We start from the raw sequence: 115,070 nt of genomic DNA, 5'->3' as shown, positions 1-115,070 counted from the left end.
CTCGTCCAGGTGCTTCGGCAGCACGTACACCTTGTTCTCGTACTTCTTGCCCTGGGTGAACAGTTCGATCTGTGCGAGCGTCTGGTTCGTGAACGAGTTCGACATCACGAACGACGGGTGGCCCGTGGCGCAGCCCAGATTCACGAGGCGGCCTTCGGCCAGCAGGATCACGCGCTTGCCGTCCGGGAAGATGATGTGGTCGACTTGCGGCTTGATGTTGTCCCACTGGTACTGGCGGGTCGACGCAACGTCGATTTCCGAGTCGAAGTGGCCGATGTTGCAGACGATCGCGTTGTGGCGCATCGCCTTCAGGTGATCGTGGTTCAGCACGTGGTAGTTGCCGGTGGCCGTCACGAAGATGTCGGCCTTGTCGGCGGCGTATTCCATCGTCACGACACGGTAGCCTTCCATCGCCGCCTGCAGCGCGCAGATCGGATCGATTTCCGTGACCCACACCGTGGCGCCCAGGCCGCGCAGCGACTGAGCGCAGCCCTTGCCCACGTCGCCGTAACCGGCCACGACCGCGATCTTGCCCGCGATCATCACGTCGGTCGCGCGCTTGATGCCGTCCACGAGCGACTCGCGGCAGCCGTACAGGTTGTCGAACTTCGACTTCGTGACCGAGTCGTTGACGTTGATCGCCGGGAACGGCAGACGGCCTTCCTTCTCCATCTGGTACAGGCGGTGCACGCCCGTCGTGGTTTCTTCGGTCACGCCCTGGATGTGCGAAAGGCGCTTCGAGTACCACTGCGGATCGACGTCGAGGTGCGCGGCGATCGACTTGTAGAGCGCAACTTCCTCTTCGTTCGTGGGCTTGGCGATGACCGAGCGGTCCTTTTCAGCCTTCGAGCCGAGGATCAGCAGGAGCGTGGCGTCGCCGCCGTCGTCGAGGATCATGTTGGCGAATTCGCCGTTCGGCCATTCGAAGATGCGGTGCGAGAACTCCCAGTATTCGTCGAGCGATTCGCCCTTGAACGCGAACACCGGCACGCCGCCCTGCGCGATCGCGGCGGCGGCGTGGTCTTGCGTCGAGAAGATGTTGCACGAGGCCCAGCGGACGTCGGCGCCGAGCGCGGTCAGCGTCTCGATCAGCACGCCCGTCTGGATCGTCATGTGCAGCGAGCCCGCGATGCGCGCACCCTTGAGCGGCTGCTGCGCCTTGTACTCTTCGCGGGTTTGCACGAGGCCCGGCATTTCGGTTTCGGCGATATTGAGTTCCTTGCGGCCCCAGGCGGCAAGCGACATATCGGCGACGATGAAATCTTTGGCTTGATCTTGCGGAACTGCGGCGTTCATCACGCCCTCCTTTCTAAAAGTGACTAGAAATTAAAGACGTGAGCGCCGTTTCAGTGCGATTGATTCAGTGGACTCAACCGGATTGAAGCACTTTCGAGCCTGGCGGGTTACAGAAAACCCGTCGCAACGCTCCTCGAAAGCGAGCCGAGATTGTAGCAAATCGGGATGGCGTCCGCGCGCGTGCGCATTCGCAACGTGCGCGTTGGCGACATGCGCGTCTGCGATAAAGCGGGCGCGAACGCGCCCGCCGGACTTCAAACCGGCAGAAACCCGAGCGCCGGCGCGAGCAGCACCATCACCACGCCCGCGATCATCATCGTGAGGCTCGCCACCACGCCTTCTTCGCTGCCCAGTTCGCGCGCCTTCGCCGTGCCCACGCCGTGCGCCGCCGCGCCGAAGAGCGCGCCGCGTGCCAGCCGCGTGCGCAGCGGCACGAGGCCGAGCACGAGTTCGCCGAACAGCATGCCGCACACGCCCGTGGCGATCACGAACAGCGCGGTGAGGTCGCGCGGCGCGTGGATCTTGTCCGACACCGCGAGCGCGAACGGCGTGGAGATCGAGCGCGTCATCAGGCTGCGCTGCAGATCGGGCGACAGGTGCAGGAGCTTGGCCAGCGCGAGCGAGCCGCCCACCGCCACGACGATGCCGACCGTCACGCCCACGGTGAGCGAGATCCAGTGGCGCCTGAGCAGGTCGCGGTACTCGTAGATCGGCACCGCAAAGGCCACGGTGGCCGGGCCGAGCAGCCACATGAGCCAGCGCGTGTCCTGGAAGTACACGGGGTACGGAATATGGAGCGCCAGCACGAACACGCCGAGCACCGCGGGCACCGCGACGAGCGGCGTGAGCCACGGCGAGCGAAAGCGCGCATAGAGCGCCTTCGAGGCGAAATAGAGCGCAACGGTGAGGATAAAGCAGCCGGCGGCGATGAGCCGCGCCGCGTCGTCGGCGAACAGGGACGAATAAAACGTGTTCATGACGGAACCCCTCTTGCTCTAGTCAGGACGCTGCAGCCTCAAGCCCGCGCCAGATGGCGCGAGTGCCGCGAATCGCGCACGCGGCGCAGCGCGAGGCGCCGTTCGAGCTTCGCGGCCTGTTCGACCGCGAACGCCACGGCCACCATCACCATCAGCGTGCCGCCGACCACGACGAGCGCGAGACGCCAGCCGTCGGCGCGAAAGAGGCCGCCGTATTTCACGGCTGCCACGGCAGCGGGGATGAAGAACAGCAGCATGTCGGAGAGCAGCCAGTCGGCGCCCGCCTTCACCCAGCGCGGCGTGACGCCGCCGCAAAAGAGCAGCGCGAGCAGCAGCACCAAGCCGACCACGCCGCCCGGCACCGGCAGGTGCGTGAAGCGCGTGAGGGCGTCGGCGGCGTACCAGACGCCTGCGAGCAGCGCCGATTGCACGGTAATGCGGCCGATACGGCGCCCGAAGCTCGCCATGCCGCCCACGTTGCACTCAGCGCTTTCGGAGACTTTCGCGGTCGCGGTGGAGGTAGTCATGGCAAACCCTAAGTGACACTGGAATGGAAGTCAGTATAGGGTGCAGCGCAGCATAAACATAATGACTTAAGATCATCTGCTACATTCCATATTGGAATGCACCAACTCAGCACCCGGCTGAGCGTGTTTCCTGCACATTTGTGGAGTCCCGATCGTGGAACTGCGCGCGCTTCGCTATTTCATCGAGGTGGTGCGGCAACAGAGCTTCACCGCCGCGGCCGAAAAACTGCATGTCACCCAGCCGACCATCAGCAAGATGGTGAAGGCGCTCGAAGACGAGACCGGCACCCAGCTGTTGCTGCGCGACGCGCGCCAGATGGTGCTCACCGACGCCGGGCGCATCGTCTACCAGCGCGGCCAGGACGTGCTCGCCGCGCAGGCGCAGCTACAGGCCGAACTCGCCGATCTCGGCACGCTCGGGCGCGGCGAACTCACCATCGGCATTCCGCCGATGGGCGGCTCGCTCTTCACGCCCGCCATCGCCACGTTCCGCCAGCGCTATCCGAAGATCGAGCTGAAGCTCTTCGAGCAGGGCTCGCGCGCCATCGAAGCCGCGCTGATTTCGGGCGAGCTGGAGCTGGGCGGCGTGCTGCTGCCCGTCGATCCCGCGCTGATCGACGTCTTGCCGATCTCGCACGAGCTGCTGTGGCTCGTCGCGCGGCGCGGCTCGCGCTGGGACAACAAGCTCGCCGTGCCGCTCGCCGAGCTGGCGGGCGAGCCGTTCGTGTTCTACGGCGAAAGCCTCGCGCTCAACGACGTCGTGCTGAACGCGTGCCGCACGGCCGGCTTCGTGCCGCAGGTGGTGGGGCGCAGCGGCCACTGGGACCTGATGGCGGCGCTCGTGCTCGCGGGCTTGGGCATTGCGCTGCTGCCCGCGCCGTACGTGCGCCGGCTCGACGCCGAACGCTTCACCTGCTTGCCCGTGAGCGAGCCGCAAATCACCTGGGACATGGCGATCGGCTGGAAACGCAGCGGCTATCTCTCGCACGCGGCGCGCGCGTGGCTCGACGTCGCGCGCTCGGAGTACGGCAAACCCTTCACGTTTCTCGATGACTTCGTGCATCCGCCGGGGATGGAGAAACTGCCGGGCAAGGCTGGCTGAAGCGGCGCGCAACAAAAAAAGCCGTCCGGCCTGAGCCGGGCGGCTTTTTGCATCGCTGCCAGGATGCGTCACGGAGTGACGACTTCGGACTACTTTGCGACGAACTCGATGCGGCGGTTGTGGAAGCGGCCGCTTTCGGTGTCGTTGCTATCCACCGGATTCGCGTCGCCATAGCCTTGCGCCGCGAGCCTGCTCAGCGGCACGCCCTGCGACGCGAGGTAGGTGCGCACCGCGAGCGCTCGCTGCTTCGAAAGCGCGAGGTTCGCTGCCTTGTCGCCCACGTTGTCCGAATAGCCCGCCACCTCGAGCGAGACCGGCTGGCCGCGCTTCGCGCACGCGATGAGCGCGCGCGCCGACTGGCGCAGATCGTCGGCTGCGGAGGCCGGCACGACCGAGCTGCCCGTCCTGAAGTTCATGACCTGCAGATTGAGCACCTTCGCCACATCGGCGCCCGCGCACGAGCTGTCCGCGGCGAACAGGCCCTTCACAGCGTCGCGGAACGACTGCGTCGCGTCGGTCACGGCCTTCTGCACGTTGAACACGCCGATGTCGAAGCCCGAACCGAACAGCGCCTTGAGCTTGTCGAGCCAGCCAGCCTTCGTGTCGGCCGCCGCGCCGCTCAGCTCGACGTGCGTGCCGTCGATCTTCACTTGCGCGCCAGGGAGCGCCATGAGCGGCAGCAAGCCGTCGAGGTGCGCGAGCCACTCGGCGGGCTTCGTCGCTGCGTCGACGTTCACGTTGGCCGTGAACTTGCCCGCGCCGAACTGCTTCGTCAGGGCGTCGATGAGTTGCGTCTTCTCGGCTTCGGTGCCCACCGTCGCCGTGATCGTCGGCATGCCGGACTTGTCGACCGTGAACGACAGATGCGAGTCCTGGGTCGGCGCCGGAACCGCATCGCTTGCGGCAACCGCAGCGACAGCGACAGAAGCGGCCGTGGCAGACGCGGTGACGGGCGCCGAAGCGCTATCCGCTTGCGACGCCGCGTCCGATGCAGCGACCGCGCCCGGCGCGATCGAGTTGGCCGTTGCGGGCTGCGCGGCGTCCTGCGGGTCCACCTCATTGTGCTGGCACGAACGCAGCGCAAAGAAAGCGACGATCAGCGCGAGCGCGGCGAGCAGCCACCAGAGCCAGTGATGGCGGCGCTTCTCCCCGGCGATGGGCGGCGTTGACTCGGCCACGGTCTGCGGCGGCACCGAGGCCGGCACCGGACGCACCACGGGCTGCGGATGATCGAGACGCGCGGAGACATCCTTCAGGCGGCCCATGATCGAGCCCGCGAACGCGGCGGCGCTGCCAAGTCCGACGGCGCTCGCGAGGTGATCGGTCAGGCTCGCGTTGACCGCAGGAAGCTGATGGCCGAGCAGCGTCGGCAGTTGTCCGACGAAGCCCTGGGAAGCCGTGAAGTGCTGCTTGAGAATCCCCATGATGGCTGCGCCGACCACGCCGGCAAGCGAGAAGGCCATGGACTGCGGCGCACCCGTTTGCACGGCGACCGCGTCGGCGAGCGCGCCGACATTCGCGCCGGTCGCTTTCTGGAGCAGTTCGCGGCCCGTGGCTTCGAGCTGGCCCAGGTCCGCTGTGCTCGCGAGCAGCTCGGGCAGCTGCTTGCCGATCAGCGGATTCGTGTCGGACGACATGATGGTGGAAAAGAGGCTGCGCGCGCCTTCGGGCGTGGCGCCGCGATTCATGATCGCGGCCATGATGGCGGGCGCGGCGGCGCCGGCGACCTTGCGCGTGAATTCAGGCGTGAGCCCGTAGCGCGTTCCCATCGTTTTGAAGACGTTCTCGCTCAGAACGGTATCCAGCAGTTGAAAGACATTGATGCTCATCGAGGCGGATCCTCCAGTTCGCGGACGCGCCACCGGACACGCCCAAATGCGAGCGCGATTATAGGGAGTCCGAAATCTCGAAAAAGCGCGCAAAGGGCGAACCGCACATTGTTTGACGAAAAAACCCGAAAACTCGGATTAGTCGCGACGTTGCGCGATGTTGCGGTTGCAACGAGACGACGGCGCGCCTCGTCTGCAAGACTGCGATGAGCACATGCAACGGAGTAGGATGAAACGAAGTCGCGCGTCAGGCATCGACGCGCTGAGGCGCCGTATCGCGCGCGTATCGCGCTTGTGCGATGAAGTCGGCCGCACGCTCGCCGATCATCACGCTCGGCGCATTCGTGTTGCCGCCGATGAGTGTCGGCATGACCGAGGCGTCGGCGATGCGCAGTCCCGTCACGCCGCGCACGCGCAACTGCGGATCGACGACGGAGCGCGCGTCGCCGCCCATGCGGCAGGTCGCGACGGGGTGATAGATCGTGTCGGCATGGCGGGCGATCGTCTCGCGCAGTTGCGCGTCGCTCTGCTCGCCATGCGTGTAGAGTTCGCGGCCGCCCAGTTGCGCCAGCGCGGGCGCGTCGAGTATGCGACGCGCGAGGCGCGCGCCCTGCGCGAGCGCGTCGAGGTCGCGCGGATCGCAGAGAAAGCGCGGGTCGATCACGGGCGCCACGCGCGCGTCGGCGCTCGCGAGCGTGACCGTGCCGCGGCTCGCCGGGCGCAGCACGCACACGTGCAGCGAATAGCCATGGCCCCAATGCAAGCGACGGCTGTGGTCGTCGACGAGCGCCGTGCAGAAGTGCAGCTGCAGGTCGGGCCGGTCGAGTTCGGGGCGGCTCTTCAGAAAGCCGCCCGCCTCCGCCACGTTGGTCGTGAGCATGCCGCGCCGCCCCTGCAGATAGCGCACGAATCCCGCGGTCATGCGCGCCGCGCCGCGCAGCGAGTAGCCCACGGTGTCGCTCGAATGCACGCGTTTGTTGAAGGTGAAATCGATATGGTCGATCAGGTTGCGGCCGACTTCGGGCGCGTCGTGGCGCACCGCGATGCCGAGCGCGCGCAGTTCGTCGGCGGGACCGATGCCCGAGCACATCAGCAATTGCGGCGAGTTGAACGCGCCCGCCGCGAGGATCACCTCGGCGCGCGCCTGCAGGGTCTCGATCGCGCCGCCGCGCGCAAGCTCCACGCCGCTCGCACGCGCGCCGTCGAAGCTCACGCGCAGGACCGTCGCGTCGGCGATCAGATGCAGGTTCGGCCGCTCTCGCCCATACAGATACGCGCGCGCCACCGTGCAGCGTTCGCCGCCGCGCTGCGTCACCTGATAGAAGCCGACGCCCTCCTGTTCCTCGCCATTGAAGTCGTCGTTCAGGCGAAAGCCCGCCTCGCGCGCGGCCTCGACGAAGCGCGCGGCGACCGGGTTGCGCTCGCGCAGGTCGGCCACGCCTAGCGGGCCACCCGCGCCATGCCAGGCGCTCGCGCCGCGCTCGTTGTCCTCGGCGCGTAGAAAGTACGGCAGCACGTCGCGCCACGCCCAGCCATTGCAGCCGAGCTGCGCCCATTCGTCGTAGTCGAGCGGATGGCCGCGCGTGTAGATCATCGCGTTGATGGTGCTCGAGCCGCCGAAGCCGCGGCCGCGTGGCTGGTAACCGCGCCGTCCGGCGAGACCCGGCTGCGGCACGGTTTCATAGGCGTAGTTGTTTTTCGTGCGACGCGGGACGAGCGCGGCGACGCCGAGCGGCATATTGACGAACGGGTTGCGCGCCGTGTGCGGCCCCGCTTCGACGAGCGCGATGCTCGCCTGCGGGCAACGGTCGGCCAGCCGGCCCGCGAGCGACGCGCCGCCCGAGCCGCCGCCTACGATGATGTAGTCGTATTGCATCGTCTCCGTCCTGTCGGCCTGTCTCTTGCGAGGCACCGGCGCGCTATTTGCACGCTCGTTCGTTTTCGGCTTCAATGGCGCATTGTAGGAAGCGTCTGATTCCGAGGTCAGCTTTTATGTCAGAGCATCCCCTCTAAACCTGACGGCGCATCGACGCCTATGATGGAAGGCGGTTCAGCCGCCAGAGCTGAAACCCCAAAAAAGATTCCAGCAAGCGGCAAAGGGAGCGCTGGAGCGCACAAGAATCACTCACCTCACGGACGCTTCCCATGGAGCGGCCGCTGCGCACGCCTCCCCGTCACGACAGCGAACAGAACACGAACGGCCGCGCGTGAAGCACGCCGCGTACCGCAGCAGCCTTGCATCGGAGACAGGCAGATGAACCCGACGGAAGTCACGCATCGCCCCGGCACGACCCACGAAGTGACGAACCAGGCGCCGCCGCTCGCCGACTACAACCTCTTCACCACCGACGCGGCGCTCGGCGAAGCCCTCGCGCGCGCGGGCGCGAACTGGCACCGCGAAACGCTCGCTCGCCACGGCGAGACGCTCGGCAAGGCCGAAACGCTAGCGCTCGCGGACCTCGCCAACCGCCACGAGCCCGAACTGCACACGCACAGCCCGCGCGGCGAGCGTATCGACGCGATCGAATTCCACCCCGCCTGGCACGAACTGCTCGCGCTGCTGCGCAAAGAAGGGCTGCACGCGCTGCCGTATTCGGACCCGCAGCCCGGCGCGATGGCCGCGCGCTGCGCGGGCTACTTCCTGCACGCGCAGCTCGAATCGGGCTCGTTGTGCCCGCTGACCATGACGTTCGCGAGCATTGCCGTGCTGCAGCGCGAGACGGCGCTGTTCGAAACGCTGCGCGCGCCGCTCTACACGCGCGAGCACGACGCGCGCGACCTGCCGCTCGCCCAGAAGCGCTCGATGATGATCGGCATGGGCATGACGGAGAAGCAAGGCGGCTCGGACGTGCGCAGCAACCGCACCGAGGCGCGCCCAGCAGGCGTCGAAACCGGACGCGGTGCGGCGTATCTGCTCACCGGCCACAAGTGGTTTTTCTCGGCGCCGCAGTGCGACGCGCATCTCGTGCTCGCGCGCACCACGGAGCACGACGGAATCTCATGCTTTTTCGTGCCGCGCTACCGGCCGGACGGCACGAAAAACGCGGTCAATGTGCAGCGCCTGAAGAACAAGCTCGGCAACCGCTCGAACGCAAGCAGCGAAGTGGAGTTCTTCGACGCGTACGGCGTCATGATCGGCGACGAAGGCCGCGGCGTGCCGACCATCATCGAGATGGCGAACTACACGCGGCTCGACTGCGTGATCGGCAGCGCGGCGCTCATGCGCGCGGCGCTCGTGCAGGCGATCCACCACGCGCGCCACCGCAGCGCGTTCGGCCGCGTGCTCGCGCAGCACCCGCTCATGCAAAACGTGCTCGCCGATCTCGCGCTCGAATCGGAAGCGGCGACGGTTCTCTTCATGCGTCTTGCGCGTGCCTTCGAAGACAGCGCCGACGCGAAACCCGGCGATACGGACGACCAGTCGCTCGAAGCGCGCGCCTGGCGGCGCATCGTCACGCCGGCGGCGAAGTTCTGGGTCTGCAAGCGCGCGCTCGCGTTCACGGGCGAGGCCATGGAAGTCTGGGGCGGCAACGGTTACGTCGAGGAAGGGCCGATGGCGCGCTTCTACCGCGAAGCGCCCGTCAACTCGATCTGGGAAGGCTCGGGCAACGTGATGTGCCTCGACGTGCTGCGCGCGCTGGAGCGCGAGGCCGACGCCGCCCAGGCGCTCTTTCTCGCGTGGCGGCGCGACGCGCAGACTCACCCGGTTCTGAACGCCGCGCTCGACCGCCTCTCGGTGCTGCTCAACGGCGCGCCGGGCACGCGCGAGGCGAGCGCGCGGCGCATCGCGCAGCAGATCGTGCTGATCGCGCAGGCCATGCTGCTGCGCGACGGCCCGCCGGAGGTGGCCGAAGCGTTCATCGCCACGCGCCTCGACGAGCACGACGCCGACTGCGACCGCGTATTCGGCACGCTGCCTGCGCGCTTCGATCACGCCGCGATCATCGAGCGGGCGTTTCCGGCGCGCCCGGTGTGACCCTCAGCGCCACCCGATAATACGAGCCGATTTTTCCGTTCGCCCGCGCGCCACAGCGCGCGCGAACCCCACGAGGACCGATCATGAAGCAGGACCTGCCCGAAGACTTCGCCCGCAGCGCCCACGACACGCCCGACGACCCGCGCGCCGCGCTCGACACGCTGCTCGCCGCGCAGCGCGAGGCCTTCCTGCGCGACCCGTTCCCGTCCTGGGACGCACGCGCGCGTAATCTCAAGGCGCTGCGCGACGTGCTGTTCTCGCACCGCGACGCGCTCGCCGAGGCGATGAACGCCGACTTCGGCCAGCGCGCGAAGGCGGAGGTCGCGCTCGCGGAATTCGTCGTCCTCAAGCAGGAGATCGATGCGGCGCTCAAGCACGGCGCGCGCTGGATGAAGCCGCGCCGCAAACCGGTCGGCAAATGGCTGCTGCCTGGGCGCGCGAAGGTGGTGCCGCAACCGCTTGGCGTGGCGGGCATCGTCGTGCCGTGGAACTATCCGCTGCTGCTCGGCGCGAGCCCGCTCGTGTGCGCGCTCGCCGCGGGCAACCGCGCCATGATCAAGATGTCGGAGCTGACGCCGCGCACTTCCGCACTGTTCGAGGCGTTGATTGGCAAGACCTTCGCGCGCGACCATGTGGCGGTCGTCAACGGCGACGCGTCGGTGGGCGCCGCCTTCAGCGCGCTGCCGTTCGACCATTTGCTCTTCACCGGCTCGACGCGCGTGGGGCACGAGGTCATGCGCGCGGCTGCCGCGAACCTCACGCCGGTCACGCTCGAACTGGGCGGCAAGTCGCCCGTGATCATCGGCGCCGCGGCGCGCCTGAACAACGCTGTGGACAGCCTGCTGCTCGGCAAGACGCTGAACGCGGGGCAAACCTGCATCGCGCCCGACTACGTGCTGCTGCCGCGCGGCCAGGAGGCGGCGTTCATCGCCCGCGCGCGCACGCGCTTCGCGCAGCTCTATCCGGACTTCGCGAACAACCGCGACTACACCTCGATCATTTCGGCGCGCCACTTCGAGCGCCTGCAACGCCTCGCAGACGAAGCCCAGGCGAGCGGCGCGCAGCTGCACGCGCTCGGCACGCACGACGCCGCCACGCGGCGCTTCGCGCCCGTCATCGTGACGGACGCCGGTGCGCAGACGGCGCTCATGCAGGAGGAAATCTTCGGGCCGCTCTTGCCGCTCGTGCCCTACGACACGCTCGACGAAGCGTTGCGCTACGTGAACGAGCGCCCTCGCCCGCTCTCGCTCTACCTCTATGCCGACGACCCGCGCACGATTGAACGCGTGACGCACGAAACGGTGGCGGGCGGGATGTCGGTGAACGAGACGCTCATGCATATCGCCGCCGAGGGACTGCCGTTCGGCGGCGTCGGCCCGAGCGGCATGGGCGCGTATCACGGCTACGAGGGCTTCGTCACGTTCTCGAAGATGAAGCCCGTCTTCACCCAGGCGCGCCTGAACGCGCGCGGGCTCATCGCGCCGCCCTACGGCAAGCGCGTCGCCTGGTTGATCAAGTTGATGTTGAGGGGTTGAAGGGGAGCGCGGGGCGGGTGCCGCCGATCCTGCGAATGTCGCTGATGTCGCGTGGGGCGCCGCCGGCTGCCGCGCCGGCCGGCGTGGCGGTTTGCGCTTGCGCGGCCGCTTTGGCTTTCGCGTCGTTGTCCGCTTCGAGGCGGTGCAGCCAGGCAAGCAGTTCGGCCACTGCCTGATAAAGCTGTGGCGGGATCTTCGCGTCGAGGTCCACGCGCATGAGCAGCGAGACCATCTCCGGCGCTTCGTGCACGTAGAGGCCCGCTTCCTTCGCGCGTTGCACGATCATCTCCGCGACGAGGCCGTAGCCCTTCGCGACCACGCGCGGCGCGCCGTCGCCTTCGGGGGCGTCGTAGGCGAGCGCGGCGGCGCTCTTGCGGTGCGTGCGGCTCATCACAACTCCCAGTCGTGGTCGAGGCGGTGGTTCCGCTGATCGGTCGCGTCGGCGCCCGGTCGTGCGGCGGACGCATCCGCCGCGGCGCCAGCCTGCGCGGTCTGCGCGGTGGATGCGGCGGAAGTGGTTTGTGCAGCGTAGGCACTCGCGGCGCTAGCGGCTCTCGCAGCCTCGGCGGGATTTGCCGCAGCGCCGCTGCCGATCTCGCGGATCGAAAGCCCCGCGAGCGTGAGCCCGAGCGCTTCGAGCCGCCCGCGCAGCGACTCGCTTTCCGCGGTGAGGCGCGCGGCGCCGCCTGCGTTCGCCTGCACGCGCACGGCGAGCGTCGAGCCCGTCAGCGTCAGTTCCGCGTCGACCGTGCCGAGCTTCGGCAGCGCAAGCGTGAGCCGCGTGCGCCATGGGATGTCGTCGGCGTCCACACCGCCTGCGCCCGGGTGCGGGTCGCGCGCATCGTAGTCGTCTTGCTGGATGCTCCAGTCCACCCGCACGCCCGGCCAGGCCTCGCCATTCCAGCGAAACTCACCGGTCGCGAGCAGATCGAGCTGCTGGCGCACGAGCGGTATCACGGCCGGATGGACCGACGGCCCCGCGGCCTGCGCGGCCGCCTCGTGCATGGCGGGCAGCAGGGTGTCGGCAAGCGTCGCGCGCGCCTGGGCCTGGCTTGCGGCCGCTTCGCCGCGCAGATCCGCCAGCCCGGGGAAGGCGCGCGCCAGCGCGGCGTTGAGCGCGTTTGCCGCGTTCTGGGCATTGCCCGCTTCGCCGCGCGCGGCGCCCGGCGCGTCGGAGAACGTCTCGATCCATTGGACGTCGTCGATGTCGTCGTCGGCCGGGCTCCAGTCGAGCGGCAGTTGCGAGTGAGCGCCGAGCAGACGGTTCTGCGGCTCATCGGCAAGTTCGGCGGGCGAGAGCTGGCCGCGCAACCATTGCGCGAGGTGGGCTTCGTAGAAGAGTCCGCTCGAACTCACCGTCTGCGCGAGCGACGCAGCGAGCGCGGCGACCGGGCCGGCCTGTGCGGCGGCGGCGGTTTGTGCCGTTTGAGCGGCTTGGGCGGTTTGGGCGGTTTGTCCGGCCTGCGGGTTTTGCGAGGACGCCGTTTGCGCGCTAGCACCGGTCCCGGCGTCGGCCGCCCCGGCCAGCGCCTCGCCGGCCAGACCCTGGGCCGCGAGCGCCACGTCCGCGAGCAACGCGGCTTCCACCGCCTGCGCTTCGCCCGCGAGACCCGGCAGCGGCAACGTGGCTGCGCCGCCGGGCGCCGCGTCGGCATCGGGGCTGGCCCAGAGCGGCGCGCGGCCCACCACGGCGGGCGTCGCTTCGCCGCCCGAGCGGATAATGGCGTCGAGCGCCAGCGCAACCGCCGAAAGCACGGTCTCGGTCGAGTCCTGCGTAGTGCTGGTGTTGGCTGCGGTGTCGGCGAGCGCGGCGGTGCCTGTTGCGAGCGCGGAGACGCCCGTCTGCGCCGCGCCGGAGGCGCTCTGCGGCCCGACCGGCGTGAGCGCCGCGATGCGGCTCGCGAGGAGCGCGGCGGCTCCGGTGTCGATTCCGTTCATGGTGTTCCGGATCTGCGCACGGCGCTGACCTGCCGGTTCATGGGGCGTTGCGCGCCGTTGCCTCGGGAGGCGCCACGCGCCGCGCTAGCGGGCTCCGTAGATTTCCTGCAAGACCCGCGCAGGCTGCACGGTGCCGTAAAAGAGCGCCGAAAGCCGTGCCATGCAAGGGCTTGCGAGATCGCGAATGGCGGCGTCGTCGGCGAGGATCTGACGGATCAGCTCGTACTTGCGCGCCCGTTCGGAAACCGTGAGCCGCACCACGGCTTCGGCGTCCTTCAAGGCATCGACGAGGATCCGGTACTCCTCCTGCAAGCCGATCAGATCGTTCCAGTGCGCATCGCGCGCCGCATGGAGCATCTGCTCCGACACTGCCGCAATCGCTTCGTAGCGGGCGAAGTAGTCTGCTTTTGAACTCATCTCATCAATGAGCCGGGCGCTGACGCGGATGCCTGTTCGGCCATCCTCGCCACTTCCGGCGCTATCCCCAACCAGGCTTCTTCGAGCGTAGCCAGCAGTCTATCGACCTCGACCAGCATGGTCTCGCTCTGTTTAATATTGGCTTCCAGCAGGCGCTTCGTCATGTAGCTGTACAGCGCATTCAGGCGTTGGGCGATCTCGCCGCCCGCCTCGACGTTCAACGCAAGCTGAAGTCCGCTCTCGACAATCCGGATCGCCTTGGCGATCGCCTCGCAACGCGGGCCGACGTTGCCGGCCTGCAAATGCATACGTGCCTGCGCGATGGCCTGGCGCGCTCCCTGGTACAGGAGCACGATCAGCTTGTGCGGGCTCGCACCCATGACCCCCGTTTCGACGCCCACGCGTGCATAGGCGTTAGCTCCAGATTGGGCAGGGGAAAACATCGGCGCTTCTCCTTGATACGTTTGGCTTGAATGCGGTTGTCCGACGCGCTGTGCAAGCACGAGCGACGGACTCTTCTAGCCGGGTTATCGGATCGTAGGGGAAGAAGCTTTAGCGCGTTGAGCGGGCAAAGGCTTCGGGCACCGTCACACCTGGATCTGCATGATGTCGGTGTAGGCAGTCACGAGCTTGTTGCGTACCTGCAAGCCGAACTGGAAGCCGATGTTGGCTTTCTGCATGTCGACCATCACGTCGTTGAGCGACACGTTGTTCGCGCCCAGTTCGAACGCCTGCGACTCGCCAACCGCCTTCTGCTGGGCGTCGCTGATCTGGTCGAGCGACGACTTGAGCGCCGCCGCGAACCCGCCGGCCGTGGCCGCGCCCGATTTTTCGTCGGCTGCGGTGGGGCCACCGGCCGCCTGGGTCGCCATCGACTGCATTTGCGCCAAGGCGGACGTGAGCGGGGATACTGGCACGGTCATGTTTGCTCCACGAAAAGGGGACCTGCGGGGTATTCCGGGGCGAGCCCCAGGACCGGAGTTTCAGCGATTGCGCGGCAATCCTGCGGGCCCGGCCGAGACGGCGCACCGACAGGGCGCCGAATCTGGAGGAGAGCATAGCAGCGGGTCCGTTTCGGCAGCCCCGAAACTAGGGGGAAAACCCGGCTCTATTCGCGCAATCGGCTTGCCAGTGGCCCCGGATAATGCGTCACGTGAAAGTCTCCGCCATGCAAGGCGAGACCTGGAAGCCTCCGGAGATACCCGTCGCATGGATTCGACTGCCAATTCTTTGATCAACCCCGACGCCCGCATGGGCCTCGCCACCTCTGGCGCGGGCGCCGCGCCCGGCGCTGGCGCGGGCGCAGGCCTGGGCGGCGCGGATGACCTCGGCGGCGGTTTCGCGCAACGCTTCGGCTCGCTCTCGTCGTTGCGCAACGTGCGCGGCAACCCGCGCGCGCCGCTCATTTTTGCCGTGGCGGTGCTCGTGGCCGTGGTCGCGGGTCTCGTGCTGTGGTCGCGCGCGCCCGACTACAAGGTGCTGTACAGCAACCTGTCGGATCGCGACGGCGGCGCCATCATTACCGCGCTCCAGGCCGCAAACGTTCCCTACAAGTTCTCGGACGCCGGCGGCGCCATTCTCGTGCCCGCCGAGCAGGTCAACGAAATGCGCCTGCGTCTCGCCTCCCAGGGCCTGCCGAAGAACGGCTCGGTCGGCTTCGAGCTGATGGACAACCAGAAGTTCGGCATCAGCCAGTTCGCCGAGCAGGTGAACTACCAGCGCGCGCTCGAAGGCGAGCTCGAGCAAACGATCCAGTCGATCGCGAGCGTGAAGTCGGCGCGCGTGCATCTGGCCATTCCGAAGCCTTCGGTGTTCGTGCGCGAGCGCGAAGCGCCCTCCGCCTCGGTGCTCGTGAACCTGTATCCGGGCCGCATTCTCGACGACGGCCAGGTCGCCGCGATCACGCACATGGTGGCTTCGGCCGTGCCGGACTTGCCGGTGCGCAACGTGACGGTGGTCGACCAGGACGGCAACCTCCTCACCCAGAGCGCCACGGGCGTGGGCCTCGACGCCTCGCAGCTCAAGTACATGCGCCAGGTCGAGCACGACACCCAGGCGCGCATCGACGCGATCCTCGCACCGCTGTTCGGCGCCGGCAACGCACGCTCGCAGGTGAGCGCCGACCTCGACTTCTCGAAGCTCGAGCAGACCTCCGAAGCCTACGGTCCGAACGCCAACCCGCAGGCCGCCGCCATCCGCAGCCAGCAGCAGAACATTTCGACGGAAATGCAGCAAAGCGGCGCGGGCGGCGTGCCCGGCGCGCTCACGAACCAGCCGCCGCAGCCGGCCTCGGCGCCCGTTAGCGCGCCGGCGGGTGCGAACGGCGCGTCGGCGCCGGTGCCGGTCTCCGATCATCGCGACACCACCACGAACTACGAGCTCGACAAGACCGTGCGCCACTACAGCCAGGCGCCGGGCGACGTGAAGCGCCTGTCGGTCGCCGTGATCGTGAACTATCAGCCGAAGGTGGACGCCAAGGGCCACGCCACCATGCAGCCGCTCGACGCGCAGAAGCTCGCCCAGGTCGAACAGCTCGTGAAGGACGCCATGGGCTACGACGCCAAGCGCGGCGACTCGGTGAACGTGGTGAATGCCGCGTTCCAGACCGAAGTCGACCCGAACGCCAACCTGCCGTGGTGGCGTCAACCCGACATCCTCGCCCTTGCCAGGCAGATTGCGACGTGGCTCGGCATTGGCGCGGTGGCTCTCTTCCTCTATTTCGTGATGGTGAAGCCGGCGCTGCGCCGCGCGTTCCCGCCGCCCGAGCCGGTTGCGCCCTCGCTGCCCGGCATGGCCGACGGCGAGCCGCTGCTGCTCGACGGTCTCCCCGAAGCCGTGCGCCTGGGCGGCGCCGGCGCGGAAGGCGAAGACAACGCGGAAAGCGAAGCCGCCCTGCTCGCCTTCGAAAACGAGAAGAACAAGTTCGAACGCAACCTGGAATACGCGCGCAACATCGCGCGCCAGGATCCGAAGATCGTCGCAACCGTCGTGAAAAGCTGGGTGAACGATGAACGCTGAAGGCGCAACCAAGAGCGCGCTGCTGCTCATGTCGATCGGCGAGCAAGAGGCCTCCGAGGTCTTCAAGTTCCTCGGTCCGCGCGAAGTGCAGAAAATCGGCGCCGCCATGGCGGCGCTCAAGAACGTCAAGCGCGAAGAGATCGAGATCGTGCTGCAGGACTTCGTCAAGGAAGCCGAACAGCACACCGCCTTCTCGCTCGACTCGAACGACTACATCCGCAACGTGCTCAACAAGGCGCTGGGCGAGGACAAGGCCGGCGCGATCATCGACCGCATTCTGCAAGGCGGCGACACGAGCGGCATTGAAGGCCTCAAGTGGATGGATTCGGGGTCGGTGGCCGAACTCATCAAGAACGAGCACCCGCAGATCATCGCGACGATTCTCGTGCACCTCGACCGCGACCAGGCCTCGGAAATCGCTTCGTGCTTCACCGAGCGCCTGCGCAACGACGTGCTGCTGCGTATCGCGACGCTCGACGGCATCCAGCCGCAGGCGCTGCGCGAGCTCGACGACGTGCTCACGAACCTCCTCTCGGGCAGCGACAACCTCAAGCGCAGCCCGATGGGCGGCATCCGCACGGCGGCCGAAATCCTCAACTTCATGACGAGCCAGCACGAAGAAGGGGTGATCGAGAACGTCCGCCAGTACGACGCGGAACTCGCGCAAAAGATCATCGATCAGATGTTCGTGTTCGAGAACCTGCTCGACCTCGAAGATCGCGCGATCCAGCTGCTGCTCAAGGAAGTCGAGTCGGAGTCGCTCATCATTTCGCTCAAGGGTGCGCCGCCCGCGCTGCGTACCAAGTTCCTCTCGAACATGTCGCAGCGTGCGGCCGAACTGCTCGCCGAAGACCTCGACGCGCGCGGTCCGGTACGCGTGTCGGAAGTCGAGGCACAGCAGCGCCGCATCCTGCAGATCGTGCGCAACCTCGCCGAGAGCGGCCAGATCGTTCTAGGCGGCAAGGCAGAAGACGCTTATGTCTGACACCAGCTCCGCGAACAGCCATCGCTCGGCGTACCAGCGCTGGGAGATGGCCTCGTTCGACCCGGCGCCTCCCCCGCCGCCGCCGCCCACGCCCGACGAGACCGCCGCGTTCGAGGCCCAGCTGCACGCGCTGCGCGACGCGGCCCACCAGGAGGGGCTCCGGTCCGGCCACGTGGCGGGTCAGGCGCTCGGTTATCAGGCCGGGCACGAACAGGGCCGCCAGCAAGGCTTCGAGCAGGGCCAGACCGAGGCGCGCGCGCAAGCGGCGCAGCTCGCGGCGCTCGCCAGCCGCTTTAGCGACGCGCTCGAAACGGCGCAAGCCGGCGTGGCCGAGACGCTCGTGGAACTGGCGCTCGATATCGCGCAGCAGGTCGTGCGCCAGCACGTTCAGCACGACCCGACGGCGCTCGTCGCGGTCGCGCGCGAAGTGCTCGTGGCCGAGCCGCAGCTCGCCGGGTCCCCGCAGCTCGTGGTGAGCCCCGCCGATCTGCCGATCGTCGAGGCTTATCTGCTGGACGACCTTCAGGCGCGCGGCTGGAGCGTGCGCACCGACCCGACGATCGAGCGCGGCGGCTGCCGCGCGCAGGCCGCGACGGGCGAAACCGACGCCAGCATCCGCACGCGCTGGGAGCGCGTGACGGCCGCGCTCGGCAAGGCACGGCCATGGTGAACCACCCCCAGCCGCCGAGCCATCAGACCATCCACACGGGCGGTCTCACGCCGCTCGAGCAGGAACTCGCACTCGCCTCGTTCGGCCCGCTCGCGAGCGACCCCGCGCACCTTGGCGCGCTGCTCGTGGGCGACCTCGACCTCCCGGGCAAACCGACCGGGCGCGAGGCACGCGAGCTGGGCGCCGTCGACGCGATCGACGCCGCGCTTGCCGCGGACGCGGCCGATGCGCCGCCGGGCCTGACGGATCACGGCGCGCCGCTCGCGGCCGAAGTCCCGCCCGCGCCCTACGCGCCGCCGGCGAACTACGACCCGGCCAACCCGTTCCTGACCACGTGGAACGCGCAACTGCGCGGCGTGCGCGAGCGCAATGCGCTCGCCCTGCCGCTGCGCGGCTGCGGGCGTCTCACGCGCGCGGCGGGCCTCGTGCTCGAAGCCGTGGGGCTGCGCCTCGCCGTGGGCGCCGAGGTGATGATCGAACTGCCGCCGGGCAGCTCGCTGCCGATGGCCGAAGCGGAAGTGGTCGGCTTCGGCGGCGACAAACTCTTCCTGATGCCGACGACCGAAGTCGCGGGCCTGTTGCCCGGCGCGCGCGTCTGGCCGCTGGAAACCGCACCGATCGCCGACCCGAAGGCGGGCGCGAAGCGGCTGCCGGTGGGCTGGGGCATGCTCGGCCGCGTGGTCGATGCCTCGGGGCGCCCGCTCGACGGCCTGGGCCCCTTGAACACCGAAGCCGACGCGCCGCTCACCGCGCCCGTCATCAATCCGCTGAACCGCGAGCCGATCCACAAGGTGCTCGACGTGGGCGTGCGCGCGATCAACTCGCTGCTCACGGTCGGGCGCGGCCAGCGTATGGGCCTCTTCGCGGGCTCGGGCGTCGGTAAATCGGTGCTGCTCGGCACCATGGCGCGCGCGACCAGCGCGGAAGTCATCGTGATCGGCCTGATCGGCGAGCGGGGCCGCGAAGTCAAGGAATTCATCGAGCAGATCCTCGGCGTTGACGGCCTCGCGCGCTCGGTTGTCGTGGCCGCGCCCGCCGACGTTTCGCCGCTGCTGCGCTTGCAGGCCGCCGCGTACACGACGTCGCTGGCCGAATATTTTCGCGACCAGGGCAAGCACGTGCTGCTGCTCATGGACTCGCTCACGCGCTATGCGATGGCGCAGCGCGAGATCGCGCTCGCCATCGGCGAGCCGCCCGCGACCAAGGGCTATCCGCCTTCGGTGTTCGCCAAGCTGCCGGCGCTCGTCGAGCGCACCGGCAACGGCCCCGAGGGCGGCGGCTCGATCACCGCGTTCTACACCGTGCTCACCGAAGGCGACGATCAGCAGGACCCGATCGCCGACTCGGCGCGCGCGATTCTCGACGGCCATATCGTGCTCTCGCGCGCGCTCGCCGAAGCGGGGCACTATCCGGCCATCGACATCGAGGCCTCGATCAGCCGCGCGATGACCGCGCTGATCGACGACCAGCATCTGAACCAGACGCGCGCGCTCAAGCAGATGCTTTCGCGCTACCAGCGCAACCGCGACCTCATCAACGTGGGTGCGTACGTGAGCGGGCGCGACGCCGTGCTCGACCGCGCGATCGCGCTGTATCCGCGCATCGAGGCCTTTCTTCAGCAGGGTTTTCGCGAAACCGCGAACTATGATCAGAGCGTCGAGATGCTCGGCCAGCTGATTGGAGCCAGGACATGACGAAACAGACCGCGCTGCAAACCTTGATCGGCCTCGCGCAAGACGACGTCGACGCCGCCACGCAAAAGCTCGGCCGCGTGCAGCGCGAGCGCGTCGAGGTCGAAAAGCAGCTTGAGGCGCTCATTACCTACCGTGACGAGTACCACACGCGTTTCACCGAATCGGCGCGCAGCGGCATGGCCGCGGGCAACGTGCGCAACTTCCAGGCGTTCATCGACACGCTCGACGCGGCGATCGAACAGCAGCGGCGCCTGCTCGAGCAGGCCACCGCGCGCGTGGAGGCCGCCAAGCCCGAGTGGCAGCGCAGCAAGCAGAAGCTCGGCTCGTACGAAGTCCTGCAAACCCGCCACGACGATGTGCAGGCCAGCAAGGACGCCCGCCGCGAACAGCGCGACACCGACGAGCATGCCGCCCGCGTGACGCGCATGCGAACGTCGCAACATCCGTAACACGTTTTCGAGGCCGCCAGCATGTCGCTCCTCTCTACCGTTTCCTCGCTGCTCGGCGCCGCCGCCGACGCGGTGACGGGCAATTCCGCATCGAACGCCGTGTCGAACACGGCGTCGAACTCCATCAGCCAGGCAGATGCCGCCAGCCAGGGCTTCGCGCAGACGCTGCAGCAGCAGATGAACGCACAAAGCGCGCAGGCCAGCCAGAACGCCCAGGCGGCGCAAAGCGCGCAATCGAATGCGTCCGCGCAGTCGAACTCGAACGCGTCGAGCAGCAGCGCTTCGCAAAGCAGCAGCAACACCTCGCAGACCTCTAGCTCTAGCTCTAGCTCTAGCTCGAACTCGAGCCAGGCCTCGCAGGGCACGTCGGGCGCCGATCGCCGCGCCGCCGCCGCGCGCGCCCAGCAAAAGCAGGCCGCCGACGCAGGCGCACAAGCCGCCGCCGCGCAGGCCCAGCAGGCGCAGCAGGGCCAGCAGACCCAGCAGACCCAGGACGACACGAGCACCGACGCGAACGCCGACGGCAGCCAGACGAGCAGCGACAGCACGCTCGCCGGCGTCGCCTCCGCCGCGGCAGCAGCGGCCGCCACGGCAGCCACGGCCGCCGCCGGGGCGGCAGGCGACGGCACGGCCACGGGCAGCGCCGCGAGCAGCAACTCGAAGTCGGTGCACGACGCCCTGCAAGCCGCGCTCGCGCAACTGCGCGGCGGCGCGGGTACGCTCGCTACGCATGCGGTGAGCACGGCCGGTTCGGCGGCGAATGGCGCAACCACGTCCAGCACGGGCTCGGGTTCGAACATCGTCAGCAGCTTCGCCTCGCATTTGAGCGCGACCGCCCAAAGCAAGGCGTTCAGCACGGCCGCGAGCAGCGGCGCGAGCGCCGACGCGGCCAAGGGCGCCACGACCACCGCGACCGACGCCGCGAAGGCCGCCACCGACGCGCTCACGGCAGCGGCGCAGCAGCAGGCAGGCGCCGCCACGCAGACCGACGCCACGGCGAGCACCGCGACGACCGACGCGCTCGCCGCCACCCAGGCCGCAGCGGTCGCCGCCGCGACGGCCGCGCAGGCCCAGGCCGCCCAGGCGGTCAGCGCAACCGCGAATCCGGCGGCTGCGGCCGCCGCCTCCGCGTCGATCACGCCGCAGGTCGGCACGAACGCCTGGGAAGACGCGCTCAGCCAGAAGGTCGTGTTCCTCTCGAACGCGCACCAGCAGTCGGCGGAACTCACGCTCAATCCGAAGGATCTCGGCCCGCTCCAGGTCGTGCTGCAGGTCTCGGACACCCACGCCCACGCCCTCTTCGTCTCGCAGCACCAGCAGGTGCGCGAGGCCGTCGAGGCGGCCCTGCCGAAGCTGCGCGAGGCGATGGAGCAAAACGGCATCGGCCTTGGCAGCGCGAGCGTGAGCGACGGCTTCTCGCGGCAGATGAACCAGCAGGCGCAGCAGGACGGCCGCGGTTCGGGCCGCTCCGGCGGTTCCGGTTCGGGCTCGGGCAGCACGCTCGCCGCAACGGACGCCGTGGACGACACGAGCAGCGTCACGAGCGGCACGACGCGCTCCGTCGGTCTGATCGACACGTTCGCCTGACCCTTTCTCCTCACCCTGCCTGAACTGCCCGGCACGTTCGGCGCGTTCGGGCAGCGCAGCCGCGCCCAGCGGCTGCGTGCGCTGACATCGCGCCCCCGTGCACGCGGTTTGCCGCGACGCGCAACAAAACCACGAGATAGCCGGAATTCCCCCGTCTATTCCTCCCATCGCTGAAAGGCAAAAGCCGGAACAATGCAGCATGCCCGGACTGACCACCAGGTCGGTGCCCCGGACCCTTGCAAGCATCCAGGCTGACTTTTCGACATGGCGACCACCACCGCATCCCAGCAAGCCGCGCCCCAGGGCGCGAAACCCGGACCGATGAAGCGCATTCTCGTCATCGCGCTCATTGCGATCCTCGCCGCCGCCGCGGCGGGCGGCGCGACGTGGTTCTTCATGTCGCGCCACGCGGCGAGCGCGCCGGCCACGCCGGCCGCCGCGCCCCCGGCAATGCCCGTGTACTACGCGCTCGAACCGATGACCGTCAATCTGCAGTCCGACGACGGCGAATCGCACTACCTGCGCATCGGCCTCACGCTCAAGCTCGACAGCCAGGCCACCCAGGACGCGCTCGTCGCGCGCATGCCCGAGATCCGCAGCCGCCTGCTGCTCGCGCTCTCGAACAAGCATCCGTCCGACCTCGCGCCGCTCGACGGCAAGCGGGCGCTCGCCACGGAACTCGCCGTGCTGATCTCGCAGCCTGCGGGCGCGAACGAGAAGCCGATGCACGTCGACGACGTGCTGTTCACCGAATTCGTCGTCCAGTGAGCGTGGCTGACATGATTCCCGCGATGGAGGGCCAGTCATCATGACGATGGGTCACGACGAGTTCATGTCCCAGGAGGAGGTCGATGCCCTCCTCAAAGGCGTCACCGGCGAAGTCGATTCCGATTCGGGCGGCTCCGATAACAAGGGCGTTCGGCCCTACAACATCGCGACGCAGGAACGTATCGTTCGCGGCCGGATGCCCGGCCTCGAAATCATCAACGAGCGCTTTGCGCGCCTGTTGCGCGTCGGCATCTTCAATTTCATGCGCCGCACCGCCGAAATCTCGGTCGGTCCGGTGCGCGTGCAGAAGTACAGCGAGTTCACCCGCAACCTGCCGATCCCGACGAACCTGAACCTCGTGCACGTGAAGCCGCTGCGCGGCACGTCGCTGTTCGTGTTCGACCCGAACCTCGTGTTCTTCGTCGTGGACAACCTGTTCGGCGGCGACGGGCGCTTTCACACGCGAGTGGAAGGCCGCGACTTCACGCAGACCGAGCAGCGCATCATCGGCAAGCTGCTCAATCTCGTGTTCGAGCACTACATGTCCGCGTGGAAAAGCGTGCGGCCGCTGCAGTTCGAATACGTGCGTTCTGAAATGCATACGCAGTTCGCAAACGTTGCCACGCCCAACGAGATCGTGATCGTCACGCAGTTCTCGATCGAATTCGGGCCGACGGGCGGCACGCTGCACATCTGCATGCCCTACTCGATGATCGAGCCGATCCGCGACGTGCTCTCCTCGCCGCTGCAAGGCGAAGTGCTCGACGTGGACCGCCGCTGGGTGCGCGTGCTCTCGCAGCAGGTGCAGGCCGCCGAAGTCGAGCTCACGGCCGACCTCGCGCAGGTGCCCGTCACGTTCGAGCAGATCCTGAACATGAAGAAGGGCGACGTGCTACCCATGAACATCGCGGAGCACATCACCGCCAAGGTGGACGGCGTGCCCGTGATGGAGTGCGGCTACGGAATTTTCAATGGTCAATACGCGTTGCGGGTCCAGAAGATGATCAGCGCAGCCGACACGATGAAGGAAGGTGGATATGAGTGACATCAACGGCACGAGCGCAGACGAGCCGGTGCTCGACCCGGGTTTCGACGCCGCGGTGCAGGAAGCGGGCGGCGACTCGATGGACGACTGGGCGAGCGCGCTTGCCGAGCAGAACAGCAACGAAGCGCCCGCCGCGCAACCGGCGGCCGTGTTCCAGCCGCTCTCGAAGGTCGATTCGACCAGGACGGCCAACGACATCGACATGATTCTGGACATTCCCGTCCAGATGACCGTGGAGCTGGGCCGCACCAAGATCGCCATCCGCAACCTGCTGCAGCTCGCACAGGGCTCGGTCGTGGAACTCGACGGCATGGCCGGCGAGCCGATGGACGTGCTCGTGAACGGCTGCCTCATCGCCCAGGGCGAAGTGGTGGTCGTGAACGACAAGTTCGGCATCCGTCTCACCGACATCATCACGCCGTCCGAGCGGATCCGGAAGCTGAACCGATGAAACCCCAGGCTGTTCCCGGCGCCGCTTCTGGCACCGCCTCTGGCACCGCCTCTGGCACCGCCTCTGGCGCCGATTCTGGCACCAGCACGCAGCGCACGCGGAAGTCCCGCGGCGCGCGCGTGCTGCGATTCTCGTGGCGCCTCGCCGTACACCTCTCGCTCGCCGGCGCCGCCGTTTTCGCGGTCATGAGCGCGCGAGCCGCCGACCTTCAGGCGGTCAACGAAGCCACGCGCGCGGCATCGGGTGCTTCCGGCGCCTCCGCCGTGATCGCCGGCAGCGCGGTCCCCTCGCTCGGCTTCGGCGCGGTCGTGCAGACGGTGCTGGGTCTGGCGCTCGTGATCGCCGTGGTGTTCGGCTGCGCCTGGCTCGCGCGGCGTCTCGGCCTGCAAGGCGGTCCGAAGAACGCGCTCGTGAGGACCGTGGGCGGCGCATCGCTCGGCGGCAAGGAGCGCGTGGCCGTAGTCGAGATCGGCGACACCTGGCTCGTGCTGGGCGCCGCGCCCGGCAACGTGCGCCTGCTCCACACGCTGCCCGCGGGCGAACTTCCCGCAGGCGCCGCGGCGGCCGCTCCCAACGCCCCCGCCCTCTCGGGCACCTTCGCACAGCGCTTTCGTGACGCGCTGAAAAGCGAGGCGAACAAACGCATCAACGCGCGTTTCATGCGTCACGACGGCGGAGCGCAGTAAATGCACGGCAGTTCCCTTCATGCGCCGAACGCAGGCGGCGATGTCCGCGCGCGCGCGGCTACCCTCGCGAAGATCGCCAGAACGGCGCTCCCGTTCGCGCTGATGCTCGGCGCGGGCGCCTTCGCCCTCGCGCTGCCGCACCTCGCGCACGCCCAGGCGGCACAGCCGGCGGGCCTGCCCGCCTTCAACACGAGCCCGGGCCCCAACGGCGGCACGACCTACTCGCTGAGCGTGCAGACGATGCTGCTGCTCACGATGCTGTCGTTCCTGCCGGCGATGGTGCTGATGATGACGAGCTTCACGCGCATCATCATCGTGCTCTCGCTGTTGCGCCAGGCGATCGGCACGACGACCACGCCGCCCAACCAGGTGCTCGTGGGCCTCGCGCTCTTTCTCACGCTGTTCGTGATGTCGCCGGTGCTCGACAAGGCCTACAACGACGGCTACAAGCCGTTCGCGGCCGGCACGATTTCGATGGACGACGCCGTGACGCGCGGCGTCGCACCCTTCAAGACCTTCATGCTGCGCCAGACCCGCGAGTCCGACCTCGCGCTCTTCGCGCGCATCTCGCACGCGGCGCCCATGCAGGGCCCCGAGGACGTGCCGCTCACGCTGCTCGTGCCCTCGTTCGTCACGAGCGAGCTGAAGACGGGCTTCCAGATCGGCTTCACGGTCTTCATTCCGTTTCTCATCATCGACCTGGTGGTGGCGAGCGTGCTGATGTCGATGGGTATGATGATGGTCTCGCCCTCGACAATTTCGCTGCCGTTCAAACTCATGCTGTTCGTGCTGGTGGACGGCTGGCAACTGCTGATCGGCTCGCTCGCGCAGAGCTTTACCTGAGGACACTGACATGACGCCCGAAATGGTCATGACGCTCTCCCACGAGGCGATGTATGTGGCGCTCCTGCTTGCCGCGCCGCTCCTGCTCGTCGCGCTCGTGGTGGGTCTGGTGGTGAGCCTTTTCCAGGCGGCCACGCAGATCAACGAATCCACGCTCGCATTCATCCCGAAGCTGGCCGCCATCGCGGTCACGCTCGTGATCGCCGGCCCGTGGATGCTCACGACGATGCTCGACTACATGCACCGCATCTTCACGAGCATTCCGCAGCTCGCGGGCTAGGCGCAGCCCCGGCCGCCCCCTGCGCGTTCGGCGCAATTCTTCCGGCACACGATGTTTACGGTCACCTACGCGCAGCTCAACGCCTGGCTCACGGCCTTCCTCTGGCCGTTCACGCGCATTCTGGCGCTCGTGGCGATCGCGCCCGTGGTGGGCAACCGCTCCGTGCCGACGCGCGTGAAGATCGGCCTCGCGGGCTTCATCACGCTGATCGTCGCGCCCACGCTCGGCGCCATGCCGCAGGTCACGGTGTTTTCCGCCGAGGGCGTGTGGATCCTCGTCAACCAGTTCCTGATCGGCGTGGCGCTCGGCTTCACGATGCAGCTCGTGTTCGCGGTCGTCACCGCGGCGGGCGACATGATGAGCCTCGGCATGGGCCTGGGCTTCGCGAGCTTCTTCGACCCGCAGGCCAACACCAGCTCGCCCGCACTCTCCTCGTGGCTGAACATGATGGCGATGCTCGCCTTCCTCGCGTTCGACGGTCATCTGCAGATGATCGCGGCGCTCGTCGCCACGTTCCAGACGCTGCCGGTTACGGCGAGCGTGCTCGGCGCCTCGGGCTGGCAGCTGATCGCCAACTATGGCACGACGATCCTCACCTCTGGCCTGCTGCTCTCGCTGCCGGTGGTGGTCGCGCTTCTCATCACCAATCTGTCGCTCGGCATTCTGAACCGCGCGGCCCCGCAGATCGGTATCTTCCAGATCGGCTTCGCGCTCACGATGCTCGTGGGCCTGCTGCTCATCCAGCTCATGATGCCGAACCTGATTCCCTACTTCGCGCGCCTGTTCGACAGCGGCATCGACCAGATGGGCCGCGTGGCGGCCGCACTGCGGCCGCACGGTTAAAACCGGCTTCGCACCGCGCGTGCAGGGCAATAAAAAAGCGGACCGAAGTCCGCTTTTTTTTCGACCGCTCAATGCCTCGTGATCAAGGATTGATGTACTGGAACAGCGAGAGATTCTGCGTGGCGGCAAAACTCTTCTGCGAAGCCGTGAGCGCGTTCGACAGCTGCTCGAACTGGCTGATCGCGGCCACCGTGTCGGTGCTCGTGAGGTCGGAGAGGTTCGACGTGACCTGCAGCGAGTTGGTCGACGTGACCGTTTGCAGCGCCTTCACTTCCTGCTCGCGGCCGCCCACGGAAGCCTGCACCGTGATCACGTTCGAGAGCGAGTTGCCGATCTGCGTGAGGCCGGTGTTCAGCGCGTTATTGAGGTTGGCGACCGCGGCGGTGGAGCCGCTCGTGGGCGTGTTCAGCGCGGCGATGATGCTGTCGATGCTCGCGAACACGTCCGTGTTCTGCGACGCCGTGGCGGGCGTGACCGAGAACGAGTCGCCCGCGCTGGGCGTACCCGACATCGTCACGCTCATGCCCGAGCCGAGCGAGATCGCATTGCCTGCGGTGTAGTTGGCCGGCGTCGTCGTCGTCGCGGGGCTGGCGCTGTTGTCGGTCACCGTGTAGGTGAGCGCACCCGTGGTCGCGTCGGTGGCGAACGCGATCGAGTAGTTGTCGTTGTTGGTCGCCTGGGTCGGGTCCGTCACCGTCACGCCGCTGATCACGCCCGTGCCCGTGTTCGACGAATTGCCCGAGGCCACGTTGGCCGAACCCACGGCCTGCACACTCTGGAATACCGTCGTGCCCGTGTCGCCGACCGCGATGTTGCGCGTGCCGGCCACCTGCATCACGCGCTGGCCCGCGTCGCCGTTGTAGGTCACGCCGCCGCCCGACTTGTTCGAGAACACCTGCGAGGTGCTCTGGAAGCCGGAGAAGATGTAGTTGCCCGCGCCGTCCGTGGTGTTGGCGAGCGTGAGCAGCTGGTTGCGGTCGCCTTGCATCTGCTGGGCGATCGCCTGGCGCGCCTGGTCCGTGAGCGAGCCGTTCTGCGCTTCGATGATGAGCGAGTGGATGCTCTGCATCGTGCTCGTCACGCTCGAGAGCGTCGTGTCCTCGAGCTGCAGCGCGGTGAGCGCCGTGGTCTGGTTCGACGAGTACTGCGTGAGCGTCGCGCTCGTCGCAGAAAGCGTCACGGCCTGCGCGGCGCCGAGCGGATTGTCCGCCGGGTTCGAAATCGCCACGCCGGTCGAGATCTGCTGCTGGACCTGGAGGAGCTGGGACTGCTGGTTCTCCATCGTCGACAGACTGGAGGAAAAAATCTGGGAAGTCGCGATACGCATGGGTCAGCGCCTCACTGGAAAATGCCGAGCAGGGTCTGGAACAGCGACGCCGCTGTCTGGATCACCTTGCTGTTGGCCTGATAGAGCTGCTGATACTGCAGCAGGTTCGCCGCTTCTTCGTCGAGGTTCACACCCTGCACCGACTGCTGCTGCGACGTGAGCTGCGTCACGAGCGACTGCTGCGACGTGTTCGACGCCTTGAGCTGGCTTGCCGTGTCGCCGATCGAGTTCACGTAGTTCGCATACGCCGTGGTGAGCGTGGTCGATCCCGTGTACGCCGTGCTCGACGTGAGGTTCGCGATCGCGAGTGCGTTGCGGCCGTCCTGCGTGCCGCTCTTGTTGCCCGCCACCGTGAACGTGTCGTTGTTGGAGGGGGTGCCCGTCATCGTGAAGCTTGCGTTCGTGACGGTGCCCGTGGAATCCATGATGGCGATCGTCGCGCCCGTGGTGGCGTCGTAGCTCACCGGCGTCGTGTTGCTCGTGATCGTGTACGTTGTCGGCGTGCTCGAGCCGGCCACGGTGACCTGCACCTTCGAACCGACGGGGAAACCGCTCAGCGTGCCGGTCGTGGTGCTCGTCGAGGCGTATGAGAGCGTGACGGGCAGCGCGCTGGTCGAGTAACCTGCGCCGACCGTGCCCTGCGAAACCGTAGCCGTGCCTGCGTTCTTCGTGGACGCCGACACGACGACCGGCGTGGCCGCCGCGATGGCCGCGGGGTCGCTGGTCGCGACCGAGAAGCTCGCGAGCGCGCCGGCCGTCGGCTGGATCATGAACGAGTCGCCCGCGCTCACCGTCCCCGAAGGCGTAATCGAAAAGCCGCCGATCGTGATCGGCGCGGTGCCGTTCGGCTGGGTCGCGACCAGCGAGTTCGTCGTCGTGTCGGTGAGGTTCCAGTTCGTGCCGTCGTAGCTCAGCTTGTAGTTGTCGGTGAGCGGCTGCGTGCTGTTCGTGAGCGTCGCGCTGACCGTGGTCTGCGTGTCGGGATTCGTCGAGCTGGCCGTGACGAGCGGGTTGCCCACCGTGAACAGATTGCCGCCCGCGCCGCCCGAGAGCGTGAGACCGAGTGCGTTCTGCGAGTTCACCTGCGCGGCGAAGCTCGTCACGATCGCGCCCAGTTGCGACTCCGCCGGATCGAGCGTGGACGAGACGAACGAAACCAGGCCGCCCACGGTGCCGCCCTGCAGTGCGGCCGACGACAGCACCTGCGGCGCGCCTTGCGATGCGGCGCTCGCGCCATTCAGGCCCTGCCAGGTCACGGCCAGTTCCTGCGGGTTGGTGCTCGAAGGCTGCGTGCCGAGGTTGTAGCTCTGGCTGCTGACCACGAGCGGCTGGCCGTTGCCGAGGAACACGCTGTAGCCGGTGCTGCCCTGCACGACCTGTACGCCCACGAGCTGCGAGAGGTTCGCGACCGCTTGATCGCGCTGATCGAGCAGCTGGTTCGGCTGCTGGCCGCCCGAGCTCGCGGAGGTGATCTGCGCGTTGAGGCTCGCGATCTGCTGCGTGTAGGTGTTGATTTGCGAGACCGCGCTCGTGAGCTGCGTGTTCACGCTCTGGCGCATCGCGTCGTACTGCTGGCTCGCGGCGTTGATCTGGGTGGCGAGCGTCTGCGCGTCGGAGAGCACGGTTTGCCGCGCTGCGGTATCCGAAGGCGAATTCGAGACGTTCTGCAGGCCCGTGAAGAAGTTCGTGATCGCGGTGGCGATGCCCGAGGTCGGGCTGCCCACGAGGTTCGAGAGCTGCGTGGCGAGGTTGTACGAAGCCGTGTACGAACTGCTGGCCGTCTGCGCATTGTTGACGGCCGTCGTGAGGTACTGGCTGTAGGCGCGCTGCACGGTGGCGGTGGTGACGCCGCTGCCGAGATAGCCGTTCGACGTGTACTGGCCTGCCGATTCCTGGTACACCGGCTTCTCGACGGTGTAGCCCGCGGTCGTCGAGTTGCTGATGTTCTCGCCGGTGGTCGAGATACCAATCTGCGCCGCCTGCAGGCCGCTCAGACCGATCGAGAAAATGTTGGACATGCGTGATCCTCGAAAGCGGCCTGCCCCCCTGGCAAACCGCGTGGTGTACTCACGGTATAACGGCAACGCACTGCAAAAATTGAGCGCCCGATGGGGGCGAAAACGTTAGCGTGCGCGGGCGTGCGCGCCCGCCGCGCGGCGGGCAAACCGGCGCAACATGCGCTGCGCCGGCCAGGGTGTTGCGGATCGTGCGGGTGACGCGGTAACGCTCAGGCACGCGCGAGCGCGCGGCGCTTCATCTCGAGCTGCGTGATATAGCGCTGCAGCGTGTTCTCGGAGGCGCCGGGCAGCGCGTCGAAGCGAAAGCCCATGTGATAGCGGCGGTCGCCGTTGGGCAGATCGATGAAACGCAGCACGACGAGCGCGAGATCCACGCGCAGCTTGCCGTGCGCGCGCAGGTCGAGTTCGACGTCGGGCAGCACGAGGCCCATGGCGAGATCCGCCACGCGCTCCTCGGTCGTACGCAGCCCGAGGCCGCCGAGCGAGAGGTCATGCACCTCGTACGCGAAGCGCGGGCCGCCGCTCGGCAGCTCGCCGCGGCAAATGCACGGCTCGAGCACGGGCGTGTCGACGCGGAAGTACTCGCGCCGCTGCACGTAGAACAGCACTTCGGGGAAATCGGCTTCGAACGCTGGGTGCCCTTCGAACTCGGTGCGCCGCGGCGTAGCCGTCTTGAACTCCACGCGTACGCCGTCGGGCGAGGCGTGGAACAGGCACTCGGGCGCCGCGAGCACGCCGGTGTTCTGCTCGGGCATCGCGCCCCAGTCGAACACGAAAGTGCGCTCGCGTCCGTTGACGGCCAGAATGCGCGTGACGAGCTGTCCGCCGCGATACTGGAGGGTCAGGAAGTCGCCGCGATTGACGAGATTGCGTAGCTGGACGCCGATCTCGAGCGGATTGCGGCGCCCAAAATCGTGGGAGCCGTCGGCACCCTCGGCGCCCTCGCCTGCTTCCTGTGGATTCGACTGAACGGTATTCATCGGCCTGCCGGGAATTCGTGAACGTGCCGGCGCGAGAGCGGACCCTTTCCGCACGCGCCGTTCGGGCGGTCCGACCGCCCGGATTGCTTTTCCATCTCGCCTGCATTAGCGGCAGACATTACGAAAAATTTAGGGATTGGGCGTAAAAAAAATATGCCTTTTCCCTGCATGAAACACGCGTGCGCAGCTTCTTCCGGCAACTGCGCCGAGGCAACGTTTGCGCTTGCCTAACTGACGTCAACCGCGGCGCCGGCCGTCGAACCGATCGTCAGGCCATCCGCTGCATGATGGTCAGCAGCTTTTTCGCATAGTGCGGGTCGGTGGCGTAGCCCGCGCGCTGCATGCCGTGCGCGAAGCCTTCGGCGCTCTTCGAGCCGTTGATCACCGACGCGTAGCGCGGGTTGCTCTTGAGCAGCGTGGCGTAGTCGGTCATCGCGTCTTCGTACGAGTCGTAGGCGCGGAACTTCTCCACCATGCGATGCGGCTGGCCGTTCACGTACTCGGTCGTGACCGTCGAGACGGTCTTGCCGGTCCAGTCCTTGCTCGCCTTGATGCCGAACACGTTGTGGCTCGCCGAGCCGTCGGCGTTCTTGATCTCGCGCTTGCCCCAGCCCGATTCGAGCGCGGCCTGGCCGAGAATGAAGCGCGCCGGAATGCCCGTGGTCGAGCTGGCCTGCTGTGCGGCGTTGGCGAGCTTGTCGACGAAGGCGTCCACGGAGGCGTCGCCGTTGCCCTTGATCGGCGGCGTGAGCGCGCTGTTGCCGCTGTAGCCCGAGCCGTTGGCGAGCGCGCCGTTGGCGGCAGCGTTGCCGTAGGCGCGGCCGAGCGCGTTGAGCATCGCGAGGTTGCCCTCGTTTGCGTCCTTGCCCGAAAGCCCCGAGATCGCGCCCGCCACGCCGCCTGCACCGCCGGCGCCATCGGCACCGGCCGCGCCGCCCATGCTGCGCATGAGCTGCTTGAGCATCGCGTTCGCCACGCCGATGCCCTTGTTCGACATCTGCTGGGCGAGCTGCTGGTCCATCATCGAAGTGAACTGGGCGCCGTCGTGCGAGTCGAGCGGGCCGTCGTCGGGCGTCGCTTCGCGCATGCTCTTGAGCATCATCTGCGTGAAGACCGCGTCGAACTGCTTCGCGGCCATCTTCACGCCCTGCTGGGGCGAGGCGTTCGCCGCGGCGCGCATCGAGTCGAAGCCCTGCACGTCGAGCGCGAAGCGGTTGGTGAGGTCGAGGCTGCCGCCGCCGATGTTCTTCGTATTATCCAAGTTACACCCCTTAGATGATCTCGAGGTCGGCGCGCAGTGCACCCGCCGCCTTCATCGCCTGCAGGATCGACATCAGATCCGCCGGCGTAGCGCCCAGCGCGTTGAGCGCTTTCACGACCTCGGCGAGATTGGCGCCCGCCGTGACGAGCTTGAGCGATCCGTTGTCCTGCTTCAACTGGATCTGCGACTGGCGCGTCGCCACCGTCTGGCCATTGGAGAACGCGCCGGGCTGGCTTACCGCCGTCTGCGTGTTCACGACGACCGAGAGATTACCGTGCGCGACCGCGCAGCTCTCCAGCGTCACCATCTGGTTCATGACGATCGAGCCGGTGCGCGCGTTCAGGATCACCTTCGCGGCCGGCGTGGCCGGATTCACGTTGAGGTCCTGGATCTGCGCGATGAAGCCCACCTGCGACCCCGGATCGGCCGGCCCGTGCACCTGGATCGTGCGGCCGTCGAGCGGCGAAGCCGTGCCCGGGCCGAACATGTTGTTGACGGCCGAGACGATGCGCTGCGTCGTATCGTAGTCCATGTCGTTGACGGTCAGCGTGAGCAGACCGCCTTGCTGCGAAACCGGCGAGATCACCGAGCGCTCGACGATCGCACCGCCCGCGATGCGGCCCGCGGCGAGCTGGTTCACCTGCACCCTGCTGCCGTTGGCCGAGGCGCCCGCGCCGCCCACGGCCACGTTGCCCTGCGCGAGCGCGTAGACCTGGCCGTCGGCGCCCTTGAGCGGCGTGAGCAGCAGCGTGCCGCCGCGAATGCTCTTCGCGTTGGCGAGCGACGACACCGTGATGTCGATCTGCTCGCCCGGCCGCGCGAACGGCGGCAGCACCGCCGTCACCATGACCGCGGCGACGTTCTTCAGCTGCATGTTGTTGAGCGTCGACGAGGAACCCGACGAGCTCGACGTGTTGTTGATCGAGATGCCGAGGTTCGCGAGCATGTTCGCGAGCGTCTGCGTGGTGAACGGCGCCTGGGTCGTCTGGTCGCCGGTGCCGTCGAGGCCCACCACGAGGCCGTAGCCGATCAGCGGGTTGTCGCGCACGCCCTGGAAGGTCGCGAGGTCTTTCACGCGCTCGGCGCGCGCCGGCGTCGCGTAGGCGACAAGTGCGCCGCAGGCCAGCACGAAGCCGAACGCCACGCCGAGTGCGGCGAGCACGTCCTTCACGCGCGAGCGGCGCGAACGATGGAAGCGGATCTTTACCATGGGGCGAGGTTCAGGAAGAAGCGTTGCAGCCAGCCCATTGTCTCGGCTTCGTCGATCACGCCTTTCGCGGAGTATTCGATCTTCGCGTCGGCGACGTCGGTCGAGAGCACGGAGTTATCTCCGGCAACGGTGTTCGGATTGACGACGCCGGAAAAGCGCACGTATTCATTGCCCTGGTTGATGAGCATCTGCTTCTCGCCGGAGACGACGAGATTGCCGTTGGGCAGCACGTTCGTCACGGTCACGGTGATGACGCCCGTGAACGTGTTCGAAGCGTTCGCGCCGCCCGTGGCGTCGAACTGGTTCGCGCCCGTGGAACTCAGGTTCGCGCGGTTGAAGAAGCCCGGCAGGAAGTTCGCGGTGCCCGCAAAGCTCGTGGCGCTGCCGCGCTTGGTATTCGCGCCCGACGACTTGGTCGCGTTGATGTTTTCGGAGATGACGATCGTGAGGATGTCGCCGGTATTGCGCGGACGCTGATCCTCGAAGAGCGGCCGTCCCGCGTAGCCCGGGTTGTAGATGGCGCCCGGCGACAGATTCGCGGGCGGCATGGGCGGCACGGCCGTCATCGGCTGCTGCACGATTGGTTGCTTGTTGGGAAGGTAGGCGCAGCCCGCCAGCATCGCGAGCGCCACAGCCGCCACGAGCGCCCGGGGATTGCCCGGATGCCGCGCGCGGATGCGAGGATGGTTTCGAACGGACTGCGACATATTCTTCACCGACTTGATTAACCAGAGAGACCTCAGACCTGCATCTGGCTGAGGGTTTGCAGCATCTGGTCAGAAGTGGTGACCGCCTTGCTGTTGATTTCGTAGGCGCGCTGCGTCTCGATCATGTTCACGAGCTCCTGCACGACGTTCACGTTCGACGATTCCACGTAGCCCTGGTTGAGCGTGCCCGAAGCGTTCTGGCCCGGCGTGGAAACGGTGGGCGTGCCCGACGATGCCGTTTCCGACAACAGGTTCTGCCCGTTCGACTGCAGGCCGGTCGGGTTGATGAACATGGCGAGCTGCAGCGTGCCGATGGTCGTGTTGTTGCTCGAGCCCGGCGTCGTGACCGTCACCACGCCGTCGCTGCCGATGGTGAGCGAGGTGGCGTTGGCGGGCACCGTGATCGCCGGGATCACCTGGTAGCCGCTCGCCGTCACGAGCTGGCCTTGCGAGTTGGTCTGGAACGAGCCGTCGCGCGTGTAGGCCGTTGTGCCGTCGGGCATCTGCACCTGGAAGAAGCCCGCGCCGTTGATCGCCACGTCCTTCGAGTTGCCGGTCTGCTGCAGGTTGCCCTGCGTGTAGAGACGCTCGGTCGCCACCTGCTGCACGCCCGTGCCCACCTGGCTGCCCGAAGGCAGTTCGGTTTGCTGGGTCGAGTTCGCACCCGGCTGGCGCAGCGTCTGGTACATGAGGTCCTCGAACACGGCGCGCGAGCCCTTGAAGCCATTGGTGCTCACGTTCGCGAGGTTGTTCGAGATCACGTCCATCTGCGCCTGCTGGGCGTTCATGCCGGTGGCGGCGATGTAGAGCGATCGGTTCACGGTGTCTTTCTCCCGGTCCGGCCTCGCGCGTGGCGCGAGGCGGCCTTCATTTAACTTGAAATGGCTTAGCTGAAGTTGAGCAGCTGGTTCGCGCTCTGCTCGTTCTGGTCAGCGTTCTGGAGCAGCTTGGTCTGCATCTGGAACTGGCGCGCGTTGGTGATCATCGAGACCATCGCCGCCACCGGGTTCACGTTGCTGCCCTCGAGCGACTCGGTCGCGACCTGCACGGTCTGGTCCGCGTCGGCGGGGTTGCCGTCCGACGTGTGGAAAAGACCGTCGTCACCGCGCGTGAGCGCACCGGCCGGCGGGTTGACGAACTTGATCTGGTCGATCATGGCGATCGCGTTGGCGGGGCTGCCCGGCGCAATGGCCGAAACTGTGCCGTCCTTGCCGATCGTGATCGCCGAACCGGGCGGCACCGCGATCGGGCCGCCGCCGCCGATCACCTGCAGGTTGGCGGCCGTGACGAGCTGGCCGTTTTCATCGACGTGCAGGTTGCCCGCACGCGTATAGGCCTCGTTGCCGTCGGCCGTCTGCACGGCCATGAAACCCTGGCCCTGAATGGCGATGTCGAGCGGGTTTCCGGTATGCGAGATCGCACCGGGCGTCATGTCCGAGCCAGGCGTCGCCGAGAGCACGTAGGTGCGCGTGGTCTGGTCGTTCACCGTCGAGCCGTCGCCGAACGACATCGGCACGGCGCGAAAGTTGGCGAGCTGCGCGCGAAAGCCCGTGGTCGAGACGTTCGCGAGGTTGTTCGCGACGACGGCCTGCTGCTCGAGCGCCTGGCTCGCGCCCGTCATCGCGGTATAAATGAGTCGGTCCATGATGTGCCCGGTACGTGGTTAGACGCGTTACATCTGCAGCAGCGTCTGGTCGACGGTCTGCTGCGTCTTGATGGTCTGCGCGTTCGCCTGGTAGTTGCGCTGGGCCGTGATCAGGTCGACGAGCTGGTTCGTCAGGTCGACGTTCGACGCTTCGAGCGCGCCGCCCGTGAGCGTGCCGTGGTTCGTGCTGCCCGGCGTGGAGACCTGCGCGACGCCCGATGCCGCCGTTTGCTGGAACTGGTTGCCGCCCAGGTTCAGCAGGCCGTTCGGGTTGTTGAAGTTGGCGAGCACGATCTGGCCGAGCGCCATGGTCTGGCCGTTCGAGTAATTGCCCGTGATGGTGCCGTCCGCGCCGATCGAGAAGTTTGAGAGCGTGCCGCTCGCGTAGCCGTCCTGGGCGAGGTTGTTCACGCCGTTGGCCGAGCCGTACTGCGTCGTGCCCGCGAGGTCGAGCGTCAGCGACTGGGGCGTCGTGGAGCCGTCCGCCGGCGTAATGTTGAACGTGAGCGACGTGGTCCCGTTGGTCGTTGCCGTGCCCGAGGCCGTGATGCTCTGGAGCGCGCCGGACGAGCTGAACTGTGCCGTGCCGAGCTTCGTCACCGAGCCGGCCTGACCGGCATACACGTCCCACTGGCCGCTCGTCGCGTCTTTCGCGAAATACATGTTGACCGTCTGGGTGCCGCCGAGCGTGTCGTAGGCCGTGACCGACGTCGAATACGTGTAGCTCGACGAGTCGGTTGCGCTGAAGGGTGTCGTGGTCGGCGTCGTGGCCTGCGCGTTCAGGTTCAGCTGCGCCGTAATGTTCTTGGTCGCAACCGGCGCGATGTTGGTGGTCGGCACCTGCAGCGGCACGGTTTGCGCCGTATTGACCACGCCCGTCGAACTGGCGGCATAGCCCATCAGGTCATTGCCCGACGCGTCGGTGATAAAGCCGTTCTTGTCGAGCTGGAACACGCCGTTGCGCGAATACGTGATCGTGCCGTTGTTCGACATCTGGTAGAAGCCGTTGCCGTTGATGGCGACGTTCAGCGCCTGGCCCGTCGTGCTGATCGTGCCTTGCGCGAAGTCCTGCTGCACGGTCTGGAGCGAGGCGCCGAGGCCGATCTGGTTGCCCACCGACGTCGCGATGGTGTTCGCGTAGACGTCGGCGAACTGCGCCGTGCTCTGCTTGAAGCCAACGGTGTTCGCATTGGCGATGTTGTTGCCGATCACGTCGAGGTCGTTCGACGACGCGGCGAGGCCGCTCAATCCTTGCTGGTAGCCCATGTTTGTCTACTCCGCCTTTATCGTGTTCAGAGAATGGCGCCGACGCTCGAAAGCGCGACCGTTTTGCCGTTGGCGAGCGAGAGGCTCGCCGTGCCGTCCGACTGCTGGACCACGCCCTGCACCTGGCTCGCGACGAGCGCGGTTGCCGTGGCGGACTGACCGTTGGTCGTCGCGCTGGCGCTGATCGTGTAGGTGCCGTCGGCGACCGTGTTGCCCGAGCTGTCCTTGCCGTTCCAGGTGACCGGCACGGTGCCGGCCGACTGCGCGCCGAGGTCGAGCGTGTTGACGACCTGGCCTGCCGAATTGGTGATCGTGAGCTTCACGTCCGACACCGCCGCTGGCAGCGTGACGCCGAGTTGCGGCGACGTCCCGCTCGACACGGCGGCGCTGCTGCCCGGAGCGAGCACGGTCGAGCCGATGAGCAGCGCAGCCTGCGCGTTCTGGCCAGCCGAAAGCTGCGTGGAGAGCGATGACAGCGACGTATTGAGCTGCTGGATGCCCGAGACCGTGTTGATCTGGGCGAGCTGCGAGGTCATCTGCGAGCTGTCCATCGGATTAGTCGGGTCCTGGTTCTGCAATTGCGCGACGAGCATCCGCAAGAAGGTGGTCTGCAGGTCGCTCGCGCTCGTGCCGCTCGACGACGACGACGAACTCGAGCTCGTGCCGTTCATGGTGTCGAGCAGTTGCTGCGACACGGTGGCGGTGCTGCCGCCAATGGTTGTGTTGCTGGAACTCAACGCGTTCTCCCTCGATTGCGCTTCGTGCTTGGCGTGTGGTGGTGGCGGGCGCTCGTTCGTTTCGCGCCCGCTGGTCTCTTGTGCTTGCTGCAGTCTCTGTTGCTGCGGCGTGCCGTGCTTCAGGTTCCCGCTTTACGTTCCGATCGTGAGCGTCTTGAGCATCAGCGTCTTGGCCGTGTTCAGCGTTTCGACGTTGGCCTGGTACGAGCGCGACGCCGAGATCATGTTCACCATCTCCTGCACCGGATCGACGTTCGGCATCGTCACGTAGCCGTCCGCGTTGGCGGAGGGATTGTCGGGGTCGTAGGTCTCTTTCATCGGCGTGGGGTCGTCCACGACGCCGGTCACCCTGACACCGCCCACCTGCTGGCCCGAGGCCGTGCGCGCACCGCCGAGCGGATTCACCGCGAACACGACCTGCTTCGCCTTGTACGGCTGACCGTCGGGGCCGGTCGTGCTGTCGGCGTTGGCGAGATTGGACGCCGTCACGTTCAGACGCTGCGATTCCGCCGTCATGGCGGAGCCCGCAACGCTGAAAATGTTCATCAGGGATGGCATGGTTTCGTTGACCTCACATCAGGTGCGCGTCACGCGCGCGTTGGTCGTTCATGGCTTCGTTACTGCGTCTTTCCGGCTGCGCCGCGTGCGGCGATCAGCTCGAACCCGAGGTGATCGCGGAGAGCATCGTCTTGATCTGCTGCGAGACCACCGTCATGCCCGACTCGAAGTGCAGCGCGTTGTCGGCGAACTGCACGCGCTCGGTGTCGAGATCGACCGTGTTGCCGTCGAGCGCGGGCTGCACCGGCGTGCGGTACATGAGCTGGCTCTTGTAGGTGTCGGCCGGGCCGCCCGTCGGGATCAGCTTCGCGTCGCCGGCCATGTGGCCCGACTCCGTGGACGCCATCTGCATGCCGCTCGTCACGCCCGCGGGCTGCGCCATGGCAAGCGGCTGGGCGTTGCCGCCCGAGGTGGCCGTCATGCCCACCGTGCCGCCGGCGCCCGTCTGGCGCAGCGCGCCGGCCAGCGAGGCCGAGAAGTCCACGTCGCGCGCCTGGTAGCCCGGCGTGTCGGCGTTCGCGATGTTCGAAGAGATCAATGCCTGCCGCGTGGCGCGCACATCGAGCGCTTCGCGCCCAAAGGCGAATTCGGCATCGAGTTTGTCCAGCATCGGGCGTTCTCCGTGAAACGAAAAAGGATTCGGCGTGAGCGCGGCGGGCTCGCCAAAAGGCGGAGAAAGCGGCGCAAACGTTAGGCGCGTGGTCCGAAGGCCTTTGCGCATGGAGTGGAATATTAGGCGGGGGTGGCAAGAACCAATCGGACGAATAGCCGGTAAAGCGCCCCTCTATTCGACGCTAGCGCGCGGGGGCCGCCGCCTAGAATGCGAGGCGTGTCAATGCATTCGATGGAGAACGACAATGCCGCAGACTGCCTCTTTCCGTAGGCCGCACGCCGGCCTGGAGCGGCGTGCGCGCGCGCTGTCGTGGCGCGCGTCCTGGACGTGCGTGCTGGCCTGCGCCTTTGGTAGTGCGCTCGCTCAGGCACAAACCCCGCCGCAACCTGAAAGCGCCGGCGGCCAGATCTTCATTGCGGGCCCCGGCGACCGTTCGGGCGCCGACGCCGCGCAGATGAACGCGCTGCTCGCGAGCAACGCGAAGAAGCCCGCCGCGGCGGCGGCCAGCAGTGCGCCCGCCAACGAGGCCGCGCCGCTGCGCGCGGCCAGCTACGCCGATCTGAATTCGCGCGGCGTGCCCGCGGATGCGCGCGCGGGCGTCGAGTCGAACGGCATGATCACGATTCCGGGTCCCGGCGAGCGCGCGTCCCAAGGCGACGCGCCGCGCATCGTCACGGTTCCCGCGCCAGGCGCGAGCGCCCAGCCCATGCGCGTGCCGGCGGCCAATGCGAACAACGCCGGCGCGCTGCAGCGCGTGAACCTGTCGAGCGCCGCGAACCGCGTCGCCCCGGTGGTCGTGGACGCCGGCGCGGCGACGCTCGCGGGCGCGAAGCCGGTTGCCAGCACAAACTCCGGTGCGCCGCCGAATCCCAATACCAGCGCCAATACCAGCGCCGTCGCCACGAACGTGCAGGCCACGCCGCCGGGCCAGCAGGACGGCGAATCGATCCGCGCCGTCGCGCTCGCCTTCCTGCAGCAGCAGTCGGCGGGCTTGCCGGGTCACGTGAGCATCACGGTCGCGCCGGTGTTTCCGCGCGGCCTCGCCGCCTGCACCTCGCTCGAGCCGTTCATGCCGCCGGGCGCGCGCACCTATGGACACACGACCGTGGGCGTGCGCTGCGTCGGCGCGAAGCCGTGGACGCTCTATGTGAGCGCGCGCATTGCCGTGGACGTGACCTACTACGTGGCTTCGCGCCAGATCGGCGCGGGCGAAGCCCTTTCGGCCGCCGATTTCATGCCGCGCGCGGGGGACCTCGCGAACCTGCCGCAGACCATCATCACCGATCCCAACCAGGCGACGGGCGCCGTCGCGCTCGCGCGCATTTCCGCGGGCCTGCCGCTGCGCACCGACATGCTGCGCAGCGCCGCCTCGGTCGTCATCGGACAGTCGGTCAAGGTGATCGCCGTGGGCAGCAACTTCACGATCTCCGCCGAGGGCAGCGCGCTCAACAACGCCGAGCCCGGCCAGCAGGTGCGCGTGCGCACGAGCGGCGGCCAGATCATCTCGGGCGTGGTCAAGGACGCAGGTACCGTGCAGGTGCAGATCTAAAGCCGGTAAGCGCTGGTAAGGGCCGGATCGGGGCGCACCAAGCCCCGTCCGGCGGCCCGATCCAGCCGTTTCCGGCTTGGTGCGCCAGCACACGTAACAGCATGTAACGTTGGGATTTTCGGCTAAAGTTCGGCCCGACCTGTGCCGTTATCAAGGTCAAATCGATCAGGAACGCCCATCGTGAAAGTTGACTCCTCCACCCGCAATGATCCGCGCACGCTGCAGGATGGCCTCGCGCGCTCGCAAGCCGATTCGACCGGCGTAGGCGCCGACACCGCGGCCACCTCCGGCGCGGCAGGCAGCACGACCGCCGCCGCTCAGGGCGGCGCGAACGTGAGCCTCTCGTCGCTCTCGTCGACGATGCGCTCGCTCGCGGCGAGCGGTTCCGCCGACATCGACACGGCGCACGTGCAGTCGATCAAGGACGCGATCCGCAACGGCACGTTGCAGATCGACTCCGGCAAGATCGCCGACGGTGTGATCCAGACCGCGCGCGACCTCGTGAAGCCGACGTCGGGCAACTGACGCCGGATGCGCGAGCGCCGCGCAAACCTCGCTTTTTTGGTGCCTTGCAATGAAAGATGCCCTGTTGGCCACACTGATCGACGAACACGCCACGGTCGAGGCGTTCGCGTCGCTGCTCGCCTATGAAGAGAAGGCGCTCGTGTCGGCCGACGGCATGGAGGCACTGCCGCAGATCGTCGAGCAGAAGACGACGCTCACGCAGCGTCTCGCGGGCCTGGAAAAGGCACGCGACGCGCAACTGGCCGGCCTCGGCCTGCCAGGCGGCCGCAAGGGCATCGAAATGGCCTGCGACGGCGACGCCCGTCTTGCCAGCCAGTGGGCGCTGCTCAAGGGGTCGACGGAGCGCGCGCGCCGCAAGAATCTCACCATTGGCATGATGATCCGCACGCGCATGGAGCATAACCGCCGCGCGCTCTCGATCCTGCGCGGCGAAACGGGCAACGGCGCGATGCTGTACGGTCCCGATGGACGGCTGCCGGCGTTCGGGCTGTAAGCGCGCACGCAGACCGTTCGCCAAAGACAAAAGCCGAAGCGGCGATGCTTCGGCTTTTTTGTTTGCGCGAGTCCACTGCACCAACAAAAAAGCCGGAGCGCTCACGCACTCCGGCTCTTTCACCGCACCGGCCCGCGCCGGCAGCCGCGCAGACCGTCTACCGCCTCAATTCTCCTGGCCGGCCCACGACATCTCGCGCAGCCGCGTGCGCAAGCGCGCCACCGCCTGGCTGTGCAGCTGGCACACGCGCGACTCGCTCACCTCCATCACCGCGCCGATTTCGCGCAGGTTCATGCCGCGCTCGTAATAGAGCGACATGAGCAGCTTCTCGCGCTCGGGCAGCCGGTCGATCGCTTCGACGAGCGCGCCGCGCAGGCTGTCGTCGAGCAGCGCCGAGAGCGGGTCCGAATGATCGACGCAGTAGCGGTCGAGGAACGGTTCGTCCTCGGCGGAGCGGTCGAAGTCTTCGTAGTAGATGAGCTGGCTGCCGTGCAGTTCCTGCAGCATGCTCTGATACTCGTCGAGCGGCATGCTCAGATGCTCGGCGATCTCCGTCTCGCTCGCCGAGCGCCCGAGCCGCTGCTCCACCTTGTGCACCGCGCTTTCCACTTCACGCGAGGTGCGGCGCAGGCTGCGCGGCAGCCAGTCGTTGCTGCGCAGCTCGTCGAGCATCGCGCCGCGAATGCGCTGGCTCGCGTAGGTCTCGAACTGCGCGCCCTGATCTTCCTTGTAGCGGTTGGCCGCGTCGAGCAGGCCGATCATGCCTGCCTGGATCAGGTCGTCGAGGTCCACGCTCGCCGGCATCTTGGCGACGAGCTGCAAGCCGAGCCGCCTGACGAGCGGCGCGTACTTCGCGAGCACGTCGGCCTGCGAAATCTTTCCTTGAGCGTTATACATCGTGCTCTCCACTTCTCATCTCCCCTATTGGCGTCGTCGTGCGCACGTCAGACGTGCTGCGGCGACGTCCGCTGCGCGGGCGTATCGGTCCGCCAGCCCACATGGGACGGCGCGGACGCGGATGTTGCGTTGGGTGCGGGATGCACACCCGTCACGGCCGCAACGAACGTATCGGCGTTCGCGGCGAGCGTGCTGTGTGCGGCGTTTGTTGCATGCGTAGCGTGGGGCTGGACGCCGGCTTGCGGCGCGCCGTCCAGATCGTCGGCGGGTGCTTGGCCCGCCGCTTCATGTTCTTCGTCCGTCGCGCCGAATAACGCTGCGCTGGCGCGCGCCGTGGCCGGCGAGCACGCCGAGACCGCGGGTCGCATCGGCCAGTGCGGCAATTCGGCGGCCACGTGGCGGAAATCGCGCGCGGCGGCCGTCGACGGAAACGCATCGACGATGCAGCGCGCGAGCCTGAGCGCCTGCGCCATGTGCTGATCGGCGACGACGCTTCCGGCGCTGTCGAGCGACACGCTCAGGTAGCGGCTCGCCACCCCCGCGAGGTTCTCGATCGCGGCCTGCGCGTCGCTCGCGTTCGCCACATGATTCGCGAGCACGCGAAACTGCGCGATCGCATGCGCGAAGTGCAGCCGTTTCATGCACGCGTAGGCGTCCGTGATCGACTGCGCACCGATGCGCATCACGATCAGCACGTCGTGCGCGTGCATGGCGAGCGGCGAAAGCGCGCCTTCGGCGTCGAGCTGCGCGTCGATCAAGACGATGTCCGCTGGACCCGAAATGACCTTCTGCAGCTGCGCGGCCGTGTACTGCGCACGGTTGTCGCGCGAGGCGGCCAGCACGCCGAAGCCGAGCGCATGGCGGCCCACGGCTTCCTCGAGCGTGCGCTCGCCGCGCATGACGGCGGCGAAGTTGCCTGCGCCGCGCACACCGCCCACCAGCGCACAGACCGAGCGGGGTCCCAGACACTCGTCGATCACGAGTACGTCCTTGCCCTGCGCGGTGAGCGCCGCCGCAAGATTGACCACCGTGGTCGTGCGCCCGGGTGAGCCTGCACCGCCCGTCACCGCGACCACGCGCGAGCCTTCGCGCGCGAGAAGCCGCCGCAGCCCTTCGGCCTGATCGATTACGAACTTATCCAAACCTGACCTCGTGAGCCTGCGAATTCGAACGCGTCGAGAGTGCCGACAGCAGCGCCGGGATATCGTCTTCGTGCGGCACGAACGGCGAACTCTCTCGCGGAATGCAGAAAGCGCTGCGGATCAGGAAGCGGCGCGTCGCCACGTAAAGATTCTCGGGGACCTTCTGGCCCGTCGAGACGTAATGCACCGGCAGCTTGTAGCGCAGCACGGTGTCGAGCGCGCTGCCGAGGTTGGTCGCTTCGTCGAGCTTGGTGAGGATGCAGCCCGTGAGCGGCGCGTTGTCCGGACCGCTCTGGTAGGCCTGCACGACTTCGTTGAGCGTGTCGCCGTGGTTGGTCGCCGAGAGCAGCAACAGGCGCTGCACCGGGCGGCCCGCGCCGCACAGCATGGCGATCTGGTCGGCCACGGCGCGGTCGCGCTGGCTCATGCCGATCGTGTCGATCAGCACGATGTGCTTGTTCTTGAGTTCGGTGAGCGCGAGCTGGAGGTCCGCGCCGTCGCGCACCGCGTGCACCGAAACGCCGAGGATCTTGCCGAAGATGCGCAGTTGCTCGTGGCCGCCGATACGGTAGCTGTCGGTGGTGAGCAGCGCCACCTTGCTCGCGCCGAAGCGCATCACGCAGCGCGCGGCGAGCTTCGCCGTGGTCGTGGTCTTGCCCACGCCCGTCGGGCCCATCAGCGCGAACACGCCGCCGCGCTCCATGAGCGCTGCTTCGTCTTCGAGCACGGGCAGGTTCGATTCGAGCACCGACTGGAGCCACTCCATGCCGGCCTCTTCGGTCTGCACGTCGGGCAGGCGGTCGATCATCATCTTCACGAGCTGCGCCGAGAAGCCCGCGGCGAACAGCTGCTTGGTAAGCGCGCCCTGCACCGGGCTGCGGCGCTGGCGCTCGCCCCACAGGAGGCCCGCGAACTGCTCTTCCATCATGCCGCGCATGGAGGCGAGCTCGTTCATCACGGTTTCGTTGACGACCTGCTCGATGCGCGCGCGGATCGCTTCGCTGACGGTTTGCGCCGCGTTGGCGCTTTCGCCGCCCTGCGCGTTGCGGCTGCCGGGCGCGGGGCCGGCGGCTTCCGGACCGTGGCCGAGACGCTGCGCGGCGCGGCGCGCGGCGACATGCGCGGCCTCGAGCGCCCAGTCGGGCGTGCTGGCGTCGACGTCGGGCGGCAGCACCGGGTCGGCGACGCTGCCAAGGCCGCGCGCGGCGGCGGCGGCGGGCGTCATGCCCGGCACGCGCGGCGCGTTCTGCTGGTTCGCGATGCGGCGGGCGTGGTCGATCAGCCAGGGGTTCGTCTCGGCCATCGTGCGCGGCGAGTCGCTCGCCGGCGCGGCGGCGGCCTGGGCGCTGGCGTTCGCGGCCGGCGCCGTGGACGCAAACGATGGCGCAAAGGCCGGCGAGGCGAGCGACTCGGTCGCGGCCTGCAGCGCCATTTGCAGCGGCGAATGCGCATGCGGAACAGCTTGTTGCGACTGCGCGGCCTGCATCGCGGATTGCAGCGTCGGCGGCATCGCCGATTGCGCGGCCTGCTGGCCCGCCGCCGCACGTGAGGAAGGCGACGAAGCCGAAAGCGGCGCGAGGGCGGCCGACGCGGCCGCTGCTTCCTTGCCGAGCGAGACGGCGGTGTCGGCGGCGTGGTCGCCATCGGCATCGGCGTCCGCGCTCGCGCCGCCGTTTTCGACGCCCACTTCCGGGCTCGCGCCGAACACCGAGGAGAACACGTCCGGCATGCCGCTCGCGTAGGGGTTCGCACTGCCGATCGGGGCGGCGAGCGCCGCGGGCGCGGCGCCCGGCGCGCTGCGCGGCGCGCGCGACATTTGCGTCATGGCGGCGGAGGGCTGTGCGAACGGGGCGCCTTGACCACCCTGAGCCACGAGGCCACCCAGGCCTTGCGCCGCGGCAGCATCGGCCGGCGCGATCGCCGCGAGGTCGCGGTCCGCGAGCGCGACGATTTCGACGCTGCCGTCGTCGAGCGTGCGGTTCGACAGAACGACGGCGTCCGCACCCAACGCTTCGCGTACGAGCCGTAACGCGTCGCGGCTGGTGCCACCGATGAATTTGCGAATGTTCAAGCTAAGCCCCTGATGAGGTGAGCGGCCAATGCCGCCGCCGGTCGTCTGTTGCTGGAATGGCGCTGGATTGCTGCCGGCCTGCCGTCCTGTGCAAGGCCTTTTCCGATGTTGGAATTATTTCGAAGGTGAGCCCCCCATGATCGATGGATCAAGGCGGAGAAATGCGGGCAATTCGCGGAATCGGCGGCGGGGGGNGGNGGGCGGGGAAAAATTGCGCGCGGGAAGGCCCGCACGCGGCTCGGCTAACGAAAAAGCCCGCAAAAAGCGGGCTTCTTCTCATTCAGACGCGGCAGCGCGATCAATGCGCCCCAATCACGTTCACCACCTTCACGTTGCGCGTATCCGGCACCTCGGCATACGACAGCACCTTGAGCTGCGGCAGGCTGCGGCGCAGGAAGCGTGACAGCATGGGCCGCAGCGCATGCTGTACGAGCATCACCGGCGCGAGACCCAGCGCCTGCTGACGCCCCATCGCCTGCTCCGTCTGCGTGAGCAGCGTATGCGCGAGCCCCGGTTCGAGGCCGGGGTTCGGGCCCGAGGTGAGCGTCTGCGACAGCACGCGCTCGAGGTTCGCGTCGAGGCCCATCACCTGCATGTCGGCGTTGCCGGGGAACCATTGCTGCGTGATCGCGCGGCCGAGCGCGATGCGCACCGCCGCGGTCAGATCGTGTGCGTCGGTGATGCGCGGCGTGTGCTCCGCGAGCGATTCCATGATCGTGCGCATGTCGCGGATCGGCACGCCTTCTTCCAGCAGGTTCTGCAGCACCTTCTGCAGCGTCGTGACCGGCAGCACCTTCGGCACGAGGTCATCCACGAGCGAAGGCGTGTCCTTCTGCACGCGCTCGAGCAGCGCCTGCACTTCGCGGCGCCCGAGCAGCTCGGCCGCGTGCATGACGACGAGGTGATTCAGGTGCGTCGCCACCACGGTGCTCGAATCGACCACTGTGTAGCCGAACACCTGCGCCTGCTCGCGCACGTTCGAATCGATCCACACGGCGGGCAGGCCGAACGCCGGGTCCGTGGTCGGCGTGCCGGGCAGCACCGCGCTCACCTGGCCCGGGTTGATCGCGAGCCACTGTCCCGGGTAAGCCTCGCCCGTGCCCACTTCCACGCCCTTCAACGCAATGCGGTAGGCGTTCGGGCGCAGCTCCAGGTTGTCGCGAATATGGATGACGGGCGGCAAGAAGCCGATTTCCTGCGCGAACTTCTTGCGGATGCTCTTGATGCGCTTGAGCAGCTCGCCGTCGGTATTCTTGTCGACGAGCGGGATGATGCGGTACCCCACTTCGAGGCCGAGCGTGTCGATGAGCGCCACGTCGTCCCAGGTCGCCTCGGCGTTTTCGACGGGCGCAAGCGCGGCGGGCGCGGCGTCCGCGATCACGGCGCTCGCCTTCTTCGCCGCGGCGTTCTTCTTCAACGTACGGCCAAGCTGGATCGAGCCGCCGCCGAGCAGCAGAAACGCGAAGTGCGGCATGCCCGGAATCAGGCCCATCATGACGATGATCGTGCCCGTGATCATGAGCACGCGCGGGTTCGTGAAGAGCTGGCCGGTGAGCTGCGTGCCGATGTCTTCGTTGGTCGCCACGCGCGAGACGATCACACCGGCCGCCGTCGAGATGACGAGCGACGGAATCTGCGCGACGAGGCCGTCGCCGATGGTGAGCAGCGTGTAAGTCTCGCCCGCCGAGGCGAGCGGCATGCCGTGCTGCACGACGCCCACGATCAGGCCGCCCACGATGTTGATCACCATGATCAGCAGGCCGGCGATGGCGTCGCCGCGCACGAACTTGCTCGCACCGTCCATCGAGCCGTAGAACTCGGCTTCCTGGGCAATCTCGCTGCGGCGCTTGCGGGCCGCGTCTTCGTTGATGAGGCCCGCGTTCAGGTCGGCGTCGATCGCCATCTGCTTGCCGGGCATCGCGTCGAGCGTGAAGCGCGCGGAGACTTCGGCGATACGGCCCGCGCCCTTCGTGATCACCATGAAGTTGATGACCATGAGGATCACGAACACCACGATACCCACGGCGAAGTTGCCGCCCACGAGGAAGTGGCCGAACGACTCGATCACCTGGCCCGCGGCGCCCGGGCCGGTGTGGCCTTCGAGCAGCACGATACGCGTCGAGGCCACGTTCAGCGAGAGCCGCAGGAGCGTGGAGAACAGCAGCACGCTCGGAAACGCCGCGAAGTCGAGCGGCTTCATGGTGTACATGCTGACGAGCAGCACCATCACCGAAAGCGCGATGTTGAAGGTGAACAGCAGATCCAGCAGGAACGGCGGCAACGGCAGGATCATCATGCCGAGGATCATGCAGATCAGGATCGGTCCCGCCAGCGCGCGCAGATTCGTGCTTTGCAGCATCTCCGGGCGCCGCGCGAGGAAACCGGTGCGGGCGTTCATTCTGTTGCTCCTTCAGTGCCGTCGCGCGCCGGGTTTGTATCGGCGCGGCCGGCGGTGTTCGATGCGTTGTTTGCGTTCGCCGCGTTCGCTGCGTTCGTGGAATTTGCCGCGTTCGCGCGACTGGCGGCCTCGGCGGCCGTGCGCTCCTCGGGTGTGAGGGCTTCGTCGGCTTCGCTGGCTTCGTCTTCGTCGCTCATCGCGCCCTTGTCCATTTCGGCTGGCACGTCGAGGTCGGTCGGCTCCATCGGCACGTCGCCGCCATGCTCGCGGAAACGCTTGAGCTGATAGACCCACGCGAGCACCTGGGCGACCGCGCCGTAGAGCGGCCCGGGAATTTCGCGGTTGATGTCGACGTTGTAATAGAGCGCGCGGGCGAGCGGCGGCGCTTCGAGCAGCGGCACGTTGTTCTCGGCCGCGATCTCGCGAATGCGCGCGGCCACGAGGTTCACGCCCTTGGCGACGACCTTCGGCGCGCGCATCTCGCCATCGGCGTACTTGAGCGCGACGGCGAAGTGCGTCGGGTTGGTCACGACCACGTCGGCCTTGGGCACCTGGGTCATCATGCGGCGGCGCGCGGCGGCGCGCTGCTGCTGACGAATACGCCCCTTCACGTGCGGATCGCCTTCGTTTTCCTTGTGCTCGCGCTTGACCTCTTCCTTGGTCATGCGCAGCTTGCGGTAGTACGACCAGAGCTGGTACGGCACGTCGAGCGCGGCGACCACGAACATGCCGGCGACCGTCATGCCGCAGCACACGCCGATCAGATGCATCGCGTCGGCGAACGCGCGCGGCGCGGGCTGCATGGCGAGTCCGAGGATCTCGTCGCGCCGGCTCCAGAGCGCCCAGCCGCCGATCACGCCCACCACGAGCGTCTTGGCGAGCGACATGCCGAGCTGGATCGGCCCGTTCACGGAGAAGATCCGCCCCAGGCCCGACATCGGATTGAGGCGGCCGAAGTTCGGCTGCAGCGCCTTCGTCGAGATGAGCCAGCCACCGAGCGCCATCGGCGCGAGCAGCGCGGCGAGCCCCGTGAGCGCGAGCACCGGCATGAGCGCCATGAGCCCCTCGCGCGCGGCGACGCCGGCGCCGATGAGCATGCGGCTTGTTTCGAACGCCCCCGCGTGATTGAACGTGAACGCGCCGCGCATCATGGCCTGCAGATGCTCGCCGATCGTGCCGGAGAGCATCCACGTGCCATAGAAGCCCGCCGAGAGCAGCGCGAACGTCGCCAGCTCCCGGGAACGCGGAACCTGCCCCTCCTCCCGCGCCTTTTCGAGGCGCTTGGGAGTGGCGGATTCGGTTTTCTCGAGGTCGCTGTCCTCAGCCACGCATGCTCCGGTCGCGGGCACGCGCCGCTCGTCGCGGCTGCGCGGCTGGCGCGCGCCCTTTTTCAGTGACAGCGATTATTGCCGCCGGAGCCAAGCAGCGATTGACGGAGTAGAACGGGGAAATCAGGGTATTTCGGCCGATGGAACCGGGGCGGCATCACCGGCGAACGCCGGCGCGCGATGCGCGCACGCGCTCGCGGGCCGCAAACTTCACGGCAAACGCCCCCGGAGCGCCTGCAATTTCAGAACGCGACGTAGGGCGCCTTGCCCCCGGACGCGGTCATGTCCATGCCGTAGTAGACGTAGCGGCCATAGAAGAACGACAACCCGAGGTCGAGGTCCGCCGACGAGCCGAACTGCCCTGCGAGGTTGTTGGCCGCATAGTTAGCGCCGCTGCTGAGCAATGCGTTCCCGTTCGCGACATTGAAGGTCGCGGTGCCCGTCGTTGCGCCGTTATTGGAAACGAGCGCCGCGCTGAAGGACTGCGTCGACGTTGGGCAATAGAACGTGCCGAGATTGCCGCCGCACTGCGGCAGGGCGCTGTCGACGAAGAAGATCGCGTTCGAACCCGAGTCGAGGAAGGTCTGGAGCGTGCGCCCGTTGAACGTGGAGCTGAGCCTGCCCCACGAGTCCGTGTTGAAGCTTTGCGAGGCGGTCATCGCGTTGTTCGACTGCGTGCCGATGCCGAACACGAGCGTGCCCGTCGCGCTGGGCGCGCCGCTATCGGACACGGGCGCCATCTCGAGGATCACGCCGTTGCCGTCCGTGCCGATTTTGGGCACGGGGTTGGCCACCAGCTGGGTTTGCGTGACCGTAGCCGTGACGCAGTTCGCGTTGCCGGGGCAGGAGTAATACGTGCCGATGTTGTCATAAGGCGCAACGCCGATCCCGAGAATGCCGTTCGCGCCGAGGTCCTGCACCGTGTTCTGCGCGTTGCCAAAGCCCGCGCACGCCGACGGCACCGTATTCGAGGCGAGGTCGCCGATCACCTGGATCGGAATACTGGAGGCCGTCTCGCCGCCGATCTTGACGTCGGCAGGACGCACGGTGCCCCACGTGTAACCGTCGGCGAAGGCCGTGCATTCGGCGAGCGTGCCGCCGTTGGCCGTGGCGGGAGTCAGCGAGTTCAACAGGTTCGGCAGCGCCGACGCGAGCAGGCGCAGCCCGAACGAGGCCGTATCCACCTGAACGTTGTCGACGGTCTCGCAGGTGCTCGTGCCGGCCACGCAAATCGTCACGCTGACGGTGGGAATGTTGGGCAGCGTGCCGGTCAATCCGCGGTTCACGACGACGCCCACGGTGTTCGCGGCGGTAGCCGCAGTGGGTTGCTGTGTGGGACTGGAAACCGCTGAGCTGCCGCCGCCACTGCTGCCGCTCGAACTGCTGCTACTACTGCTACCGCTGCTGCCGCCCCCGCCTCCGCAGGCGGCGACGAGCGAAACCAGGGCAACGAGCGCGGCGCCCGAAAGAAACCGGAAAGGGCGCAGCCACAAGCTGCGCGAATGGCGTGAAGTCAGCCCTGAAGTCAGCACGTTCGGCCTCCGCTCGTCACTGGATATCGGAGGCGCTGACGCCCGCAGGCAGCGCCTGCGGCAGCCATGCCTGCCCGGAGAAGGCGCCCATGTGGCCGCCCGAATGCACGACGACGTTCGAGTTTTCGACCACGCCCGGCCCGCGCACGCGACCGGCGGCGTGGCTCGCCTTCACGCCGGCCGTGTATTGGGGAAAGTAGCTGCCCAGCAGCGTGGCGAGATTGGGCATCTGCGGGCCGTCCCAGGCCACGCCGAATACGGTGCCGGCCTGCGTGAGGTATTCGCGCACGACGGTGCCGTTGGCCAGCGTGGTCTGCTGAACGGTGTAGGCGGGAGTCGAGGAAGCGCCAGAAGCCGCGCCTTGTACCGCTGCGCGCGCAACGGCCGAGGCGTTGCCGGCCGCGGCTGCCGCCGAAGCGGCGCTCAGGGTGCTGACGCTCGCGCCCGCCGGCGTGGGCATGGGCGCGCCGCCGAGCGCGGCGTGAGCCGCAGGGGCCGCGAGCAGCGCGCAAAGCAGGGAACCGAGAAGCGCCGCGCCGGGCGCGCAGCGGGGTGCGGCGCGGCGCGCAAACGAGCGCGCCGCCTTGCCACAGAACGATGTGTATGGATACAAGGCGTCCCCTCCCTCTTGCGATGGCGCGTTGCACCATACGCTGTCGGGGCCGCGCAGGAACGTTGCGGCGGGACGCAGCAGGACGGGCAACGGCTGGCTATGCTTCGTGCCCCACCGCGACGCTCGCCGCGGTGGGGCACGAAGGCATGAGCACTAGTATGCCCGCCTTGGACTACATGCGGCAGCTAACCGAACGGTTAGCTGCATGTTAAGGGTCAGAACCCGAGACTTGCGAGCAGATCGTCGACCTGCGCCTGGTCCTGCACGACGTCGGTCTTGCCTTCCGGATTGATCTGCGGCCCGTTGAGCAGGCCTTCGGGACTGCCCGTGCTGCTCTGGGTCTCCGCGAGCGCCGCCGCCGTTGCCGCGAACTGCTCACGCCGCTCCGGCGCGATGTTCTCGACCAGCACGGTAAGCAACTGCTGCTCGATCAGATAGACCACGTCCATGATCTTCTTGATCACCTGGCCCGTCAGGTCCTGGAAGTCCTGAGCGAGCATGATCTCGAGCAGCTGCTGGTTGGTCGCCGCGGTGGCTTGCGGCACGCCATCCACAAAGGCGCGCGTGTCGTCCATCAGCTGGCGCACTTCCTCGCGGCCGATCGGCGCGTCGTACCAGGTCGCCCAGCGGCTCGTCAGTTCCTTCGCGTCGCGTTCGAGCGTTTCCTGCAGCGGCTTGGCGATGTCGATCGCGGTCAGCACGCGCTCGGCGGCCTGCTCGGTCATGTTCGCGACATAGCGCAGCCGGTCGCGCGCGTCGGGCACCGCCTCGGCGGCGCGCTCCACATGCTTGTCGAGGCCGAGTTCGCGCATCGAGTCGCGCAGGCTGCGCGTCAGATGTCCGATGCGGGCGAGGATGCGGTCCGTCGCCAGCTCGCCGGCCTCGCCCGCGGCGGGCGGCGCGAAGTCGAACTCGGGAGGCTGCGGGAGCGGCTCGACGCCCTCGCCTTCCGGCCACTCACCGCAATGAGCGCCGGACTGCTCACTGATGGGCTCGTTCACGTCAGCTCCCCGTCTTGGCCATCTTCTCGAGAATCTTGTTGAGCTTCTCGTCGAGCGTGGCAGCCGTGAACGGCTTCACCACATAGCCGCTCGCGCCAGCCTGCGCCGCCGCGATGATGTTCTCCTTCTTCGACTCGGCCGTCACCATCAGCACCGGCAGGTGCGTCAGGTTCGCGTCGGCGCGGATCTCCTTGAGCATGGCGAGACCGTCGAGGTTCGGCATGTTCCAGTCGGAGATCACGAACTCGTAGTTGCCGCCGCGCAGGCGGGCAAGGCCCGCTGCACCGTCTTCGGCTTCGTCGACGTTCGAGTAGCCCAGTTCCTTGAGCAGGTTGCGGACAATCCGGCGCATCGTCGGAAAATCGTCCACCACCAGAATCTTCATTCCCTTATCCATCACGTTCCATTCCTCCAGGCGAAAACCCGGGCAATTATCCAGAGAAGCGCACTGCCTATCCAGATAAATTAATCGCGAGCGATCGTGCAAGCGTTTGCGGCCCGCATGATCTCTCTATATCGGCAATTTATTAGACGCGCTGAACCCGGTCGCCCATCGAGGCGAGTCGGGTCATCACGCGCCGGCTCATGTCTGAGAGCGAGGCGATCTCGTCGGCGCCGCCCATGGCAATGGCTTCGCGCGGCATGCCGAACACGATGCAGCTCGCCTCGTCCTGCGCGAGCGTGTACGCACCGGCCTGGCGCATTTCGAGCAGCCCGGCTGCGCCGTCGCGGCCCATGCCCGTGAGAATCACGCCGATGGCGTTCTTGCCCGCGTGCAGCGCCGCCGAACGAAACAGCACATCGACCGACGGACGGTGCCGGTTGACCGGCGGGTCGTCGGACAGATGCGCGATGTAGTTGGCGCCACTGCGTGCGAGCAAGAGGTGTGCGTGGCCCGGCGCGATGTAGGCGTGGCCGGGCAGCACACGTTCGCCGTGCTCCGCTTCCTTGACGGTGATGCGGCACAGCCCGTTCAGGCGCTGTGCGAACGACTTCGTGAAACCGGGCGGCATGTGCTGCGCGATCAGCACCGCGGGCGCGTCGGGCGGCAGCGGCTGCAGCACTTCGCGGATCGCCTCGGTGCCGCCCGTCGACGCGCCGACGATCACGAGCTTCTCGGTCGAGACGAGCGGATTGTTGATCATCGGCGCCGGGCTCGCGGCGTGCGCAGCGGCGTGGCCGTGCGCGTGCGCTGCCGCGCCGGCGGGCGCAGCAGACGGAGCATGGTGCGCACGCACGCGGGCGCGCGCGGCGGCGCGCACCTTGTCGGCGAGCTTTTCCGAGTATTCGAGCATGCCGTCGCGAATGCCGACTTTCGGCTTCGTCACGAAGTCGACCGCGCCCAGTTCGAGCGCGCGCAGCGTGATTTCGTTGCCGCGCTCGGTGAGCGACGACACCATCACGACCGGCATGGGCCGCAGGCGCATCAACTTCTCGAGGAAGTCGAGGCCGTCCATGCGCGGCATTTCCACGTCGAGCGTGAGCACGTCGGGGTTGTGCTGCTTGATCAGCTCGCGCGCGACGAGCGGATCCGGCGCGGTGGCGACGACCGTCATATCGGGCTGACTGTTGATGATTTCCGTCATCAAACTGCGAATCAGCGCCGAATCGTCGACGCAGAGAACCTTGATTTTTTGCACAGCGTTCACGCCTCCTCTACTGTCCTGGCGTTGTCTTGACCGGATGCGCGCAGCGCGGACGACACGCTCGAGCCGAACAGCTCGATGCGAGGCCGCGCGCCCTGCGGCTGGGATTGGGAAATCTGGGGCGTATGAGCTGCCGCGTTGGCCGCCGCATTTGCCGCCGCGTTAGCCGCCGCATTTGCCACATGAGCCGGCGCCGTGGCGCCCGGGCCGGCGCGCCCGGCGCCGCCGACGCCGAACAGCTCGACGCGCGCCCGCGCTCGCGCGAGCCGTTCGGCGCGCGCTTCGGGGGTTTGCGCGGCGAGCTGCTGCTCGCGCTCGGCCACGCTCGTGTCCTGCGAGAGACGCAGCTTCTTGACCATCACCTGGCCCGTGCGCGGCAGGAACGCCACCTTGCGCGGATGCGAGCCTTGCAGGTCCTCGGCCACGATGCGGATGTTCTCGGTCGCCAGATAGCGACGCACGAACACGGCATTGCGGTCGCCGATGTTCATCGTCGTCATGCCCGCGAGCACCGCCGCGCCGCCGAACACCTTGGCCTCGAAGCGCTCGCGCCGGCCACCCGCCTTGATCAGCTCGTTGATGAGCACTTCCATCGCGTACGCGCCGTAGCGCATCGCGTCGGAGGCGCCAGTGAGCGCGTGGGCGGAGTCCGCGCCGTCGTCGGGGAGCATGAAGTGGTTCATGCCGCCGATGCCGGCGGTGCGGTCCTGAATGCAGGCCGCGACGCACGAGCCGAGCACGGTGACGAGCACCATGTCCTCGCCCGTCGTGTAGAACTCGTTGGGCAGCAGCTTCACGCCGGGGCGCTGGAAATGCGTGTCGAAATAGCGGTTCGTCGCGATCGGGAGGCTGGCGCTCATGCGGGCACTCCGATCGCGTCGTTCGCGCGGCGCGGCGCGGCACTGCCCGCGGCGCCGCGCGTGAGTTCGTAGACCGTTTGGCCGCGCAGACGGAACGCCTGCGTGACGTAGGTGAAATTTTCCGAGTGGCCCGCGAACAGCAGGCCGTCCGGCTTCATGAGCGGCTCGAAGCGCGTCAGGACCTGTGCCTGGGTCGGCTTGTCGAAATAGATCATCACGTTGCGGCAGAAGATCGCGTCGAACGTCGTGCGCAAGCCGTAGTCCGCGTCGGTGAGATTGAGCTGCTCGAACTTGATCATCGCGCGCAGCTCCGGGCGCACCTTCACGAGCCCCGAGTGCGAGCCGGTGCCCTTGAAGAAGAAGCGCTTCAGACGCTCCGGCGACAGGTGCTTGACCTGGTCGAACGAGTAGACGCCCGCGTCGGCCTTGGCGAGCACCTGGGTGTCGAGGTCGGTGGCGAGCACGCGCGCCTCGCGCGCCGCGCGGTCTCCAAGCGCTTCGACGAGCGTCATCGCGATCGAGTACGGCTCTTCGCCCGTGGAGGCCGCCGAACACCACACCGAAACCGGCTGCGCACCTGGGCCCCCCGCGCGGCGCTTCACGAAATCCGCGAGGATCGGGAAGTGATGCGCCTCGCGGAAAAACGCCGTGAGGTTCGTGGTGAGCGCGTTCGTGAACGCTTCCCACTCGGCCGTGTCGTTGCGCGCTTCGAGCTGGTCGAGGTACTCGCGAAAACTGTCGAGGCCGAGCGTGCGCAGGCGCCGCGCCAGCCGGCTGTACGCCATGTCGCGCTTGTGGTCCGAGAGCGAGATGCCGGCGCGGCGGTGAATGAGCGCGCGAATGCGCTCGAAGTCCGCCGAGGTGAAATCGAAATCGCGGTTGCTCTCGACGCCCGAACCGCCCGGCTCGCCGGCGTCCTGGCGCGTATTTCGCAGCGCTTTCATGCTGATGCTCCTTCGCATTGCGCGCCGCCCACTGCATGGGATACCGCGGCGCAGGACTGCTGCGCGCCGCGCCTGCCCGGTTGCAATGCGTGCGGCGCATGGGCGGCCTGCGCAGCGCGCGCGGGCCGCGGGGCCCGGCGCGGCAGGTCTTGCCGTTGTGTAGCGCTCATGTGCATTGCAGTTGCTCGTCGTGTTCAGTACTTCACTACGCTTCCATGCCGCGTTCGATCAGAACGTTTCCCAGTCCGAATCGCCCGAAGCGGATGCCGCCGTACTCGCGTACGTCTCGGCGCGCGCAGGCGCGGCCGGTTTCGCCGCCGGCTTTGCCGACACCTTGTTTGCCGACTGCGCTGCCGGTTGCGCCGCGGGCCTGGCCGTTGGCTTCGCGGTGTCCGCCGGTGCCGCCGCCGTTGCGACTGACGCCGTCGCGGCCTTCGTCCCCGCCGAAGCCGAAGACGGCGTCGTGCGTTTCGCGGCAACCGGCGCCGCCGGCGTCACACGCGCCGGACTTGCACTGACGCTGCGCGCCGGCGCGCCGCCCGTCGTCCACGTGCCGAGCACGTTCTGCAGCTGGCGGGTCTGCTCTTCGAGCGACGCCGCCGCCGCGGCCGCCTGCTCCACCAGCGCCGCGTTCTGCTGCGTGACGGTGTCCATCTGCGTGACGGCGCGGTTGACCTGCTCGATGCCGCCCGACTGCTCCTCGGACGCCGCGCTGATCTCACCCATGATGTCGGTCACGCGACGCACGGCCTGAAGGATTTCTTCCATCGTCGTGCCTGCGCGGCCCACGAGCTGCGAGCCGCTTTGCACTTTCTCGGCCGAGTCGTTGATGAGTTCCTTGATTTCCTTCGCCGCGCTGGCGCTGCGCTGCGCGAGGCTGCGCACTTCGCCGGCCACCACCGCGAAGCCGCGGCCCTGCTCGCCCGCGCGCGCCGCTTCCACGGCCGCGTTGAGCGCGAGAATGTTGGTCTGGAACGCGATGCCTTCGATCACGCTGATGATGTCCACGACCTTCGCCGAACTCACCGCGATGCCCTGCATCGTGTTGACGACTTCACCCACCACCTGGCCACCGCGCGTCGCGATGTCCGAGGCGTTGACGGCCAGCTGGCTCGCCTGGCGCGCGTTCTCGGCGTTCTGGCGCACGGTGCCGGTGAGCTGCTCCATGCTCGACGCCGTTTCCTGCAGCGAAGCGGCCTGCTGCTCGGTACGCTGCGAGAGATCGGTGTTGCCCATCGCGATCTCGCGCGCGCCCACGTCGATCGAGCTTGCCCCCGTATGCACCGCGCTCACCAGCGTGACGAGGCTTTCCTGCATGCGCTTGACGCCGCCGAAGAGGCGCCCGATCTCGTTGTCGCTGTAGACCGTGACCGGCTGCGAGAGATCGCCGTGGGCGATGCGCTCGAAGCACGACACCGCGTCTTCGAGCGGCTGCACGATGAGGCCGCGCATGGCGAAGCGGATCGCCACCACGAGCACGAGCGCCACGGCGATCACCACGCCGATCGCGATGCGCATCACGGCGATCTTGTCATGCGCGCCGACCTCGCGCGCCTGTGCGCTATCTTCCAGCGCCTGCGCGAGCGGCCCGGCGACGTTGTCGTAGTCGACGAACATCGGGCTGATCTTCGTGTCGGCGATGGCGTGGTAGGCCGGTTGATCGTTTGCGCGCAGGGCCGCGAATTCGGGCTGCACGCCGTCCTGCATGAGCGTGGCGCGTTTGGCCGCGAGCGCGTCGAGCGTGGCGGCGTCGAGACCGCTCTTCGGCGCGTTCTGGAAGGCCTGCCAGGCTTCGTTGGATTTGCCGAGCAATTCCTGGGCGCGATCGATCACCTTCTTCGCATCGTCGGCCTGGCCTGCGGCCGTGAGCGCGCTGGCGCGGTCGATCGCGACGCGCGTGCGCAGCAGATACGACGACGCGTCGTTCAGCGCATGCATCGCCACGAGATCGCCTCGCACGATCTCGGTGAACGCATCGCTCGCACGCCCGAGCGCGACGAGCCCGAGTGCGCCGACCAGCACGGTCAGCGCAACCAGAATGACCCCGACGCCCGTGAGCGTCGAGCGGATCGACCATCTTTGCAGCATCTCGTTTGCTCCTGTCCTGTGCGAATCGGGGCGGGCTATGCGGGCGGGCGCGGGCGGCCAGCAAGACGCGGCGACGCCCGGGACCCTGTACGAAGCGCGCGCGAAAACGAAGGCGGCTTGCCGCTTCTTGGCGGCGGCTTATCCGCTCTCTCTCACGCTGGCCTCGCGGCCCCCCGGTTTAACTCTCGGCGCGTTAGACCAGCGCCTCGATCAGAGCCATTTCGCGGCTCGTCATCAGTTTTTCGATATCCATGAGGATCAGCATGCGGCCTTCGACGGTGCCGAGGCCCGTGAGGTACTCGGTCGTGAGCGTCGCGCCGAATTCGGGCGCAGGCATGATCTGCTCCATCTGCAGCGTGAGCACGTCCGAGACGCCGTCCACCACCATGCCGACCACGCGATGCGCGACGTTCAGGATGATGACGACCGTCTGGTGGTCGTACTCGACGCGGCCCAGATGGAACTTGATGCGCATGTCGACGATCGGCACGATGATGCCGCGCAGGTTGATCACGCCCTTGATGAAGTCGGGCGCGTTCGCGATGCGCGTCACGCTGTCGTAGCCGCGAATTTCCTGCACCTTCAGGATGTCGATGCCGTACTCTTCCGCGCCGAGGGTGAAGACGAGGAATTCCTGGCCGCCCGCGTCGGCCTGCAGCGCGTCGCGGCGTTGCGCGCCGGCAATCGCGCCGTGCGCGCCGTTGCCTTGAATCGATTGGACTTCTGCCACGTTAGCCCCTGAACGGTTGGGAGATGATTGGTTGAGTGCGTCCGGACTTCATAACGATTACGCGAATTCGGCGAACGCACCCGAATTTGCGCTGGCGCTTACGCCATGTGTGGCGCGCGTCTCGCGATTGAGCGCGGCCACGTCGACGATCAGCGCGACGCTGCCGTCGCCGAGAATGGTCGCCGCCGAAATGCCGTGCACCTTGCGGTAGTTCGTTTCGAGGTTCTTCACCACGACCTGCTGCTGGCCGACCAGCTCGTCGATCAGCATGGCGAAGCGACGGCCTTCGGTTTCCATGATCGTGACGATGCCCTGCGTCGGGTCCGTGCGCGCGCCTTCGACGTTGAATGCCCGGTGCAGCGCCACGAGCGGGAGATACTCGCCGCGCACACGCACCACGCGGTCGCCGTTGGTGACCGTGTAGATGTCTTCGTGGCGCGGCTGCAGGGACTCCATCACGAAGTTCAGCGGCAGGATGAAGATCTCGCTACCCACCTTCACCGACATGCCGTCGAGAATCGCCAGCGTGAGCGGCAGCACGATGCGCGTGGTGCTGCCCTTGCCCGCGTGCGAGGTGATTTCCACGTGGCCGCCCATCGCCTGGATGTTGCGCTTGACCACGTCCATGCCCACGCCGCGGCCCGACACGTCGGTCACCTGCTCGGCGGTCGAGAAGCCCGGCAGGAAGATAAGGTTCCAGACCTCGTCGTCGGACATGCTGTCGCTCACCTGCATGCCCTGCTTGATCGCCTTGGCGAGAATCTTGTCGCGGCGCAGGCCCGCGCCGTCATCGCTCACTTCGATCACGATGTTGCCGCCGTGGTGCGCGGCGGAGAGCACGAGCTGGCCCGTGGCGTCCTTGCCCGCGGCGCGGCGCGCTTCCACGGTTTCGATGCCGTGGTCGAGCGAGTTGCGCACGAGGTGGGTGAGCGGGTCGATGATGCGCTCGATGAGGCTCTTGTCGAGTTCGGTCGCCTGACCGAAGGTGACAAGCTCGACTTCCTTCCCGAGCTTCGCCGCGAGGTCGCGCACGAGGCGCGGAAAGCGGCTGAAGACGTAGTCCATCGGCATCATGCGGATCGACATCACCGCTTCCTGCAGGTCGCGCGCGTTGCGCTCGAGCTGCGCCATGCCGTTGTAGAGGCGGTCGTGCAGCGCCGGGTCGAACGTGCTGGTGGTTTCCGCCAGCATGGCCTGCGTAATGACGAGTTCGCCCACGAGGTTGATCAACTGGTCGACCTTTTCCACGCCCACGCGAATCGAGCTGCCTTCCGCCGAATTCGCGGCGGCGGCCGGACGCGCCTTGCGCTCGCCTTCGGCTTGCGCGGGCGCCGGTGCGCTCGCGGGCGGGCGCGGCATTTCGTGTTCGGCTTGCGCAGCGGGCGGCGGGGCCGGGATCACGGCGCTCGCTGCAGGGGCCGCTGCCACCGGTGCGGCGGGCGGTGCGGCCGGTGCCGGTGCAGCCGCAGGCGCTGCGGCCGCAGCCGGTTGCGCGTCGCCCTGCGGCGCGGCGCCCCGGCCGATCGAAATCTGTTTCTCGTCGATCACGAAGCAGCACACCGCGATGATGTCGTCGGCGGTCACATCGGTTTCGAGCCACAGCGTGAGGTCGTCGCCGGTCTTCACCTGACCGAGAATGCGGCCGAGGTTGCCGAGCTCTTCGACGAGCAGCTCCTGGTCCTTCGCGTCGACGGCGCGCAGCGTGACGCGCAGGTGCGGACCTTCCGCTGCGGCCTCAGCGCCGGCAGCGGGCGCCGCGGCTGCCGCATCGATCGCCTCGCTCACGACGTGCTCGGGCGCACCCGAACCTGCCGCCGCCAGCGTACTGTGCATTTCGAACGCGGCTTCGAGATCTTCTTCCGAATCGCCGGCGCTCGCCTGCGGGGCCGGCGCGGGCGCAGGGGCCGGGGCCGGTGCGGGTTCAGGCGCGGACGCCGGTACGCCGCGGCTTTCCGCATAGAGGCGCTCGAGCTTCGTGCGCACGGCGTGCGCCGCTTGCGCGTCGGGCTCGGCGCTCGCGCGGTAGGCGCCGAGCTGGTCGGAAAGCACGTCCTTCGTTTCGAGGAACGTGTCGATCATGTCCTTGCGCAGCACCAGCTCGTTGTTGCGAGCACGGTCGAGCAGCGATTCGAGAATGTGGGTCGTCTCGGTCAAGGCCGTGAAGCCGAACGTCGCCGCGCCACCCTTGATCGAGTGCGCCGCGCGGAAGATCGCCGCCAGATCCTCGGGATCCGGGCGACCGACGTTCAGGTTCAGGAGAAGCTGCTCCATCTGCGCGAGCAGCTCGTCCGCCTCGTCGAAAAACGTCTGATAAAACTGAGTGATGTCGAGAGTCATTGCTCTTTCACCGCGTTAATTGCCTGGGGGGTGCCTGGTCGTTCGCCGCGCGGCACCTCAAGGGTGGGCCTCGCCGAGTGCGCTCGCCAGATCGACGAGCAGCTCGGGGTCCACCGGTTTTTCGATCCAGCCGGTCGCGCCTGCGTCGCGTACGGCTGCCTTGAAGCCTTCGTCCGATTCCGTGGTCAGCACGAGGATGGGCGTTTCGAAGTACGAAGGATTCGCCCTCAACTGCTTGATCAGGTCGAGCCCGCCCATGCGCGGCATGTAAAGGTCGGTGAGCACGAGATCGAAGCGCTGGGCGAGCGCATGCTCGAGCCCTTCTTCGCCGTCGCCCGCCACCGTCACTTCGTAGCCTGCCGAGCCGAGCGCCGCACGCAGGATCTCCCGCATGGACACCGAATCGTCGATCGCCAGAATGTTCCTGATCATCCGTTCCTCGTTGTCATTGCGCTGCCGCCGCGACGGCTGGGGCGACCACCGGCACCGCCGGCGCCACCGTGGTTGCCACCTTCGGCGCGATCGCGACCGGCGCCGGCGCCGCCCGGCCCATGCCGGCGTCCGGCGTGAGCGCGGGCAGGCTTTTGCCCGAGCCCGCTGCGTCGTCGGAGAGCGTGGTGGTGGTCGAGTCGTCGTGCATGAGCGCGTCTTCGGACTTCTTGTTCAATACGATGATGCTGATGCGGCGGTTCTCCGGGTCGAGCGGATCGGCCTTGTTCAGGTTCTGCGTGGAAGCGAGACCGAGCACGCGCAACACCTTCGATTCGTCCATACCGCCCGCGATCAGCTCGCGTCGAGAAGCATTCGCGCGGTCGGCGGAAAGCTCCCAGTTGCTATAGCCCTTCTCGCCGCCCGCGTAGGGCACGGCGTCGGTGTGGCCTTGCACGACGATGCGGTTGGGCACGTCGTTGAGCGTCTTGCCGATCGCCTGCAGGATGTCGCGCATGTACGGCTCGACCACGTCGCGGGCCGTGGCGAACATCGGGCGCTTCTGCGAGTCGACGATCTCGATGCGCAGGCCCTGCAGCGTGGAGTCGATGCGGATCTGCTGCTTGAACTGGCGCAGCACCGGGTTCGCCTCGATCGCCGCCATCAGCTTCACCTGCAGGTCGTGCAGGCGTACCTGCTCCTTGCGTTCGAGCGAACCTTCGAGCTGCTTCATCGCATCGTCGTCGTTGTGCTTCGACTGGTTGCGCTCCGAGCGCTCGGTCGCGCCGTCGCTGCGGCGCGTGATGCCCTGGTCCTGCGACGAGATGTCACGGCCGCCGCCCTTCAGGATGCTCGAGTCTTCGGCGCTGCGATCGCCGCCCCAGAGCGTGATCTTCATCGGCTGGTTGAAGTAGTCGGCGATGCCCTTCAACTGCACCGTCGAAGCCGACGAGAGCAGCCACATCAGCAGGAAGAACGCCATCATCGCGGTCATGAAGTCCGCGTAGGCGAGCTTCCACGCGCCGCCATGATGGCCGGCCTTCTTCGGCGCGGCGCGCTTGACAACGATTGCGCGGTCCTTGTTGTTGCTCATGAGCCGTCCCTTACTTCGCCTTCACGCGGCGCACGTGCTCTTCGAGTTCCGTGAACGACGGACGCTCGGTCGAGAACAGCACCTTGCGGCCGAACTCCACGGCAATGGCCGGCGCGTAGCCGTTCAGGCTCGCGAGGATCGTCACCTTGATGCACTGGAACATCTTGGTCGACTCGGTCACGCGCTGTTCCGCGAGGCTCGAGAGCGGGCCGATCAGGCCGTACGAAAGCAGAATGCCGAGGAAGGTGCCGACCAGCGCCTGGGCGATCATCTCGCCGAGGACCGCGGGCGGCTTGTCGGCGGACGCCATGGTGTGAACCACGCCCATCACCGCCGCGACGATACCGAACGCCGGCATCGCGTCGCCCACCTTCGCGAGCGCGTGAGCGGGCGCCTCGCCTTCGGCGTGGTGCGTTTCGATTTCCTCGTCCATGAGGCTTTCGATCTCGAAGGCGTTCATGTTGCCGCCCACCATGAGACGCAGGTAGTCGGTGAGGAATTCGACGATGTGATGGTCGGCCAGGATCTTCGGATACTGCGTGAAGATCGGGCTCTTCTGCGGATCGTCGATATCCGCTTCGAGCGTGAGCGTGCCTTCCTTTCGCGCCTTCGCGAGCAGGACATAGAGCAGCGCGAGCAGCTCCATGTACACGTCCTTGTTGTATTTGGCGCCCTTGAACAGCGTGGGAAGCACGCGCAAGGTGGCCTTGATGGTCTTGATGCCGTTGCCGAGGATGAACGCGCCGACGCCAGCACCACCGATCATGAGCAGTTCCATCGGCTGCATGAGCGCGCCGAGATGGCCGCCCTCGAGTGCGTAGCCGCCGAAGACGCAAAGGATCGTCAAGAGGGTTCCAACGATAATCAGCACTGCCGGGTCCTCACTAGAAATGCGCCGCGAACCGCCGTCGGCCCGCGCCCTTAGCTGGGTTTACGGCAACGGCGCGAAAAACTTTGGGTTTGAGTGGGCGCGGATCGTAAGCCGGCCGGGCATCTGCCGTCTGCTTGACATCGGCATGACGGATGAATCTGGGGCCGGTTCGCAAAGCCGCACGGGAAGGGGTTGCGGTGCGTGCCTGTGACCGCGTTTAGGATGCGGGCTTGCTGCGGCAGGCGCCGTCCGGTGGGGCCGCGCGGCCTTTGCGGCGGGGCGGGCCGGGTTTATCCGGAGTCCCGGCCTGCACCGACGGCACCACGCCGCATCTAACCGCGTCAAGCCGCGTCGATCTGCCTCAAGCGGCGATCTGCGACGCAAGCGCGTTGCGCCGTGTGCGCCCCGCCCGCGAGGGCGGCTGGCACAGCCCGCAGACGAAACCGCGTTGCGGGTCGTGCGCGTGAGCCACGTAGCGGCCGCCGCAACGACTGCACGTCGTCATCTGCAAGAGGCCCGATGTGAAATAGCGCACGAGCGTCCAGGCGCGCGTGAGGCTCAGCGTGGGCATTTCGTCGTGGAGCCGCAGGTGCTCGAGATAGAGCCGGTAGCTCTTCACGATCGCGTGGATCGGCTCGCAGCGCGCATGGCGGCTCATGAACATGAACGTGTTGTAGAACAGCGAGGAATGGACGTTGGGCTGCCAGGTCATGAACCAGTCGGTCGAAAACGGCAGCATGCCCTTGGGCGGCGACTCGCCCTTCACTTCCTTGTAAAGCCGGATGAGCCGGTCGCGCGAGAGCGAGGTCTCCGCTTCGAGCAGTTGCAGACGCGCGCCCAGTTCGATCAGCTCGATCGCGAGCGCGATCTCCTTTACCTCCTGCACCACACTCTTTGTCGCCATAGACACCCGTTGGAAGCCGCAAAGGAATACGCCTGGCCCCTGCCGCCGTCCGCGGGCAGCAAGGGTGCAATGCGTGGCCGCGCGCTGCGGCGCGGGGCGAAGCGGTTCAGCCGATCTGCTCGACGTCCTGGCCCGCCATGATGATCGCCGAGTGGGTCAGCGCGGTTTTGCCCTTGTCGGCAAGCGCGCTCAGGATGGCGTGGTCGTCGAACCGGAAGCGGCAAAGCAGCTGGTTCGATGCGGCAAGGCGTACGGTCTGCGCGAAAGAGAGATTCGCGAGCACCTCGGCAGACTGCTCGGAGATGCCCATGCGGAACATGCCCGTCGGCTTGTCCTCGCGTAAAAGACGTTGCGCGAGCAACAGGTACGACAGGTTCACTTCCTTGATCTCATTGAGCATGTCGCTGTGCGTCGTCGCGCTCATGGATTCCCCCGAATCAAATCGCGGCGGCTGGTCAGACCGCCTGCGGAAAACGTTTGCTCGCCCAGATGCAACCCGAATGCACCCGAACGGCCTGTTTATGGTCGTGGGTGCATTGTGGCTGGGGCGGGAACAAATGGAAATCGGACGGATGCCGCGACGCGTTGCGAGAAAAGCGATCGCTAACGTGTAGGAATTTTTCTGACAATGAGGCGGGAGCAGCGGCGGGAGGCGGGGCGCGTCATGTCATGCGCATAAGCCGCGAAATTCTGGACTGATTATAGGCTTTTTCATGGATGCGTCACGCGTGCGTGCTACCGGCCCTATTCGCGACCCACGCGCCAACGTCTTTTGACCCTTATACGGACGCCCGGGCACGCGGTTTGCGCAATGCGCGCCCAGGCCACGTCACGCTTTGCAATGGCCTCTTACACCTGCTGTATCCCGCTGTAACAACATTAAGCGTTTGCAAAACCGCGTGTATCGGGCCGCGAAATGGCCATAATCGGTCTCAGGGATAACCCGATACCGTTGTACCGCCGCAGTGCCGCATCACAGGTTCGTTGCACACGCGGCTTTTTGCCCAGGAGATCGAACAATGCGAATCGCACAAATTGCGCCACTTTATGAAGCCGTTCCGCCCAAGCTTTATGGCGGCACCGAGCGCGTCGTGTCCTACCTGACCGAAGCGCTGGTCGACCTCGGCCACGACGTGACGCTGTTCGCCAGCGGCGATTCGGTCACCTCGGCAAACCTCGAAGCCGCCTGGCCGCGCGCACTTCGTCTGGACCCGACGATCCGCGACGCGCTGGCCCCGCACATGGTGCTGCTCGAGCACGTGCGGCGCGTCGCGCACGAGTTCGACGTGCTGCACTTCCACCTCGACTATCTGCCGTTCCCGCTTTTCACGACCATGGACACGCCGTTCGTCACGACGCTCCACGGTCGCCTCGACCTGCCGGAGCTGCAACCGGTATTCGAGCAGTTCCCGAACGCTCCGGTGATCTCGATTTCGGACTCGCAGCGCCAGCCGTTGTCGCAGGCCGCGTGGCAGAACACGATCTATCACGGACTGCCAAAGAACCTGCTCACGCCGCAGGCCGACCGCAAGCCCGAGTACCTCGCGTTCCTCGGCCGGATCTGCCCGGAAAAGCGCGTGGACACGGCGATCAGGATCGCCGCGCTCTCCGGCCTGCCGCTGAAGATCGCCGCCAAGGTCGACAAGGTCGACCAGGACTACTTCAAGACCGAGATCGAGCCGCTGCTTTCGCAGGCGCACGTGGAGTTCGTCGGCGAGATCAACGAAGAGCAGAAGCCCGCGTTCCTTTCGGGCGCGAAGGCGCTGCTGTTCCCGATCGACTGGTCCGAGCCGTTCGGCCTCGTGATGATCGAGGCGATGGCGTGCGGCACGCCGGTGATCGCGTTCAACCGCGGTTCGGTGCCGGAAGTGATCGACCCGGGCGTGACGGGCTATGTCGTCGAGGACGTACAAGGCGCCGTGGCCGCGCTTCAGAATATCGATTCGCTTTCGCGCGTGGCAATTCGCAACCAGTTCGAACACCGATTCACGTCGCACATCATGGCCGGCAATTATGTCGACACTTATACGGCGCTCATCGAAGCCGCACAGCGTCCGGTACTGCGTCGTGTCGCCGCCGGCTGAGTGCGAAGCATTCCAGGTTTCGCGATAAATCCAGACGAATGTACGGTGTGAATCGTTTGCGAGTCGTCGAATAGCGCCATTACGCGTTCATTACAGATGACGCACAAAAAGAGCCGCATGAATCATGCGGCTCTTTTATTGCATTTGCGGTTGCGCCGGTATGGCGGCCGGGCTGTTCCCCGGCGGCATGCGTCAGGCGATCAGATAGCGTTCGCGATTCTTGCCCGCGATCCACTTGGGCGGCTTGCCGCGCCCGCTCCAGGTCGCGCCGGACTTGGGGTCCTGATAGCGCGCGGGCAGCGGCGCCTTTTTCGGCGGACGCCCGCGGCGCGCGGCCTCGGCAAAGCCCAGGTCCTGGGCGGAAAGGCCGTACTCGGCGATCTTTTCCCTGATCGTGGCGATGACGTCCGCGATCTCCGTGCGCCGCGCCTCTTCGGCCTGAGCCTGGAGTTTTGCGATCTGCGCCTTGATTTCCGTATATTGCGACATTTCTATTCCCCCTTCTTTGCTCTTGAAACCGGCTCGATCGGAGATTAGACGCAAATAACGGAATTCGCAATCGCTATTAATACTGCTTTTTCACGCTATTCTTCGATTTAACGACGAGTGGCTCGGGCGCAATTGCGTGCACATCGAACGCAATAATTCGATGAATTACGTCGGAATTGACAATCCTTGACAGCACCGAAAAGTGCGACTGCCTAGAATCTGGCATTTCCCGGTGCCGGTGCTTTACGCGGCCCCTTCTAGAATCGACTTTTCGAGGTGTCACGCAATGCACTTATTCAGGCGACTCATTGCCGAACTGATCGGCACTTTCTGGCTCGTTCTGGGCGGCTGCGGCAGCGCCGTGCTCGCGGCCAACTTCGCCGGCCCGGTTCACGGACTCGGTATCGGGTTCGTGGGCGTGTCGCTCGCCTTTGGCCTGACCGTGCTCACCATGGCCTACGCCATCGGCATATTTCGGGCTGCCATCTGAATCCCGCCGTGAGCGTGGGCCTGACCGTGGCGGGCCGCTTCCCGGCGCGCGACCTCGTGCCCTATATCGCCGCGCAGGTGGTGGGCGCGGTGATCGGCGCTTTCGTGCTTGCGCTCATCGCGACGGGCAAACCCGGTTTCGACCTCGTCGCGAGTGGCTTCGCGACCAACGGTTACGGCGAGCAGTCGCCAGGCCACTACGCCATGGGCACCGCGTTCGTGTGCGAAGCCGTCATGACCGCGTTCTTCCTGTTCGTCATTCTCGGCGCAACCGACAAGCGCGCACCCGCTGGCTTCGCGCCGATCGCCATCGGCCTGTGCCTCACGCTCATTCACCTGATCTCGATTCCCGTCACCAATACCTCGGTGAATCCGGCTCGCTCGACCGGCCCCGCGCTCTTCGTGGGCGGCGAGGCAATCTCGCAGCTGTGGCTGTTCTGGGTCGCGCCGATCGTCGGCGCCGTGATCGCGGGCATCGTGTACCCGGCGGTGGCGGGGCGGCGCGAAGCGGTGGCGGCGGTCGCCGTGCGCGAGACGGCCTGACGGCCTCTGGCACGCTCTGACACATCTGCGCGGCCCGGACCGCGCCGAATCGCGATACTTTCTTTGCGCAGCTGCAAACGGGTGCTTCGGCGCCCGTTTGTCTTGCTGGCCGCGTGGCGCTCCGGCTGCGCTGCTGGCCGGGCCCAGGGCGGCCGCGCTGCTAGAATCGGGCGACCTTCCCATTGTCTTGCGACCTGGAGCATCACGCCCAGCATGAAGCGCTCACGCCCCCGGCCATTCCGGATCGCCCCGACGCTCGCCGCAGCGTTGGGCGCACTGCTATGCGCCTGCGCGCCGCTGCCACACGTCAACGGACCCGCTAACGCCGGCGAGACAGCGCAGACCAATCCGGGCAGCGCGCCAACCGCACGCAACGTCGAAACGCTCATCTTCGTGAGGCATGGCGAAAAGCCGCCAGAGGGATTCGGCCAGCTCAACTGCAAGGGGCTGAACCGCGCGCTTGCGCTGCCGGCCGTGATCGCGGCCAAGTACGGCAAGCCCGACGCCATCTATGCGCCCGACCCCGGCGAGCAAAAGGAAGACAGCGGCCACGCCTACTACTACGTGCGCCCGCTCGCGACGATCGAGCCGACCGCGATCCAGTTCGGCATGCCGGTCCAGACGCCATATGGCTATTCGAAGATCGACGCGCTGCAAAGCGCGCTCGTCGATCCGCAGTGGCGCGGCCGCACCGTGCTCGTTGCGTGGGAACATCGGGAAATCGAGACGCTCGTGCGCCGCATCGTCGCCGCGCACGGCGGCAGCGCGAGCGATGTGCCGCGCTGGGAGAGCGCGGACTTCGACAGCATCTATGTGGTGCGCATCGACTGGAGCGGTGGCGGCGCGCACGCGCGTTTCTCGCACGAGCGCGAAGGGCTCGACGCACGCGCGGACGACTGCCCGTGCGCGCAACTGCCCGCCACGCAGTAACCGTTCGAATGGAATCGCGACAGCGGTGACGGCGCTAGCAGCTGCGCCCGCGTGAACTACGACGCGAGCTCGTCGTTGAGCGCGAACAGCTTGCGAAGATGATGCGCGACACCGGCTTCGAAGTTGTTGCCGATGCGCGGCACCCGAGGCAGCCGCTTGATGAGATCGGGATTGGCGTTGTTCATCATGAACGGATGACCCGCCGTTTCGAGCAAATCGATATCGTTCATGTTGTCGCCGAACGCGACGCAACCCGCGGCGTCCACGCCGAGCCGCTCGAGCACGACGCGCAGCGCTCGGCCTTTCGAAACGCCGGCCACCATGACTTCGAGACAATCCGGCAGGGAGTAGGTGACATAGAGCGCGTCGCCGAATTCGCGTGCGAGATTCTGCGCGACGAGTGCGAGATCTGCCGGATCGCCAATATAGAGCGCCTTGGCGATGCCTGCGCCTGCGTAATCGCGCAGATCCGCCACGCGGTACTCGAAGCCCGAGTCCTGGTGATACGCGAGCAGTTCAGGCGCATCGCGGTCGATGAGCCAGGCGTCATCGGTATAGATGCTCACGATCACGCGACCGTGCTCGCCCACCGTTTCGGCAGCGACGAGACGCTCGACCATGGGTGCACTCAGATTGCTCGCGTGGATCAGCGTGTCGTCGGGTGCGTGCACGCGCGCCCCGTTCGCGGTAATGAGATACGGGCGGATGCCTAGCACGTCGCGAATGCCGGCCACGTCGCAATAGTGGCGACCGGTCGCGATCACGAACGGCAGCCCCTGTGCATCGAGCGCGCCCAGCGTGGCAACCGTGAACGGATCGACCTGATGGTCGCTATTGAGCAGCGTTCCGTCGAGATCGGTTGCAATGACCTTGTACATGTTGATCAGACAGCTAGCGGGAAACGTTGCATCGTAGCATCTGCGGCACGGCTATGCCCTTGACCTACGTTCCCGCCCCTTGTCGCCCGCCATTCAGTTGTCCGCAGCAGCGCTTGCCAGCCGCTGGGCTTCCATTTGCGCGAGCCGAAGCGCACCGGTTGTGGAATCGGCGAGCGGCGCGCGCAGGCGATCACGCACCGCTTGCGGCACCCATTCGCGCAGCGGCTGCCCAAGGCCGCCCGAGAGCGCCGCCGGCAGCTTGCCCGAAGGATCGAGCGCGGTGATGAGTTTCGCGATTTCCACGCCGGCCTCGGCGAGCAGCCTTGCGACGAACGGATGTTCGCGATGCGCGAGGACGACCGGGGCGAGGCTGGCATAAGCGGTCTGGTTCGCCGCGCACTGCCACACGATCAGACTGTCGCGATCGGTGGCCCGCGCATGTGCGAGCAGGGCCCGCGCGAAGTCGTCCATGGGCACGCGGGCATCGAGCGCCTGCTGCGCCCAGACGATCGCGCGCAGGCCGAACCAGGCGCCACTCGCCTCGTCGCCCGAGGGAAAACCGAAACCGCCCGCAATGCGGCACTGGCCGTCCTCGTCGAGCACCGCCGCGATGCTGCCCGTGCCAAGGGCGACCACCACGCCTGGTGCGCCGCCGTGCGCGCCCAGCAGCGTCGTGTAGGCGTCGCTTTCCACCGCGAGTCCGGCCACCGGGGGTGCGGCTGCGAGAAACGGCGCCAGCCAGTCGGGGTTGTTCACGCCCGCGAGCCCGCAGCCGAGCACGCATTGCGACCAGTCGAACGCGAGCCCCGCCTGCGCAAACGCCGCGCGGCAGCCTTCCTCGATCGATTGCCAGGCGCGTTCGATACCGAGTCCGAGCCCCGACGGCCCCGCGCCCGCTCGCGCGAGTTCGACGCCGTTGGTGTCGCCGAGCGCGATTCGCGTGCCCGTGCCGCCGCCGTCCACGCCAATCAACCAGGTGTATTTCTGCATGATGTCCGCCGCGCCTCGCGCGCCTGTCAGTCCGGTTCGAATGCCAAAAATTTTTGTCGTGCCGCAGAGACTAGCGGCTTCCCAGGGTTCGCACAATCGGCCATCCGGCCAGGGTGGCGGCGCGGCACCGATCCGCTATGCTTGCGTGGCTCGAACGACGTCTCGCAAGGAGAACTTACCGTGACACACCGCTGCAACTGGGTATCGGCTGGCGCGTCGCCGCAGTATGTGCAATACCACGACGAGGAGTGGGGCGTGCCGTCGCGGGACGACCAGCATCTGTTCGAAATGATCGTGCTCGAAGGCGCGCAGGCAGGACTCTCGTGGTCCACGATACTGAACAAGCGCGAAGGATATCGCCGCGCCTTCGCCAACTTCGACATCGCGAAGGTTGCGCGCTTTACGCCCAGGCACGTCGAAACGCTCATGCAGGACGCCTCGATCGTGCGCAATCGCGCCAAGATCGAGGCCGCCATCGCCAACGCCCGCGCCGTGCAGCAAATTCAGGCGGAACACGGCTCGCTCGCGAAGTTCGTCTGGTCGTTCGTGGACGACACGCCCATCCAGAACGACCTGGCTTCGTATCGCGACGCGCCGGCCTCCACCGAGGTCTCGGACGCCCTTAGCAAGGCGCTCAAGAAATACGGCTGCAAATTCGTTGGCACGACGATCTGTTACGCGTTCATGCAGGCTGTCGGCATGGTCAACGACCATGAGCGCGACTGCATGTGCCGCGAGGCTTGCGCAGCGCTTGGCAAAAAGAAGCGCCGCGCCTGAGCGCAGCGAAACTCGCGCGACTCGGGAAAGTCCCGAGCGGGGCGGGACGCGCCTTGCAAACCTTTGTCCCGCATGGCTTTGTGACACGCCAGAGCGATTACGCCCGGCACCGGGCAACCCACTTTTTGATCGCTACGGTGCGCCGCCCCACGGTTTTCCACTGGCGTGCCGTTATAACGGGAAGTGAATGCAGGCGCGTCAGGGGAACGGGTAGTGATGCCGGCTGGAAGGCCGGCGGCGCCGCATTAGAAGGGAATTAACCTGTGCCCGGCACCCGGGCAACAGGGGGTTGAAATGAAAAACGTCCACTTCCTGAGTCATCAGGAGATCTTCGACCGCGCGGTGGCCCATCTCTTTGGCCAGGGGCGCGCGGCACTTCTTCCACGCGGCGGCGGCGCCTACCGGGGCGGTGGCTGTGGCGGCGGCTCCGGCAGTGCGCATAGCTACGGCGGTTGCCCGGTCGGCAGCTTCATCCGGCCACGCGACTATATGAGCGCCATGGAAGGCATTCCTGTGCGCTACATCGGCCGTGAGACGAACGACGTGCCGCTCTATATGGACGTGGGCGTTGCCGCGCTGAAAAAGGCGCTGCTGCGGGCCCATATCAACATATACGACCCCGCTACGATCAATCTGCTGAGTTGCCTGCAGAACGTGCACGACGTGTTTGGCGTATGGGAATGGCGCGAACGCCTTTGTTCGATTGCCGCCCAGTTCGGCTTGTCACCCGAACAGCTAAGGGACGCCGCCTGATATCGGCCGGCGCGCGCAACTCGCGCCGCGCTTCGGCGCGTAGTTGCTACGCACAAACACGCACAAACGCAAACGGCGGCGCAGCCTCTTGCGAAGCATGCGCCGCCGTTTGGCGGAACACCGAAAAGCGAAAAAGCTTAGTGGAGCTTCTTCGGCAGCATCTGGCTGCGCAGGCGCTTGTGCAGGCGCTTCACAGCAGCTGCCTTCTTGCGCTTGCGAACTGCCGTCGGCTTTTCGTAAGCTTGACGCTCACGCAGCTCGGCGATCAGGCCGTTCTTTTCGATTGCACGGCGGAAGCGGCGAATCGCCACTTCGAACGGCTCGTTTTCCTTCAGAAGAATCGTCGTCATGTATTTCCTAACTCAAATCGCTTAATACGGTTCAAAGGCGCGAGCGTCAAAGCCGCTCACGCGCCGGCCCTCCGGTCGTTCGCCACGCTGGGGCTAAACGAGAGGCAAGGCGGCCACGGAGGCCGGAAAAGAGAAGTAGGGGGTTCACAGCGGAACGCGATCAGGTCGACCTTGCTGCAACACACCTGACCGCCGGTTTGCGGCCGCCAACAGTAACGAACACGGCAACAAAACAGGCAAAGATCTCAATTCACTCCCAATGATATCAGGAAAAGAGCTACCCGACCAGGGTTTCTTGATTCTACTCAGGGACTTGCGCGGCTTGCCACGGCCGCCGCGCCCGCCCTCTCAATTAGGACACCTGGGTTAATGCCTTTCCCGTCAGGCGCTCGCGTCGTTGAGCGCCTGGATGTCGGCCGGATCGAGCTTCAGCCGCACCGCGGCCGCAAGACTCTCCAGCTGATCCAGCGAGGTCGCGCTCGCGATCGGCGCGGTAATGCTCGGGCGCGCGATCAGCCACGCCAGCGCAACGGCCGCGAGCGTGCTGCCATGACGCTCGGCCACAAAGTCGAGCGCCGCGAGGATCCGGATACCGCGGTGATCGAGATACTTCTCGACGCGCGAGCCGCGCGTGCTCTTCGCGAGATCCTCGCGCGATCGGTACTTGCCCGAGAGAAAGCCGCTCGCGAGGCTGTAATAGGGCACGACCGCAAGCTTCTGCGCCATGGCCACCGGCTCGAGATCGGCCTCGTAGTGGGCGCGGTCGTACAGGTTGTATTCGGGCTGGATGATCTGGTACGCGGGCAGGCCGGACTTCGTCGAAACCGCGAGCGCTTCCTCGACGCGCGCGCCCGTGTAGTTCGACGCGCCGATCACACGCACCTTGCCGGCCTCGATCAGCCGCTGATACGCGCCGAGCGTTTCCTCGAGCGGGACTTTCTGGTCGTCCTCGTGCGAGAAGTACACGTCGATGTAGTCGGTCTGCAGCCGACGCAGCGAATCCTCCACGGCAGCCGCGATGTTGGCGGCGGAGAGCCCCGGGCGGCGCGCATCTTTTGCGACCTTCGTTGCGATCACCACCTTGTCGCGCTTGCCGCTCTTCGCGATCCACCTGCCGATGATCGTCTCCGACTCGCCGCCCTGGTTGCCGGGCACCCAGGCTGAGTAGACGTCGGCGGTGTCAATGAAGTTGAGGCCGGCGTCGGTGAAGGCGTCGAGGATCGAGAACGAGGTGGCTTCATCTGCGGTCCAGCCGAAGACGTTGCCGCCGAACATGAGCGGGGCGACCTGCAACGAGGAAGTGCCGATCCTGCGTAGTTCCATGGGGCCTCCAAAAAAAGGGCGAACGGGGAACCGCTGAGGATACGCCGCCTCGCGGCGCGTTGCAGCGGGCACGGGCGCGCGGCCGACGTCACTGCACTAAACCACGCGCGATACCTGCCGTAAACACGCTTGCAAACTGCAAGACGCATGAATGCGTGAGGGAAGCGGGAAGCACAGAGCGCGGCGCAACAGGACTTTCTATGCACCGCGCAAATGAGGTCTCGATTGTCGGTGCTTCCCCTCAAGTTTTTTTTACCCACGCCGACAACCTTCACTGAGGCGGCCAGCAATGAAAGATTGCACCCGCCGCGGCCATAGTGGCTTGTAACGGGCTTTCAGCCCGCTTAGGAGAATTTCCATGCTCGGAATTAACAGCAACATCAACTCGCTCGTCGCGCAACAGAACCTGACGGGCTCGGGCAGCGCGCTGTCGCAAGCGATCACGCGCCTGTCGTCGGGTAAGCGCATCAACAGCGCAGCTGACGATGCAGCAGGCCTCGCGATCTCGAACATCATGCAGACCCAGATCAACGGTCTGAATCAGGGCGTGTCGAACTCGAACGATGGCGTTTCGCTGGTTCAAACGGCATCGAGCGGTCTGTCGTCGCTGACGAGCAGCCTGCAGCGTATCCGCCAGCTGGCCACGCAAGCGGCCAACGGCTCGATGACCTCGGACGACCGCGCAGCACTGCAGCAGGAAGTGAACCAGCAAGTTTCGGAAATCAACCGTATCGCGTCGCAAACGACGTACAACGGCATGAACGTGCTGAACGGCTCGCTCGGTACCGTGTCGTTCCAGGTCGGCGCGAACGTCGGCCAGACGATCAGCCTTAGCCTGTCGCAAAACATGTCGGCAGCATCGATCGGCAGCGGCGTGCCGCAAGCTGGCCAGACGCTCGGCACGTTCAGCGGCCTGAGCCTGAGCTCGGCTGGCGTTTCGGTCGCCGCTTCGGCAGCAACCGTTACGTCGATCAATGTCGTCTCCGACGGCAGCGGCGGCTTCACGTTCACGGACCAGAACAACCAGGCACTGAGCAACACGGCAGTCGGCGCGCTGTTCACGGCCACGGGCGCCTCGGGCACCAGCGGCAACGCCATCCAGGGCTCGGGCGGTGCGGTCTCGCTCAGCATCGCCGCCGCCTTCAATACGGCTGTCGGCTCGGCCGGCTCCGCTGCTGTCGCTTCTGTGGACGCTCAGGTCAACTCCTACAACGTGCCGACGGATGTTGCAAACGTCGACATCAGCACGGCAAGCGGCGCAAGCATGGCCATGGAGTCGATCGACAACGCACTGAACACGCTGAACAACCTGCAGGCAACGCTCGGCGCAGCGCAAAACCGCTTCACGGCAATCGGCACGACGCAGCAAGCTCAGTCGACCGACCTGTCGACCGCCCAGTCGTCGATCCAGGACGCCAACTTCGCAGAAGAAACGGCAAACCTGAGCAAGGCGCAAGTGCTGCAGCAAGCGGGTATCTCGGTGCTCGCACAAGCGAACTCGCAGCCGCAGCAGATCCTGAAGCTCCTCCAGTAATTCGAGCTTCTGTAGCCCAAGCGTTGCGCGCCCGGCCGCCATACCCGTGAGCGCAACGCAAGCCAATCGGGAGGATCGCCTCCCGATTGGCGTTTTCCAGACTTGAACCGATTCACACTGCAACGCCGACGCACGGAGCCCCTTCATGTCCACCGTATCCAGTTCGACAGCCAGCACGATCGCAAGTAGCGTCGCCGCTACGACCGCAGCGAGCAATGCCGCTTTGCAGCAAGCCGCCCAGTCGATCGTCAGCGGCTCGACCGGCAACTCGTCGATGGACGTGAACTCGCTCGTCACCGCGCTCGTCAATGCCAAGACTGCCGGCACGGCCGCTACGATCAGCGCCGAGCAGACGCAGGACAACACAGAGATTTCCGCGTACGGCGCGCTTTCCGCGGCGCTTTCCGCACTTCAGGCAAGCCTCTCGCCGCTCTCCGACGGCACGACCCTCAATGCATTCAGCACGACGGTCAGCGGCACCGGCATTACGGCCACCGCAGGCAGCGGCGCGGCAGCAGGGTCCTATTCGCTCGACTTGAAGCAGGTGGCGCAGGCCCAGGTGCTCACCTCGACCGGCTACGGCGCGACAACGGCGCTCGCATCGGGCTCGTCCACGATGACGCTGACGGTCAACGGCGCCAGCACCACGATCTCGCTCGACAGCACGAACAGCACCGTTGCGGGCATTGCATCGGCGATCAACTCGGCCACCAACAATCCGGGCGTGACGGCAACGGTCGTCAACGGCGCCGACGGCGCGCACCTCGTGTTGCACTCCACCTCGACCGGTGCATCGAACGGTATCAGCATCGCAATCAGCGATTCGAATTCCAGCGACGCGTTGAACAACCTCGCCGTGACGACCACGGCAGGCACGGCGATCACGAGCGCAAGCGCGACTTCCGCCAACCTCACCGCCAACCAGTCGACGATCTCCAACACGACCAACTGGACACAGTCCACGGCCGCACAGGACGCCTATTTCACGATCGACGGCACCGGCGCGACCAGCACGACGAACACCGTGACCTCGGCGCTGTCCGGCGTCACGCTGAACCTCACTGCAGCGGCAGTCGATACGTCGAGTACGGGCAGCGGCGCACAAACGATCACCGTTGCGCAGAACACGAGCGCCGAATCCAGCGCGATCAACAATTTCGTCACGCTGTACAACACGCTCGTGACGACGATGGCCACGCTCACGTCGTTCAGCTCGACCTCGACGTCGCAAGGCGTGCTGCTCGGCGACTCGACGCTGAACATGATTCAGAACCAGCTCGCGACGATCGTGGCAACGGGCGTGAAGAGCGGCAGCACCACGACCAGCCTGGCTTCGATCGGCGTCACGCTGAATTCCGACGGCTCGCTCTCGGTCGACAATGACACGCTGAACACCGCACTGCAGAACAATCAGTCGACCGTAGCAGCGCTGTTCAATTCGACCAACGGCGTGGCCGCCCAGTTGAACAACAACATCACGAGCTATTCGTCGAGTACGGGTGTCATTACGACGCGTACCAACTCGATCCAGACTGACCTGACGAACCTCACGACACAGCAGTCGAATCTTGCGGAGTACCAGTCGCAGCTGACCAGCATGTACACTGCGCAGTTCACCGCGCTCAACACGCTGATGGCGACGATGAACAGCAACCAGCAGTACCTCACGCAACTCTTCGGCGGCACGAACAGCGCAGGTGCGCTGGCGACCAACAAGAGCTAAGCGCATCCAGCAGGAGAGACGACATGGAATTCGCAGCGCCCATCGATCGCATCTGGCAGATCACGAAAGACATCGAGCAGGCGGCAGCCGTCGGCGAATGGGAAAAGGCGGCCGAGCTCGCGAACGAGCGCTCGCCGCTTCTCATGTCGCTCTCCACGAAGCAAACGGGCGCCACGCTCGACGTGCTCAAGCAGATTCACGCGATCGACGCGCGTGTCGCCGCAGTGGCAGGTTCGGCACAGTCGGCGCTGAGCGCCGAGTACCGTTCCGCCATGCAGGCAACGCGCAACGTGAACCAGTATCAACGCGTCGCGCAGTTCTGAAGTACGGACTTTGCAGCGCGTACAGGAATAACAAACAACCATTGCACCCTCGAGGGCGCATTTGCGTACCTCGGCCCGCCTCGCGCGGGCTTTTCTTTTGTGCGCCCCTATTGCGCACCGCTCAGGCAGCAACGGCCTTCCACCCCGACCCCATCACCGCCCTTCGTTCGCACCACCGAATTGGCAGGCGTTTTGACGTCAACTCGGCAATTCGTCCCGAGTGCGCGCGCTCGATAATTGCCTTACTTCTGCTAACTGCGGCGCAAGCACGCCTTCGTCATGACCGCTTTCCCCACTCCGACCGAAACCCCCGCGCTCGCCCCCCAATCGCAAATGGGGAACGACATCCAGCTCGTCATGGAAGCCGGGATCGAACACCATCGCAAGCAGGAATACGACGCAGCCGAAGCGCTCTACGCCATCGTGCTGGAAGCGGATAGCGATCATGTCGACGCCAACTACCACATGGGCGTGCTGTACATGCAAACGGACCGGCCAGCCGAGGCCGTGCCGCACTTCGAAGCGGTGCTCGGCCATACGCCGAACTTCGCGCAACTCTGGGTCTACTACTTCAACGCCCTCACCGCGAGCAACCAGTTCGAAGCCGCACGGATGGCGCTCGACGTGGCGCGGCAATGCGGCGTTCCCGGCGATGCCATCGAGACGTTGAAGGCTCGTCTGCCCCAGCCGGACGCCGCGGCGGCACCGGCGCCGTCGACTGGACCTTCGCGCGCGGCCGCGGCGGAGGCTCCCGAAGCTGCGCCGCAGCAGAAGACTTCGGACACGCCGGCAGCGATAGTCGACCCGCGCCGCGCAAGCATGACGGATCTGCGCGAGTTTGCCGATCTTTTCAACGGCGGAAAAACAGAGGCCGCGCTGAAGCTTGCCCGTCGCTTGACGGAGCAAAACCCTGCGCACGGCGAATGCTGGCTGACGCTCACGCACGCCCTGCAGCGCGCAGGCAAGTACGCGGAGTCCGTGATGTCGGCCGAGCGTGCCACCGGCCTGATGCCCAACAGCCTCCCCGCCCAGACGATGCTGGCCGACGCGCTGCATATCACGCGTCAGCACCAGCGAGCCATCTTGCACTGCATCCAGGCTCTCGAGAAGCATCCCGAGAGTGCAGCACTGCATCGCACATTGGGTGCCGCCCTTCAGGCAACGGGTCGCGCCGGCGAGGGCATCGCCCAGATGCGCCGCGCCGTTGAACTGGAGCCGAACAATGCTCTCGAACTCGACGCGCTTGCCAACGCGCTTAACGAGGATGGCCAGTACGACGAAGCGGAAAGCGCCTTTCGCAAGGCGCTCGCACTCGCGCCCATGCAGGCGGCCACACACAGCAACATGCTGTTCTGCCTGATGCACAAGACTGATCTCGATGCAGAAAGCGCCTTTGCAGAGTTCAGCGAGTACGGGAAGCGCCAGGAAGCTTCCCTGCGTGCAAACTGGCCGCAACACACCAACGATCGCAATCCGTCGCGACGCCTGCGGATCGGCTTCGTTTCCGGCGACCTGATCAATCACCCGGTCGCCTACTTCTTCCAGTCGATCGTGGAGCATCTGGCCCGCGACTCAAGCCTGTCACTGCACGTCTATTCGAACTACGTGGTCACCGACGCGTTCACGAAGACGATCCGGGAGCACGCGCAAGCGTGGCACGAAATCTTCGGCATGACCGACGCCGCGGTCGCGCAAAAAATGCGCGACGACGGCATCGATATCATGATCGATCTGTCCGGCCATACCGGTCGTAACCGTCTCGTGGCCCTCGCGCACAAGCCCGCGCCTATCCAGGTGAGCTGGATCGGCAATCCGGCCACGACCGGCCTGACGTCCATCGACTATTACATGTCGGACCGGTTCGTCACGCCGCTCGAACAGTTCGCCAGCCGTTTCTCGGAAAAGCTCGTGTTCCTGCCGGCTCTCGCGCCGTTCAAGCCGTACGCGCAAGCGCCAGAGGTGAACGAGCTGCCCGCCTTGAAAAACGGCTACCTGACATTCGGCAGCTTCAGCCGTCTGGTCAAGATCGGGCCGGAAGTCGTGGCGCTTTGGGCGCGCGTGCTTCGCGAGATACCCACTTCGCGCATGCTCATTGGCGCGATCACGTCGATCGAACAGATGAACAAGCTGGCCAGACTGTTCGCGAACGAAGGCATCGACGTGAACCGCGTCAGCTTCATGCAGCGCAAGGGCACGGATGTCTACCTGCAACAGCACCAGCAGGTCGATGTCTGTCTCGACGCGTTCCCATTTGCCGGTTCGACCACGACCATGCATGCCCTGTGGATGGGCGTACCCACCATGACGCTGCCCGGCGTTTCGATGGCGAGCCGCGGCAGCACGGGATGGCTCTCGCACCTCGGACTCGAGGAGGCGTTCGTCGCGCACGACAAGGACGACTTTGTGAGCAAGTGCGCGGCGCTCGCCAGCGACCTCGAAGCGCTCGCAACGGTACGCCGCGAATTGCGCCAGCACTGCATGCAGTCGCCCATCATTAGCGCCAGCACGATCGCCAACGCCGTATCGCGTGCGCTGCGAACCATGTGGCAGCGCTGGTGCGACGGGCTGGCGCCGGAGCATTTCGAGGTCCAGGCGCAGCCGCAGGACGTGGCGCCGGAACCGGTCGTGGAACTGGCACGCGAGCAGCAACAACCGGGCATAGCTCCAACAGCCGGCTCGATCACGTCGATCGACGCGGTGACCGACCTGCCCGCAGCGACGAAACCCATCCGTATCGTCTGCGGTACCCGTCGCACCCGTGAGCAGTTCTCGAATGAAACAGCGCTTGGCCGCTCGCTGAAGCTCTACGCCCATCTGCCCAACATCGAACTCCAGCTGTTCGACAACAACACGCGCGGACTGTCCAGCATCTACAACACCGCGATCGAAGAAGCCAGGCAGCGCCCGGCCATCCTCGTCTTCATTCACGACGACGTCTGGCTCAACGACTTCTTCTGGACTGAGCGCATCCGCGAATCCCTCGCTCGTTTCGAGGTGGTGGGGCTTGCCGGCAACCTGCGCCGCGTGCCGCGCCAGCCTGCATGGGCCTTCGCCACGCCGGATCTGCAGTGGGACGAACGCAAGTATCTGAGCGGGACAGTCGGCCACGGCAAGGGGTTCCCGTGCAACATCGCGTCGACCTTCGGGCCTTCCGGACAGGAATGCAAGCTCCTCGACGGACTTCTGCTGATTGCAGATAGCGAAGTGCTCGTGAAGAGCGGACTGCGTTTCGACGAGCAGTTCAAGTTCCACTTCTACGACATGGACTTCTGCCGCCAGGCGGAACTCAAGGGGCTGCACATGGGCACCTGGCCGATTTCGGTCGTGCACGAGAGCGGCGGCGCGTTCGGCACGCCGAGCTGGCGCGAAGGCTACGAAAACTATCTGCGCAAATACGGCGATTGAAGCCATTCTCCCAGCAGCCAGGCGACGCTCCGGCGTCGCCTGCAGGCAATCATTAAACGGTGTGTCGGGTAGCGGACCAGGCCCGACACCGTCCATATCGGCGCAGCGCCCGTCTCGCGCTACACGTTCCCCCTCCAGTAGATCGACAGGCGCTCAAGTGAGACGCTGTTGAACGGGCCTGTCACGGCCTGTGGACTCGCCGGACACAAGCAACGCAGACAGTTCGAATATCCGTCTAGAAGTCGCGGCGCAGCGTTCGATCTCACCAGAGCCCGGCGAACCATGCGTCGGGTCGAGGACCCGAACACCGTCTCGGCCAGCACGCATCGATCGAATCAGGTTGCGGCGAGGACTACTGATTACCGTTTCGCGAGGACGTGGCGGCCAACTCGCGGCGCCAGATGCGGCGCCTCCCAGTTGTCATTCTGTCCAGCGGCCGCGTCATGAACACGACCTGCCTGCCGCTTCGTCCGCGCATCCTGCTCACATCGCTTCGAACAAAAAAAGCCTGCTCACGGGATAGTCCCGGAGCAGGCTATGAGTCGTCCCGTGACACTCAGGTCACAGCGAACAGAACGTCCTGCGGCAACAGCGGTGACTTGTCGATCGCCTGCAGCGCACGAATCTTTTCACGCGAGACGACCTGCGGATCGACCCACCAATCCTCGAACGGAATTGGATCCGGTGAGACGGGCGGGAACAGCACCGAGACGTCTCGCGCGACGAGTTCATAGCCGTGGCGATGCAGAATATCGCGGCTCTCGCTGCGCGCGCGAAAATCGCCCGAATACGCGTCGGTTTCGAATGTGATCACCGAAAACCGGTAGCGATCCAGCGGCAATTTTTTCAGCACTTGCAGCGTGTTGTAGCTCGGATCGATGTCGAGCTGCAGGTAATCGATTCGTTGCGTGTCCTCACCGAACCATGCGGGCAACGCCTTCGCGTAATCGAGTGCGAGCGCGTCTGCGAGCACGAGCGTATGGTCGGGCCGGTCCTTGAGCCAGCTGCCGAAAAACGCCGGATCGAACTCGATCGATACGCCTTGCCAGCTGTAAAGGAGGGCGAGCAACGCGGTGTTGTTGTTCGACAGCGGATAGTTCGCGCCGACTTCCAGATAGCGGCCGTTCGTACGGCCATCCAGCATCGACAGCACGAAGATGTCCTGCCATGCCTGCGAAGCGTTGCGATTGAGTGTGCCAGCACACGCGAACGGGAACCGCAAATGCTGCTGCATCTGCGGCTGCCACGTCCACGCTTGCTGCAATGACTGAATATCCATAGAGATGGCGCCTTGCATGCGAATCCCGGCTTAGACGATTTCGATTTCCGGGAACGGGAAAATCAGTCGCCCGCCGCTCTTCAGATACTCGCTTTCACGACGCAGAATGCCGTTCTTGAAGTGCCACGGCAGGACGAGGAAGTAGTCCGGCTTCATCGCACGCGCCTTCGCTTCGGAAATGATGGGGATATGCGTGCCCGGCGTCACGCGGCCGAATTTTTCCTCGTTCACTTCAGCGATGGCCGGAATGTCGGCCGCGGTGAGTCCGCAGAACTGCAGTACGACGTTGCCTTTCGTCGAAGCGCCGTAACCGAGCACCTTCTTGCCGTCCGCATTCAGCGCACGGATCAGTCGCGTCAGATCATCACGATGGCGGAACACGCGTTCCTCGAATTCGCGATAAGGACGCGGCGTATTCAGGCCCATCCGGTCTTCCTGCTCGAGCAGCCAGTCGATCACCGGATGATTCACCTTGATCGAGTGATTGCCGACTTTCGCAGCCGTCACTGCGAAGCTGCCTCCGTTGACGGCATTCATCACGACGTCCACCAGCTTGAGCCCGGCCGCTTCCAGAATGATCTTCACGACGGCGAGCGAATAGTACTCGAGGTGCTCGTGGCAGATCGTGTCGTACGCATTCAGACGCAGCATCGACGGCATGTAGCTTTGTTCGAAATGCCAGACACCGTCATCGGCGAGAATCGACTCGATCTGTTTCGCGAATTCGATCGGCGCTTCGAGGTCGTAGAACATCGCGATCGACGTGACAATCTTCGCCGGGCGGCTTTCGACCGAACGGTAAGCGTCGGCAGAGAAGAAGTCAGGGACAAGGCGCACGTCTTCCGGATAATATTCGCGGAATTTCTTGCCGGTCGGATCGATGCCGATCCGGCGCAGACCGGTGGTGCGGTAAGCCCTCAGCGTCGTGCAGTCGTTGCTGCCGATGTCGAGCACGACGTCGCCTGCCGAGAGCGGCTTCAGGCGTTCGAGGTACGCGATCTTGTCGGTCAGGTGATCGACCATCGACTGGTTCAGCCCCGATCGATAGCCGTAATTGTCGCCGTACATCTCCGACGGCTCGTACGAATGCGCGAGCTGCAACAACCCGCTGCCTGGCGACCACACGAGCTCCAGCGGGCCCTGCGTGACCGGCTCGTCAGCAGACTTCGGAAAAACGCCGGTAAGCGCCTGGTGGCCGAGATTGAGCACCGGGATCTGATGTGTGCTGCCGCTCACGCGGCAACCGGTTATGGCGCGATATGAATTCATGGATGGCTCCGTTACGAAGCGATTTCGATGGGAAACGGATGGAATGAGGTCACTGCACGCGATCCGCCGTGTGCGTGGCGACCGCGGAATCCGAGATCAACATGTTGTGGCCGAACACACCGGCGTTCCTGAAGTGTTCGACGATCAGATAGCTGTGCAGACGTTCGAGCAGAAAGCCGACCGAGCGGCGTTGATAACCGTCGCGCGCAACGAAGCGCGGCGAGTTCATGAACTTCGACGCGCACTCGAGCACCGCGAAGATCGAGCGGAACAAATCGACGTGATAGAGACCGATGCTGCAGGACGGCACGAAGTGCTGCTGGCTGATGAATTTCAGCGCGTCCGACGAATCGAACAGCTTCTCGTCCATCATGTACTGCGTGAAGCTCAGGAAATCCTCGAGTACGTGGGCGCCGTGGTATTGGGCAATTACGCCCGCCGCACCGAGGGTGATCGGCGTATTGAAGCAGCTGTTCGCGCGCTGACGCTCGAAGCAGTATGCGTAATTGCCCAACTCCACTTCCTGAACCACCGAAGCCCACGGCAGATTGCTTGCTTTCGGAGCATTTACGGGCGTGGGCGAAATGAATCGGCGGTACTGAAAGATATTCAGATACTCGTATCCCGACGCGATCGAGTCGAGACTGCGAAACAGCCAGAAAAGCTGCGCGTATTCCGACAACGCATGCCCGTGCTCGCCGTACAACTCATCGGGCACGATTGCCTTTCTCCGGATGTTGCCCGGCACGGCATTCGGCGAAATCAGCAGATCGACGAAATGCGCGTGCTCGGCCGGAAACGGCACGTGCCCGATGCACACATTCAACGTATTCATTTTGACGGGCCCACAAAGCCTTTTGCGAAGCTAAAGGCTAACGGCTGTGCCCCCCCGTCAATCGGGCGAACAGACCGCTGTTAGCGGTGCAATTCTTGAGATGCGCTGCTGGCGATGGTGCGTGGTCGTGCACACCCGGGCAGGCAAGATCAGGAGGGCGTCCGAAGGACCGAGTTTCAGACGGACATCCTTACGGATTGCCTGGTATCGGGCGCATGCCAATCACCGGTCTTTGCTTGTGGGCTGTCGCGATCGACACCCTTCACCTCGAATCTGTACGCATTCGCGGAGCATTGGTGAATGCGTGTTTAAGCGATTCGAAAGAGGTATGACGGAAGATGACGCAGATTTGTCGAGTTGCGTAGACGTCCTACGGCAGGCAGGACTCTCGACTTTGCGGAAGCGAGAAAGTTTTGGCGCGCCCGGCTGGGATCGAACCAGCAACCCCTGCCTTCGGAGGGCAGTACTCTATCCATTGAGCTACGGGCGCGTTGACTTGCTGGCACCGCCGTCTGCCCGAAGAATACGGGAAAGGCAGCGCCGAAGAGAGACCGAGAGAATAACCGGTTTCGGTTAAACCGTCCACCGCACAGGCTATTAAGGGCCACATCTCCATCTGGCAACTCAGGCGTAAGCGCGCGCCCGATCGCCAGTCCGCTCCGGGTAAACGCCCGCTGAACTACGTCCGCACCCGCCCACCAGCCGGAAAACCTTCCGTCTATAATCGTCGGTGTTTGATCTGCCGCATGGCCATTGCCGTCCTGCTGTACCGCTCACCATAAAACAACGGGAGTCGAGACAAGCATGAGCGAAGCACCCCACGGAGTCCCGATCAAAACGCCCGGCCAGCTGATCGCCGCTGTCATCGCCGGGTTTGCCGTCCCCATCGTCATCATCATTCTGCTCGTCTACTACGTCGACAACACGACGCGCACCGGCGCGGGCACCGACGAGCTCTCCACCCAGCAGGTCGCCGCGCGCATCGCGCCGGTCGCGCAGGTCAACGTGCGCGACGCCAATGCGCCGCGCGTCTACAAGACCGGCGAGCAGGTCTTCCAGGCTGTCTGCTCGGCGTGTCACGCCTCGGGCGCCGCCGGCGCGCCGAAGTTCGGCAACTCGGGCGACTGGGCGCCGCGCATCGCGCAGGGCTTCGACACGCTCTGGAAAACGGCGCTCTCCGGCAAGGGCGCGATGCCCCCGCGCGGCGGCACGAGCCCCGACGACTACAGCGACTACGAAATCGGCCTCGCCGTCGCCTATATGGCGAACCACGCCGGCGCGAACTTCCAGGATCCGCCCAAGCCCGCGCCAGGCGCGGCCAATGCAGCCAATGCGGCTTCGGGCGCGGCAGCCGCTGCACCGGCCTCGGGTGCGTCGGGGGCCGATGCGAACGCCGCCCAGGCGCAAGCTGCCGCAGCCGCGATCGCGGCCATCCCGCAGGCTTCGTCCGCTCCCGCGGCAGGTGGCGGCTCGCAGAGCGCCGACGCCTCGCAGGCGGGCAAGGCGCTCTATCAGCAGGTTTGCCAGGCGTGTCACGCCGCCGGCGTGCTGGGCGCGCCGAAATTCGGCAACAAGGCCGACTGGGCGCCGCGCCTCAAGGACCCGATGGACACCGTCTACAACTACGCGCTGCACGGCAAGGGCCAGATGCCGCCCAAAGGCGGCTCGACCGCCTCGGACGCCGACGTAAAGGCCGCCGTCGACTACATGGTCAGCGCGGCGAAGTAAGCGACTCACGCGCGCTAAAACGCACAGCGATCCCCGCCCGTAGCAATACGGCGCGGGGATTTTTATTTCCGTCGATGGAAAGACAGTCGCGCATCAGCGCACGGGACGCGCAAATTCGCGGGCAAAGGCGAACGCACCCGAAGCATCCCCGGCCAGCGCGCCGTAACGCGCTGCCAGTTCGGCGGGAGCGAGCCACGGATAGCTCAAGCCCTCTTGCAGGCGCTCGAGCCTCGCACCGTCCGGATCGTCGATCACGTCCATCCGGGCAATGTGAATGTGGAATGCGGACACGCGCGGCGCGATGTCGTTCGCATCGAAAGTCCAGCGATAAGTGCCGTGACCGATGCGCAGCGCGCCCGCCGCGTCCTCGCGCATCACGACGAGCCAGGGCAGCGCGTCGATCGTGCGCTCGCGCACAACGAGCGCAGCGGCATCGCAGAGGTACCAGGTGCGGCAACGCGAATAACGCTCACCAAAATCGCTGACCAGCGTCTTCGCGATCGCTTCGGCGCCGACGCTACGCGCCGGAAACGCGATATTCGGTGTGGCCAGCGAGAACGTCAGTTCCGCATCTGGCGCGAACGCTTCGTGTATCCGTGCGGGCTTCGTGTTGTCCTTCGCGTCGATATACGTTTCGAGCGCGTGACGGTAAAGCGGGAGCAATGGATCTTCCATTGGCGGCAGCGAGCAGGACAGGGGCGTTCACTCTACTGCCGTCCGCGTCCCAATAAAGCAAACACCCGCTCCACGCCAGGGTCATCACCCCTTCTGCAACAACGCCTTCAAACTCGCCAACCGGTCCTTCGGCGTCATCGGCGCTTCTTCGGCGGTTGGCGGCGGTGCGTCGTCCAGGCCCATTTCCGGAATGAAGCGCGACGCCTCGCACACCACCGTCTCGCGCGCCCGCTTGCGCTTCTTGCACCAGTTCAGATGCAGGCTGCGCTGCGCACGCGTGATCGCCACGTACATGAGGCGGCGCTCTTCCTCGATGCGCCCTTCGTCGATCACGTCGTCTTCCGAGCCGCCGCGGTGCGGCATGATCCCCTCTTCCACGCCCACCAGGAACACGTGCGGATACTCCAGTCCCTTCGAAGCATGCACGGTTGAAAGCCGCACGGCGTCCGGGTCCTCTTCCTTGCCTTCGAGCATCGACATCAGCGCGACGGTCTGAATGAGGCCCATGAGGTTCTTGCCGGTGTCGGCGAGACCGTCGGCGTTGTCATAGCCGGTCGCCTCGCTGTCTTCGCCGATCTGCTGCTCGGGCTTCGTGCCCTTGCGCTTGAGCCACTCCATGAATTCGAGCACGTTCTGCCACTTCGACTGCGCCTGGCGCTCGTCGAAGGCGTCGTAGAGATACGCCTCGTAGTGAATCGCGTCCATGAGGTCGTCGAGCACGACTGTCGCCGGGTCCTTCTGGGCGCGCTCGGCGAGGCGCTGCATGAAGTCGCAGAACACGCGCATCGGCTCGACCTGGCGCGCCGAGAGCCGCGCCTCGATGCCGCCCATGTACACGGCCTCGAACAGCGACACCTTCGCCTGCCCCGCGAACGAGCCGAGCGCTTCGAGCGTGGTGTTGCCCACGCCACGGCGCGGCGTGGTGATCGCGCGGATAAACGCGGGATCATCGTCGTGATTGGCGATCAGGCGCAGGTAAGCGCAGATGTCCTTGATCTCGGCCTTGTCGAAGAACGACTGGCCGCCCGAGAGCACATAGGGAATGCGCTCGCGGCGCAGCACCTGTTCGAAGATGCGCGCCTGAAAGTTGCCGCGATACAGAATGGCGTAGTCGCGAAACTGCGCACGCCGCTCGAACTTGTGCGCCGAAAGCCGGAACACGACCGACTCGGCTTCGTGCTCTTCGTCGTTGCAGGGCGTGACGGTGATGGTGTCGCCCATGCCGTGCTCGGACCAGAGCTTCTTCTCGAACAGCTTCGGATTGTTCGCAATGACGTTGTTCGCCGCCGTGAGAATGCGCACCGTCGAGCGGTAGTTCTGCTCGAGCTTGATGACGTGCAGCTTCGGAAAGTCCTTGCCGAGCTGCGCGAGGTTTTCGAGCGTGGCGCCGCGCCAGCCGTAGATGGCCTGATCGTCGTCGCCCACGGCCGTAAACGCCGCGCGCGGGCCCGCCAGCAGTTTCAGCAGTTCGTACTGGCAGGCGTTGGTGTCCTGGTACTCGTCGACCAGCAGGTAGCGCAGCTTGTTCTGCCAGCGATCGCGCACCTGCTCGTTCTTCGCGAACAGCTCGGCAGGCAGGCGGATCAGGTCGTCGAAGTCCACCGCCTGATAGGCATGCAACGTCGCCATGTAGTTGCGGTAGACGATGGCCGCCTGGTGCTCGTCCTCGTTCGAGGCCGTGGCCAGCGCCTCCTCGGGCATGACGAGACCGTTCTTCCAGAGCGAGACGATCGACTGGATCTTGCGGATGAAGCCTTTGTCCGTCGAGCCCACCTGCTCCTGGATCATGGCGAAGCAGTCGTCGGCATCCATGATCGAGAACTGGGGCTTCAGGCCCAGGTGTTCCGCCTCCTGGCGCAGGATCTGCACGCCCAGCGAGTGGAACGTGCAGACCGTCAGCTGGTTGGTCGGCACCTTACGGCCTTCCTTGCCGGGCGTGGTGAGCGTCTTGCCTTCGAGCAGCTTGCCCACGCGCTCGCGCATTTCGGCGGCGGCCTTGTTGGTGAAGGTGACGGCGGCGATATGGCGCGGCTCGAAGCCTTTCGCTTCGATGAGGTGCGCGATCTTCTGCGTGATGACACGCGTCTTGCCACTGCCCGCGCCGGCGAGCACGAGACAGGGACCGTCGAGATAGCGCACCGCTTCGTTTTGGGCGGAATTGAGGCCTGCGGACATCGTTGCTGGATTGGGAAAACGGGTGGTACGGCTGGGAGGCGTGCGAACGGGGCGCTTGGCCTTTCGTGACACCGCACGGCGCGAGGCGTGCGAACGTCGCAGCGGCCTCTCACGCGGGAGGTGCGATGTTAACACGGCACAGCGATACGCCGATGCCGCCCCGATGTTCCTCTTTCCACGGCTCATCCGTCCCTCGCCGCGTTCCGCACGTTATACGCGCCGTGCCACAATAACGGGCTCCCGCCACCCGCACTCGCTGGAAAGAGGAAGCGCTAAATGACTGCACCGCAACCGCTGCAAATCGGCCTGATGGGCTACGGCTTCGCCGGCCAGACTTTCCACGCCCCCGTGATCGCGCATAGCGGCGCCGCGCAGCTCGCCGCCATCGCCACGAGCCAGGCCGAACGCGCCCAGGCCGACTATCCCGACGCCGCGATCGTGCCCGACCTCGACGCGCTGCTCTCGATCGACGCCATCGAATGCGTCGTGATCGCCACGCCCAACGACACGCACTACGACCTCGCGCGCCGCACGCTCGAGCGCGGCAAGCACGTGCTGGTCGACAAGCCCGTCACGCTCACGGCCGAGGAAGCGCGTACGCTCGCGGCCATCGCGAAGCAGCGCGGCCTCGTGTTCGCGCCGTTCCACAACCGCCGCTGGGACGGCGATTTCCTCACCGTGCGCGAGCTGATCGAGCGCGGCGAACTCGGACGCATCACGCATTACGAATCGCACTTCGACCGCTTCCGCCCGCAAGTGAAACAGCGCTGGCGCGAAGACGCCACGCGCGGCGGCGGCCTGCTCTACGATCTCGGCCCGCATCTGATCGACCAGACGCTCGCGCTCTTTGGCGCACCCGAGTCGATCACCGCGTTCGTTCACACGCGCCGCGAAAACGCGAGTGCGCCGGATTACGCGCACCTCGTGCTGCGCTACCCGCACCACGACGCCGTGCTGCACGCCAGCGCGCTCGCCGCGTACGCGCCGCGCTTCGCGATTCACGGCACGCGCGGCAGCTACCTGAAGAACGGGCTCGACACCCAGGAAGATCAGCTCAAGGACGGCCTGCGCCCGGGGCAGCCCGGTTTCGGCGCGGGCAACGAGTCGGGCCGCCTGCACGTGCTGCGCGACGACGGCCAGGAAGCCGATCTCGACGTGCCCAACGCCGCGGGCAATTACGCCGATCTGTACCGCGCGCTTGCCGCGGCGATCCGCGAAGACAAGCCGTTCCCGGTGAGCCCGCAGGACGCCATCGACGTCATGACGCTCATTGAACTCGCCATGCAAAGCGCGCAGGAAGGCCGCACGCTGGCGTTCGTGCGCCGGTCCTGAGCGCGCTGGCGCGCGCTTTCGGCTGCGGCGTCGACCTTGCATTGCGCCGACGCCGCTGAAAGGTCCATACAAATGGTTACATCTGGTTGCCGCGGCGGGGTCATCACGCGGCAATCGCCAGACGTTTGTGGACATGCAGGACAAAAAAGGCAGCAACGACAAGACAAAGGAGAGTCTGAATGACCCGCTACACCCACGCTCTACGCCTGATCGCCGCTGGCGCGCTCGTCTCGACCCTCGCCGCGTGCGTGGTCAACCAGCCGGCGTCGCGCCCCGCTCCGCCGCCCCCGCCCGGCCCGAATCCGCACGAGGTCGCCGTCGATCGCCTGCATCAGGTCGACGGCCGCATCGACAACCTGGGCCATCGCATCGACATGCGCGTGAGCCAGGGCTACTACCCGCCGCCCCAGGGCGGCGCGCTCCATCACCGCCTCGACACGATCCGCGGCGAAGCGCACGACATGGCCGCGCAGCACGGCGGCGGCATCTCGCCCGACGAGCAGCGCGTGCTGAACCAGGAACTCGACACGGCCGCTCGCGCCATCGGCGAGTAAGCGCCACGCGTATCGAAATCTCGTCACGGACCGCGCGTTCGCGGTTCGTGCCACGCCTCCTGGCCGCCCCGAACCGCCCCCGTTTTTCCCCTGCGCGATGGATGGCGCGCTGCCGATCCGCGCAAGCCAATACCAGCAAGTCTCACGGCCCATTGCCCGCGCCGCGCGCAGAATTTTTCCGCATTGACACAGCCCCGAGGCGTCCCGCACAATCGCTGCGCGCGCCGGGAGAGCGCGCCGTTTGCCTTAGCTCGCTTCCGCTAGTGCAACCGGCGCCGCCGAAGGGGCAACCCACAAACTCTCAGGCAAAAGGACCGTGCGCGCCGGACCGCTGATTCGCTGCATTTGCGCTTTTTGCGCGAGATGACGCGAAGCGGCACACAGTCCGCAACTCTGGAGAGCGGCAGTAGAACGGGCGGCGGCGGATCGTAACCCCCACGCGTTCAGGCTGCCCACCGAAGGGGCGCGCGCCAGCGGCAACGGCGCAATCTCTCAGGTACCGAGGACAGAGGGGCCATGCAAGAACCGACCACGGGCATCGTGCCTGCGGCGCTTCCTGCATGGCCTTTTTCGTTTTCGCGCGAATTTTCGCGACCGCCTGAGGCCCCATGACCGAACTCAAACGCACCCCGCTGAACGACACGCACCGCGCGCTGAACGCCCGCATGGTCGACTTTGGCGGCTGGGACATGCCCGTCAACTACGGCTCGCAGATCGACGAGCATCGCGCCGTGCGCACCGACGCCGGCATGTTCGACGTCTCGCACATGTGCGTCGTCGACTTTTCGGGCCCGAAGGCGCGCGAGTTCTTCTCCCGCGCGCTCGCCAACAACGTCGCCAAGCTCACCACGGCGGGCCGCGCTCTCTACTCGTGCATGCTGAACCCCGAAGGCGGCGTGATCGACGACCTGATCGTCTACTTCTTCGCCGACGACCAGTTCCGCACCGTCGTCAACGCCGGCACGGCCGAAAAAGACATCGCCTGGTTCGAGAAGCTCAACGCCGAAGGCGGCTTCGGCCTCACCATCACGCCGCGCCGCGATCTCGCGATCGTCGCCGTGCAAGGCCCGAACGCGCGCGAAAAGGTCTGGCAGGTCGCGCCCTCGTCGCGCAGCGCCACCGAAGTTCTCAAACCCTTCAACGCCGCGAAGATCGAAGCCACGCCGTTCGGCGAGCTGATGATCGCGCGCACGGGCTACACCGGCGAAGACGGCTTCGAAATCGTGCTGCCCGCTGTCGCCGTGTGCGAGTTCTGGGACGCCCTGCAGCGCCAGGGCGTGAAGCCCTGTGGCCTCGGCGCGCGCGACACGCTGCGCCTCGAAGCGGGCATGAACCTGTACGGCCAGGACATGGACGACGGCGTCTCGCCGCTCGACGCCGGCCTCGCCTGGACCGTCGACCTGAAGGAGCCGCGCGACTTCGTCGGCCGCCCGGCGCTGGAAGCAAACGGTTCGCGTTCGGCCTTCGTCGGCCTGATCCTGCAGAAGGAAAACGGCAAGGCCGGCGGTGTGCTGCGCGCGCACCAGAAAGTGCTCACGCCGCACGGCGAGGGCGAGATCACGAGCGGCACGTTTTCGCCGAGCATGCAGGAATCGATCGCCTTCGCGCGCGTGCCGCAGGGCGTGCAGCCGGGCGATGTCGTACAGGTGCAGATCCGTGACAAAGCCCTTCCCGCAAGCGTGGTAAAACTGCCGTTCGTGCGCAACGGCAAGGTGCTCGCCGCCTGATCCGCGAGGATCCTGCCAGCGCGCACGCCCTCCCCTTTTCGAGCAACAAAAACCGAACCACGCACTGGAGCAACCATGAGCATCCCGGCCGATCTGAAATACACCGAATCGCACGAGTGGATCCGCACCGAAGCCGACGGCACGCTGACCATCGGCATCACCGACCACGCGCAGGAAGCGCTCGGCGACATCGTCTTCCTCGAGCTGCCCGAAGCGGGCCGCGCGGTCACCGCCGGCGACGCCGTTGCCGTGATCGAGTCGGTCAAGGCCGCCTCGGACATCTACGCGCCGGTCGCAGGCGAAATCATCGAAGCGAACACGTCGCTCGTCGACACGCCCGACCAGGTGAACGGCGCGCCGTACGAGTCGTGGCTCTTCAAGATCAAGCCCGCCGCCGACGCCAAGCTCGACTCGCTGATCGACGCCGCCGCCTACGAAAAGGCGATCGGCGCTTAAATCGCAACCTCGCCTTAACCGCCACGGCGCGGCGGCGCGCTCAGAACGCCGCCCGCGCCCGCAGGAATCCCTATGAAGCTCGAACACCCGGATCGTCTGATGAACTCCCCGCTCTCGCTTGCTGCACTTGAAGCGCACGACGCCTTCGCTGCCCGCCACATCGGCCCCGACACGGCCGACCAGCAGGCGATGCTCGACGCGCTCGGCTTCGCCTCGCGCGCCGCGCTGATCGATGCGGTGATTCCGGCGAAGATCCGCCGCAACGAGACACTGCCGCTCGGGCCGTTCTCGCAGCCGCGCTCGGAAGCCGAGGCGCTCGCCGCCCTGCGCGCGCTCGCGGACAAGAACCAGGTGTTCCGCTCGTATATCGGGCAGGGCTACTACGACACGCACACGCCGGCCGTCATCCTGCGCAACGTGCTCGAAAATCCGGCGTGGTACACCGCGTACACGCCGTACCAGCCGGAAATCTCGCAGGGCCGCCTCGAAGCCCTGCTGAACTTCCAGCAGATGATCACCGACCTGACGGGCCTCGCGATCTCGAACGCGTCGCTGCTCGACGAAGCCACCGCCGCCGCCGAAGCCATGACGCTCGTGCAGCGCGTGGGCAAGTCGAAGTCGAACGTGTTCTTCGTCGCCGACGACGTGCTGGCGCAGACCATCGAAGTCGTGAAGACGCGCGCCAAGCCGATCGGCATCGAGGTAAAGGTCGGTCCGGCCGCTGGGGCAGCAAATGCGGGCGCCTTCGGCGTGCTGCTGCAATATCCGGGCGTGAACGGCGATGTGCGCGATTACCGCGCACTTGCGCAAGCCGTGCACGCAGCCGGCGGCGCGGTGATCGCCGCCGCCGACCTGCTCGCACTCACCGTCCTCACGCCCCCGGGCGAATGGGGCGCGGACGTGGCCGTGGGCAACTCGCAGCGCTTCGGCGTGCCGATGGGCTTCGGCGGCCCGCACGCCGCCTACCTCGCGGTGAAGGACGAATTCAAGCGCCAGATGCCGGGCCGTCTCGTCGGCGTGACCATCGACGCGCAAGGCAACCCGGCGCTGCGCCTCGCGCTGCAAACGCGCGAGCAGCACATCCGCCGCGAAAAAGCGACCTCGAACGTCTGCACGGCGCAGGCGCTGCTCGCGATCATGGCGAGCATGTACGCCGTCTACCATGGCCCGCAAGGCTTGAAGCGCATCGCGCAGCGCGTGAACCGCGTCGCCGCGATCCTCGCCGCGGGCGCGAAGCAGCTTGGCTACACGCTCGTGACCGAAGCGTTCTTCGACACGCTCACGTTCGAAGCCGGCCCGCGTACCCAGGCGCTGCACGACGCGGCGCTCGCGCGCGGCATGAACCTGCGCCACGTGAGCGAGACGCGTGTGGGCGTGTCCGTCGACGAAACGACTTCGCGCGCCGATCTGGCCGATCTGCTCGCCGTGTTCGCGCAAGCCGCGTTCGCCGGCGAAACGCCTTCGGTCGACAAGCTCGACGCCGAACTCACGCAAAGCGGCGCTTTGACGTTCCCGGCCGCGCTCGCGCGCGAAAGCGCGTACCTCACGCATCCGGTGTTCAACCGTCACCATTCGGAAACGGAAATGCTGCGCTACCTGCGCAGCCTCTCCGACAAGGACCTCGCGCTCGACCGCTCGATGATCCCGCTCGGCTCGTGCACGATGAAGCTCAACGCGACCTCGGAAATGCTGCCGGTCACGTGGCCCGAGTTCGGCCGCATCCACCCGTTCGCGCCTGCCGAGCAGACGGTTGGCTATCGCGAGATGGTCGATCAGCTCGAACAGATGCTCGTGGCCGCAACGGGCTACGCCGCCGTTTCGCTGCAGCCGAATGCGGGCTCGCAGGGCGAGTACGCGGGCCTGCTCATCATCCAGGCGTACCACGCCTCGCGCGGCGAAGCCGGCCGCAACGTCTGCCTGATTCCCGCTTCGGCGCACGGCACGAACCCCGCATCGGCGCAAATGGCCGGCATGCAGGTCGTGGTCGTGGCCTGCGACGCGCAAGGCAACATCGATCTCGCCGACCTCAAGGCCAAGGCCGCGCAGCATGCGGCCAGGCTTGCGGCGATCATGATCACGTATCCGTCCACGCACGGCGTGTTCGAAGAGAACGTGCGCGAAGTCTGCGAGATCGTGCACGCGGCGGGCGGCCAGGTGTACGTGGACGGCGCGAACATGAACGCCATGGTCGGTCTGGCGGCGCCGGGCCAGTTCGGCGGCGACGTCTCGCACCTGAACCTGCACAAGACCTTCTGCATTCCGCACGGCGGCGGCGGCCCGGGCGTCGGTCCGGTCGCGGTGGGCGCGCACCTCGCGCAGTTCCTGCCGAACCAGCTTTCGTCGGGCTACAAGCGCGACGATCACGGCATCGGCGCGGTGAGCGCAGCGCCTTACGGCTCGGCCTCGATCCTGCCGATCTCGTGGATGTACATCGCCATGATGGGCGCGGCCAACCTGACCGCTGCGACCGAAAACGCGATCCTCAACGCCAACTACGTCGCGAACAAGCTCGCAGCGCACTTCCCGGTGCTCTACAGCGGCCCGGGCGGGCTCGTCGCGCACGAGTGCATTCTCGACCTGCGCCCCATCAAGGACGCAAGCGGCATCACCGTGGACGACGTCGCCAAGCGCCTGATGGACTACGGCTTCCACGCCCCGACCATGAGCTTCCCGGTGCCGGGCACGCTGATGGTCGAGCCGACCGAGTCGGAGTCGAAAGAAGAACTGGACCGCTTCGTCGACGCGATGGTTGCCATCCGCGAGGAAATCCGCGCCGTGGAAGACGGCCGCGCGGACAAGGAAGACAACCCGCTGCGCCACGCGCCGCACACGGCCGCCGTGGTGGTCGCCGACGACTGGAAGCACGCTTACTCGCGCGAGCAGGCCGCCTACCCGGTCGCGTCGCTCGTCGCGCGCAAGTACTGGCCGCCGGTCGGCCGCGCCGACAACGCTTACGGCGACCGCAACCTGTTCTGCTCGTGCGTGCCCATGAGTGAGTATTCGGGCGAACATGCCGGCGAAATGGCCGGCGAATAAGCCGCGCGAAGCCGCTGCGCTATCTTCGGTTAATGCAGCGGCCGTCATCCCCCTCACATTTGCCGCCGCAAACCGCTAACATCACACACCTGTCAGCCTTGAATCAGGGAGTCGCGCATGGCGCGGAAGGTGCGAATGGTTCCATTGCGGGACTCGGTGCGGGACTTACCGCATGCCGCAACGCGGAATTCGGTCCGGCAGACCCGGCACGCGCGCGGTGCGCTGCAAAGCCGGCCACAGAGCCTTGCCGCCGCGCTGGCGCTGGCCTGCGCCACCTTCACCGGCACTTTCGCCGGCACGGCCCACGCGGCCATGAACTTCTGTGCGGCACCCGCGCTGCAATCGAGCGAGCGCACCAACTCCGATCCGGGCGTGAAGGCGCTCGTGGCCGAGGTGCTGACGCACGTGAACGACACGCCGCGTCCGCTGCCGCGCCTGCACACCGAGGGCACGCTGCCGCACGAGGGCATCTACGACCAGAGCGTCGAGGCCGCGAAGGAACTCGATCTCATGCGCAACGCCGCGCTCGCGTGGCGCGCGACGAGCGACGAGCGCTTCCTGAAGCTCGTGGACCGCTTTCTGCTCGCCTGGGTCACCACGTACAAGCCGAGCTTCAATCCCATCGACGAAACGCGTTTCGAGGGGCTGATACTCGCCTACGACTTGACCGCGAGCGCGCTGCCCGTGAAAACGCGCAACGCGACCATGCAATTCCTGAACAGCTTCGCGACCGGCTATATCGCGCAGATCGACGCGCAGCCGCGCCCGCTCAAGGGAAATTTCGCGAACAACTGGCAGAGCCATCGGGTCAAACTGGTAGCGATGATCGCGTTCACGCTCGACAACCGCAAGATGATCGCGACTGCGCAGCGGCTTTTCGTGGAGCATCTCGGCGACAACGTCGCGCCCGACGGCTCGACACTCGACTTTTCCGAGCGCGACGCGCTGCACTACGTGACCTACGATTTGCAGCCGCTCGTGACCGCCGCACTCGCCGCGCGCCGCCACAACCGCAACTGGCTGACCGAACGCGCGGCCAACGGCACCACGCTCGCCAACGCGCTCGACTGGCTCACGCCCTATGCGCTCGGCCAGAAAACGCACGAGGAATTCGTGCACTCGAACGTACCGTTCGACGCGAAGCGGCGCGAAGCGGGCCTGCCGGGCTACACCGGCCAGTGGGACCCGAAAAACGCCGCCGAACTGTTTCATCTCGCGGCGCGACTCGACGGCCGCTTTGCGCCAGTCGCGCTGAAACTCGCGCCCACGCCGCCCGCGTGGCTCGCCGTCTGTCTGCCGTTGCCGGCGCGGTAACACGCGCGCGGGTTGCGGCGGCGGCACGGAAATAACGATGCCGCGAATCGCGCTGCATCCCCACCAACCAACGTCAGACAAGCAGGAGCAGTACCATGGCAGTAAGCGTTTTCGATCTCTTCAAAGTCGGCATCGGGCCCTCCAGCTCGCACACGGTCGGGCCGATGCGCGCGGCGCTGATGTTCGCCGAGGGACTCGAGCGCGACGGCCTGCTCGCGAGCACCGCCGCCGTGAAGGTCGAGCTGTACGGCTCGCTCGGCGCCACCGGCAAGGGCCACGGCACCGACCGCGGGGTCATGCTGGGCCTCATGGGCGACGCACCCGACACCGTCGATCCCGACACCATCAGCGAGCGTCTCGAAGCCGTGCGCACCTCGCGCCAGCTCGCGCTGCTCGGGCGCCATCCCATTACGTTCGTTCCGAAGGAGCACGTGGCGTTCTATCGCCAGGCGCTGCCCGAACACCCGAACGGCATGAAGCTGCGCGCGCTCGACGCGAACGGCGATACGCTGCGCGAAAGCACCTACCTCTCGGTGGGCGGCGGCTTCGTCGTCACGGCCGGCGCGCCGAACACGAAGGTGCTCGCCGCCGCGCAGCAATTGCCGAATCCGTTCACCACGGGCGCGGAGATGCTCGCGCTGTGCGCCTCGACGGGCAAGAGCATCGCGCAGCTGATGCTCGAAAACGAGCGCGTCTGGCACGGCGACGAGCAGATCCGCTCAGGTCTCCTGCACATCTGGAACGTGATGCAGTCGTGTGTGTCGCGCGGTTGCGGCATCAACAATCCCGACGCCGACGGCACGCTGCCCGGCCCCTTCGCCGTGAAGCGCCGCGCGCCGCAACTCTACCGCGCGCTGACCAGCAACCCCGAGCGCGCGCTGCAAGACCCGCTCTCGATGATTGACTGGATCAACCTGTACGCGATCGCCGTGAACGAGGAAAACGCCGCGGGCGCGCGCGTGGTGACCGCGCCGACCAACGGCGCGGCCGGCATCATCCCTGCCGTGCTCCACTACTACGTGCGCTTCACGCCGGGCGCGAACGAACAGGGCGTGATCGACTTCCTGCTCACCGCGGCCGCCATCGGCATTCTCTACAAGCTCAACGCGTCGATTTCGGGCGCCGAAGTGGGCTGCCAGGGGGAAGTGGGCGTGGCCTGCTCGATGGCCGCGGGCGCGCTCGCCGCCGTGCTGGGCGGCACGCCGCTGCAAGTGGAAAACGCCGCCGAAATCGGCATGGAGCACAACCTCGGCCTCACCTGCGACCCCGTGGGCGGCATGGTGCAGATTCCCTGCATCGAACGCAACGCCATGGCTTCGGTGAAAGCCGTGAACGCCGCGCGCATGGCGCTGCGCGGAGACGGCGCGCATTACGTCTCGCTCGACTCCGTCATCAAGACGATGCGCGAGACCGGCGCCGACATGAAGACGAAGTACAAGGAGACCTCGCGCGGCGGCCTCGCGGTGAACATCGTCGAGTGCTGATTCGTTGAAGCGCTGTCGCCTTGCCTGAACCATCTGAACGTAATCACGTAACGATTGAAGGAGACTTGACCGCCATGCAGCAGCCGAACGCATCCGCCACCACCGAAGCCACCACGACCGGGGCTCGCCTCGTCGTCGATGCACTCGTCGCCAACGGCGTCGAGCGCGTGTTCTGCGTACCGGGCGAAAGCTATCTCGCGGTGCTCGATTCGTTGTCCGACGAAACCACGAAGATCGAAACCGTGGTGTGCCGTCACGAGGCGGCGGCGGCGAACATGGCGGAAGCGATCGGCAAGCTCACGGGCAGGCCGGGCGTCGCGCTCGTCACGCGCGGGCCGGGCGCCACGCATGCCTCGATTGGCGTGCACACGGCGTTCCAGGACTCCACGCCGATGATCCTCTTGATCGGCCAGGTCGCGCGCGAGCAGATGGACCGCGAGGCGTTCCAGGAAATCGACTATCGACGCATGTTCGGCCAGATGGCGAAGTGGGTCGCGCAGATCGACGACGCGCGCCGCGTGCCCGAATACCTGAGCCACGCGTTCCATGTCGCGATGTCGGGACGGCCGGGCCCGGTCGTGCTCGCGCTGCCCGAAGACATGCTGAGCGGCGAGATTCGCGCGTCCGAAGCGCAACCCATCGCACCGCCCGCGCAACGCGTGCAGGCGTCGCCTTCCGCCGCGCAGATGGAGCGCGTGCGCGAACTGCTCGCGGGTGCGAAGAAGCCGTTCGTGATCGCCGGCGGCCATGGCTGGAACCCGCAGGCCTGTGCGGACTTCCAGCGCTTCGTCGAGAACTGGCAATTGCCGGTCGGCCTCGCGTTCCGCTTTCAGGACACGCTCAACAACGACCACCCCAACTACGCGGGTGACGTGGGTCTCGGCGTAAATCCCGCGCTCGCGAAGCGCATCCGCGAAGCCGACGTGCTGCTCGCACTCGGTCCGCGCCTGGGCGAATCGACGACGGGCGGCTACACGCTCTTCGACATTCCCAAAACGAAGCAAATACTCATTCACGTACATCAGGGCGCGGAGGAACTCGGCCGCGTCTATGCAGCCGATCTGCCGATCGTTTCGGGCCTCGTGGAATTCGCAGCGCTGCTCGCAGAACTGCCCGCTCCCGCTCAACCCGCGTGGGCCGGCAGCGCCGCTGAAGCGCACGATGCGTGGCACGCATGGCGCAAGCCGCTGCCGATGCCCGGCGACGTGCAACTCGGCGAAGTCATGCAGCAGCTGCGCGCACGCCTGCCCGACGACGCGATCGTCACGAACGGCGCGGGCAATTACGCAACGTGGCTGCATCGCCATTTCGCGTATCGCCACTTCCGCTCGCAGCTCGCGCCCACGAGCGGTGCGATGGGCTACGGCGTGCCCGCCGCGATCGCCGCGAAGTCGCTCTACCCCTTGCGCACCGTGGTCGCGCTCGCGGGCGACGGCTGCTTCATGATGGCTTCGTCGGAACTCGCCACGGCGATGCAGTACGGCCTGAATGTCGTGTTCATCGTCGTGAACAACGCGCACTACGGCACGATCCGCATGCATCAGGAGCGCCACTATCCGCACCGCGTGCACGGCACGCAGCTCACGAACCCCGACTTCGCGGCATTTGCGCAGTCGTTCGGCGCGCACGGCGAAGTCGTCACGACCACGGCGCAATTCGCCCCCGCGCTGGAGCGTGCGCTCACGGCAGGCAAGCCCGCGCTGATCGAGATCCGTGTGACGAAGGAAGCGAGCACGCCTGCGGCCACGCTCGAACAGATTCGCGATGCAGGCAGGAAAATGCGCGGAGAATGACTGAAAAGGAATCCTGAACAAGCTCACCTTTTACGCTGGATGAGCCATTGCGAGCGCACAAACAAAAGCCCCGCAGATCTTTCGATTCTGCGGGGCTTTTTACTTCAGCCGAAGCTCAGGCGCTTACTTGCCGCCCACGCTTTGCAGCGTCGTCCACTTGCCGTCGACAACCTTGTACAGCGTGATGCCGCCGTTCTTCAGGTCGCCGCGCGTGTCGTACGCGAGGTCCGACGTCGTGACCGCCTGCATGCTGGTCTTCGCGAGGAACGGCAGGTACTTCGCCGGATCCGTCGAGTTGGCCTTCTTCATGGCGTCGAACATCGCCATTGCGCCGTCGTAGGCGTACGGCGAGTACGTCTGCACGTCTTCGCCGAAGCGCTTCTTGTACTTCGCGACGTAGTCCTTGCCACCCGGCATCTGGTCGAGCGGCAGGCCGGCGAGCGACGCCACCGTACCGTTCGCCGCGTCACCCGCGATCTGCAGGAAGGTCGGCGTGTGAACCATTTCGCCGCCCATCAGCGGGGCCTTGACGCCCAGCGACTTCATCTGCTTGACCATCGGTGCCGCTTGCGAATCCGCGCCGCCGAAATAGACCAGGTCGGGATTCATCGCCTTCGCCTTCGTCAGGACCGACTTGAAGTCGACGGCCTTGTCGTTGGTGTATTCACGGTCGATGATGTTGCCGCCCGCAGCCTTCGCAGCCTTCGAGAACTCGTCGGCGAGACCCTGGCCGTAAGCCGTGCGGTCGTCGATCACGACGATCTTCTTCATGCCGAGGCTCTTCACTGCGAACGTGCCTGCGACCGAACCCTGCTGCGTGTCCGAGGTCATCATGCGGAACGTCGTCTTGAAGCCTTGCTGCGTGTACTCAGGCGCCGTCGCCATGGCGATCTGCGGGATGCCTGCGTTCGCGTAGATGCGCGAAGCCGGGATCGTCGTGCCCGAGTTGAAGTGACCGAGCATGCCCTTGATGCCGTCGTCGACGAGCTTCTGCGCGACCGTCGTGCCCGTGCGCGGGTCGGCCTGATCGTCGGCCGAGTCGAGCACGAAGTGAACCGGCTTGCCGCCGATCACGGGCTTCGTCGCGTTCATGTCTTCGACTGCGAGCGTGATGCCGTTCTGGAAGTCCTTGCCATAGTGCGCCTGCGCACCCGTCATCGGACCGGCGAAACCGATCTTCACGTCTTCGGCTTGTTGTGCGTGCGCAGTCCCCGCCAGCGACAGGGCGGCAACAAGCGTTGCGCCTGCCAGCTGCTTCATCGTGTGTTGCATTGCTTCTCCTTGGTACCAGGTATCAAACGAGCGGCTTCGGTTTCTATGGGCCTTGCCGCTTCCTTGTCTTGAGACGACCGACAGTATCGCTTGTGCTTAACCGATCGTCATCAAATTTGCATTACCGCCTGCTGCTGCCGTATTCACGCTGACCGAACGTTCCGCGAGCAGTCGTTCGAGAGCGTAATCTTCATCGCCGTTGGCGAGCGCGTGCGCTGCCACGCCCTGCACCGAGACGATCGGGCCAGGACGCTTGGCCACTTCCTTCACGAGTGCGAGCAGCTCGTCGCTGTCGCCTTCGAAGAGGACTGCGTCGAAGTCGGCATCCGCCGTCTTCTTGATCGCCACGTGCGCCTTCAGTGCCGCCGGCAATGCGCTCACCAGCGCTTCGCCTGCCGCGCCCTGGAACAGCGCGCGGTTGCCCGTTGCGAGCGCAACGGCGAGTTGCGCGCGGGCGCCCGTGGCCGTCGATGACACGCACAGCACCGTGCCGCGCGCCGAAAGCGTGTAGGTGTTGCGCTCGCCCGTCGGGCCCGGCAGAACCGCCGTGGCGCCCGCGAGCACGTATTCGAGGTAGCCGTCGCAGCGTGCCGCGAGCGCGGGCTCGCGCTCGGCAATGAGCCAGTCGCGCAGCGTCGTGAGCGCGGACTGGGCCGATTGCGGCGCGCCGTTGCCTTCAGGACCTTGCGGCGCGTCGACGACGAGCACATCCGCGAGCGACTTCGGCAAACCAGCCGGACGCTTCGCGAGCAGACGCGAAAGATACAGCGCGCCACCCGCCTTCGGACCCGTTCCCGAGAGGCCTTCGCCGCCGAATGGCTGCACGCCCACCACCGCGCCGATCACGTTGCGGTTCACGTAGATGTTGCCTACGTGCGCGCGGCCGATCACGTGCGCGATCGTTTCGTCGATACGCGTGTGAATGCCGAGCGTGAGGCCGTAGCCCGTTGCGCGGATCTGCTCGAGCAGCTTGTCGAGCTGGCTGCGGCGATAGCGCACTACGTGCAGCACCGGGCCGAACACTTCGCGCTTGAGTTCGTCGAGGCTGTCGAGCTCGATGAGCGTGGGCGGCACGAACGTGCCTTGCGCGCAGGTGTCGGGCGTCGGCATCTGCTGGACCTTGCGGCCCTTTTCGCGCATGCCGGCGACGTGCGTATCGATACCGCGCTTCGCGTCGATGTCGATCACGGGGCCGACGTCGGTCGAGAGGCGGTCGGGGTTGCCCACCGCGAGTTCCTTCATCGCGCCCGTGAGCATTTCGAGCGTGCGGTCCGCCACGTCGTCCTGCAGGCACAGCACGCGCAGCGCGGAACAGCGCTGGCCGGCCGAGTCGAACGCGCTTTGCAGCACGTCGGCCACGACCTGCTCCGCGAGCGCCGACGAATCGACGATCATCGCGTTCTGGCCGCCGGTTTCGGCGATCAGCGGAATCGGGCGGCCTTCGGAGTCGAGTCGCTCGGAAAGCGTCTTGTTGATGAGGCGCGCGACTTCGGTCGAGCCCGTGAACATCACGGCACGCGTGCGGTGATCGGCGACGAGCGCCGCGCCCACGGTTTCGCCGTTGCCCGGCAGCAGTTGCACCGCGCCCGCCGGCACGCCGGCTTCGCGCAGGATGCGCACCGCTTGCGCGGCGATCAGCGGCGTTTGTTCAGCGGGCTTCGCGAGCACCGTGTTGCCGGCTGCGAGCGCGGCCGCCACCTGGCCCATGAAAATCGCGAGCGGGAAGTTCCACGGGCTGATGCACACCACGGGGCCGAGCGGGCGATGCGTGTCGTTCGAGAACTCTTCGCGGATCTGCGTGGAGTAATAGCGCAGGAAGTCGATCGCTTCGCGGATTTCGGCCACGGCGTTTGCCAGCGACTTGCCCGCTTCACGCACGATCAGGCCCATCAGCGTATGCATTTGCGCTTCGAGCAGATCGGCGGCGCGTGCGAGGCAATCGGCGCGCGCTTCGACGGGCGTGGCCTGCCAGATCGGCGCGGCGGCCACGGCGTGCGAGAGCGCGGCGCTCACGTGCTCGCTCGTGGCTTCCGCCACGGTCCCGACGAGATCGCGATGATCGGCGGGGTTGCGCACGTCGCGTGCAGCGCTGTCTGCGATATCGGTGTCGGCGAGCATCGGCGCGGCGCGCCACGGATGATGCGCGCTAGCCAGCAGCGCCGACGAAAGCGACGCGAGACGATGCTCGTTCGAGAGATCGAGGCCCATCGAATTGAAGCGCTCGCTGCCGTACAGCTCTCGCGGCAGCGGAATCTTCGCGTGCGGCGCGCCGAGCGGCACGACCTTGGCGGCGTCGTCGATGGGGTTCGTGACCAGCTCGGCGACCGGCACGGAGGCATCGGCGATACGATTCACGAACGACGTGTTCGCGCCGTTTTCGAGCAGACGCCGCACGAGATACGCGAGCAGCGTTTCATGCGTGCCGACCGGCGCGTAGACGCGGCACGGACGGTTGAGCTTGCCCTGCGAGAGCGGGCCCGTGACTTCTTCGTACAGCGGCTCGCCCATGCCGTGCAGGCACTGGAATTCGTACTGGCCGGGATAGTAGTTCTGGCCCGCGAGGTGATAGATCGCCGAGAGCGTGTACGCGTTGTGCGTGGCGAACTGCGGATACACGGCATCAGGCGCGCCGAGCAGCTTCTTCGCGCAGGCGAGGTACGACACGTCCGTGTAGATCTTGCGCGTGTACACGGGGTAGCCTTCGAGGCCATCCACCTGGGCGCGCTTGATTTCCGTATCCCAGTAGGCGCCCTTCACGAGGCGCACCATGATGCGGTGACGGCTGCGGCGCGCGAGATCGACGATGTAGTCGATCACGAACGGGCAGCGCTTCTGGTAAGCCTGCACCACGAAGCCGATGCCGTTCCAGCCCGCGAGTTCCGGATCGAAGCAGAGCGCTTCGAGCAGGTCGAGCGAGAGTTCGAGGCGGTCGGCTTCTTCGGCGTCGATATTGAGGCCGATGTCATAGCGGCGAGCGAGGACGGCGAGTGCGCGCACGCGCGGCAGCAGCTCGCCCATCGTGCGTTCCTGCTGCGCGCGCGAGTAGCGCGGGTGCAGCGCGGAGAGCTTGATCGAGATGCCCGGGCCTTCGTAGATGCCGCGGCCGCCCGCGGCCTTGCCGATGGCGTGGATCGCCTGCTCGTACGAGGCGTAGTAGCGCTGGGCATCGGCTTCCGTCGTCGCGGCTTCGCCGAGCATGTCGTACGAGTAGCGGAAACCGCGCGCTTCGAACTTGCGGCTGTTGGCCAGCGCCTCGGAGATGTTCTCGCCCGTGACGAACTGCTCGCCCATCAGGCGCATGGCCATGTCCACGCCCTTGCGGATCAGCGGCTCGCCGCCCTTGCCGATCATGCGCGTGAGCGCCGACGACAGACCGGTCTCGCTGTTCGTCGTGACGAGCTTGCCGGTGATCATGAGGCCCCACGTGGCGGCGTTCACGAACAGCGACGGCGCGTGGCCCACGTGCGATTTCCAGTCGCCCTTGCTGATCTTGTCGCGAATGAGCGCGTCGCGCGTGGCGCGGTCGGGAATGCGCAGCAACGCTTCGGCGAGGCACATCAGCGCCACGCCTTCCTGGCTGGACAGCGAAAACTCGTGAATCAGCCCTTCCACACCGCCGCCCGTGCCTTTCGCGCGCAGCGTTTCCACGAGCTTCGTGGCGAGCTTCGTCACGTCGCCCGTGAGGTTGGCCGGCAGGCGCCCTTCGCCGATCAGGAACGGCACGCACTCTGGCTCCGGACGGCGGTACGCGGCCGTGATGGCCGCGCGCAGCACCGACTGCGGTTGCACGTTTTGCGCGAATTCGAGGAACGGGTGCGATGCCGCTTCGTCGTCGTCAGCGGTAGCACCTTCGGCGAGATCGGTCGCACCGACATGGCCATTGAGTTCCGGAGGCAGCTGGCCGTGCTCGATTTTCTCGAGATAGGCAAAGATGGCTTGCTTGATGAGCCAGTGCGGCGTGCGCTCGAGCCGCGTGGCGGCGTCCTTGAGGCGGGAGCGGAGGAGATCGTCGACTTTGACGCCAAGTGTGGTGCTAGCCATGTTTCCTTCGTATGCCGGCAGACCCGCACCGGCGGTGACCAAAAAGTTGGCGAATCGTAACCCTACCAATAAAAAGGTGCAACCACTCTCTCAAAATGGTTGCACCACGGTTGAGGCCTTGTGCAGCCTGGGTTTGCGGCCGATGTCCGCCCACCGGGCCGCACGGGTTGCGCTCGGTATTTTCCCTGGCCCAACAACACGCTGGACAACCCTAATCGATTCCGCGGCCGTGCCGTTATACAAACAGAGCGGGGGTTGTTGATCACAAGAAAGAGCGTAGGGACCGGAAAATGGAAAAGCTGCTGGTAATCGCAGGGATCTGGACGATGTGCGCCATGTGCGCCGTGCTGTTCATGCGCGGCGCGACGGCGCCGGATGAACGCCGCATGAGCTTGAAGCGCGCGGCGCGCAGGGAAGTGGCCGATACCGTCGGCCAGTGAGGCAGGAAACGGGAAGTTGATGCCGAGTGGCCCCGCTGTTGCGGCAACGGGGTCAGGCCGGCTGCTGTCCGCTGCTAGATGTCGAGCGGATCGACTTCGAGATTCCAGCGCAGCACGCCGCGCAACGCGCGCAGCGCGGGCTGCCACGCGCGCAGCGTTGCCTGCAGCGCGGCACGCGACTGGCTTTCCACGAGCAGTTGCGCGCGATGCACGTTCATCACCTTCACGATGGTGAGCGGCACCGCGTCGTAGGCCATGACACGCTCGGCGCCCGGAATCCCGGTGAGCGCCTCCGCGGCCTGGGCGAGAAACGCCAGCGCCGCCTCCAGCGTGCGCCCTTCGGCGCGCAATAACGCCTGATAGACGAACGGCGGCAGGTGCGCGTCGCGCCGCTCCGCGACCTGCGTATTCGCAAACCCCACATAGTCCTGGCGCGCCAGCGCGTGATAGAGCGCGTGGCGCGGATAGCGCGTCTGCACGAGCACCTCGCCGGCCAGTCCGGCGCGCCCCGCCCGCCCGCTCACCTGCATCAACTGCGCGAACAGGCGCTCGCCGGCCCGGAAATCATGTGAAAAGAGCGCATTGTCGGCGTTCAGCACGCCAACGAGCGACACGCGCTGGAAGTCGTGCCCCTTTGCGATCATCTGCGTGCCCACCAGGATGTCGACTTCGCCCGCGTGCACGTCGGAGAAAAGCGCCTGCGCGCTGCCCTTGCGGCGCGTGCTGTCGGCGTCGATGCGCAGCACCCGCGCGCCCGGCACCGCGCTCGCGAGCGCCTCCTCGATGCGCTGCGTGCCGCGCCCCATCGGCGCGATGTCGACGTTGCCGCACTCGGGACACGAATGCGGAATGCGCGATTCCCAGCCGCAGTGATGGCAGCGCAGCGCGCGCTCAGGCTTGTGCAGCACGACGTACGCGCTGCAGCGCGGGCAGCCCGCCACCCAGCCGCAGGCGTCGCACGCGAGCGTGGGTGCGTAACCGCGACGGTTCAGGAACACGAGGCTCTGCTCGCCGCGCTCGAGCCGAGCCTTCATCGCCGTGACCAAAGGCCCGGAGAGCCCTTCGAACGAAGCGCGGCCGCGCCGACGCTCCTCTTCGAGATCGATCAGCTTGACGGTGGGCAGCACCGCGTCGGCAATCGCGCGGCGCGAGAGCGTGAGGCGCGTGTAGCGGCCCTGCTCGGCCTGCCACCAGCTTTCGAGCGACGGCGTGGCCGAGCCCAGCACGACCGGCACGCCCAGCTGCTTGGCACGCCATACCGCGAGGTCGCGCGCCGAGTAGCGCAGCCCTTCCTGCTGCTTGTAGGCGGGGTCGTGCTCCTCGTCGACCACGAGCATCGCGAGACGCGGCAGCGAGGCCAGCACCGCGAGCCGCGTGCCGAGCACGATGCGTGCGCGGCCCGTGTGCGCCGCGAGCCAGTTGCGGGCGCGCTCGCCTTCCGCGAGGCCGCTGTGAAGCGTGACGATGGCCTCGTCGGCGAGCGTGGCCGCGAAGCGCGTGCGAAAGGCCGCCTCGAACTGCGGCGTGAGATTGATTTCCGGGACCAGCACGAGCGCCTGGGCGCCCGGGTCGCGCTCGAGCAGCGCCGCGAGCGCGCGCAGATAGACCTCGGTCTTGCCGCTGCCCGTCACGCCGTGCAACAGGAAGGGCGCGAAGCCGCTCGCCGCGCCGATGGCTTCCACGGCGTCGGCCTGCTCGTCGCTCAGGCGCGGGACTTCCACCACGGCGATAGTCTGCGCGGCGTTGTGGGCCACGCTTGCGGCCGTGCCGAACTCGATGGATTCATGCTCGACCCAGCCGGCTTCGCACCAGGCTTCGAGCGTCGCAATCGCCTTGGGATGCAGCGCGCGGGCCGCGGCGGCGTCGAGTTCGCCGGCGTCGGCAAGCGCCTGCGCGAGACGGCGCAGCGCCTGGGCGCGCGCCGGCAAGGCGTCGGGCAGCGCGGCGCGCCCTTGCGGCGACAGACGGTAGCGCTCCTCGGGGGCGAGCAGGCGCGCCCAGCGCGACGGATCGCGCAACGCCTGCGGCAGCGCCGGCAAGGCGACCTCGCCCAGACCCCGCTGATAGTAGTCGGCGGCAAAGCCGGCCAGCGCGAGCCACTGCGCCGAAAGCGGCGGACAGGCGGCGCATACCGCGCTCACGTCACGGAGCTTGTTCGCGGGCACGTCGCTGTGAGCGTTCACTTCGCAGATCAGGCCGACCACGTCGCGACGCCCGAACGGCACGCGCACGAGCATGCCGGGCTCGGGCGCGCTGTCGAGGCCATAGCGATAGTCGTAGAGCGCATCCAATGGATGGTCCAGCGCCACGCGCACGTACTGCCCTGTCATGCCTGACTCCCAGGGAAGTTCCGTACGCTAGCGCACAGACACGCAAACCTAAAGTAATACTTTAGATTTCGCGCTAAGTTTTGGATTCCGCAGAACAATCGCGCCCCCGAATCTGCGCCTGTGGATAACTTTGTTGAGAACTTCCCGGCCGCCACCGCAGCGCGCCGGCGCGTGGTCGTTATGTGGGATACCGCACAGAGCGCCGTGGAGCGCCGAAAGCCTTGTCTGTCAAGGGTCTGATTGATTCTGCGCAGACCTGAACGGGCGCCTGCGACAACCTTTCCCTCTTGCGCGCCGCAACGAGGCAAGTGTGTATAAGTCAAGTCTTGACAGGACCGCGATGGCGTCTGGATGGCCTCTTGAGCCCGGTCATACCCTGACGCCCGGAGCCCAGCTTGCTGCGACGCACCAAAAAAGTCACGCGCCGGTCGCGCGAATCGCGCGGCTGTGACGATGCACTTCGTCCACGAGTTCGGCCACGCTTTCGGGCGGCGTGAACTGCGAAATGCCGTGGCCGAGGTTGAACACGTGACCCGGGTGCGCGCCAAAGCTGTCCAGTACCGCGCGCGCCTGCTCGCGAATCGCGGCCGGCGAAGCGAACAGCACCGTGGGGTCGAGATTGCCCTGGAGCGCCACGCGCTCGCCCACGCGCTCGCGCGCGCGGCCAAGGTTGACGGTCCAGTCGAGGCCAACGGCGTCCACGCCCGTATTGGCGATTTCGTCGAGCCAGAGCCCGCCGCCCTTCGTGAACGTGATCACAGGCACGCGCTCGCCATCGTGCTCGCGCTTGAGCTGCGCCACCACCTGCGCGATGTACGCGAGCGAGAAGCGCTGATACGCGCCGTCCGCGAGCGCGCCGCCCCAGGTGTCGAAGATCATCACGGCCTGCGCACCGGCTTCGATCTGCGCGTTCAGATAGGCCGCCACTGCCTGCGCGTTGACTTCGAGAATGCGCTGCATGAGGTCCGGGCGCGCGTACAGCATCGACTTCACGGTGCGGAAGTCGTCCGAGCCGCCGCCCTCGACCATGTAGCAGGCAAGCGTCCACGGGCTGCCCGAAAAGCCGATCAGCGGCACACGCTGGCGCCCTTCAGCGTTGGTGAGCGCGCGGCGAATTTCGCGCACGGCGTCGGTCACGTAGCCGAGCGTCGCGTCGATATCCGGCACGGCGAGTCGCGCCACGTCTTCTTCAGTGCGCACGGGGTGCGCGAACTTCGGCCCTTCGCCCGCCTGGAACGAGAGGCCGAGGCCCATCGCGTCCGGAATCGTGAGGATGTCGGAGAACAGGATCGCGGCGTCGAGCGGATAGCGCTCGAGCGGCTGCAGCGTGACCTCGGTCGCGTAATCGGGATTCTTCGCGAGGCCGAGGAAGCTGCCAGCGCGGCTGCGCGTGGCGTTGTACTCGGGCAGATAGCGGCCTGCCTGGCGCATCAGCCAGATCGGCGTGTACTCGGTCGGCTGGCGCAGCAGCGCGCGCAGGAAGGTGTCGTTCAGGAGAGTGTGGGCCACGTGCTGGATGCGCGAAGTCGCGCCAAGGTTCGGAAGCAAGCGGGCATTTTACCGGAGCGTGCGCCGCGCCATGCCGCTGATGGGTGGGATCAAACAGCGCAACGACACTGAAGTATAGGTCGTTGCCTACCCAGGTAAGTCCGCGCTTATCTGCCGCGTACGCGAGGACTATCATCAGACGGCTTTCCAAAACATTACATCAATCAAAACCAGATCTGGAGACACGATGAAAAAAGCCGTCCTCGGCCTGACGATCGTTAGCGCCGCTTTGCTGAGCGCGTGCGCCACGAGCCAGTCCGCCGGCACAGCCGCCAACGGTGCGCAGACCGCCACCGCCCCTTCGCGCCTCGACGAAATCATCGCGCGCGGCACGCTGCGCGCCTGCACGACCGGCGACTACAAGCCCTACTCGTTCTACAGGCAGGACGGCACGTTCGAAGGCATCGACATCGACATGACCCAGTCGCTTGCGAAGTCGCTGGGCGTGAAGGCCGAGTTCGTGAAGACGTCGTGGTCGAACCTCATGAACGACTTCCTCGCGAAATGCGACGTTGCGGTGGGCGGTGTCTCAACGACGCTCGAACGCCAGAAGCGCGCGTTCTTTACCGAGGCTTATCAGGTCGACGGCAAGACGCCGATCGTGCGATGTGAAGACGTCAAGAAGTACCAGACCGTTGCGCAGATCAACCAGCCTTCGGTGCGCGTGATCATGAATCCTGGCGGCACGAACGAGCGCTTCGCGAAGCAGTTCCTGCCGCATGCGAATCTCATCATGTATCCGGACAACGTGACGATCTTCAAACAGATCCTCGCGGGCAAAGCCGACGTGATGGTGACCGACGCCTCCGAGACCATGCTGCAGCAGAAGCTCAATCCGGGCCTGTGCTCGGTGCATCCCGACAAGCCCTTTCAATACGGCGAGAAAGCGTGGATGGTGCCGCGCGGCGACGTGGCGTTCCAGCAGTATGTCGATCAGTGGCTGCACCTTGCGCGCGCGAGCGGCGAATATCAGGCAATCTCCGACAAGTGGCTGAAGTGAGGTGTTGAATCGCGCCGCATTGTTATGGCCCTTCGAATTGCTACGATGAGTTGCAGAAGATGGGGTGACACGCGGCGCGCAAAGTTTGCATTTCGCGCACGAGCGCAATGTCGACGCATTGCGCATGTGCGCAGCCGGTAATTCTGTACGGTGCGCGTCGTGCGTAAAAGGCCCATACCGTGGGCCTTCCTTCATGCAATTCGAATCCGCGAGCGCGAATTGCCGTCAAGGCTGTCAAACAGCCGCGAAAAATAGCGGTAAAAATGACTTCCGCGAAACGCTCAGGATGGCAAAAAGCGCCGCAGAGCCTTATCTGACGGGCGTTACAACCTGAAACACTTTGTTACCGCGAACCTATCTTAATTCGCCCACAATGCCTTCAACGGTTTCAACACGGATGTGGCGCGGTGCCAGTGTGAGCGGACACAAAACACCAGCCGGTCGGCCCTACGCCGAAGCCCTCTCGAGGGGCATCCTTGTTGGAGCCGTGACCGGCGTCGAAGACGTTTCATGACCCGGCTCCTCCTTTGGTCTCCTCGCGCTAACCCCGTAGCGTGTGGTTTTTAGCGGGCTCCAGGCCCGCTTTTTTTTCGCCTGTACGTTTCGTTATTCAACAGGCATCGTTCGACTCCCACTCCTCCAGCGCCAGACAATCGTTCGGTTTCCCGACTATTTTTGGCGCGCGCTGAAAAGCTGCCGCGGCGCCATCCATCGCCCGCCGCGGCATGGCATCAAACCACGTATCAAGCCGTCTTCTGCTCGCTGATCTTGAGTTCGTCGATCATGCGCGCGCGCATCACGAACTTCTGCACTTTGCCCGTCACGGTCATCGGCAGTTCGTCGACGAAGCGGATGTACTTCGGGATCTTGTAGTGCGCAATCTGCCCCTGGCAGAACGCCTGAATCTCCTCCGCCGTTGCCGCTTCGCCCGGACGCAGCACGATCCACGCGCACACTTCCTCGCCGTACTTCGCATCGGGGACGCCGAACACCTGCGCCGACTGCACCTTCGGGTGGCGGAACAGAAACTCTTCGATCTCTCGCGGATAGATGTTCTCGCCACCGCGGATGAGCATGTCCTTGAGACGGCCGACGATGTTGCAGTAGCCTTCGGCGTCGATCGTCGCGAGATCGCCCGTATGCATCCAGCCATCGACGATCGACTCGGCCGTCTTCTCTGCGTCGCCCCAGTAGCCCTGCATCACCGAATAGCCCTTCGTGCACAGCTCGCCCGTTTCGCCCACCGGCACAGTATTGCCGAGCGCGTCGACGATCTTCACTTCGAGATGCGGCTGAATGCGGCCCACCGTGGTCGTGCGCTTGTCGAGCGGGTCGGTGGTCGAACTCTGGAACGACACCGGGCTCGTTTCCGTCATGCCGTAGGCGATCGTGATTTCGGCGAGATGCATCTTCGAGACCACGCGCTTCATCGTCTCGATCGGGCACGGCGAGCCGGCCATGATGCCCGTGCGCAGCTTCGAAAGATCGAAGCGCGCGAACTCCGGATGATCGAGTTCCGCGATGAACATCGTGGGCACGCCGTGCAATGCCGTGCAGCCCTCTTCCGAGACGGCTTCGAGCGTCGCGCGCGGATCGAAAGCCTCGCCCGGGAACACCATGTTCGCGCCAACGGATACACACGCGAGTACCGCGAGCACCATGCCGAAGCAGTGATAGAGCGGCACCGGAATGCAGAGCGAGTCTTCTTCCGTGAGGCGCATCGCCTGGGCAATGAAACGCCCGTTGTTGAGCACGTTGCGGTGCGTGAGCGTCGCGCCCTTCGGATTGCCGGTCGTGCCGCTCGTGAACTGGATGTTGATGGCCTCGTCGGGCGATAGCGTCGCGTTGATCGCGTCGAGCCACGCCGTGCCGTCGCGGGCGATGCGCTCACGGCCCATCTCCACGAGTTCGCTAAAGCAGAGCATGCCGGGCGTGGCTGTGTCGCACATGCGCACGACCGCGCGCAGTTCGGGCAGGCGCGCGGCCTGCAACTGGCCGGGCGTGGCGCTCGCAAGCTCGGGGGCGAGCGTCTGCAGCATCTCCAGATACTTCGAGGTCTTGAAGCTCTCGGCCGAGACGATCGCCTTGCAGGCGACCTTGTTCAGCGCGTATTCGAGTTCGGCGAGGCGATAGGCGGGATTGATGTTGACGAGCACCGCACCGATCCGCGCGGTCGCAAACTGGGTGAGCAACCACTCGACGCGATTGGGCGACCAGATGCCGACGCGATCCCCCTTGACGATGCCTAGCTCGGCGAAGCCGGCTGCGAGCACGTCCACTTCGGCGGCGAACTCGCGCCAGTTCCAGCGGATACCCTGCTCGCGGAACACCACGGCAGGCCGCTCGGGAACCCGGTTCGCGGTCTCCTGCAGGAACGTGCCGAGGGTCGCGTCGCTGAGCGGCACGTCGGTCGTGCCTCGCACGTAGGAAAGCCCGTCTTTCGGCGCGATGAGCGGCTCATGTACACCGGGCGCGGCGCGCGCGCCTGCTGCGTCGATTGCCATGATGGCTGTCTCCTGGGGAGCGTCACTCCCGCGTTTGAAATGAATTTGAAAACCATTGTGCCACCGGCTTTCCCGGGGGCGGCATCAAGTCTTACCCGCAGGGTCTGGGCCGGCTGCGAACGCATGATTTGGCATTACCTTTCCGTAAACGTCAAGTATGTCAGAGCGTTTTTGTCGACCACCGTGGCCCACGGCATTTATGCCGTGTTTTTCAGCGCGATGCCATTGGGCCGTGCCCGCTCAGCGGCGCGCAAATGCAAAAAGGGCTCCCCGGTTGGGGAGCCCTTTTCGCTTCGAACGCGGCGCCACAAGGGCGCGCGTACGAGAACCGATTAGTGCTGGTTCATTTTGCGCAGGCGCTGGATCGCCGCGAGCTGCGCGACCGCGTAGGCCAGCTCGGCCTGGGCGGTGGCGTACTCGAGGTTCGAGCCCGCGTTCTGCAGCGTCTCTTCAGCGCGCTTGCGCGCTTCCGTGGCCTTCGCCTCGTCGAGATCCTTGCCGCGGATCGCGGTGTCGGCGAGCACCGTGACGGCGCCCGGCTGCACTTCGAGAATGCCGCCGGCGACGAACACGAACTCTTCACCGCCGTCTTCCGCCACGATGCGCACGGCGCCCGGACGAATACGCGTGATGAGCGGCGTGTGGCCCGGCAGAATGCCCAGCTCGCCCGCCTCGCCCGGAAGCGCGACGAACTTCGCCTGGCCGTCGAAGATGCTCTCTTCGGCGCTGACGACGTCTACCTTGATGGTTGCTGCCATATGTGTCGACTCCTGTGTCGATCGGAGTTGGCGCTTTAGCGCTTACTCCGGTCCCATGCACAGCTTGAGTGGGTTGCGAAGGCGATGCGCCTCACGAATGAAGCGCCGCGCCTTGTTGCCTGCAACTCAACCCTTACTGGATCTTCTTGGCCTTTTCGAAGGCTTCGTCGATCGTGCCGACCATGTAGAACGCCTGCTCCGGCAGGTGATCGCATTCGCCGCCAACGATCATCTTGAAGC

At 66.3% G+C, this 115,070-nt stretch carries 96 protein-coding genes, 1 tRNA gene, 2 pseudogenes and 3 riboswitches (2 of these 102 only partly in view); of the genes and pseudogenes, 39 read left to right on the top strand and 60 right to left on the bottom strand.

Annotation, left to right across the window (positions count from 1 at the left end):
* The 3 genes from ahcY to A3CW_RS0109765 all read right to left on the bottom strand — a co-directional run.
* A protein-coding gene (ahcY, locus tag A3CW_RS0109780) for an adenosylhomocysteinase (protein ID WP_028203398.1) crosses the window boundary here: on the bottom strand, window positions 1-1,296 show its 5' portion. It extends 123 nt beyond the left edge of the window; only the first 1,296 of its 1,419 coding nucleotides appear in the window; its start codon is at window positions 1,294-1,296; its stop codon lies off the left edge, out of view.
* Window positions 1,297-1,329: 33 nt separating this feature from the next.
* Window positions 1,330-1,437: riboswitch (S-adenosyl-L-homocysteine riboswitch) on the bottom strand.
* Between the two features lie 113 nt (window positions 1,438-1,550).
* On the bottom strand, window positions 1,551-2,273 hold the full coding sequence (locus A3CW_RS0109770) for an LrgB family protein (RefSeq protein ID WP_028203397.1): 723 nt from the start codon (window positions 2,271-2,273) through the stop codon (window positions 1,551-1,553).
* Window positions 2,274-2,311: 38 nt separating this feature from the next.
* On the bottom strand, window positions 2,312-2,740 hold the full coding sequence (locus tag A3CW_RS0109765) for a CidA/LrgA family protein (protein WP_035512721.1): 429 nt from the start codon (window positions 2,738-2,740) through the stop codon (window positions 2,312-2,314).
* A gap of 214 nt (window positions 2,741-2,954) precedes the next feature.
* Here A3CW_RS0109765 and A3CW_RS0109760 point away from each other — a divergent pair, with 214 nt between their 5' ends.
* Window positions 2,955-3,902 carry a LysR family transcriptional regulator gene (locus tag A3CW_RS0109760; RefSeq protein WP_035512649.1) on the top strand — a complete coding sequence of 316 codons (948 nt, stop codon included), beginning with the start codon at window positions 2,955-2,957 and terminating at the stop codon, window positions 3,900-3,902.
* A gap of 89 nt (window positions 3,903-3,991) precedes the next feature.
* Here the strand turns inward: A3CW_RS0109760 and A3CW_RS0109755 are convergent, their stop codons facing one another.
* On the bottom strand, window positions 3,992-5,731 hold the full coding sequence (locus A3CW_RS0109755) for an OmpA family protein (protein ID WP_028203394.1): 1,740 nt from the start codon (window positions 5,729-5,731) through the stop codon (window positions 3,992-3,994).
* Window positions 5,732-5,978: 247 nt separating this feature from the next.
* Entirely contained in the window at window positions 5,979-7,607 is a 1,629-nt protein-coding gene (locus A3CW_RS0109750; RefSeq protein ID WP_028203393.1) for a GMC family oxidoreductase, read from the bottom strand.
* A 378-nt stretch (window positions 7,608-7,985) separates the two neighbouring features.
* On the opposite strand from A3CW_RS0109750, the gene A3CW_RS0109745 reads away from it, so the two are divergent.
* Both A3CW_RS0109745 and A3CW_RS0109740 read left to right on the top strand, forming a co-directional pair.
* Window positions 7,986-9,707: an isovaleryl-CoA dehydrogenase gene (locus A3CW_RS0109745; RefSeq protein WP_028203392.1), complete on the top strand. Its 1,722-nt coding sequence runs from the start codon at window positions 7,986-7,988 to the stop codon at window positions 9,705-9,707.
* An 83-nt stretch (window positions 9,708-9,790) separates the two neighbouring features.
* Window positions 9,791-11,242 carry a coniferyl aldehyde dehydrogenase gene (locus A3CW_RS0109740; RefSeq protein ID WP_028203391.1) on the top strand — a complete coding sequence of 484 codons (1,452 nt, stop codon included), beginning with the start codon at window positions 9,791-9,793 and terminating at the stop codon, window positions 11,240-11,242.
* Here the strand turns inward: A3CW_RS0109740 and A3CW_RS45795 are convergent.
* The 5 genes from A3CW_RS45795 to fliE all read right to left on the bottom strand — a co-directional run bounded on the left by A3CW_RS45795 (window position 11,220) and on the right by fliE (window position 14,520).
* Window positions 11,220-11,633 (bottom strand): EscU/YscU/HrcU family type III secretion system export apparatus switch protein, encoded by a 414-nt coding sequence (locus tag A3CW_RS45795; protein WP_051481341.1) that lies wholly within the window; start codon window positions 11,631-11,633, stop codon window positions 11,220-11,222. The two genes, A3CW_RS0109740 and A3CW_RS45795, sit on opposite strands and share 23 nt — an antisense overlap.
* Entirely contained in the window at window positions 11,633-13,180 is a 1,548-nt protein-coding gene (gene fliK, locus A3CW_RS0109730) for a flagellar hook-length control protein FliK (protein WP_028203390.1), read from the bottom strand. The genes A3CW_RS45795 and fliK overlap by 1 nt, the downstream gene beginning before the upstream one ends.
* A gap of 84 nt (window positions 13,181-13,264) precedes the next feature.
* A complete protein-coding gene (locus A3CW_RS0109725; protein WP_028203389.1) occupies window positions 13,265-13,597 on the bottom strand; it encodes a flagellar protein FliT in 333 nt (110 codons plus the stop codon).
* Complete coding sequence (gene fliS, locus A3CW_RS0109720) at window positions 13,594-14,040, bottom strand: flagellar export chaperone FliS (protein WP_028203388.1); 447 nt, start codon at window positions 14,038-14,040, stop codon at window positions 13,594-13,596. The genes A3CW_RS0109725 and fliS overlap by 4 nt, the downstream gene beginning before the upstream one ends.
* Window positions 14,041-14,184: 144 nt before the next feature.
* Window positions 14,185-14,520, bottom strand: a complete 336-nt coding sequence (gene fliE / locus A3CW_RS0109715; protein ID WP_028203387.1) for a flagellar hook-basal body complex protein FliE — start codon at window positions 14,518-14,520, stop codon at window positions 14,185-14,187.
* Between the two features lie 286 nt (window positions 14,521-14,806).
* On the opposite strand from fliE, the gene fliF reads away from it, so the two are divergent.
* The 13 genes from fliF (at window position 14,807) to fliR (ending at window position 26,916) form a co-directional block, all read left to right on the top strand.
* A complete protein-coding gene (fliF, locus tag A3CW_RS0109710; protein WP_028203386.1) occupies window positions 14,807-16,615 on the top strand; it encodes a flagellar basal-body MS-ring/collar protein FliF in 1,809 nt (602 codons plus the stop codon).
* Window positions 16,605-17,600: a flagellar motor switch protein FliG gene (gene fliG / locus A3CW_RS0109705; protein ID WP_028203385.1), complete on the top strand. Its 996-nt coding sequence runs from the start codon at window positions 16,605-16,607 to the stop codon at window positions 17,598-17,600. The genes fliF and fliG overlap by 11 nt, the downstream gene beginning before the upstream one ends.
* Entirely contained in the window at window positions 17,593-18,270 is a 678-nt protein-coding gene (gene fliH, locus A3CW_RS0109700) for a flagellar assembly protein FliH (RefSeq protein ID WP_028203384.1), read from the top strand. The genes fliG and fliH overlap by 8 nt, the downstream gene beginning before the upstream one ends.
* Window positions 18,264-19,964, top strand: a complete 1,701-nt coding sequence (fliI, locus tag A3CW_RS0109695; RefSeq protein ID WP_051481340.1) for a flagellar protein export ATPase FliI — start codon at window positions 18,264-18,266, stop codon at window positions 19,962-19,964. Before fliH ends, fliI begins: the two co-directional genes overlap by 7 nt.
* Window positions 19,961-20,413: a flagellar export protein FliJ gene (fliJ, locus tag A3CW_RS0109690; protein WP_028203382.1), complete on the top strand. Its 453-nt coding sequence runs from the start codon at window positions 19,961-19,963 to the stop codon at window positions 20,411-20,413. The genes fliI and fliJ overlap by 4 nt, the downstream gene beginning before the upstream one ends.
* A gap of 21 nt (window positions 20,414-20,434) precedes the next feature.
* Window positions 20,435-22,000 carry a flagellar hook-length control protein FliK gene (locus A3CW_RS0109685; protein ID WP_028203381.1) on the top strand — a complete coding sequence of 522 codons (1,566 nt, stop codon included), beginning with the start codon at window positions 20,435-20,437 and terminating at the stop codon, window positions 21,998-22,000.
* Window positions 22,001-22,264: 264 nt separating this feature from the next.
* The gene (gene fliL, locus A3CW_RS0109680) at window positions 22,265-22,768 is read left to right on the top strand and encodes a flagellar basal body-associated protein FliL (protein ID WP_028203380.1); all 504 of its coding nucleotides are present in this window, start codon (window positions 22,265-22,267) and stop codon (window positions 22,766-22,768) included.
* 46 nt (window positions 22,769-22,814) lie between these two features.
* Complete coding sequence (gene fliM / locus A3CW_RS0109675) at window positions 22,815-23,813, top strand: flagellar motor switch protein FliM (RefSeq protein ID WP_028203379.1); 999 nt, start codon at window positions 22,815-22,817, stop codon at window positions 23,811-23,813.
* Window positions 23,806-24,264, top strand: a complete 459-nt coding sequence (gene fliN / locus A3CW_RS0109670) for a flagellar motor switch protein FliN (RefSeq protein WP_028203378.1) — start codon at window positions 23,806-23,808, stop codon at window positions 24,262-24,264. The genes fliM and fliN overlap by 8 nt, the downstream gene beginning before the upstream one ends.
* Window positions 24,265-24,449: 185 nt before the next feature.
* Window positions 24,450-24,950 carry a flagellar biosynthetic protein FliO gene (gene fliO, locus A3CW_RS0109665; RefSeq protein WP_051481358.1) on the top strand — a complete coding sequence of 167 codons (501 nt, stop codon included), beginning with the start codon at window positions 24,450-24,452 and terminating at the stop codon, window positions 24,948-24,950.
* 102 nt (window positions 24,951-25,052) lie between these two features.
* On the top strand, window positions 25,053-25,793 hold the full coding sequence (gene fliP, locus A3CW_RS0109660) for a flagellar type III secretion system pore protein FliP (protein WP_245623582.1): 741 nt from the start codon (window positions 25,053-25,055) through the stop codon (window positions 25,791-25,793).
* A 10-nt stretch (window positions 25,794-25,803) separates the two neighbouring features.
* Window positions 25,804-26,073, top strand: a complete 270-nt coding sequence (gene fliQ / locus A3CW_RS0109655) for a flagellar biosynthesis protein FliQ (protein WP_028203375.1) — start codon at window positions 25,804-25,806, stop codon at window positions 26,071-26,073.
* A gap of 51 nt (window positions 26,074-26,124) precedes the next feature.
* Entirely contained in the window at window positions 26,125-26,916 is a 792-nt protein-coding gene (gene fliR, locus A3CW_RS0109650) for a flagellar biosynthetic protein FliR (RefSeq protein WP_028203374.1), read from the top strand.
* A gap of 82 nt (window positions 26,917-26,998) precedes the next feature.
* Here the strand turns inward: fliR and flgL are convergent, their stop codons facing one another.
* From flgL to A3CW_RS0109590, 12 genes are all read right to left on the bottom strand, one after another.
* Window positions 26,999-28,243: a flagellar hook-associated protein FlgL gene (flgL, locus tag A3CW_RS0109645; protein WP_028203373.1), complete on the bottom strand. Its 1,245-nt coding sequence runs from the start codon at window positions 28,241-28,243 to the stop codon at window positions 26,999-27,001.
* Between the two features lie 11 nt (window positions 28,244-28,254).
* A complete protein-coding gene (gene flgK, locus A3CW_RS0109640; RefSeq protein WP_028203372.1) occupies window positions 28,255-30,261 on the bottom strand; it encodes a flagellar hook-associated protein FlgK in 2,007 nt (668 codons plus the stop codon).
* A gap of 209 nt (window positions 30,262-30,470) precedes the next feature.
* The gene (locus tag A3CW_RS0109635) at window positions 30,471-31,241 is read right to left on the bottom strand and encodes a flagellar brake protein (protein WP_028203371.1); all 771 of its coding nucleotides are present in this window, start codon (window positions 31,239-31,241) and stop codon (window positions 30,471-30,473) included.
* Between the two features lie 268 nt (window positions 31,242-31,509).
* Window positions 31,510-32,502 carry a flagellar assembly peptidoglycan hydrolase FlgJ gene (gene flgJ, locus A3CW_RS0109630; RefSeq protein ID WP_028203370.1) on the bottom strand — a complete coding sequence of 331 codons (993 nt, stop codon included), beginning with the start codon at window positions 32,500-32,502 and terminating at the stop codon, window positions 31,510-31,512.
* Window positions 32,503-32,512: 10 nt separating this feature from the next.
* Window positions 32,513-33,712 carry a flagellar basal body P-ring protein FlgI gene (locus A3CW_RS0109625; RefSeq protein ID WP_051481339.1) on the bottom strand — a complete coding sequence of 400 codons (1,200 nt, stop codon included), beginning with the start codon at window positions 33,710-33,712 and terminating at the stop codon, window positions 32,513-32,515.
* Window positions 33,706-34,437: a flagellar basal body L-ring protein FlgH gene (locus tag A3CW_RS0109620; protein ID WP_407669731.1), complete on the bottom strand. Its 732-nt coding sequence runs from the start codon at window positions 34,435-34,437 to the stop codon at window positions 33,706-33,708. Before A3CW_RS0109620 ends, A3CW_RS0109625 begins: the two co-directional genes overlap by 7 nt.
* 14 nt (window positions 34,438-34,451) lie before the next feature.
* Window positions 34,452-35,240 carry a flagellar basal-body rod protein FlgG gene (gene flgG, locus A3CW_RS0109615; protein ID WP_028203367.1) on the bottom strand — a complete coding sequence of 263 codons (789 nt, stop codon included), beginning with the start codon at window positions 35,238-35,240 and terminating at the stop codon, window positions 34,452-34,454.
* 65 nt (window positions 35,241-35,305) lie between these two features.
* Window positions 35,306-36,064 carry a flagellar basal-body rod protein FlgF gene (gene flgF / locus A3CW_RS0109610; RefSeq protein ID WP_028203366.1) on the bottom strand — a complete coding sequence of 253 codons (759 nt, stop codon included), beginning with the start codon at window positions 36,062-36,064 and terminating at the stop codon, window positions 35,306-35,308.
* A gap of 27 nt (window positions 36,065-36,091) precedes the next feature.
* Entirely contained in the window at window positions 36,092-37,330 is a 1,239-nt protein-coding gene (gene flgE, locus A3CW_RS0109605; protein WP_028203365.1) for a flagellar hook protein FlgE, read from the bottom strand.
* A gap of 26 nt (window positions 37,331-37,356) precedes the next feature.
* On the bottom strand, window positions 37,357-38,001 hold the full coding sequence (locus tag A3CW_RS0109600; RefSeq protein WP_081771589.1) for a flagellar hook assembly protein FlgD: 645 nt from the start codon (window positions 37,999-38,001) through the stop codon (window positions 37,357-37,359).
* Window positions 38,002-38,199: 198 nt separating this feature from the next.
* Window positions 38,200-38,625 (bottom strand): flagellar basal body rod protein FlgC, encoded by a 426-nt coding sequence (flgC, locus tag A3CW_RS0109595; RefSeq protein ID WP_028203363.1) that lies wholly within the window; start codon window positions 38,623-38,625, stop codon window positions 38,200-38,202.
* 94 nt (window positions 38,626-38,719) lie between these two features.
* Window positions 38,720-39,235: a flagellar basal body protein gene (locus A3CW_RS0109590; RefSeq protein WP_028203362.1), complete on the bottom strand. Its 516-nt coding sequence runs from the start codon at window positions 39,233-39,235 to the stop codon at window positions 38,720-38,722.
* Between the two features lie 247 nt (window positions 39,236-39,482).
* Here A3CW_RS0109590 and flgA point away from each other — a divergent pair, with 247 nt between their 5' ends.
* The 3 genes from flgA to A3CW_RS0109575 all read left to right on the top strand — a co-directional run bounded on the left by flgA (window position 39,483) and on the right by A3CW_RS0109575 (window position 41,805).
* Entirely contained in the window at window positions 39,483-40,787 is a 1,305-nt protein-coding gene (gene flgA / locus A3CW_RS0109585; RefSeq protein WP_035512646.1) for a flagellar basal body P-ring formation chaperone FlgA, read from the top strand.
* A 180-nt stretch (window positions 40,788-40,967) separates the two neighbouring features.
* Window positions 40,968-41,312: a flagellar biosynthesis anti-sigma factor FlgM gene (flgM, locus tag A3CW_RS0109580; RefSeq protein WP_028203360.1), complete on the top strand. Its 345-nt coding sequence runs from the start codon at window positions 40,968-40,970 to the stop codon at window positions 41,310-41,312.
* A gap of 49 nt (window positions 41,313-41,361) precedes the next feature.
* Window positions 41,362-41,805, top strand: coding sequence for a flagella synthesis protein FlgN (locus tag A3CW_RS0109575; RefSeq protein WP_028203359.1), 444 nt, complete (start codon window positions 41,362-41,364; stop codon window positions 41,803-41,805).
* A gap of 165 nt (window positions 41,806-41,970) precedes the next feature.
* On the opposite strand, the gene A3CW_RS0109570 is transcribed toward A3CW_RS0109575, so the two are convergent.
* The 20 genes and pseudogenes from A3CW_RS0109570 to flhD all read right to left on the bottom strand — a co-directional run bounded on the left by A3CW_RS0109570 (window position 41,971) and on the right by flhD (window position 65,113).
* Entirely contained in the window at window positions 41,971-42,702 is a 732-nt protein-coding gene (locus A3CW_RS0109570; RefSeq protein WP_028203358.1) for an RNA polymerase sigma factor FliA, read from the bottom strand.
* Between the two features lie 359 nt (window positions 42,703-43,061).
* Window positions 43,062-43,844: pseudogene (locus A3CW_RS45790) on the bottom strand (nucleotide-binding protein); the annotation flags it as partial.
* Window positions 43,837-45,915 (bottom strand): flagellar biosynthesis protein FlhF, encoded by a 2,079-nt coding sequence (gene flhF, locus A3CW_RS0109560; protein ID WP_028203357.1) that lies wholly within the window; start codon window positions 45,913-45,915, stop codon window positions 43,837-43,839. The pseudogene A3CW_RS45790 and the gene flhF, both read right to left, overlap by 8 nt.
* A gap of 298 nt (window positions 45,916-46,213) precedes the next feature.
* Window positions 46,214-48,313, bottom strand: a complete 2,100-nt coding sequence (gene flhA, locus A3CW_RS0109555) for a flagellar biosynthesis protein FlhA (protein ID WP_028203356.1) — start codon at window positions 48,311-48,313, stop codon at window positions 46,214-46,216.
* Complete coding sequence (gene flhB, locus A3CW_RS45785) at window positions 48,310-49,641, bottom strand: flagellar biosynthesis protein FlhB (protein ID WP_081771579.1); 1,332 nt, start codon at window positions 49,639-49,641, stop codon at window positions 48,310-48,312. The genes flhA and flhB overlap by 4 nt, the downstream gene beginning before the upstream one ends.
* A gap of 242 nt (window positions 49,642-49,883) precedes the next feature.
* Entirely contained in the window at window positions 49,884-51,170 is a 1,287-nt protein-coding gene (locus A3CW_RS0109545) for a DUF3443 domain-containing protein (protein ID WP_407669730.1), read from the bottom strand.
* Between the two features lie 19 nt (window positions 51,171-51,189).
* Window positions 51,190-51,690: a DUF2844 domain-containing protein gene (locus tag A3CW_RS45780; RefSeq protein ID WP_051481356.1), complete on the bottom strand. Its 501-nt coding sequence runs from the start codon at window positions 51,688-51,690 to the stop codon at window positions 51,190-51,192.
* 311 nt (window positions 51,691-52,001) lie between these two features.
* On the bottom strand, window positions 52,002-52,658 hold the full coding sequence (gene cheZ / locus A3CW_RS45775; RefSeq protein WP_051481355.1) for a protein phosphatase CheZ: 657 nt from the start codon (window positions 52,656-52,658) through the stop codon (window positions 52,002-52,004).
* 130 nt (window positions 52,659-52,788) lie between these two features.
* The gene (cheY, locus tag A3CW_RS0109530) at window positions 52,789-53,184 is read right to left on the bottom strand and encodes a chemotaxis response regulator CheY (protein ID WP_028203354.1); all 396 of its coding nucleotides are present in this window, start codon (window positions 53,182-53,184) and stop codon (window positions 52,789-52,791) included.
* A 130-nt stretch (window positions 53,185-53,314) separates the two neighbouring features.
* Entirely contained in the window at window positions 53,315-54,373 is a 1,059-nt protein-coding gene (locus A3CW_RS0109525; protein WP_375542628.1) for a protein-glutamate methylesterase/protein-glutamine glutaminase, read from the bottom strand.
* Between the two features lie 59 nt (window positions 54,374-54,432).
* Window positions 54,433-55,293: a chemoreceptor glutamine deamidase CheD gene (cheD, locus tag A3CW_RS0109520; protein WP_028203352.1), complete on the bottom strand. Its 861-nt coding sequence runs from the start codon at window positions 55,291-55,293 to the stop codon at window positions 54,433-54,435.
* On the bottom strand, window positions 55,290-56,237 hold the full coding sequence (locus tag A3CW_RS0109515; protein WP_028203351.1) for a CheR family methyltransferase: 948 nt from the start codon (window positions 56,235-56,237) through the stop codon (window positions 55,290-55,292). Before A3CW_RS0109515 ends, cheD begins: the two co-directional genes overlap by 4 nt.
* A 228-nt stretch (window positions 56,238-56,465) precedes the next feature.
* Window positions 56,466-58,325, bottom strand: a complete 1,860-nt coding sequence (locus A3CW_RS0109510; protein WP_028203350.1) for a methyl-accepting chemotaxis protein — start codon at window positions 58,323-58,325, stop codon at window positions 56,466-56,468.
* A 193-nt stretch (window positions 58,326-58,518) separates the two neighbouring features.
* The gene (gene cheW, locus A3CW_RS0109505; protein WP_028203349.1) at window positions 58,519-59,055 is read right to left on the bottom strand and encodes a chemotaxis protein CheW; all 537 of its coding nucleotides are present in this window, start codon (window positions 59,053-59,055) and stop codon (window positions 58,519-58,521) included.
* Between the two features lie 57 nt (window positions 59,056-59,112).
* Window positions 59,113-61,392, bottom strand: coding sequence for a chemotaxis protein CheA (gene cheA, locus A3CW_RS0109500; RefSeq protein WP_028203348.1), 2,280 nt, complete (start codon window positions 61,390-61,392; stop codon window positions 59,113-59,115).
* Window positions 61,393-61,449: 57 nt separating this feature from the next.
* The gene (locus A3CW_RS0109495; protein WP_028203347.1) at window positions 61,450-61,824 is read right to left on the bottom strand and encodes a response regulator; all 375 of its coding nucleotides are present in this window, start codon (window positions 61,822-61,824) and stop codon (window positions 61,450-61,452) included.
* A 13-nt stretch (window positions 61,825-61,837) separates the two neighbouring features.
* On the bottom strand, window positions 61,838-62,914 hold the full coding sequence (gene motB, locus A3CW_RS45770; protein WP_051481337.1) for a flagellar motor protein MotB: 1,077 nt from the start codon (window positions 62,912-62,914) through the stop codon (window positions 61,838-61,840).
* Between the two features lie 10 nt (window positions 62,915-62,924).
* Window positions 62,925-63,785, bottom strand: a complete 861-nt coding sequence (gene motA, locus A3CW_RS0109485; protein ID WP_028203346.1) for a flagellar motor stator protein MotA — start codon at window positions 63,783-63,785, stop codon at window positions 62,925-62,927.
* Between the two features lie 361 nt (window positions 63,786-64,146).
* Window positions 64,147-64,689: a flagellar transcriptional regulator FlhC gene (gene flhC, locus A3CW_RS0109480; protein ID WP_028203345.1), complete on the bottom strand. Its 543-nt coding sequence runs from the start codon at window positions 64,687-64,689 to the stop codon at window positions 64,147-64,149.
* Window positions 64,690-64,795: 106 nt separating this feature from the next.
* The gene (flhD, locus tag A3CW_RS0109475) at window positions 64,796-65,113 is read right to left on the bottom strand and encodes a flagellar transcriptional regulator FlhD (protein ID WP_028203344.1); all 318 of its coding nucleotides are present in this window, start codon (window positions 65,111-65,113) and stop codon (window positions 64,796-64,798) included.
* A 595-nt stretch (window positions 65,114-65,708) separates the two neighbouring features.
* Here flhD and A3CW_RS0109470 point away from each other — a divergent pair.
* Entirely contained in the window at window positions 65,709-66,773 is a 1,065-nt protein-coding gene (locus A3CW_RS0109470) for a glycosyltransferase family 4 protein (RefSeq protein WP_028203343.1), read from the top strand.
* A gap of 192 nt (window positions 66,774-66,965) precedes the next feature.
* Here the strand turns inward: A3CW_RS0109470 and A3CW_RS0109465 are convergent, their stop codons facing one another.
* The gene (locus A3CW_RS0109465) at window positions 66,966-67,262 is read right to left on the bottom strand and encodes an H-NS histone family protein (protein WP_028203342.1); all 297 of its coding nucleotides are present in this window, start codon (window positions 67,260-67,262) and stop codon (window positions 66,966-66,968) included.
* Between the two features lie 286 nt (window positions 67,263-67,548).
* On the opposite strand from A3CW_RS0109465, the pseudogene aqpZ reads away from it, so the two are divergent.
* Both aqpZ and A3CW_RS45760 read left to right on the top strand, forming a co-directional pair.
* A pseudogene (gene aqpZ / locus A3CW_RS45765) lies at window positions 67,549-68,294 on the top strand (aquaporin Z).
* A gap of 213 nt (window positions 68,295-68,507) precedes the next feature.
* Window positions 68,508-69,224, top strand: a complete 717-nt coding sequence (locus A3CW_RS45760) for a histidine phosphatase family protein (protein ID WP_245623571.1) — start codon at window positions 68,508-68,510, stop codon at window positions 69,222-69,224.
* A gap of 56 nt (window positions 69,225-69,280) precedes the next feature.
* Here the strand turns inward: A3CW_RS45760 and A3CW_RS0109450 are convergent, their stop codons facing one another.
* On the bottom strand, window positions 69,281-70,102 hold the full coding sequence (locus A3CW_RS0109450; protein ID WP_028203341.1) for a Cof-type HAD-IIB family hydrolase: 822 nt from the start codon (window positions 70,100-70,102) through the stop codon (window positions 69,281-69,283).
* Between the two features lie 93 nt (window positions 70,103-70,195).
* Complete coding sequence (locus A3CW_RS0109445; protein ID WP_028203340.1) at window positions 70,196-71,092, bottom strand: BadF/BadG/BcrA/BcrD ATPase family protein; 897 nt, start codon at window positions 71,090-71,092, stop codon at window positions 70,196-70,198.
* Window positions 71,093-71,272: 180 nt separating this feature from the next.
* On the opposite strand from A3CW_RS0109445, the gene A3CW_RS0109440 reads away from it, so the two are divergent.
* Window positions 71,273-71,869, top strand: a complete 597-nt coding sequence (locus tag A3CW_RS0109440) for a DNA-3-methyladenine glycosylase I (protein WP_028203339.1) — start codon at window positions 71,273-71,275, stop codon at window positions 71,867-71,869.
* 294 nt (window positions 71,870-72,163) lie between these two features.
* A complete protein-coding gene (locus tag A3CW_RS0109435; RefSeq protein ID WP_028203338.1) occupies window positions 72,164-72,622 on the top strand; it encodes a hypothetical protein in 459 nt (152 codons plus the stop codon).
* Between the two features lie 137 nt (window positions 72,623-72,759).
* On the opposite strand, the gene rpsU is transcribed toward A3CW_RS0109435, so the two are convergent.
* Complete coding sequence (rpsU, locus tag A3CW_RS0109430; RefSeq protein ID WP_004198205.1) at window positions 72,760-72,972, bottom strand: 30S ribosomal protein S21; 213 nt, start codon at window positions 72,970-72,972, stop codon at window positions 72,760-72,762.
* A gap of 381 nt (window positions 72,973-73,353) precedes the next feature.
* Window positions 73,354-74,295 carry an aldo/keto reductase gene (locus A3CW_RS0109425; RefSeq protein ID WP_028203337.1) on the bottom strand — a complete coding sequence of 314 codons (942 nt, stop codon included), beginning with the start codon at window positions 74,293-74,295 and terminating at the stop codon, window positions 73,354-73,356.
* A 358-nt stretch (window positions 74,296-74,653) separates the two neighbouring features.
* Between A3CW_RS0109425 and A3CW_RS0109420 the strand changes: the two genes are divergently transcribed.
* From A3CW_RS0109420 to A3CW_RS45755, 4 genes are all read left to right on the top strand, one after another.
* Window positions 74,654-75,829, top strand: a complete 1,176-nt coding sequence (locus tag A3CW_RS0109420; protein WP_028203336.1) for a flagellin — start codon at window positions 74,654-74,656, stop codon at window positions 75,827-75,829.
* A gap of 145 nt (window positions 75,830-75,974) precedes the next feature.
* A complete protein-coding gene (fliD, locus tag A3CW_RS0109415) occupies window positions 75,975-77,552 on the top strand; it encodes a flagellar filament capping protein FliD (RefSeq protein ID WP_028203335.1) in 1,578 nt (525 codons plus the stop codon).
* A 23-nt stretch (window positions 77,553-77,575) separates the two neighbouring features.
* Window positions 77,576-77,875, top strand: a complete 300-nt coding sequence (locus A3CW_RS0109410) for a flagellar protein FliT (RefSeq protein ID WP_028203334.1) — start codon at window positions 77,576-77,578, stop codon at window positions 77,873-77,875.
* Window positions 77,876-78,154: 279 nt separating this feature from the next.
* Window positions 78,155-81,280, top strand: coding sequence for an O-linked N-acetylglucosamine transferase family protein (locus tag A3CW_RS45755; RefSeq protein WP_081771577.1), 3,126 nt, complete (start codon window positions 78,155-78,157; stop codon window positions 81,278-81,280).
* A 556-nt stretch (window positions 81,281-81,836) separates the two neighbouring features.
* On the opposite strand, the gene A3CW_RS0109400 is transcribed toward A3CW_RS45755, so the two are convergent.
* From A3CW_RS0109400 to A3CW_RS0109385, 4 genes are all read right to left on the bottom strand, one after another.
* Complete coding sequence (locus A3CW_RS0109400; protein ID WP_028203333.1) at window positions 81,837-82,559, bottom strand: class I SAM-dependent methyltransferase; 723 nt, start codon at window positions 82,557-82,559, stop codon at window positions 81,837-81,839.
* Window positions 82,560-82,589: 30 nt separating this feature from the next.
* Entirely contained in the window at window positions 82,590-83,828 is a 1,239-nt protein-coding gene (locus A3CW_RS0109395; RefSeq protein ID WP_028203332.1) for a class I SAM-dependent methyltransferase, read from the bottom strand.
* A 49-nt stretch (window positions 83,829-83,877) separates the two neighbouring features.
* Window positions 83,878-84,663, bottom strand: coding sequence for a hypothetical protein (locus A3CW_RS0109390; protein ID WP_028203331.1), 786 nt, complete (start codon window positions 84,661-84,663; stop codon window positions 83,878-83,880).
* Window positions 84,664-85,077: 414 nt separating this feature from the next.
* Window positions 85,078-85,153 (bottom strand) — tRNA-Arg (locus tag A3CW_RS0109385).
* A 314-nt stretch (window positions 85,154-85,467) separates the two neighbouring features.
* Here A3CW_RS0109385 and A3CW_RS0109380 point away from each other — a divergent pair.
* A complete protein-coding gene (locus A3CW_RS0109380; RefSeq protein ID WP_028203330.1) occupies window positions 85,468-86,391 on the top strand; it encodes a c-type cytochrome in 924 nt (307 codons plus the stop codon).
* A 93-nt stretch (window positions 86,392-86,484) separates the two neighbouring features.
* On the opposite strand, the gene A3CW_RS45750 is transcribed toward A3CW_RS0109380, so the two are convergent.
* Window positions 86,485-87,066 (bottom strand): hypothetical protein, encoded by a 582-nt coding sequence (locus tag A3CW_RS45750; protein WP_035512643.1) that lies wholly within the window; start codon window positions 87,064-87,066, stop codon window positions 86,485-86,487.
* Between the two features lie 84 nt (window positions 87,067-87,150).
* A complete protein-coding gene (locus A3CW_RS0109370) occupies window positions 87,151-89,241 on the bottom strand; it encodes a UvrD-helicase domain-containing protein (protein ID WP_028203329.1) in 2,091 nt (696 codons plus the stop codon).
* Window positions 89,242-89,517: 276 nt separating this feature from the next.
* Between A3CW_RS0109370 and A3CW_RS0109365 the strand changes: the two genes are divergently transcribed.
* From A3CW_RS0109365 to A3CW_RS0109330, 8 genes are all read left to right on the top strand, one after another.
* Window positions 89,518-90,573: an oxidoreductase gene (locus tag A3CW_RS0109365; protein ID WP_028203328.1), complete on the top strand. Its 1,056-nt coding sequence runs from the start codon at window positions 89,518-89,520 to the stop codon at window positions 90,571-90,573.
* A gap of 179 nt (window positions 90,574-90,752) precedes the next feature.
* Window positions 90,753-91,127, top strand: coding sequence for a hypothetical protein (locus A3CW_RS0109360; RefSeq protein WP_035512641.1), 375 nt, complete (start codon window positions 90,753-90,755; stop codon window positions 91,125-91,127).
* 215 nt (window positions 91,128-91,342) lie between these two features.
* Window positions 91,343-91,453: riboswitch (glycine riboswitch) on the top strand.
* A gap of 57 nt (window positions 91,454-91,510) precedes the next feature.
* A riboswitch (glycine riboswitch) is annotated at window positions 91,511-91,646 on the top strand.
* Between the two features lie 89 nt (window positions 91,647-91,735).
* Complete coding sequence (gene gcvT / locus A3CW_RS0109355) at window positions 91,736-92,854, top strand: glycine cleavage system aminomethyltransferase GcvT (RefSeq protein WP_028203326.1); 1,119 nt, start codon at window positions 91,736-91,738, stop codon at window positions 92,852-92,854.
* Window positions 92,855-92,929: 75 nt separating this feature from the next.
* Complete coding sequence (gcvH, locus tag A3CW_RS0109350; RefSeq protein ID WP_028203325.1) at window positions 92,930-93,310, top strand: glycine cleavage system protein GcvH; 381 nt, start codon at window positions 92,930-92,932, stop codon at window positions 93,308-93,310.
* Between the two features lie 72 nt (window positions 93,311-93,382).
* Window positions 93,383-96,346: an aminomethyl-transferring glycine dehydrogenase gene (gene gcvP, locus A3CW_RS0109345; RefSeq protein WP_028203324.1), complete on the top strand. Its 2,964-nt coding sequence runs from the start codon at window positions 93,383-93,385 to the stop codon at window positions 96,344-96,346.
* A 135-nt stretch (window positions 96,347-96,481) separates the two neighbouring features.
* Entirely contained in the window at window positions 96,482-97,660 is a 1,179-nt protein-coding gene (locus A3CW_RS0109340) for an alginate lyase family protein (RefSeq protein ID WP_211254047.1), read from the top strand.
* 95 nt (window positions 97,661-97,755) lie between these two features.
* Window positions 97,756-99,144 (top strand): L-serine ammonia-lyase, encoded by a 1,389-nt coding sequence (locus A3CW_RS0109335; protein WP_028203322.1) that lies wholly within the window; start codon window positions 97,756-97,758, stop codon window positions 99,142-99,144.
* Between the two features lie 74 nt (window positions 99,145-99,218).
* On the top strand, window positions 99,219-100,937 hold the full coding sequence (locus A3CW_RS0109330) for a thiamine pyrophosphate-binding protein (protein WP_028203321.1): 1,719 nt from the start codon (window positions 99,219-99,221) through the stop codon (window positions 100,935-100,937).
* A gap of 123 nt (window positions 100,938-101,060) precedes the next feature.
* Here the strand turns inward: A3CW_RS0109330 and A3CW_RS0109325 are convergent, their stop codons facing one another.
* Window positions 101,061-102,209: a branched-chain amino acid ABC transporter substrate-binding protein gene (locus A3CW_RS0109325; protein WP_028203320.1), complete on the bottom strand. Its 1,149-nt coding sequence runs from the start codon at window positions 102,207-102,209 to the stop codon at window positions 101,061-101,063.
* A gap of 96 nt (window positions 102,210-102,305) precedes the next feature.
* Window positions 102,306-106,250, bottom strand: a complete 3,945-nt coding sequence (gene putA / locus A3CW_RS0109320) for a trifunctional transcriptional regulator/proline dehydrogenase/L-glutamate gamma-semialdehyde dehydrogenase (protein ID WP_028203319.1) — start codon at window positions 106,248-106,250, stop codon at window positions 102,306-102,308.
* Window positions 106,251-106,540: 290 nt separating this feature from the next.
* Between putA and A3CW_RS53265 the strand changes: the two genes are divergently transcribed.
* On the top strand, window positions 106,541-106,690 hold the full coding sequence (locus tag A3CW_RS53265) for a hypothetical protein (protein WP_165979378.1): 150 nt from the start codon (window positions 106,541-106,543) through the stop codon (window positions 106,688-106,690).
* Between the two features lie 74 nt (window positions 106,691-106,764).
* Here A3CW_RS53265 and A3CW_RS0109310 read toward each other — a convergent pair whose 3' ends face one another.
* A complete protein-coding gene (locus A3CW_RS0109310; RefSeq protein WP_028203318.1) occupies window positions 106,765-109,020 on the bottom strand; it encodes a primosomal protein N' in 2,256 nt (751 codons plus the stop codon).
* A gap of 417 nt (window positions 109,021-109,437) precedes the next feature.
* Complete coding sequence (hemE, locus tag A3CW_RS0109305; RefSeq protein ID WP_028203317.1) at window positions 109,438-110,529, bottom strand: uroporphyrinogen decarboxylase; 1,092 nt, start codon at window positions 110,527-110,529, stop codon at window positions 109,438-109,440.
* Between the two features lie 226 nt (window positions 110,530-110,755).
* On the opposite strand from hemE, the gene A3CW_RS0109300 reads away from it, so the two are divergent.
* Window positions 110,756-111,568: a transporter substrate-binding domain-containing protein gene (locus A3CW_RS0109300; protein WP_028203316.1), complete on the top strand. Its 813-nt coding sequence runs from the start codon at window positions 110,756-110,758 to the stop codon at window positions 111,566-111,568.
* Between the two features lie 743 nt (window positions 111,569-112,311).
* Here the strand turns inward: A3CW_RS0109300 and A3CW_RS0109295 are convergent.
* The 3 genes from A3CW_RS0109295 to atpD all read right to left on the bottom strand — a co-directional run.
* On the bottom strand, window positions 112,312-114,072 hold the full coding sequence (locus A3CW_RS0109295; RefSeq protein WP_051481336.1) for an AMP-binding protein: 1,761 nt from the start codon (window positions 114,070-114,072) through the stop codon (window positions 112,312-112,314).
* A gap of 332 nt (window positions 114,073-114,404) precedes the next feature.
* Entirely contained in the window at window positions 114,405-114,830 is a 426-nt protein-coding gene (locus tag A3CW_RS0109290) for a F0F1 ATP synthase subunit epsilon (RefSeq protein WP_028203314.1), read from the bottom strand.
* Window positions 114,831-114,963: 133 nt separating this feature from the next.
* Window positions 114,964-115,070, bottom strand: the end of a protein-coding gene (gene atpD, locus A3CW_RS0109285) for a F0F1 ATP synthase subunit beta (RefSeq protein ID WP_028203313.1). The gene runs 1,288 nt beyond the window's last position; 107 of the gene's 1,395 nt are visible here — the last part of the coding sequence; the start codon falls outside the window, past its right edge; it ends in the stop codon at window positions 114,964-114,966.

The sequence above is a fragment of the Paraburkholderia nodosa DSM 21604 genome (genome assembly GCF_000519185.1).
In the GTDB taxonomy this organism is placed as follows: Bacteria; Pseudomonadota; Gammaproteobacteria; order Burkholderiales; family Burkholderiaceae; genus Paraburkholderia; species Paraburkholderia nodosa.
The sequence above is the reverse complement of the archived record's forward strand: the minus strand, read 5'-3'. Positions and strand labels throughout refer to the sequence as shown.

Bases quoted from the DNA above. Each gene is read 5' to 3' on its own strand.
- A3CW_RS0109340 (WP_211254047.1), top strand. From the start codon at position 96,482: ATGGTTCCATTGCGGGACTCGGTGCGGGACTTACCGCATGCCGCAACG.
- A3CW_RS0109570 (WP_028203358.1), bottom strand. From the start codon at position 42,702: ATGTATAACGCTCAAGGAAAGATTTCGCAGGCCGACGTGCTCGCGAAG.
- gcvP (WP_028203324.1), top strand. From the start codon at position 93,383: ATGAAGCTCGAACACCCGGATCGTCTGATGAACTCCCCGCTCTCGCTT.
- A3CW_RS0109510 (WP_028203350.1), bottom strand. From the start codon at position 58,325: ATGCTGCAAAGATGGTCGATCCGCTCGACGCTCACGGGCGTCGGGGTC.
- A3CW_RS0109770 (WP_028203397.1), bottom strand. From the start codon at position 2,273: ATGAACACGTTTTATTCGTCCCTGTTCGCCGACGACGCGGCGCGGCTC.
- A3CW_RS45755 (WP_081771577.1), top strand. From the start codon at position 78,155: ATGACCGCTTTCCCCACTCCGACCGAAACCCCCGCGCTCGCCCCCCAA.
- fliD (WP_028203335.1), top strand. From the start codon at position 75,975: ATGTCCACCGTATCCAGTTCGACAGCCAGCACGATCGCAAGTAGCGTC.
- A3CW_RS0109590 (WP_028203362.1), bottom strand. From the start codon at position 39,235: ATGCTGGACAAACTCGATGCCGAATTCGCCTTTGGGCGCGAAGCGCTC.
- flgC (WP_028203363.1), bottom strand. From the start codon at position 38,625: ATGCCATCCCTGATGAACATTTTCAGCGTTGCGGGCTCCGCCATGACG.
- A3CW_RS0109635 (WP_028203371.1), bottom strand. From the start codon at position 31,241: ATGAATACCGTTCAGTCGAATCCACAGGAAGCAGGCGAGGGCGCCGAG.
- fliL (WP_028203380.1), top strand. From the start codon at position 22,265: ATGGCGACCACCACCGCATCCCAGCAAGCCGCGCCCCAGGGCGCGAAA.
- A3CW_RS0109435 (WP_028203338.1), top strand. From the start codon at position 72,164: ATGAAAAACGTCCACTTCCTGAGTCATCAGGAGATCTTCGACCGCGCG.
- A3CW_RS45795 (WP_051481341.1), bottom strand. From the start codon at position 11,633: ATGAGCCGCACGCACCGCAAGAGCGCCGCCGCGCTCGCCTACGACGCC.
- A3CW_RS0109330 (WP_028203321.1), top strand. From the start codon at position 99,219: ATGCAGCAGCCGAACGCATCCGCCACCACCGAAGCCACCACGACCGGG.
- A3CW_RS0109335 (WP_028203322.1), top strand. From the start codon at position 97,756: ATGGCAGTAAGCGTTTTCGATCTCTTCAAAGTCGGCATCGGGCCCTCC.
- A3CW_RS0109370 (WP_028203329.1), bottom strand. From the start codon at position 89,241: ATGTCCGCAGGCCTCAATTCCGCCCAAAACGAAGCGGTGCGCTATCTC.
- A3CW_RS0109325 (WP_028203320.1), bottom strand. From the start codon at position 102,209: ATGCAACACACGATGAAGCAGCTGGCAGGCGCAACGCTTGTTGCCGCC.
- fliS (WP_028203388.1), bottom strand. From the start codon at position 14,040: ATGTTTTCCCCTGCCCAATCTGGAGCTAACGCCTATGCACGCGTGGGC.
- A3CW_RS0109295 (WP_051481336.1), bottom strand. From the start codon at position 114,072: ATGGCAATCGACGCAGCAGGCGCGCGCGCCGCGCCCGGTGTACATGAG.
- fliF (WP_028203386.1), top strand. From the start codon at position 14,807: ATGGATTCGACTGCCAATTCTTTGATCAACCCCGACGCCCGCATGGGC.
- A3CW_RS0109515 (WP_028203351.1), bottom strand. From the start codon at position 56,237: ATGAAAGCGCTGCGAAATACGCGCCAGGACGCCGGCGAGCCGGGCGGT.
- cheY (WP_028203354.1), bottom strand. From the start codon at position 53,184: ATGGATAAGGGAATGAAGATTCTGGTGGTGGACGATTTTCCGACGATG.
- flgL (WP_028203373.1), bottom strand. From the start codon at position 28,243: ATGCGTATCGCGACTTCCCAGATTTTTTCCTCCAGTCTGTCGACGATG.
- fliR (WP_028203374.1), top strand. From the start codon at position 26,125: ATGTTTACGGTCACCTACGCGCAGCTCAACGCCTGGCTCACGGCCTTC.
- A3CW_RS0109755 (WP_028203394.1), bottom strand. From the start codon at position 5,731: ATGAGCATCAATGTCTTTCAACTGCTGGATACCGTTCTGAGCGAGAAC.
- motB (WP_051481337.1), bottom strand. From the start codon at position 62,914: ATGAGCAACAACAAGGACCGCGCAATCGTTGTCAAGCGCGCCGCGCCG.
- flgE (WP_028203365.1), bottom strand. From the start codon at position 37,330: ATGGGCTACCAGCAAGGATTGAGCGGCCTCGCCGCGTCGTCGAACGAC.
- A3CW_RS0109380 (WP_028203330.1), top strand. From the start codon at position 85,468: ATGAGCGAAGCACCCCACGGAGTCCCGATCAAAACGCCCGGCCAGCTG.
- A3CW_RS0109685 (WP_028203381.1), top strand. From the start codon at position 20,435: ATGTCGCTCCTCTCTACCGTTTCCTCGCTGCTCGGCGCCGCCGCCGAC.
- A3CW_RS45760 (WP_245623571.1), top strand. From the start codon at position 68,508: ATGAAGCGCTCACGCCCCCGGCCATTCCGGATCGCCCCGACGCTCGCC.
- A3CW_RS0109625 (WP_051481339.1), bottom strand. From the start codon at position 33,712: ATGGTAAAGATCCGCTTCCATCGTTCGCGCCGCTCGCGCGTGAAGGAC.
- A3CW_RS0109365 (WP_028203328.1), top strand. From the start codon at position 89,518: ATGACTGCACCGCAACCGCTGCAAATCGGCCTGATGGGCTACGGCTTC.
- fliN (WP_028203378.1), top strand. From the start codon at position 23,806: ATGAGTGACATCAACGGCACGAGCGCAGACGAGCCGGTGCTCGACCCG.
- fliO (WP_051481358.1), top strand. From the start codon at position 24,450: ATGAGCGCGCGAGCCGCCGACCTTCAGGCGGTCAACGAAGCCACGCGC.
- fliG (WP_028203385.1), top strand. From the start codon at position 16,605: ATGAACGCTGAAGGCGCAACCAAGAGCGCGCTGCTGCTCATGTCGATC.
- fliE (WP_028203387.1), bottom strand. From the start codon at position 14,520: ATGACCGTGCCAGTATCCCCGCTCACGTCCGCCTTGGCGCAAATGCAG.
- A3CW_RS0109400 (WP_028203333.1), bottom strand. From the start codon at position 82,559: ATGGATATTCAGTCATTGCAGCAAGCGTGGACGTGGCAGCCGCAGATG.
- A3CW_RS0109765 (WP_035512721.1), bottom strand. From the start codon at position 2,740: ATGGCGAGCTTCGGGCGCCGTATCGGCCGCATTACCGTGCAATCGGCG.
- A3CW_RS45750 (WP_035512643.1), bottom strand. From the start codon at position 87,066: ATGGAAGATCCATTGCTCCCGCTTTACCGTCACGCGCTCGAAACGTAT.
- A3CW_RS0109445 (WP_028203340.1), bottom strand. From the start codon at position 71,092: ATGCAGAAATACACCTGGTTGATTGGCGTGGACGGCGGCGGCACGGGC.
- A3CW_RS0109525 (WP_375542628.1), bottom strand. From the start codon at position 54,373: ATGACGGAAATCATCAACAGTCAGCCCGATATGACGGTCGTCGCCACC.
- flgF (WP_028203366.1), bottom strand. From the start codon at position 36,064: ATGGACCGACTCATTTATACCGCGATGACGGGCGCGAGCCAGGCGCTC.
- gcvH (WP_028203325.1), top strand. From the start codon at position 92,930: ATGAGCATCCCGGCCGATCTGAAATACACCGAATCGCACGAGTGGATC.
- fliI (WP_051481340.1), top strand. From the start codon at position 18,264: ATGGTGAACCACCCCCAGCCGCCGAGCCATCAGACCATCCACACGGGC.
- A3CW_RS0109470 (WP_028203343.1), top strand. From the start codon at position 65,709: ATGCGAATCGCACAAATTGCGCCACTTTATGAAGCCGTTCCGCCCAAG.
- flhD (WP_028203344.1), bottom strand. From the start codon at position 65,113: ATGAGCGCGACGACGCACAGCGACATGCTCAATGAGATCAAGGAAGTG.
- A3CW_RS0109410 (WP_028203334.1), top strand. From the start codon at position 77,576: ATGGAATTCGCAGCGCCCATCGATCGCATCTGGCAGATCACGAAAGAC.
- flgA (WP_035512646.1), top strand. From the start codon at position 39,483: ATGCCGCAGACTGCCTCTTTCCGTAGGCCGCACGCCGGCCTGGAGCGG.
- A3CW_RS0109300 (WP_028203316.1), top strand. From the start codon at position 110,756: ATGAAAAAAGCCGTCCTCGGCCTGACGATCGTTAGCGCCGCTTTGCTG.
- fliJ (WP_028203382.1), top strand. From the start codon at position 19,961: ATGACGAAACAGACCGCGCTGCAAACCTTGATCGGCCTCGCGCAAGAC.
- gcvT (WP_028203326.1), top strand. From the start codon at position 91,736: ATGACCGAACTCAAACGCACCCCGCTGAACGACACGCACCGCGCGCTG.
- fliQ (WP_028203375.1), top strand. From the start codon at position 25,804: ATGACGCCCGAAATGGTCATGACGCTCTCCCACGAGGCGATGTATGTG.
- A3CW_RS0109745 (WP_028203392.1), top strand. From the start codon at position 7,986: ATGAACCCGACGGAAGTCACGCATCGCCCCGGCACGACCCACGAAGTG.
- A3CW_RS0109465 (WP_028203342.1), bottom strand. From the start codon at position 67,262: ATGTCGCAATATACGGAAATCAAGGCGCAGATCGCAAAACTCCAGGCT.
- flhC (WP_028203345.1), bottom strand. From the start codon at position 64,689: ATGGCGACAAAGAGTGTGGTGCAGGAGGTAAAGGAGATCGCGCTCGCG.
- A3CW_RS0109740 (WP_028203391.1), top strand. From the start codon at position 9,791: ATGAAGCAGGACCTGCCCGAAGACTTCGCCCGCAGCGCCCACGACACG.
- A3CW_RS0109310 (WP_028203318.1), bottom strand. From the start codon at position 109,020: ATGACAGGGCAGTACGTGCGCGTGGCGCTGGACCATCCATTGGATGCG.
- A3CW_RS0109495 (WP_028203347.1), bottom strand. From the start codon at position 61,824: ATGATCAGGAACATTCTGGCGATCGACGATTCGGTGTCCATGCGGGAG.
- cheD (WP_028203352.1), bottom strand. From the start codon at position 55,293: ATGAGCGCCAGCCTCCCGATCGCGACGAACCGCTATTTCGACACGCAT.
- fliH (WP_028203384.1), top strand. From the start codon at position 17,593: ATGTCTGACACCAGCTCCGCGAACAGCCATCGCTCGGCGTACCAGCGC.
- flgK (WP_028203372.1), bottom strand. From the start codon at position 30,261: ATGTCCAACATTTTCTCGATCGGTCTGAGCGGCCTGCAGGCGGCGCAG.
- A3CW_RS0109750 (WP_028203393.1), bottom strand. From the start codon at position 7,607: ATGCAATACGACTACATCATCGTAGGCGGCGGCTCGGGCGGCGCGTCG.
- A3CW_RS0109600 (WP_081771589.1), bottom strand. From the start codon at position 38,001: ATGAACGGCACGAGCTCGAGTTCGTCGTCGTCGTCGAGCGGCACGAGC.
- A3CW_RS0109420 (WP_028203336.1), top strand. From the start codon at position 74,654: ATGCTCGGAATTAACAGCAACATCAACTCGCTCGTCGCGCAACAGAAC.
- fliK (WP_028203390.1), bottom strand. From the start codon at position 13,180: ATGAACGGAATCGACACCGGAGCCGCCGCGCTCCTCGCGAGCCGCATC.
- A3CW_RS0109575 (WP_028203359.1), top strand. From the start codon at position 41,362: ATGAAAGATGCCCTGTTGGCCACACTGATCGACGAACACGCCACGGTC.
- A3CW_RS0109425 (WP_028203337.1), bottom strand. From the start codon at position 74,295: ATGGAACTACGCAGGATCGGCACTTCCTCGTTGCAGGTCGCCCCGCTC.
- putA (WP_028203319.1), bottom strand. From the start codon at position 106,250: ATGGCTAGCACCACACTTGGCGTCAAAGTCGACGATCTCCTCCGCTCC.
- flhA (WP_028203356.1), bottom strand. From the start codon at position 48,313: ATGAACGCCCGCACCGGTTTCCTCGCGCGGCGCCCGGAGATGCTGCAA.
- A3CW_RS53265 (WP_165979378.1), top strand. From the start codon at position 106,541: ATGGAAAAGCTGCTGGTAATCGCAGGGATCTGGACGATGTGCGCCATG.
- A3CW_RS0109450 (WP_028203341.1), bottom strand. From the start codon at position 70,102: ATGTACAAGGTCATTGCAACCGATCTCGACGGAACGCTGCTCAATAGC.
- A3CW_RS0109360 (WP_035512641.1), top strand. From the start codon at position 90,753: ATGACCCGCTACACCCACGCTCTACGCCTGATCGCCGCTGGCGCGCTC.
- A3CW_RS0109390 (WP_028203331.1), bottom strand. From the start codon at position 84,663: ATGAATACGTTGAATGTGTGCATCGGGCACGTGCCGTTTCCGGCCGAG.
- cheA (WP_028203348.1), bottom strand. From the start codon at position 61,392: ATGACTCTCGACATCACTCAGTTTTATCAGACGTTTTTCGACGAGGCG.
- A3CW_RS0109290 (WP_028203314.1), bottom strand. From the start codon at position 114,830: ATGGCAGCAACCATCAAGGTAGACGTCGTCAGCGCCGAAGAGAGCATC.
- A3CW_RS0109725 (WP_028203389.1), bottom strand. From the start codon at position 13,597: ATGAGTTCAAAAGCAGACTACTTCGCCCGCTACGAAGCGATTGCGGCA.
- fliP (WP_245623582.1), top strand. From the start codon at position 25,053: ATGCTCGGCGCGGGCGCCTTCGCCCTCGCGCTGCCGCACCTCGCGCAC.
- A3CW_RS0109395 (WP_028203332.1), bottom strand. From the start codon at position 83,828: ATGAATTCATATCGCGCCATAACCGGTTGCCGCGTGAGCGGCAGCACA.
- fliM (WP_028203379.1), top strand. From the start codon at position 22,815: ATGGGTCACGACGAGTTCATGTCCCAGGAGGAGGTCGATGCCCTCCTC.
- rpsU (WP_004198205.1), bottom strand. From the start codon at position 72,972: ATGACGACGATTCTTCTGAAGGAAAACGAGCCGTTCGAAGTGGCGATT.